The sequence below is a fragment of the Streptomyces sp. WY228 genome (genome assembly GCF_019287315.1).
Classification (GTDB): domain Bacteria; phylum Actinomycetota; class Actinomycetes; order Streptomycetales; family Streptomycetaceae; genus Streptomyces; species Streptomyces caviscabies.
The window spans coordinates 2,413,041-2,528,383 of sequence record NZ_CP079114.1 but is presented as its reverse complement, the minus strand read 5'-3'; the positions used below and the strand labels follow the sequence as shown (position 1 = coordinate 2,528,383).

The window sequence follows — 115,343 nt, the reverse complement described above, 5'->3', positions numbered from 1 at the left end:
GAGACCGGCGACGCGGACGACGAGCAGAACACCGAGGACGCGCCCGCGCCGTCCCGCGCCGAGGAGCCCCGCTCCGAGGACGAGCAGGGCGGTGGCCGCGGTCAGAGCCCCGACACCGCCGAGGAGAGCGACGAGGACGACGACTCCGCGCCCTCCGGTTCGAGCAGCAGCCGCCGTCGCCGCCGTCGCCGTCGCCGCAGCGGTGACGCCGCCGCCGAGGCCGAGCACGGCACCGCCGACGACCCGGAGCGTACGGTCGTCAAGGTGCGCGAGCCCCGCAAGAAGGAGGAGCGCGAGCCGGGCACCGGCTTCGACGAGGTCCAGTCCATCAAGGGCTCGACCCGGATGGAGGCCAAGAAGCAGCGCCGCCGCGAGGGCCGCGAGCAGGGCCGCCGCCGGGTCCCGATCATCACCGAGGCGGAGTTCCTGGCGCGCCGCGAGGCCGTCGAGCGGGTGATGGTCGTCCGTCAGAGCGGCGAGCGCACCCAGATCGGCGTCCTCGAGGACAACGTGCTCGTCGAGCACTACGTCAACAAGGAGCAGGCCACCAGCTACGTCGGCAACGTCTACCTGGGCAAGGTCCAGAACGTCCTGCCGTCCATGGAGGCCGCGTTCGTCGACATCGGCAAGGGCCGCAACGCCGTCCTGTACGCCGGTGAGGTCAACTTCGAGGCGCTCGGCATGGCTCACGGGCCGCGCCGCATCGAGACCGCGCTCAAGTCCGGCCAGTCGGTCCTGGTCCAGGTGACCAAGGACCCGATCGGTCACAAGGGCGCGCGTCTGACCAGCCAGGTCTCGCTGCCCGGCCGCTACCTGGTCTACGTGCCCGAGGGGTCGATGACCGGGATCAGCCGCAAGCTGCCCGACACCGAGCGCTCCCGCCTCAAGACCATCCTCAAGAAGATCGTCCCCGAGGACGCGGGCGTCATCGTGCGCACCGCCGCCGAGGGCGCGAGCGAGGACGAGCTGCGCCGTGACGTCGAGCGGCTCCAGCAGCAGTGGGCGGACATCCAGAAGAAGGCCAAGGGCACCAGCGGCTCCAACGCGCCGACGCTGCTCTACGGCGAGCCGGACATGACCGTCCGGGTCGTCCGCGACATCTTCAACGAGGACTTCTCCAAGGTCATCGTCAGCGGCGACGAGGCGTGGGAGACCATCCACGGCTATGTCTCGCACGTCGCGCCCGACCTCACCGAGCGGCTCTCGCGCTGGACCTCCGAGGTCGACGTCTTCGCGACGTACCGCATCGACGAGCAGCTGATGAAGGCGCTGGACCGCAAGGTCTACCTGCCCAGCGGCGGTTCGCTGGTGATCGACAAGACCGAGGCGATGGTCGTCGTCGACGTCAACACCGGCAAGTTCACCGGCCAGGGCGGCAACCTGGAGGAGACCGTCACCAGGAACAACCTGGAGGCGGCCGAGGAGATCGTGCGCCAGCTGCGGCTGCGCGACCTCGGCGGCATCGTCGTCGTCGACTTCATCGACATGGTGCTGGAGTCCAACCGGGACCTGGTGCTGCGACGGCTCCTGGAGTGCCTGGGCCGCGACCGCACCAAGCACCAGGTCGCCGAGGTCACCTCGCTGGGCCTGGTCCAGATGACCCGCAAGCGGGTGGGCCAGGGTCTGCTGGAGTCCTTCTCCGAGACCTGCGTCCACTGCAACGGCCGCGGCGTCATCGTCCACATGGAGCAGCCGACCTCTGTCGGCGGCGGTGGCAAGAAGTCCAAGAAGCGCGGCCGCGGCGGCGCGGTCCAGGACCACGAGCACGGTCACGACCACGAGCACGCGGCCGAGACCGTCGAGACCGAGGCCGAACTGGCCGCCGAGGTCGCCGCCCCGGTGGCCGTGGAGCCCGAGGTCGCCGCCGACGAGGAGTTCTACGGCAGCCCCGCCGAGGCGGAGGCGGCCGCCACGCGCCGTGGCCGCCGTCGGGCCTCCCGCAAGGCGTCGGCCCCGGCCGGCGCCCCGAAGGCAGAGGCGCCCGCCGAGGCCCCCGTCGTCGAGACCCGGTCCGAGCCGGTCCTCGACACGCCCGCCGAGGCCCCGGCCGCGGAGACCGTGGATGTCGCGGAGGTCACGGAGACCCCCGAGGCTCCGGCCGAGGCCGCGCCCCAGGGCCGTACGCGCCGTCGGGCCACCCGCAAGGCGACCGCCCCGGCGGGTTCGCCGAAGCAGGCCGAGGCCGCGGAGCCGGTCCAGCCGGCCGAGCCCACCACGGACCCGGTCGCGGCCGAGGACCCGGTCGTCGAGGCGCCCGCCGCCGAGACCCCGGCCCCCGAGGCGGAGGCGGAGAAGGCCCCCGAGGCCGAGGCCCCGGCGGCCGCCCCGCCGCGTGCCCGGCGCCGGGTGACCCGTAAGGTCACCGCCCCGGCGGGCTCGCCCACCGGGTCGGACGACGCGGAGATCGTCGTGGTCGCTTCGGCGCCCGAGGCCAAGGCCGAGGAGCCCGGAACCGACGCGCCGGAATCCGCTACGCCGGATTCCGAATCCGCCGGGCCGGCCCCCGCGAAGAAGACGGCCCGCAAGGCCGCCGCCAAGAAGGCCCCGGCAAAGAAGGCGGCCGCCAAGAAGACCGTCGCGAAGAAGACCGCCGCCAAGAAGACGACGGCGAAGACGGCCGCGAAGAAGACGACGAAGAAGACCGTCGCCGCCGAGCAGTCGTCGCCGTCCGTAACGGCTTCCGCGCCCTCCGCAGAAGGCGATTCGCCGGCGAACTGATGAATCCGTAACCGGTTGTTCATCTTCAGGTGTCCCGCTCCGAGCACATCGGGGCGGGACACCTGCTTTGTTTCAGAACTGATGCAAGGGCCGGTTAACGAGCCCGAAATGGGCCGAGAAATCCCTGATAATGTGACGGCGGTTGCCATGCGTGTGAGCGTTCTTCACGAAAACTACGGTTGGTGACAAGGCCCGGCGGCGATACCGACCGGGCCGGATTCCTCGGCAGGGCGTCGGCATCGCGCCGGTGGGGTTTACGCGCGACCTCGGTAAGACGTCCCGCACCTCGGAGCTCTGCCTGGTACGAGCTCTTGCGGTGTTCAAGGAGGACGTTCATGACGAGCATCAACGAGCAGCCGATTCCCGCTGCCCGCCCGGTCATCGGGGAAGACGAGATCGAGGCCGCCGTACGCGTGCTGCGCAGCGGTCGCGTCGTACAGGGCCCGGAAGTCGCCGCTTTCGAGGAAGGCTTCTCGCGCCTGGTCGACGACCGGCACTGCGTCGCCGTCAACTCGGGCACCTCGGCCCTTCACCTGCTGCTGCTCGCCCTGGGCATCGGACCCGGCGACGAGGTGATCGTCCCGTCCTTCTCCTTCGCCGCCTCCGCGAACGCGGTCCGCCTCGTCGGCGCCGACGTCGTGTTCGCCGACATCGAGCCGGGCAGCTTCGGCCTCGACCCGGCCGCCGTCGAAGCCGCCATCACCCCGCGCACCGCCGCGATCATGCCGGTGCACCTCTACGGTCACCCCGCCGCGATGGACAAGATCATGCCCATCGCCGAGAAGCACAAGATCGCCGTGGTCGAGGACGCCTGCCAGGCCCACGCGGCGGCCCTGAACGGCACCCCCGTCGGCGCGTTCGGCGCGGGCGGCACCTTCAGCTTCTACCCGACCAAGAACATGCACTCGCTCGAAGGCGGCATGGTCACCACGGCCGACGCCGAGCTGGCCCGCACCCTGCGCCTGCTGCGCAACCAGGGCATGGAGCAGCGGTACGCCAACGAGATCGTCGGCGCCAACATGCGGATGACCGACGTGTCCGCCGCCGTCGGCCGCGTACAGCTCGGCAAGGTCGAGGGCTGGACCGAGCAGCGCCGCGCCAACGCCGCGTACCTCGACGCCCACATCACCGCCCCGGCCGTCACCACGCCGCCGGTGGCCGAGGGCGCCCGGCACGTCTACCACCAGTACACCGTGCGGATCAGCGGCGACCGCGACGCCGCGATGGCGAAGCTCACCGAGGCGGGCATCGGCAACGCGGTCTACTACCCGACGCCGATCCACCGGCTCAAGCCCTACTGGGAGCCGGACCAGAAGGCCGGCCGCACCTGGGACCTGCCGGAGACCGATCGGGCCGCCGCCGAGGTCGTCTCGCTGCCGGTCCACCCCTCGCTCACCGAGGGCGACCTGGCGCGGATCGCCGCCGCCGTGAACGCGCTGGGGGAGAACCTGTGAGCGCCGCACTGAAGGCCGGGCTCATCGGCCTCGGCTCCATGGGCCGCCACCACGCCCGTGTCCTCGCGGGCCTGGAGGGCGTCGAACTGGTCGGCGTCGTCGACCCGATGGGCGACAAGAACGGCTGGGCCCAGGGCGCACCCGTCCTCTCCACCGTCGAGGAGCTCATCGCCCTCGGCGTCGACTACGCCGTCGTGGCCTGCCCGACCGCGCTGCACGAGGAGGTCGGCCTCCAGCTCGCCGACGCCGGGATCAGCGCCCTGGTCGAGAAGCCGCTCGCCGACACCGTCGAGGGCGCCCGCCGCCTCGTCGACGCCTTCGAGTCGCGCGGCCTGGTGGCCGGCGTCGGTCACATCGAACGCTGCAACCCGGCCCTGCTCTCGCTCCGCGCCCGCCTGGAGGCCGGCGAGCTGGGCGACGTCTACCAGGTCGTCACCCGCCGCCAGGGCCCCTTCCCGCACCGGATCGCCGACGTCGGCGTGGTCAAGGACCTGGCCACCCACGACATCGACCTCACGGGCTGGGTCACCGGGCAGACGTACACCTCGATCGCCGCCCACACCGTCTCCAAGTCCGGCCGCCCGCACGAGGACATGGTCTCCGCCGTGGGCCAGCTGTCCGACGGCACGATGGTCAACCACCTGGTCAACTGGCTGAGCCCGCTCAAGGAGCGGTTCACCTCGGTCACCGGAGAGCGCGGCTGCTTCATCGCCGACACCCTCACCGCCGACCTCACCTTCCACTCCAACGCCGCGGTCACCACCGAGTGGGAGGCGCTGCGCGCCTTCCGCGGGGTCTCCGAGGGCGACATGATCCGCTACGCCATCCCCAAGCGCGAGCCGCTGCTCGTCGAGCACGAGCTGTTCCGCGACGCGGTGCAGGGCAAGCCCGCCGACATCTGCACGCTGCGCCAGGGTCTGCGTACGGTCGAGGTGGCCGCCTCCGTACTGGAGTCCGCCACCGGAGGCACCACGGTCCTGATCCCGACGGACCGGGGCCAGGAGCAGGAGCAGGAGCCGAGAAGGTGACCACACCCGACGTCACGGTCGTCGTGGCCGTCTACAACACGATGCCGTACCTCACCGAGTGCCTCGACTCGCTCGTCGGCCAGAGCATCGGCCACGAGCGGCTCCAGGTCGTGGCGGTCGACGACGGTTCGACCGACGACAGCGGCAAGGAACTCGACCGCTTCGCCCAGCTGTACCCGGACGTCTTCACCGTCGTCCACCAGCCCAACTCCGGCGGCCCGGCGGCTCCGAGCAACCGCGCCCTCGACCTGGCGACCGGCCGTTACGTCTACTTCATCGGCTCCGACGACCACCTGGGCGAAGAGGCGCTGGAGCGGATGGTCGGCCACGCCGACGCCCACGAGTCCGACGTGGTCGTCGGCAAGATGGTCGGCACGAACGGGCGTTACGTCCACCAGAAGCTGTACACCGGCAACCGCGACGTCACCCTCGACGACTCCGAGCTGCCCTTCACCCTGGCCAACACCAAGCTCTTCCGCCGGGAACTGGTCGAGAAGCACAAGCTCCGCTTCCCCGAGGACATGCCGGTCGGCAGCGACCAGCCGTTCACCATCGAGGCGTGCGTCCGGGCCCGGAAGATCTCCGTGCTCTCCGACTACACCTGCTACTACGCGGTCAAGCGCGGCGACGCCAGCAACATCACCTACCGGGCGAACCACCTGGCCCGGCTCCGCTGCGTCCAGCGGATCATGGAGCACACGGCGGCCCTGATCCCCGCGGGCCCGCGGCGCGACGCCGTGTTCAAGCGCCACTTCGACTGGGAGCTGACCAAGCTTCTGCAGAAGGACTTCCCCGCGCTCGACCTCGACACCCGCCGTCAGGTGTGCGAAGGCGTCGGCGAACTGGTGGACGCCTACTTCACCGACGGCCTGCGCGACGGCACCGGGGTCAAGCGCCGGGTGCGCTTCGGCCTCGCCCGCAGCGGCGCCGTCCAGGAGCTGACCCGCGCCATCGCGGAGGAGACCGAGCACGGAGCGCCGCCCTTCCTGCTGGAGGGCGACCGCGCCTTCGCCGCCTACCCCGGATTCCGGGACCCGGCCGTCGGCCTCGACGACCGGTACTACGAGGTGCTCGGCGAGACGGTCGCGGGCCGCCTCTCCACCGGTACGCGACTGGAGTCGGCCGGCTGGGAGCAGCACGGCACGGACCTGACCTGCGTCGTGAACCTGCGCGTCGGCATCACCGGCGACACCTCGACGGCCGTCGTCGCCCTGGCCCAGGGCGCCATGCCGCAGAGCGCGGACAAGCCCGGCGCGCGCAAGCTCCCTGCGGATGCCCCGCGCCCGCAGCGCAGCGGCACGCTCACCGCCGGCCCGGCCGAGGGCGGCGGCACCCTGCTGACCGCCCGTATCCCGCTCGCACCCGCCCGCACCAAGAGGGGCGTCCGCCTCTACGTGGACGTGGCGGGCTCCACGTACGAGATCCCGGTCCGCACCGAAGGGCAGCCGATGCCGCTGGCGCGCCGCTGGGGGACCGCCGACCCCCACCGCGTCTCGGCGAACATCAACACCAAGGGCCGGCTCGTGATCACGACGGCCCCGCTGCGGGAACCGAAGTCCGGCGTGGGCGCACGGCTGCGCCGCACGCTGTCCAGGTCGAAGAGGAAGTAACCCGATGAATATCTGTGTAGTCGCGCTCGGCAAGATCGGACTTCCGCTCGCCGTGCAGTTCGCCGCCAAGGGCCACAAGGTCATCGGCGCGGACGTCAACGAGAAGGTCGTCGAACTCGTCAACGCGGCCACCGAGCCGTTCCCCGGTGAGCACGACCTCGACCGTCTGCTCAAGGAGACCGTCGGCGCCGGCCTGCTCTCCGCCACCACGGACACCACGGCCGCGGTCGCCGCGTCCGACGCCGTCGTGGTCGTCGTCCCGCTCTTCGTGGACGCCGAGGGCACCCCCGACTTCGGCTGGATGGATGCCGCCACCAAGGCCATCGCGGCCGGCCTCAAGCCCGGCACCCTGGTCAGCTACGAGACCACGCTGCCCGTCGGCACCACCCGTACCCGCTGGGCGCCGATGCTGGCCGAGGGCTCGGGCCTGACCCCCGGCGAGGACTTCCACCTGGTCTTCTCCCCGGAGCGGGTCCTCACCGGCCGGGTCTTCGCCGACCTGCGCCGCTACCCGAAGCTCGTCGGCGGCATCGACGAGGCGTCCGCCGAGCGCGGCGTCGCCTTCTACGAGGCCGTCCTCGACTTCGACGAGCGCGAGGACCTGCCCCGCCCCAACGGCGTCTGGGACCTCGGCACGGCGGAGGCCTCCGAGCTGGCGAAGCTCGCCGAGACCACCTACCGCGACGTCAACATCGGCCTGGCCAACCAGTTCGCCCGGTTCGCCGACCAGAACGACATCGACGTCAAGAAGGTCATCGAGGCCTGCAACAGCCAGCCCTACAGCCACATCCACCAGCCCGGCATCGCCGTCGGCGGCCACTGCATCCCGATCTACCCCCGGATGTACCTGTGGAACGACCCGGAGGCCACCGTCGTGCGCTCGGCCCGCGAGGCCAACGCCGCGATGCCCGAGTACGCCGTCGACCTGCTGGCCGCCGCCTACGGCGACCTGGACGGCGTCGGCGTCCTGGTGCTGGGCGCGGCCTACCGGGGCGGCGTCAAGGAGACCGCGTTCTCCGGGGTCTTCGGCGTCGTCGAGGCCCTGAAGGCGCGCGGCGCGGTGCCGTTCGTCTCGGACCCGATGTACACCCCCGAGGAACTGACCGCCCTCGGCCTCGTCCCGCACGACGGCCACCAGGCCGTCACCGCGGCGATCCTCCAGGCCGACCACGCCGAGTACCGCGAGCTGTCCGCCGCCGACCTCCCGGACGTCCGCGTCCTGGTCGACGGCCGCCGCACCACGGACCCGGCGAACTGGGCGGGCGTACGCCGCGTCGTCATCGGCGGCTGACGATGACCTGGCTGATCACCGGTGGGGCCGGCTACATCGGGTCCCACGTGGTCGCGGAGATGGCGGGCGAGGAGCGCCTCGTCGTCCTCGACGACCTCAGCACCGGACGGGCGGAACGCCTTCCCGAAGGCGTCCCGCTCGTCGTGGGCTCGGTCCTGGACCGGGAACTCCTCGACCGGGTGCTGGCCGAGCACGCGGTGACCGGCATCGTGCACATCGCGGGCAAGAAGCAGGTCGCGGAGTCCGTCGAACGACCGCTGTACTACTACCGCGAGAACGTCGACGGCCTGCGCACCCTGCTGGAGGCCGCCGCCGCTGCCGGCGTCCGGCGCTTCCTGTTCTCCTCGTCGGCGGCGGTCTACGGCATGCCCGACGTCGACCTGGTCACCGAGAAGACCCCCTGCCTGCCGCTCAGCCCGTACGGCGAGACCAAGCTGGCGGGCGAATGGCTGGTGACCGCGGCCGGCCGGGCACACGGCATGGCCACCGCGTCGCTGCGCTACTTCAACGTCGCCGGAGCAGCTTCGCCGGAACTGGCCGACGAAGGCGTCTTCAACCTCGTCCCGATGGTCTTCGAACGCCTGGAGGCCGACGAGGCCCCCCGGATCTTCGGCGACGACTACCCCACCCCGGACGGCACCTGCGTCCGCGACTACGTCCACGTGGAGGACATCGCCTCCGCCCACGTCGCCGCGGCCCGCCGACTGGCCCGGGACCCGTCTGCCGAACTGGTCCTGAACATCGGCCGGGGCGAGGGCGCCTCCGTCGCCGAGATGGTCGACATCATCCTCGACGTCACCGGCCGCACCGGCCTGCCCCCGGTCGCCGGAGCCCGCCGCCCCGGCGACCCGGCCCGGGTGGTCGCCTCCGTGGACGCCATCGCCGCGGAGCTGGACTGGTCGGCCCGGTACGGCATTCGGACCATGGTCGAGTCGGCCTGGGCGGGGTGGCGGCTGCGGCACCCCGGAGCGCTCGTCTGACCGGCGTCGCACCTGTACGGCGGAGGGCCCGCACCCTGGTGGGTGCGGGCCCTCCGCCGTATCGAGCCGGGGTCAGCCCAGGAACAGGTCGTCGAAGCGCTTCTGGACGACGGACCAGTCCCAGGTCCCCACCGCGTGCGCGGAAGCCTGCTCGCAGGCCTCACGCCAGGACTCCTCGGTCGCCGTGACCTCGAGGATGCGCTTCGCTGCCTCCTCCGGCGAGTCCACGACCCAGCCCTGCGGGTACAGCGTGCGGGCGCTGTGCGGCTTTCCGGCGTAGAACGGCCAGTCGCGGACGACCGGCACCGCCGCGCTGGCGGCCCCTTCCATCAGGCCCACATGGCATCCCTCACGCACCGACGAGCTGAGGATGACCCCGATGTCGGTGAGCGCGGCCGGTACGTCGTCGGTGGCGCCGAGGCGTACGACGGCGCCGGACTCCTCCAGCGGCTTCAGCTCGCGCCGCAGCTGCGTCAGGTAGTCGGCGGTGGCCTTGCTCGTCTTCGGACTCATCTCGTTGCCGACGAGGAGAAGCCGGTAGCGATCGTCCTGCTCGCGCACCCGGTTGAGTACGTCCACGGCCCACCGCGGGTCCTTGGCGACCTGGCTGATCCCGATCAGACCGAGGTTGAAGCGCGCGTCGGCCGACTTGGGACGGAGGAAACCCTTGAGATCCATCGCGTTGTCCAGGACGTGCATCCGAGGTGCTGACGCCTCGCGCAGCTGAGGCACCAGCGACGTCACCAGATCCTTCACGTGCGGGGCCACGAAGACGAGGTCGTCCACCCGCGAGAAGTCGGTCATGTGCGGCCAGCGAGTGAACGCCTCGTAGCTGTGCAGCCGCACGACGATCCTGGTGTCACCGGGATCGATCGTGGTCAGCATGGCGGCCGGGCCCACCGACCAGTCGACGAACACCGTGTCCGCCCAGTCGAGGTGCGGCCGCATCAGCCGTTCCACATCGTCCTGGTACTCCGACGTGCCGTCGGACAGCCGGTCCTCCAGCATCTGGGGCGCGGCCCAGGCGATCTTCTTGAGCGGCTTGTGGGCGGCGAGGTCCAGGAACCGCACCTCGACACCAGGGTGGGCCCCGTACCGGGTGAGGATGTGCTGGAGGAAGTTGGCATTGGTGCTGGTGGTCACCAGCAGCCGGAGCGGCCGGTCGGACGGCGGGCTCTTCGGCGGTGTCTTTCTGCCGCGGGGCCGGGCGACAGCTCGGTAGGCCGCAGACTTCTGGAGCGGCGCGACGAAGCCCTCGGCGTCCTTCGCCAGCGGTGAGCTCAGCTGGTCGATGTGCAGGACGCGGTGGAAGTCGAGGGAGAGCGCCCGGTACAGGGCCACCGATGCCGACGCGTACTCGCCCTTGGCGAACTGGTCGTCGGCGTGGGCGAGGTGCCCGTCGACCGTTTTGCCGAGATCACGAGGGCTGATGCCCTTGGAGACCTCGGTCATGGCGCTCTCGTGGAGCAGCTGGGCCTTGAGCGCGAGGTCGGGGATCTTCTCGGCCGCGGCACTGAGCGCTATGGCCGCACCGCTGATCCGCCCCGCTTCCTCCATGCCCTCGGCCACGTAGCGCGATGCCGAGGCGCGGACGGTCCCCGGCATGCCGGGGACGCTCACGGCCGAACGCCAGAGCCGGGCCCCCACGGTGGAGCGCATGACGGGGCGCGCGGTGGCGGTCCGCATCACCGCGGCGGGAAGCCCGCTGATGGAGCGCCGTACGTCGCGGGCCACGGCACCGACCGGGGGCAGCGTTGTGGGACGGGGAGGCTCGGACGAGATCCGGTCGACGGCCCTGAGCGCCGGAGCGAGACCGAAGTGCGCCTCGGCCGTGGTGTTGTACTGGGCGAGCCGCCAGACGGTGTAGACGGCGGCCGGGTCCAGGGCCACGATCACCTGGGCCGTGCGGGCCTGCTGACGCAGCCAGCGATCTCGCTGCGACTGCATCCACACACGCATGCCCGCCGGGGACTTTCTGGCTTTGCGGCGCATGGCGGAGCTGCGTGTGTTGAGGTTGCGCGGCAGCTGGTGGAGCCCGTCCAGCCCGGCGTCGGTGAGCTCTTCGGCGGTCGAGGTCATCTTGAAGGTGCCGGCGAGGTACACCTTGGCGCCGCGCTCCCGGAACTTCACCAGGGAGTCGGTGAAGAGGCCCAGTGCAGGTCTCTTGCTGGCAATGAACAGGACGTCGGTCACGACGCGGGTCCTCCGGTGACGATCGACTTCTCGGGGAGGGCGGTCGCGCCCTTGACGCCGACGGGCTCGGACGTGTCGGCGGTCAGACGGTCCACCAACTCACGCACCGCCACGGTCATCAGCGACTCCCGTGTGTACTGGTCGGCGTGGGCCATCGCCTCGGCATGGGCCTCGTCGCTCGTGTCGACCGCCAGGTGGGCGGCTCGGATGAACGCGTCGGTCATGGCCTCGACGTCGAGTCCCACCGCTCCCGTCCACAGCGGGTGGCCCCGCAGCACGTTCGACGCGTCGTGCTCCACGACATGGGCGGAGACGATCGGCAGGCCCGTGGCCATGTACTCGTAGACCTTGCCGGAGGTGACGAAGCGGCCTCCGATGAGGATGAGAACCATGGCGTCCCAGCGCGCGTAGATCTCGGCGACTTCGGCCTTGGAGGCGGGTCCGCCGAAATGCACTCCGTCCGCCTCCGCCTCCTTCAGTATCTCGGCGTGCCGCGTGGCTCCGCGGCCCGCGCCGTTGCCGATGTGGCCACGAACCTCGAAACGGGCGTTGGCGAGCAACGGTTCCTTCTCGCGTGCCGCGCGCCATGCGTCCAGCACCGTTTCGAGGTGCGTCGCGGTGAAGTTCACCGTGCCGAGGTAGCCGAAGGTGAGACCGGCATCGAGGTCCGGCTTGTGGGAGTGGCCCGGCGAGCTGTCCGCGTCGTAGCCGTTACGTACGACATGTACGCGGTCGGCGAAGTCCGGGTAGCGGGCGCGGTAGTGCTCCGCGATCGGGTCGTTGACCACCCACAGCGAGACCGCGTGGTCCAGGATCTTCTGCTCCCAGCGACCCAGCTCCGAGTCGCGGGAGAAGGCCTCCGTGCCGTCGATGACGTCGATGGACCAGCCGTCGCGGAAGTCGACGGCGTACGGAACGTGCGCTTCCTCCCACAGCCTCCAGGCTGCGGCCAGGTTCACGTACGGCACACAGCTGGCGACCAGGAGGTCCGCGGGATGCTCCTGGTGGATATCCAGCGCCGCCTGTTCCAGGGTCTCGCGCCACTCACCGAAGCTGGCCTCGGGGAAGGTCTTGGCCTGGCGCTTGCGCAGCTCCGTGACCCATTTGGCGGGGCTGAGAGCCCGCGCCTCGTCGAAGAGACGGATGTCCGTCTCCAGGTCTTCGCGCGAGAGCGGCAGCTCGACGACTTTCACGCGCGGGTCGACCTGCTCCAGCAGGGTGAGGTCGATACCGGAGTCCAGTTCCCATGAATCCTGGGAGATGGTGACGACGGTGACGTCCCAGCCCACGTTGATGAACTGGTTCGCGGTTTCGCGCATGCGGTAGGCACAGCTTTTTGCGGCCGGCGGAAAACCGATGGCGAAATAGATCACATGAGGTCGCGTGCCTTTCGCGGGCAGCCCAGACCTGGGAGACACTGACATAAATGGTGACGCTAGCACGGTGACATATGCCTATTAGCACCAAACGTGGCGCTGCGCATGTCACGCGGACCGGCTGCCCCCTTTCCACTCTTCCATGATCCGGACGACGTTTTCCGCGGCGTGTCCGTCGCCGTACGGCGTACCGGGGTCATTCGTGGGCACAGGGCGGGAGACGGTGGCGGCCCACTGCGCCGGGTCCATCTCGTGCGGGTCGGGTACCAAGACGTTCCAACCGGTGTGGACGGTTTCCACCCACTCGGTCTCGGGACGAATGGTCGTGGTGATCCGCTCCAGGAGGAAGGCTTCCTTCTGGAGGCCTCCCGAGTCGGTGACCACACCCGACGAGGCGAGGACGGCGGCGACGAGACCTGCGTACGGCAGCGGCCGGCCAACGTGGACGGCTCCCCTGGTCAGCTCGATGCCGTGGGCCTCGGCGCGCGCCACGAGGCGAGGGTGGGCAAGCAGGGCGACGGGCACGGGCAGGCCCGCGAGAGCGTCGATGATGGCGGACAGCCGAGCCGGGTCGTCCGTGTTGTCCGGGCGGTGCAGGGTGGCCAACAGGAACGGCTGCGAGGGATCGATACCCTCGGGCAGGGCCGGAGCCGCGTGCTCGCCGGCGCGCACGGCGTCCCGGATGCGGAGACAGATGTCGACCATGACGTCGCCCGCCAACTCCGTGTGCTCGGAGAGTCCTTCGGCCGCGAGGTGACGTACGGCCTCCTCGGTCGGCGCGAGCAGCAGATCGGCGCAGTGGTCGGTCAGCACCCGGTTGTGCTCTTCGGGCATCCGGCGGTTGAAGGACCGCAGACCCGCTTCGAGGTGGGCGACCGGAAGGTGCTGCTTGACCGCCGAAAGAGCCCCGGCGATCGTCGAATTGGTGTCGCCGTAGACCAGGACCCAGTCGGGCTTCTCCGCTTCCAGTACCGGGTCGAGCGCGGAGAGCACCGATCCGGTCTGCACGCCGTGGCTTCCGGAGCCGACGCCTAGGTGCACATCGGGGTCAGGGATGCCGAGACCTTCGAAGAAGACGTCCGAAAGGTCCGCGTCGTAGTGCTGTCCGGTGTGGACGATGACGTGCTGGTGATCGGTCCCGGCGAATGCCGCGGCGACAGCAGCCAGCTTCACCAACTGGGGGCGAGCACCGACGATGCTGATGACTTTCATTGCACGCTCTTCTTCTGAATCGCTTGACGTTGAGATGAGGAATGGGTGTGCGCGCCCGGCTGGTACGCACCGGGCTCCTGCGTCACGGTGTGCACCGCTCGGGAGCGGGCGGACCCGCCTGGGCCTCGACGGCGAAGCAGGCGTTCGAGCGGATGTTCCACGCAATGGTAAGCAATGGCGGCCACTGCCAGGCTCAGCAGCAGCGTGGCGGCCCAGAAGCCGGCCGTCTCGAGCCGGCCCACCGGCTTGCCGTACACGCCGACCAGGGCTCTCAGCACGATCTCGTGGAAGAGGTACCAGGCGAAGGACCACTGCCCGAGCCTGACCATGGCGGGTCCGGCGAGAGTGGTCCGGCGTCCTCCCAGGTCCGCCGCCGCAGCAGCAGCGACCAGTAGCGCGAAGATCGGCGCGGACAGCAGCTGGGACGCGCTGTACGGGCTGTACCAGAGGCTGTCCGGCACGGCGTGGGACCACGGGATCAGCGCCAGGTGCCAGGCCAGGACCGCCAGGACGGCTACCGGCAGGCCGCCCGCCGGGCGCCAGCCCCGTTTCACCGCGAGCCCGGCGGCGACTCCGAGGACGAACTGGAGCGTCCGGGTCGGCGGGAAGTAGTCGAGCGCCCACACCCGCATCAGCGAATCCGTGATCAGGGCGCCGCTCAGCCAGGCGGCCAGCGAAGCCGCGCACACGACGACGGCGACGACGATCCGCCCCCGGGCGCTCCGCATCAGGGGCAAGGCCAGCAGGAGCGGGAAGAGCAGATAGAACCAGGCCTCGTCGCTCAGCGACCAGGCGGCGGGGTTTCCGCCCGAGAGATAGGAGTGATCCGGCACCCAGGCATTCACGAGTCCCAGCGTCGCGGCGGTCCCGCGCAGCGAGAAGTCGGTGCCCAGCGCATGCCAGACGGCTACGGAGGCCACGACCGAAGCGGCCAGCAGCGGCCAGATCCGAGCGAACCGACGCCAGAGGAAGACAACCGCGGGCACGGTCTTGCCGTCATACGTCCACGCCAGCACGAAGCCCGACAGGACGAAGAAGAAGGTGACCCCGCTCCTTCCGTACCAGGTCACGTCACTGATCCACGGAAGCTGGCCGGCCTGCCGGGACAGGTGGTAGAGCACCACGGCCAGCGCTGCCCAGAAGCGCAGCCCGGTGAGCGAGTCAAGCCGCGCGTGCTCGGCGGCCTTCGGTGCGGGGGCCCCCGCCATGAACGTCATCCTCTTCTGCGCGGACATATGAACCACTCGGGCAGGGCCGTCACGTCCGCGACGGTGGAGTACCGATGGTCGGCCATGGCGTCAGACGGTCCGCTCGGTGAGGAGCGCGTCCTTCTCCTCGTACAGGGAACCGCTCTGCGGGCACTCCCACACCCCCGGCTCGCCCTCGCGCTCGACCAGCCGGACGCCGCTGCGGCCGACCCAGCCGATCTGCCGGGCCGGCACGCCGACGACCAGCGCGAAGTCCGGAACATCCTTGGTGACCACGGCGCCGGCCGCGACCATCGCCCACCGGCCGACCCGGACCGGCGCGACGCAGACCGAGCGCGCGCCGAGCGAGGCGCCCTCGGCGACCTTGACGCCGACGGCCTCCCAGTCGCCGCCGCGCTTCTGCTTGCCGTCCGGGTCGACCGAGCGGGGGTTGTGATCGTTGGTGAGGACGACGGCGGGGCCGACGAAGACACCGTCGCCGAGCTCGGCGGGCTCGTAGACGAGGGCGTAGTTCTGCAGCTTCACGTTGTCGCCGATACGCACACCGGTACCGACGTACGCGCCACGGCCGACGACACAGCCCTCGCCGAGCCTGGCTCCCTCACGGATCTGCGCCAGCTCCCAGACACTGGAACCGGCCCCGATCTCGGCGGTCTCGTCGACCTGGGCGGTGGGCTGGACCCTGTAGTTCACGGCATGCCTTTCGGAGAGCTGATGCGCCCGGAAAGCATAAGGGTGTCCTGCCCACCGCCCCGCGTGCGGGACCGGTCGGTCAGACGACGCCGCCCGACCAATGCAGCACTGGTGCCTTGGTGCCGGTGGCCGTGCTGGTGAACGTGAACAGCGAGTCGAGACGCCGACCGTCAGCAGTCTTACTGCCTTCGTAAAGGACGCCAAGATCGTCCTTGCCGTCCTTGTTGTAATCACCCGAGGTCGGCAGGCTCACGTTCCAGTTGAACGAGCCGGTGCTGGCCCAGGTCTGCTTGGGGGCGGCGAAGGCGGTGCCGGTGCTGGTGAAGGTGAAGAGGGTGGAGACGTGCTTGCCGTCCGCTGCCTGGCCGGAGTCATAGAGAACGGCGAGGTCGTCCTTCTTGTCTCCGTTGTAGTCGCCGGAGACGGGCTTGCTCTTGCTCCAGTTGAAGGACCCGGTGCTGGTCCAGGAGGTGGTGGGGTTGTTGAAGGCGGTGCCGTTGCTGGTGAAGGTGAAGGCGAGGGAGACGTGCTTGCCGTCGTTGGCCTGGCCGCCGTTGTAGAAGACGGCGAGGTCGTCCTTACCGTCGCCGTTGAAGTCACCGGAGACGGGCTTGCTCTTGCTCCAGTCGAACGAGCCCGAGCTGGTCCAGGAGGTGGTGGGGTTGTTGAAGGCGGTGCCGTTGCTGGTGAAGGTGAAGGCGAGGGAGACGTATTTGCCGTCGTTGGCCTGGCCGCCGTTGTAGAAGACGGCGAGGTCGTCCTTACCGTCGCCGTTGAAGTCGCCCGAGACGGGCTTGCTCTTGCTCCAGTCGAAGGAACCCGAGCTGGCCCAGGTCTGCTTGGGCGCTGCGAACCCGGCCCCGTTGCTGGTGTACGTGAACACGGTGGTGGCGTACTTGCCGTCTGCGGCCTGGCCGGAGTTGTAGAGGACGGCGAGGTCGTCCTTGCCGTCCCCGTTGTAGTCGCCGGAGGTCAGCTTGCTGGCGGCGCCGCTGAAGGATCCGGTGCTGGCCCAGACCCTCTTGGGCTCCGCGAAGCCGGTGCCGTTGCTGTAGAAGGCGAAGAGCGAGGCCCTGTTCTTGCCGTCGGGGCCGGTGCCGTTGTCGTAGAAGGCGGCGATGTCCTCGCGGCCGTCGCCGTTGAAGTCCCCGGATGCGACCTGCGGGTCCTTCGGCAGTCCGCGGACCTGGGTGACCCAGTCGGTGAGGTCGTCGGTACGGGACTCCACCGCACCGGGGCGGGTCTCGTCGGAGCCGAAGCAGCCGGCCCCCCACGAGGCACTGTGGACGGCGGCGAGCAGGACCGTGCCGTTCTGCTCGCGCAGGGCGGGTCCGCCCGCGTCGCCCTTGCAGATCGCGCCGCCGTCGCGGGTGACGGCCACCGTCGTCGCACCGGTCGCGGTCACGTCGAACGCGCCCGCGTGCAGCCGGTCGGGAACCCAGGACGACGCGGTGCGGCCGTAGCCGACCGCCCGCAGGCTCGCCCGCCACCGGGCGGAGTCCGCGAGCAGGACCGGCGCGATGTCCGTGACCGGCTGGGCCAGCTTGGCCATCACCAGGTCACGGTCGCTGCGCGAAACCAGCTCGGTCACCTCGACGACCTTGCCGCCCGTGCCGGTCAGATCGGTGCGCCCGATCGTCGCGGTGGTCTTCTGCGCCGGGGCGCCGGCGGGCAGCGGGAACGCCGGCTGCCCGGCCGCCGCGAAGCAGCTGCTCGCGGTGAGGATCCACTGGGCGTCGACCAGCGAACCGGTGCAGGCGCGCTTCGTGTCGCCCTCACCGATGTCGAGCTTCGCGGTGAAGGCGTACGTACCGTCGGCGACCGCGTCACCGACGACGGCCTGGGCGGATGAGGAGAGGGCGAGGACGCCCGCCGCCATGGCGGCGAGGGCAGCTATGCCCTGCACACGGCGGAAAGGTTGGATGTTCACACTTTTCCTTGGCAAGTTGAACGGGGGCTGCGAAGCCCGTGGGGTACGGCTGACGAGGTTGGTGCCGCGCTGTGGCAGTGCTGCTTTGCGAGGCGAGAGTTCCGACGAGCTGCGCGCGGGATGGTCAGTTGGACTCGGACCACGTACCACTGCGTGCGCTGCACGGACCACGGAGTGCGATAGCGCTCTGCATGGGAGCATGCGCTCCAAACTAGGCAAACTCGGTCAGGTAGCTGTCATTGCTGGAGGCGGTTGGACCTGGTTGGCACAGCTAGCTGTGTGACCTTCTTGCCGCGAGATTTCAGCCGGTGATGCGGATTTCGACCAGCGCGGAGCGTTTGCCTGTGCTGCTGGCTTCGCCGACCGATGTGAGGTCGTCGGCAGGGGCGTTGACGACGGTGCTCATGCCGTCAGCAGTGAGGGTGGCCTTGACGGGGTGGTCCTGCGTCCAGATGTTGAAGGTATCCGGAAGCTCGAGGGTCAGGTAGCCGGACCTGGCGTCAGTTTTGAAGCAGTAGACGCCCTTTCGGGCTTCGATCGCGATGTTGTTGCCGCCGAAGCAGTCATTGAGCTGGGTCACGTCGGTGAGCCAGATGTGTCCGTCGCCGCGCTTGAGGATGACACCCCTTTCCTGCTGCAACTTTGTCGCGCCTGGGTGGACGAAGTCCTCGACCGTGCCGGGCATTTCGTCTGCCGTGGAAGGGGCCCGCCCTGCATCGGGTGTGTTCTGCGGGAGGGCCAGCGCGCTGGCGCCGAGACCCAGCACGAGAGCAGCTGTCAGGGCGGCGAGGAGGGGCGTTCGGGTAGTGGATATCGACATGGATTCCTCATGAGAGACGGCATGTGAAGCTAATGTGACGCCTAGGTAATCATGCTGATTGCTTTGTGTAAAGCTCATGTAATATCCACGCATGCAGGGCTGGTGGCGTCCGTCGACTGTGCAGGTCGTTGCGACTGACGAGGCGTCAGTGGTGTTGCGCAGCCCGAAGCTTCGCCATCGCAGCCACCCAAGAAAGTGCCAAAAGGTGCAGATGGGCGCACCTCTCCCTCCTTTTGGCTGTTTCCCCTGGCTAGCTGCGATTGATAATCAGAGGACAGTTAAGTGAGTAAATTTTCGCTGTCTCAGCGAATAGGCAAAACGTGCAATTGGTACCGAAGAACGACGCCGCAACCGCGCAGCGCTCGGGCTCTCGGTGCCGCTCTGCTCACCACTACACTCACGGTCACGCTTCTGGGTACATCGACGGCAAACGCGGTCGATGAGGCACAGCCGATCGTGAACCGCAGCCTGGCCGTGGGCTACTGGATGGATGCCGGAGTTGGCCTAAAAGAGGCAGCCGAGAAGGCTCTTCTGGGCACGGACGAGGACATCCGGGCCTTCCTCGCCGAGGCGCCTGCCATCCAGCAGATTGACAATCGAGTAGACGTCTCCCGCGTGGTGAACGCCGCCGGGCCAGCGGTACGGGAGGCAGCGAAGACCGCGCTGCAAGGCACCCCCGACGATGTAGAAGTCTTCTTGACAACAGGCTGGAGGGCTCCGCACGAGCAGGACCTGCGGGTAGAGGCCAGCCGAGTGGTAAATTTCGGCGGTCCCGGCGTCCAAGACGCGGGAAAGGCCGCTCTGCTGGGCACCCCTGAGGACGTCAAACAGTTCCTCGCAGTCGGTCAGTACAAAGCCCAGGAGACGGACGAGCGCATCGAGGTCTCAAAGCTTTACAACTCCGGTGGCGCGAATGTGAAGGCCGCCGCCAAGCTGGCTCTCCGCGGCACCCCGGACGACATCGTGGAGTTCCTGGACGTCGGGCAGTTCGTCGCACGGAACCGCGACCAGGAGCATGCCACGATTGCGCAGCTGACTCAGCAGGCGGAGAAGGCTGGCAAGCAGGCCGAGCAGGCTAAGGAGAAAGCCGAGGAAGCCAAGGACAAGGCCGTAGCGGCTGCAGAGCTCGCCGAGGCAGCTGCAGACCTGGCCGCCAAGGAGACTGAGGCCGCGAAGGAAGACGCCCACCTCGCGACGGTGAAGGCCAAACAGGCGGCAGAAGCGGCTCGTGCGGCAGCAGCCGCCGCGCAACAGGCGATCAGTGCTGCGAATGCGGCCAACGTGGCTGCGCGCAGGGCGTCCCTTGCGGCAGCGCAGACCGCGAATGCGGCAGCTGCGGCTGCTGAAGCTGCCGGCCTGGCGTCAAACGCGGCGTACGCCGCAAGCCAGGACAAGGGCAAAGCCCAGGCAGCCCGTAACATGGCTGCGCAGGCACGACAGGCAGGCGAGCTGGCGAGGAAGTCCGGTAAGGCGGCCGAGGAGGCCGGCAAGGCCTCCCTGGCCGCTGCTGATGCGGTTTTCGCCTCCCGCAGCGCGATCACCAACGCTGGCAAGGCTGCTGACGCGGCCGATGCGGCTGCGAACTCCGCAATCGCGGCGGGAGGCTCCGCGACAGAGGCGCGGGCGGCCGCAGCGGAGACCCATCGGCACGCAAAGGAAGCCAATCGCGCTGCAACTTCGGCTGAGAAGCTGGCCCGCAGGTCGGCCTCGGCTGCCGGAGAGGCCAGGGACGCAGCCAACTCGGCCGCCACGCACGCAGACAACGCCGCAGACGCCGCAGAGAATGCGGCCGAACATGCTGGTGAGGCATCCGACCAGGCAGCTGAGGCGAAAAAGCAGGCTGCTGCCGCGAAGACGGCTGCCGACAGCGCCAGTAAATCGGTGGTGACAGCGCAGAAGACCTTCGACCTCGCCCGCGAAACGGAGTCCGAGGATCTCACCACCCGCACCAACGCCGGCGTCGAAGCGGCGCTGACGCGTAGATCCACCACCGACGCTTTCACCGTCGAAATCGCGAAGTCCGTGGTTGAGGGCCAATCCATCGTGGACGACACAGAGGCACTGGCTGCCGATGCGGACAAGCCAGGTGCCGACCAGGCCGCTATCGCCATGAAGGGGCGCGCCGTAGCGCTGCGCGCATTGGAGTACTTCGGCTCCTGGCGTCAGGATGCTGCTGCCCTGGCACTGTCCGGCACCGACGCCGACGTGATCGTCTATTTGAAGACGGGCTGGAGCAAGGCAGTTGCGGACGAGAACCGCCAGCAAGTCGCGCATCTCGTCTCCTCCAGTCCCTATGAGGCTGTGCGCGCTGCCGCAGCCGAGGCACTCAAGGGCACCGATCAGCAGATCCTCAGCTTCTACACCACGGGCCAGTACCAGGCGGCCAACGCTGACTACCGGATTGCGGTGTCCAGGCTCTTCAACGACGGCGGTCCCGGCGTGAGGGAAGCGGCGAGAAAGGCTTTGGAAGACGGCAGCCCACAGGCGCTGGTCGGATTCCTCAACAATGGCCAGTACGCTGCCCGCCAGGCCGACGAGCGGGTGATAGCGAGCAAGCTTTACAACGACGGCGGCCCTGAGGTGACGTCCGCAGCCAAGGTCGCTCTGGCCGGATCCGCCAACGAGGTACAAACTTTCGTTCAGACCGGCCAGTACATGGCGGATCGCAAGGACCAGCTCGCCAACAACCACATCGCACAGGTGCAGCGCCTGCTCGCCGAAGGCAAGAAGATCGCGGCCACCGCCCGCAGGAACAGCTACCTCGCCGCCCAGGCAGCTGCCGAAGCCGCCGGTGCTGCGGCCGATGCCGAGAAAGCCAAGAACGACGCTGCACAAAGCGCCACGGAAGCTGCTGGCTACGCGAACGACGCAGACGAGGCCGCAGACCGAGCCGAAACCAGCGCTGCGCAGGCCAAGGCATCGGCCAGCACCGCGCGCGCCGCCGCCAACCGCGCTGACCGGGACGCTGCAGCAGCCGAGGAATCCGCAGCACAGGCTGAGTTCTCAGCCGACTACGCGCGCACCTCGGCATATGAAGCGAAGGTTTCAAGCGATCAGGCGCATGCCGATGCGATCGCCGCAGGCAAGAGCTCTGCAGAGGCGGCGAAGGAGTCATCCGCAGCATGGGCTGACGTCGTCAAGAAGCGAGAGGCAGAAGAAGCCCGAGCACGCCGTCTCGCCGAGGAGCGGCGTAAGAAGCAGCAGGAGGAAGAAGAGAAGCGGCCGCGCTGCTATCTCCACCCGACCAGGGATCACCTTCCGCCCTGCGCCTTGAACGGCGGGAAGCTCGATCATCCTCCTATCGACCCGGTGCTCAAGGAGTTCGCCTGGGAGGTCCTTGGCCTCAACGATGCCAAGGAATGCGTCAAAAACCCAGGTCTGGGTAAATGCGCTCTCGCTGCCATGTCAGTTCTCCCCCTGGGCAAAGTAAAATTGCTCAAGAAGGCTGTGGAAGGCGTGGAGGGCGCCATAGACAGCAGTAGAGCCGCACGTATGGTCCAGAAGTGCACACAATGTTTTCTCGCTGGCACCAAGGTCCTCATGGCTGACCGGTCTGCGAAGAACATCGAGTCCATTCAGGTCAATGACCACGTGCTCGCAACCGACCCGGTCAGCGGAACGACTGGACCGCGCCGGGTCACGGAACTGATAGTCACTGCGGACGACAAGTACTTCAGCGAACTCATCCTCACCACACCACGCGGCGAAGAGAGGGTGACAGCCACCGAAGAGCACCCGTTCTGGTCCGAATCAGATAGCAAGTGGGTCGAGGCGGCCGACATCGAAGTCGGTATGAAACTGCGCACTGACGACGGCGACACCGTCACCGTCCGGGCCACCCGGTTCTTCTACCAGCACGCCCGCACCTATAACTTCACCGTCGAAGACCTGCACTCCTACTATGTACTCGCGGGAAACACTCCCATCCTGGTTCACAACAGCCGATGCCTCATCAGCGACGTCGTTGGGCCCCAGGGCGAGAAGCTGTGGCTCCCGAAGGGGCGCAAAGCGGCTGCCCAGGCCAACAACAGGAAGGGCTGGGTTTTCCAGATCAAGGAATCCGAGGCCAAAGCAAACGGACTCCACAAGAGCATCCAGTACGTACGCGTAATGGATCCAGTCACCACTGGACCCCACCCGTATCCCAACGGATACATCACCTACATCAACACCGGCGGCCAGTTCGTCAACCCGGTAACGGGGAAGACCGTCGATAAATCCGACCAGTATTGGCACATACCGATCCCATGATCAGCATCGAAGAAATCTTCACACGCCAAGATCCCTACAAGTCGGCAGGGCCCATCGACTGTGATCCGTTCACGGAGGACGAGGCGCTGTTCGACACACAGCTGCTCGACTGCAGGGTGTGCCCGACGACGAATCGCGCGGCACTGCTCCTGGAGATGCGTACCGCAGAATGGTTCCCGAAGGGAAATGCGGCCATCCTCGTCGTCCATGGTCTGCAGTCGTTCCGCTGGGCCAGCACTTCGACGGACAGGCCTCTGATGGCCTTTTCTGTGCAGGAATGCAAGTCGTCCGTAGTTGCTGGCAGAGTTCAGCTGGATCTGGGATTCTTCCCAGATGGAGACCTCTCCGTCACAGGATATCGCGCCGACTTCTACCTTCTGGAAGTCCCAAATATCCCTCAGGCGCCACCGAACTATACTGAAAGGAATCTCGACCAGGTTAAAAACGGGCTACCGTGGTGGAATTCGCCCTGTACGGTGCTGCAGTCGTCCACCAGCAACACGTGACAAAGGTCTCTTAGTCGTAGCGGCTCGCCGATCTTCACCAGCGCGGCGAGCCGCTTCATCGGCAGTATGCAGTTTCCTTGACTCGGCAACTATGCTCCAAACGGGACCCAGTGGCGACGCCTCGCGGCAGGCCGACAAGCCGTGTTCGCCCTGGCCCGCCTCTGTCGCTGGCGGAGGCGTTCGTGCTGCTGGACGGCACTTCGCTGCTGGTCGACCGGATCGCCGCCGACATCCTGAGTTGCTCGGACCAGCGCAAGCGTCACGGCGGGAACACCCAGGACGTCACCGCCCGTTCGGTCTCACTGAGCTCTTTCAGCGTGGCCACCGATCGGGTGACGGCGGCGAGCCCGAGGTGAGGGCCGCAACGCACAAGGCTCCCGTGCCGTTGGGGGAGGTGTTCGAAGTCTCAACCCACCGGCACAGGAGCCTCGTTGGTTCCCCATCCTGCCGCACTCGACCTCCCGCATACCCTGGTCGAGTGGGTCACCATGCTCATCGTCACCCGCGAGGGTGACCGCAGGTGCAAGCTCCCGCCCCACCAGCGTGCGCTCGTCGCTCTGGTGTACCTGCGCCGCCACGACACACTCACCCGGATCGCGGCCGGCTTCGGGATATCCGTCGGCACCGCCCACGCATACGTCACCGCCGTCACCGGCCTGCTCGCCGACCGGGCGCCGGGCCTGCTCAAGACTCTGCGCGAGCACGACCCGGACTTCGTCCTCCTGGACGGGACCCTCGCCGAGTGCGACCGCGTCGGCGACAGCCGGGCCGACTACTCGGCCAAGCACCGCCGGCACGGCGTGAACGTCCAGGTCGTCACCGACCCCGCCGGCGAGATCCTGTGGATCTCGCCCGCGCTGCCCGGCCGCACCCACGATCTGACCGCGGCCCGCACCCATCGCATCATCCAGACCTGCGAGCGTCAGGGCGTCCCGGTCCTCGCCGACCGCGCATACCAGGGCGCCGGCCCCTGGGTCACCACCGGACTCAAACGACCACCCCACGGCGAACTGACCCTCACCCAGCGCACCGTTAACCGGGCTCTGGCCGCAGCCCGGGCACCAGTTGAACGCGGCATGGCACGGCTGAAGTCCTGGCAGATCTTCCGCAGATCCCGCATCAGCCCCAACCGCATGACCGTCATCACCAAAGCCGTCCTCACCCTGGAGAGGCAACGCTGAAAACGCTCACTGCCGCGAGGGACCCGCGGGATCATCGGCGCGCTCGCCGATGTGGGGCCGAAGTGCTGGCAGGTAGGGTCTGCCGGGGCGGCGGCATCAGGTGCGCGTGCCGTGTGAGACCGCCTGCTCAAGCGATAAAAGAGAAGTTACAACGGCAGCGGCGCGAAGATCTGCTGTGTCGCCGGGCAGGCCATGGTCATCCTCAAGGGCTGGTGTCCTGGTCCGAAAAGCTGTACTGCAGCACCGGCCGCACCCCGCCATGGCGTTCATGAAGCGGAATAGGGAACTTCCCGAACAGTTGGAGCGATTCGGTCGGGCTGCTCGGGAGGTCAGACAGCCATGGGCCGCTCGACCCGGTTTGACCCCCACACCCCCGCCCCGTAACCTTGACCCTCGGTGTGTTTCCTTAACGCGCCTACCCCTGAGCACATCCCTCCCGGTAACGGTCGGTGTTCGCGCCGTCCGCCAGGAGAGGCCGCTCATCCTTCCGGATCGTCCCGGGCCCCGGCCCGTGCGAGCGGCTGGCATCAGGGGATCCGTTCCGAGCGAGAGAGAGATCCGCGTGTACGCCATCGTGCGCAGCGGTGGTCGCCAGCACAAGGTAGCTGTCGGCGACATCGTTGAGGTTGACAAGATTTCCACTGCCAAGGTTGGCGACACGGTCGAGCTCTCGACCCTGCTCGTTGTCGACGGTGACGCGGTCACCAGCGACCCGTGGGTGCTCGACGGCATCAAGGTCACGGCCGAGGTCGTGGACCACCACAAGGGCGCGAAGATCGACATCCTTCGCTACAAGAACAAGACCGGCTACCGCCGTCGCCAGGGTCACCGCCAGCAGTACACGGCGATCAAGGTCACCGGTATCCCCGCGGCTGCGAAGTAAGGGACTGAGAACACATGGCACACAAGAAGGGCGCATCGTCCACTCGGAACGGGCGCGATTCCAATGCTCAGCGGCTCGGCGTGAAGCGCTTCGGCGGTCAGGCCGTCAACGCCGGTGAGATCCTGGTCCGCCAGCGTGGCACCCACTTCCACCCGGGCACGGGCGTCGGCCGTGGCGGCGACGACACGCTGTTCGCGCTGACCGCCGGTGCGGTGGAGTTCGGCACGCACCGTGGCCGCAAGGTCGTGAACATCGTTCCGCTCGCCGTCTGATCCATTCGACGCGCGCGTAACGGCACACAGCACCTTCCGAGGGCGGATCTCAGCTTTCCCGGCGAACGGGGAAGCGGGTCCGCCCTCGGCGTGTTACGACAGAGACAATTCCGCATTTTCCTGCTGTACCTGCACCTGTTATCTGGAGGCACCAACCATGACCACCTTCGTGGACCGCGTCGAGCTGCATGCCGCCGCGGGTAACGGAGGCCACGGCTGCGCCTCCGTCCACCGTGAGAAGTTCAAGCCGCTGGGAGGCCCCGACGGGGGCAACGGCGGACGGGGCGGCGATGTGATCCTCGTCGTCGAGCAGTCCGTGACCACGCTGCTGGACTACCACCACAGCCCCCACCGCAAGGCCACCAACGGCCAGCCCGGCGCCGGCGACAACCGCTCCGGCAAGGACGGCCAGGACCTGGTCCTGCCCGTGCCGGACGGCACCGTCGTCCTCGACAAGGCCGGGAACGTGCTCGCCGACCTCGTCGGCCAGGGCACCACCTTCGTGGCCGGCCAGGGCGGCCGCGGCGGCCTCGGCAACGCGGCGCTGGCCTCGGCCCGCCGCAAGGCCCCGGGCTTCGCGCTGCTCGGCGAGCCGGGGGAGAGCCGGGACATCGTCCTGGAGCTCAAGACCGTCGCCGACGTGGCGCTCGTGGGCTACCCGAGCGCGGGCAAGTCCTCGCTGATCTCGGTGCTCTCCGCGGCCAAGCCGAAGATCGCGGACTACCCGTTCACCACCCTCGTACCGAACCTCGGCGTCGTCACCGCCGGCTCGACCGTCTACACCATCGCCGACGTCCCCGGGCTCATCCCCGGCGCCAGCCAGGGCAAGGGCCTCGGCCTGGAGTTCCTGCGGCACGTCGAGCGCTGCTCGGTGCTCGTGCACGTCCTGGACACCGCCACGCTGGAGTCCGACCGCGACCCCGTCTCCGACCTCGACATCATCGAGGAGGAGCTGCGCCAGTACGGCGGTCTGGAGAACCGGCCCCGGATCGTCGCCCTCAACAAGGTCGACATCCCGGACGGCCAGGACCTCGCCGACATGATCCGCCCCGACCTGGAGGCCCGCGGCTACCAGGTCTTCGAGGTCTCCGCCATCGCGCACAAGGGCCTCAAGGAGCTGAGCTTCGCGCTCGCCGGGATCATCGCCGAGGCGCGTGCCGCCAAGCCGAAGGAGGAGGCGACCCGGATCGTCATCCGCCCCAAGGCCGTCGACGACGCGGGCTTCACCGTCACCCTGGACGACGAGGGCATCTACCGCGTGCGCGGCGAGAAGCCCGAACGCTGGGTGCGCCAGACCGACTTCAACAACGACGAGGCCGTCGGCTACCTCGCGGACCGGCTCAACCGCCTCGGTGTCGAGGACTCGCTGATGAAGGCGGGCGCCCGGGCCGGCGACGGCGTCGCGATCGGCCCCGAGGAGAACGCGGTCGTCTTCGACTGGGAGCCGACCGTGAGCGCCGGCGCCGAGATGCTCGGCCGCCGTGGCGAGGACCACCGTCTGGAGGAGCCGCGCCCCGCCGCGCAGCGCCGCCGGGACCGCGACGCCGAGCGCGACGACGCGGAGAAGGAGTACGACGAGTTCGACCCCTTCTAAACGCTCCGCACCCCCGGCGGCGAACGCTCCGCACCCCGGCCCGTCTCTGCGGAGGCGGGCCGTCCGGTAGCCTCGGGCCCGGGCACCGGCGGGTTTCCGCCGGTCACGCCGGGTGAACGTGCTGCAGATGTGCGGATTGAGCAACACATCTGTGGGGTCGGTCACCCCGGGCGACCACCCGGCAGCGCCCAACCTCCCTGGCCAGAGGGTGAACTGCGGGTATCCGCGGGACGAGCGGCGGACGACGTCCACCTTGCGAGACGGTCACGGAGAGTGCGACCATCACACTGTTCCCCCGTCATAGCAAGGTAGGTCGTCTGTGTCTGTGCCGCATGAAGCCAAGCCCCGGACCACAGCGGTCGTGCTCGCCGGTGGGACCGGCCAGCGCGTGGGCCTGTCGATCCCCAAGCAGTTGCTGAAGATCGCCGGCAAGGCCGTCATCGAGCACACGCTCACCATCTTCGAGAACGCCGAGGGCATCGACGACGTCATCGTGCTGATGGCGCCCGGTTTCGTGCCCGACGTCGAGAAGATCGTCGCGAAGGCCGGACTGACCAAGGTCACCCGGATCATCGAGGGCGGCAACACCCGCAACGAGACCACCGAGCGTGCCATCGCGGCCCTCGGCGAGGGTCTCGCCGAGGGTGAGGACCGCAACGTCCTCTTCCATGACGCGGTGCGCCCCCTGCTGTCACAGCGTGTGATCACGGACTGTGTCGAAGCGCTGGAGCGCTACCAGGCCGTCGACGTCGCCATCCCGTCCGCGGACACGATCATCGTGACCCGCACGCACGGCGAGGACGGCGAGTTCATCACCGAGGTGCCCGACCGCTCCCGGCTGCGCCGCGGCCAGACGCCGCAGGCCTTCAAGCTCTCCACCATCCGCAGGGCGTACGAGATCGCGGCGGGCGACCCCAACTTCCAGGCCACCGACGACTGTTCGGTGGTCCTCAAGTACCTCCCCGACGTGCCGATCTACGTGGTCGCGGGCGACGAGTACAACATGAAGGTGACCCAGCCGGTCGACGTCTTCATCACCGACAAGCTCTTCCAGCTGGCCTCCACCGCCGCCCCGCGCCAGGCCGACGAGGCCGCCTACCGGGAGCTCCTCACCGGCAAGACCCTCGTCGTCTTCGGCGGTTCGTACGGCATCGGCGCCGACATCGCGGCCCTGGCCGAGAGCTACGGCGCCAAGGTCTACGCGCTCGGCCGCTCCACCACCGGTACGCACGTGGAGAACCCGGAGCACGTGGACGACGCGCTCTCCAAGGCGTACGCCGAGACCGGCCGGGTCGACTACGTCATCAACACCGCGGGCGTGCTGCGGATCGGCAAGCTGGCCGAGACCGACAACACGACCATCCAGGAAGCGCTGAACGTCAACTACCTGGCGCCGGTCCAGATCGCCCGCGCCTCGTACAAGTACCTCGCCGAGACCCAGGGCCAGTTGCTGCTCTACACCTCCAGCAGCTACACCCGGGGCCGTGCCGAGTACAGCCTCTACTCCTCCACCAAGGCCGCCATGGTCAACCTCACCCAGGCGCTCGCCGACGAGTGGGCGGGCGAGGGCATCCGGGTCAACTGCGTGAACCCGGAGCGCACCGCGACCCCGATGCGCACCAAGGCGTTCGGCCAGGAGCCCGAGGGCTCGCTGCTCTCCTCGGAGGCCGTGGCGCGCACCTCGCTGGACGTCCTGCTCTCCGCGCTGACCGGTCACGTCATCGACGTACGGCAGCAGGACCCGACGGCGGGCGCCGCCGACTCCTCCGGGTTCGAGCAGGCGCTGGCCTCCGTGCTGGACCGTCAAGCAGATGTGTAATAATTCTTGACAAATGTGCTTTTCCGGGCCTCTGTTGTCGCTTTCCGCGATGGCAGAGGCCCGAATGCGTGAAGCCGCACCTTCACATTTCCGCCAATACGTGAATCAACCGGCACCCCCTGGAGCAGGTTCTTCGTGATCTCGACAGCCATTCGCCTGGCCCGTGTGGGCAGCAGGTCAGAACTGGCGGCAGCACTGTTGATGGGGCTGGGATATCCCTGCGTCATGCTCGCCGCGCTCATTCCGAACGTCTGGTTCTTCGCGGCGGCCACGGCTGTCACGTACGTCGCGGACTGGTATCTGCACCAGCGGGGGAGCTATCTGATCAACCGGCTCGGCAAGGTGCGCGCCGGGCTGTCGATCCGCTTCCTGCTGCGGCAGCTGATGGTCATCCTGCTGCTCGCCCGCCTGGATCTCGCCGAGCAGCCGCTGTTCTACTCGGCGGTGGCCTGCTTCCTGGTCTTCTACGGGCTCCAGGCGCCGCACGGCGCCCTGACCACGCTGATCCGGCTCCGCCGCACCATGCCGGTCGTCACCCGCAACGTGGACCTGCACGCGGTGCGCATCCCCGACGCCCCGCCCGGATCGCTGCTGCGGCGCTCCGCCGAGAAGATGCTGCACCTGGACATCCCGGCCGTGGTGGGCATCCTGATCGCCGCCGGTACCGGCCAGGACGTCATCGGTTACGTGGGCATCGGCGTGACGCTGCTGCTGGCCGTGCTCTACCTCGTGGCGCTCGTGCCCTACATGCGCCGCGGCCGGCTGGCGCCCCCGGCGCCCGCCGTGCTGAAGGCCGTCGACACCTGGCTGCGCGAATACCAGCCGACCGTGGTGCTCTACTTCTCCGGCTCCAACGAGTCCGCCTACCAGGGCAACATGTGGCTGGAGACCATGGCCCGGGTCGAGGGCCGGCCGCTGATCATCATGCGCGAGCGCGGTCTCGTCCCGCAGCTGGCCGAGACCTCCGTCCCGGTCATCTGCGTCCCGGCCGGCACCCACCTGATGAACCTGGACCTCTCGACCGTGCGGGTCTGCCTGTATCCCGCCAACGTCGGCAAGAACATCCACATCCTGCGGGTCCCGACGATGAAGCACGTCTTCATCGGCCACGGCGACAGCGACAAGCTCGCCAGCGTCAACCCGTACTCCAAGGTCTACGACGAGGTCTGGACCGCGGGCCGGGCCGGCCGCGACCGGTACGCGCTGGCCGACGTGGGCGTCCTCGACCAGGACATCGCCGAGGTCGGCCGCCCGCAGCTGGAGCCCATCAAGAGCTGGACGGGCGCGGTCAAGAACCCCATCCCGACCGTGCTGTACGCGCCCACCTGGGAGGGCTGGGACGACAACCCGGGCAACACCTCGCTGCTGCTGGCGGGCGAGAACATCGTGCGCCGGCTGCTGAACGCCGCCGACCCGGTCCGGATCATCTACAAGCCGCACCCCTTCACCGGCATCCGCAGCGCCAAGGCCAAGGCCGTCAACGCCCGGATCCGGGCGATGCTGGACAAGGCCGCCGCCGAGCGCGCCGCCGACCCCCGCTGGGCGAAGGAGGCCTCCTCGGCCGCCGCCGGGCAGAGCGCCGCCAAGGCCGAGCTGGTCCGGATCGAGGCGCGGCTCGCCCAGCTCGCGTCCACCGGCCGCTCGGGCGGCGACGAGGCGGAGGAGTCGCGGCTCTCGCTCGCCGACCCGGCCCGCGAGGCGGAGACCGCCCGGCTGCGGGCCGAGTGGAACGACGCCTACTGGCGCTCCTTCGGCTGGTGGGAGCACCGTACGGTGACCGGCGCACAGCCCAAGCTGTACGACTGCTTCAACGAGTCCGACGCGATGGTTTCGGACATCTCCAGCGTGGTCTCCGACTTCATCGCGAGCGGCAAGCCGTACGCGGTGACCGACTCCGCCGCCCTCGGGGCCGAGGAGTTCAAGCGGCAGAACACCGCGGTGCGCGCCGCGGTCATCCTGTCCAACGGGGCCGAGGAGCTCGACGCTCTGCTGGCCGCGGTGGCCGACCCGGCGGCGGACACGCTGGCGGACGCCCGCCGCGAGCTGAAGACCTACCTCCTGGGGCCGGACGAGCCGACCTCCATGGAGCAGTTCAACGCCGCCGTGCGGGCGCTGGCCGCCAAGGCGGAGGCCCGTAACCAGGGCGTCGCCCAGCGGCTCGGCGACCAGGCCGTCGCGGTGCCGGACGAGGAGGCCGTCTCCAGCGGGGTCGGTACGGAGGACCCGCAGGCGGTCGCCGCGGCCGAGGCCGAAGCCGAGGTGGCGGCCGAGGCCACGGCGGAGACCGCTGTCACCGAGGGTTCCTCGTCCGTGCGCTGAACGGCATCCGTCCGGGCTTCGAACGACCGGACGCCCGAACGCCGCACAACTGATCGAACTGGCTGAAAAGCAGGCAACCCCGATCGCGACCCGTACGTCTCTCCTGAGGGAGGGATGTACGGGTCGTTCGGCATGTCTATGTACAAAAAGTGCATAGTCGGGCAATCCGCCTTCTTTCGTGATCAAATCGACAGGTGCACATGCCCGACATGCCCAGGACGAACGACGAGCCCGATGTCAGTGTGATCATCGGAGCCTATGACGCGATGCCCTACCTGGTCCGGTGCCTGGAGTCCGTCGAGGCACAGACCATCGGCGCGGACCGCATGGAGATCGTCGCGATCGACGACGGCTCCACCGACGGCACCGGCGCGTACCTGGAGGAATTCGCCGCCCGGACCGCGATCCCCACGCGCGTCGTCCGGCAGGAGAACTCCGGCGGACCCAGCGGACCGCGCAATCGCGGCCTCGCTCTCGCCCGCGGACGGTACGTCTTCTTTCTCGACGCGGACGACTATTTCGGCGAGGAAGCCCTGGAGCGCATGGTCGCCATGGGCGACCGGGCCGGCACCGACGTGGTGCTCGGAAAGATCGTCGGCGTCAATCGCGGTGCCGCGAAGTCGATGTGGAAAGAGACCGTCGAGCGCGCCGACCTGTATTCCTCCAACATCAAATTCACCCTGAGCGCGCAGAAGCTGTTCCGGCGCGACCTCCTCGTACGCCTCGGCATGACCTTCGACGAGAAGCTGAAGACGGGCGAGGACGCCCTGTTCACGATGGAGGCGTATCTGCGCGGCAACGGGATCTCTGTCGTCGCCGACTACACCTGCTACTACCTGGTGGGCCGCGAGGACCGCAACCAGATGACCAAGAAGGGCGGCTACAAGCGCCGCTTCGACTCGGCCCGCGCCCTCATGGGGCTCATCGCCGAGTACGTGCCCCCGGGCCCCCGGCGCGACGCCCTGATGGTGCGGCCCTTCGTCATCACGCTGCTGCCCCAGTTCGGCCCCGGCCTGGTGAAGCAGAAGGACGAGGTCCGCGCCCGCAAGATGGCGCTCGCCGCCCCCCTGATGAAGGCGTACTGGACGCCGGAGCTGGGCCGCAACCTCAAGGTGAACGAACGGCTGCGGCTGATGTGCCTCGCCGAGGGCCGGCTCGACCTGCTCCTGGACATCGCGGCCTTCCTGCGCGACAAGAAGGAGCCCGAGCTCGTCCGCCGCGGCAACCCGCCCCGGCTCCACCTCGCCTACCCGCACTTCGGCGAGAGCTCCGTGCTTCCCGACCGGGCGTACGAGGTCACCGTCACCGAATGGGTCGGCGGACGGCGGATCGAGGCCCCGCAGGCCGGCCCCCGCGTCTCCTTCGCCCGCCGCGTGGTCCGCAAGGCCCGCCGCACCGTGCTCGGCGCCCTGCGCACCCCGCGCGCACACCGCGTCTGACCGGATCCGGGGGAGCCCCGGACGCCTCCGCCCGCCCCGGCGACGACCGGGGCGGGTTCGTCCTGTGAGGGGTGTCACGTCATACTGTTGGGCAACCATGAGACCGTTGGAGAGGTCTCATTAACGCCCCGTCCTCCTGGGGTTCATCATCTGCACGTCCCCCCGGAAAGGCCCTCCCCCCGTGGCGTCCCTCGAAGCGATCCCCGACGAGCTCAGCAGGCTCATGAAGTACTTCCCGGAGACTCCGGTCGAGGAGCGCCCCGAATTCCACCGAGCGGCCAAGGACTTCCTGGCGCGTGCCGCCCCCAAGGTCGTACGGCAGTTCTCCCCGATGGCCCGGGTCAAGTGGCACCTGGCGGCCAGCGGCCGCGGCGACGAACTGGTCGAGCTGCTGCACTACGAGCGCGAGAACCCGGGAGCCTTCTCCGTCCGCGGCCTGCGGCGCGCCCGCATCGAGCTGCCCGGCGTCGAGAGCTCCTCGCTCCCCTCCTCCGTGCGCAACTTCAACCGCAGCGAACTTCCCGTACGCGGCAAGCTCCTGGACCTCGGCTGGGAGGACGGCAAGCTCCTCGTCAAGGGCTACGCCTACATCCCCAACGTCCCCTCGGCCACCGGCAAGCGCTCGCTGCGCGTCGCCGTGCTCCGCCGCCAGGGCAGCCGCTCCACCCTCCCGCTGCGCCTGCGCACCGTCCTGGAGCCCCGCGCCACCGCCGAGGCCAAGGGCGCCCTGCACAACTACGACTGGTCCGGCTTCGAGATCGGCATCGACCCGTCCCGGCTGCGCGTACGCGGCCAGTGGCAGCCCGGCACCTGGCGCCTGGGCATCGGCATCCCGCGCCCCGGCGGCATGTCGGTCGGCAGCATCACCAAGAACAACGCGGGCGCGGCCGGCCACAGCTCCACCCGGATCCTCGACGACGGAGTCCGCCTCGTCGCCGGCTGACCACAGCCTACTCCAAACGTCTCCGTGGATGATCGCAGGCACGGCGACGGTTGCGCCTTCACCACCGCCGGCTGCGCCCGGACACCATGCCCACCTACGAGGGCACCGTGCCGCTGCGCGCCGGCCGCTGGATGCCGCGGCTTCGCCTGCGCACCGAGTGGGACCACACCCGCGACCTCCCCGTCACGATCCGCCCCGACCTCGTCGGCACGCTGCCGCTGGCCCACCGGGGCGAGCACCGCACGTACACCGTCGAACGGCTCGACTTCGACCGGATCTTCGTGGAGTCCGGCCCGGTCCTCGACCCGGAGCTGCGCGGCGCCTACCGCCAGCGCCTGATGCGCGACGTCTACACCCCCGAGCAGCGCAAGCTGCCGCTGCGCGAGGCCGTGCTCTACAACAGCTTCGGCGGCAAGCAGTTCTCCGACTCGCCCCGCGCGGTCTACGAGGAGCTCAAGCGCCGCGGCACCGAGGTCGAGCACATCGCGATGGTCCACGACCAGCAGGTCGTCCTGCCGCCCGGCGTCCGCGGCGTCGAGTGGGGCAGCAAGGAGTGGTACGAGGCACTGGCCCGCAGCCGGTACGTCGTCACCAACGGCGGCATCCGCGAGTGGTTCGTCCGCCGCGAGGGCCAGGTCGTCGTCCAGACCTGGCACGGCACCCCGCTCAAGCGCATCGGCGCCGACCTCCTCGGCACCCCCAAGGCGAACCTGGCCTACATCGCGAGCCTCCCGCAGCGCTCGCGCCAGTACAGCCTGTTCATCACGCCGAACGCCTTCACCACCCCGATCATGACCAACTCCTTCCGCCTCCAGTGCGAGGTCCTGGAGGCGGGCTACCCGCGCAACGACGTCTTCCACGCCCCCGACCGCGTCAAGCGCGCCGCGGCCGTACGCGAGAAGCTCGGCATCCCCGCGGGTAAGAAGGTCGTGCTGTACGCGCCCACCTGGCGCGACGACCAGCGCTACGGCGGACGCCGCTTCAAGCTCGACAACCAGATCGACGTCGAGGCCGCGAAGCGGGAGCTCGGCGACGACCACGTGCTGCTCTACCGCAAGCACCACAAGGTCCTCGACTCCATCCCCGGCGCCGGACAGGGCTTCGTCTACGACGTCACGTACTACCCGGACATCGCCGACCTCTACCTGATCGCCGACGTGCTGATCACGGACTACTCCTCGGTGCTGTTCGACTTCGCGCACTCCGGCCGTCCGATGCTCTTCTTCACGTACGACCTGGAGCACTACCGCGACACCCTGCGCGGCTTCTACTTCGACTTCACCTCCCGCGCCCCCGGGCCGCTGATCAAGACCTCCGAGGACCTGGTCTCCGCGATCCGGAACATCGACGCGGTCAGCGAGGAGTACAAGGAGAAGTACGCCCAGTTCCGGGTCGACTTCTGCGAGCCCTCCGACGGCCGCGCCGCTGCCCGGGTCGTGGACCGGATGCTCGCCGTCAAGGACGAGCAGCAGAGCTGAACCCACCGGCCGCCCCCGCCGCTGTCCACCGGCCGAAACCGGCGGGCGGCGGGGGCGGCCGCTCGCGTACCCTGCGTGCCGGGGGCGACACCGGGGCCGACCGGCTCCAGGGCCCCCGCCGTACACCGGGGCGATCCAGAGCGAGGAAGCACGTGGCAGAGCAGAGGCCGTCGGTCCGCGAATCGGCAGTGACCGGCGCCCGCAGGGTCGTCGTCAAGGTCGGCTCCTCCTCGCTCACCACGGCCTCCGGCGGCCTCGACGCCGACCGGGTCGACGCCCTCGTCGACGTCCTGGCCAAGGTCAGGGACGGCGGCGAACGCGAGGTCGTCCTCGTCTCCAGCGGAGCCATCGCCGCCGGACTCGCCCCGCTCGGCCTCGTCCGCCGACCCAAGGACCTGGCCCGCCAGCAGGCCGCCGCCAGCGTCGGACAGGGCCTCCTCGTGGCCCGCTACACCGCCTCCTTCGCGCGCTACGGCGTCCGCGTCGGCCAGGTGCTCCTCACCGCCGACGACACCAGCCGCCGCGGCCACTACCGCAACGCCTACAGCACCCTGGACAAGCTCCTGGAGATGGGCGCCGTCCCCGTCGTCAACGAGAACGACACCGTCGCCACCGACGAGATCCGCTTCGGCGACAACGACCGGCTCGCCGCCCTCGTCGCCCACCTCGTCCACGCCGACCTGCTGGTCCTCCTCTCCGACGTCGACGGCCTCTACGACGGACCGCCCGGCACCCCCGGCGCCGCCCGGATCGCCGAGGTCACCGGCCCCGAGGACCTGGCGGGCGTCACCATCGGCAGCGCCGGGAAGGCGGGCGTGGGCACCGGCGGCATGGTCACCAAGGTCGAGGCCGCCCGCATCGCCACCGCCGCCGGCGTCCCCGTCGTCCTCACCTCCGCCAGCCGGGCCGCCGACGCGCTCGCGGGCCGCGACACCGGCACGTACTTCCACCGCACCGGCCGCCGCTCCGCCGACCGGCTCCTGTGGCTGGCCCACGCCTCCACCCCGCAGGGCTCGCTCACCCTCGACGAGGGCGCCGTACGCGCCGTGGTGGAACGCCGCACCTCGCTGCTGCCCGCCGGAATCTCCGCCGTCGAGGGCGAGTTCAGCGCCGGCGACCCCGTCGAACTGCGCGACCCGCACGGCACCCCGATCGCCCGCGGACTCGTCAACTTCGACGCGAAGGAGATCCCCCAGCTGCTCGGCCGCTCCACCCGGGATCTGGCCCGCGAACTGGGACCCGCCTACGAACGCGAGGTCGTACACAGGGACGATCTGGTCCTCCTCGCACCGCGTCTCACCACCTGAATCGGCTGAAAGTCCCGCTCTCCGGCAGGGACCTTTACCAAAACCACCCCACGCCAGGCTGTGGACTGGTCCACTTTGTAGTGGGGAAACAGGGGTACCGCACAGCAACACATCACAGGAGGCCGCCGGTGAGACGAGCGCGCCCGGGGGCGCCGCCCCGAGGCACGGCCAACCGCGCCCTGACGAGTGTCGGAGCGGGGGCGGGTTTCGACCGGAATCCCCTCCCGGCGGACACCGTCGGACGGGAGCCGGTCACGACGGCGAAGGAGGAGTCCCCGCAGTCGAAGCTCTGGCACATCACCCTCAGCGTCTCGGGCACCGAGACCCCGCTGGGGGAGGTCAGACGCGGTCTGGAACAGCTCGCCCACGACCATCCCTTCCTGCTGACCAGCCGTTACGCCGGCGACCACGCGGAGATCCGCTACTGGGAAGAGGCCCGTGATCTGCACGACGCGGCCGCGGTGGCGCTGCGGCTGTGGGGCGAGCACCGCTCCAGCGCACAGCTCCCGCCCTGGGAGATCGTCGGCCTCGAAGTCATCGACCGCGAGACCTACCACCTGCGGATCGCCGAGGGGTACGGACCACCGCCCGCGGCCCCCGTGGGTGTGCACCCCTACTGAGCCGGGCGGACCGGGGGCGATCCCGGGCGATCCGTGCCGATCAGCGATCGGTCCGGACATACCCGTCGCTGATCCGGGCGGATCCGTGGCCGATCCGGGCGGATCCGGGCGGATCCGGGCAGATCCGTGGCCGATCCGGGGGCGTCCGTCCCTCGGGTCGGCCGTCTCGCATCACGGGATACGTGACGGATGCCCGCAGAGCGCGCATTACTCTGCGGGCATGACCACGCTCTCGCCCTACGACAACCTCTCCCCGGTCGCGCAGACCGCCTACCGGGCCCGTGCCGCCGCCGCCGATATCGCGCCACTTCCGCGCGCGGCCAAGGACGACGCGCTGCTGGCCATCGCCGACGCCCTCGAAGTGCGTACGAGCGAGATCGTCGAGGCCAACGCGAAGGACGTCGAGCGCGCCCGCGAGGCCGGGACGAGCGAAGGCATCATCGACCGCCTCACCCTCACCCCGGAACGCATCCGCGCCATCGCCGCCGATGTACGGGACGTGGCCGCGCTGCCCGACCCGGTCGGCGAAGTGGTCCGCGGCTCGACCCTGCCCAACGGCATCGACCTCCGCCAGGTGCGCGTCCCGCTCGGTGTGGTCGGCATCATCTACGAGGCCCGGCCCAACGTCACCGTCGACGCCGCGGCCCTCTGCCTGAAGTCCGGCAACGCGGTCCTGCTGCGCGGCTCCTCCTCCGCCTACGCCTCCAACACCGCCCTCGTCCGGGTGGTGCGCGACGCGGTCGGCGGCTCCGGACTGCCGGCCGACGCGGTGCAGCTCGTCCCCGGCGAGAGCCGTGACTCCGTGACGGAGCTGATGCGGGCCCGCGGCCTGGTCGACGTCCTCATCCCGCGCGGCGGCGCCTCGCTGATCCGCACGGTCGTCGAGCAGTCCACCGTCCCCGTCATCGAGACCGGCACCGGCAACTGCCACGTCTACGTCGACGCGCAGACGGACCTGGCCATGGCGGTCGACATCCTGATCAACTCCAAGGCCCAGCGCCCCAGCGTCTGCAACGCGGCCGAGACCCTGCTCGTCCACAAGGACGTGGCGGACGACTTCCTGCCGCTCGCCCTGGACGCCCTGGCCGAGGCCGGGGTCACCGTCCACGGCGACGAACGGGTGCTCGCGCACGCGGACGCCACCAAGGCCACGGTGGTCCCGGCGACGACGGAGGACTGGGAGACCGAATACCTCTCCTACGACATCGCGGCGGCGGTCGTCGACTCCCTGGACGCGGCGGTCGCCCACATCCGGCTCTGGACCTCCGGCCACACCGAGGCGATCGTCACCACCTCGCAGGCCGCCGCCCGCCGGTTCACCCAATTGGTCGATTCGACCACGGTCGCCGTGAACGCCTCGACCCGCTTCACCGACGGCGGGCAGTTCGGCTTCGGCGCCGAGATCGGCATCTCCACGCAGAAGCTGCACGCCCGCGGTCCGATGGCCCTGCCCGAGCTGACCTCGACGAAGTACATCGTCACGGGGGACGGGCACATCCGCTAGACGCCCTTCCCGGCCCTTCCGCGCCACACGTGGTCGGCCCCGCCCGCCGGGTGGGGCCGACCACATGTTCGCCCGCGTCGATCCGGGGGAGTTTGCGGGGTCCCTGCCCAAAAGGTCCCGACGGGGCTACGCTGAAACCGTGCCGGACGACGTGGGGGGCAAGCCGTTCCCGGACGGCTGGGAGCCCGACGACGACCGCGGGGGCGCGGACGAGGACTTCGCCTCCGTGGTGTTCGACGAGGACTTCGTCCGGTCGGCGCCCGTCCACGAACCCACCGCCGTGGAGCGCCTGCTCGCCGCCGCCGAGGCCCGCGCCGAGGCGGACGCGGCCCGTGCCCGCCGGAGCCGTCGCGCCGACGACGACGAATACGGCCCCTACGGCCGCTCCCGGGGCTACCACGACCCCCAGGACCTCGACTACGACCCGGACCACGGCTACGAGGACGACGACGACCTCGCCCCGGGGCCCTACGGCCGCCACGGCGGCTCCCTGCGCCCCTACCGCAACTCCGCCCGCTGGCACCGGCCGGTCGCCTGGCTGCTGGCGCTGGTGATGGGCGTCGGCATGGTCTCGCTCGCCTTCACCGCGGTCTACCGGGGCGCATCGAACAACCGCCAGGACCAGATGCCGCCACCCGTCACCAGCGGCGTCGACAAGCCGGGCGCCGCCCCGTCCGCCTCCGCGGACTACTCCCGCCCCGCGGTGTCCGCCGAGCCCCGGGTGCCCTGAGTCGGCTTCCTCCGGGGCCTCCGGGGGCCTCCCCCCCGCCCCCGGCCCCCTCCCTCCCGCCCCTCCCACCCCCTCGCGTCACCCGTTCGCCGACGTTCGGCCCCCGCCTCCCCGGCCGCCCCGCAGTTCCCGACGGTCTCCGCGTTTACGCGGACCGCAATCGACCTACCCTGAAGATGTGACCCCTCGTTCCCAGGGGGGCTTCTCGCTGCCGCACGCCACTCGGCCGAAGCAGACCGTTGCGCACCGAACCGACCGGTGTGGAGATCGGGAGAGAAGTCATGACAGGCCGCTCAGAACCGCCGGACGGCCCGCCCGAGAACCCCGCGGGCGGCGAGGACGAATACCGCTCGCTCGTCTTCGACGAATCGTTCATCCAGGCTGCCCGGATGCAGGAGTACTCGGCGCAGGAACGGATGGGCGAGCACGCCCGCGCCGTCCGCACCGTGCCCGAGGCAGAGGTCACCGTCCGCAGCGGCGGAGGCTCCCGGGCCGCCATAGCGCTGGTCGTCCTCATCGCCCTGGCCTTCGCCGTGGCCGTCTACATCGGATTCCGCAGCCCGTACCCCCAACCGGCCACCCGACGCGCCGAACCCCTGCGGACCACCGTCGTCCCTCTGGCCCCCCGGGGCGCCGTCCCGGGCGGATCACCCGAGCGGCTGTACCGCGCCGAGCCGGTCTCCGGACACCGCACGGGCGCGGCAGGAATCAACTTCCCCTCGGTGGAGCGCACCCAGAACTTCTCCGACAGCCAGATCACCGCCGCCCTCGCCACGGTCAAGGACTACCTGGTGGAGTCGTCCCTGAACCCCGATGTCCTCACCGGCTCCGTACGCCGGCCCGTCGAGCACCTCCTCGACCCGGACCAGCGCCCCCAGTTCGAACAGAGCCTGAGCGACCCGGCGGACGACGGGAGCCACGCCGCCACCGGCTGGCTGGTGCGCTTCGACCCGGAGCGGGTGGAGCTCGCGGACCCGCAGATCCGGGTCCGGGGCACCCTCCGCTACGAGGAGGAGGCGGCGGGCGTCCTCGGCGTCGTCTCGGACCACACCTTCACCTACGCCCTGCGCCCGGCGGACGGGCCCCACCGGGAGGACAACGCGTCCCTGTTCACCGTGCGACGCGAGCTCCACTTCCGCTTCGACCGCGAGGATCTGCGACTGCACCGCCTGGAGGTGAGCACCGCCTATGTCCAGGCAGGTCCGCAGTCCTGCTCGGCCGACGCGACCGGGATGCTCCACCCGCTCCTGGCCGGGGAGCGGGCGGACACCCGTGGCCCCGCCGCCACCGACCCGTACGCCACGGGCCGGCCCACGGCGGCGCTGTGCGGAACCCTGACGGGTGTCAGCTCCCCGACGGGCCGGACCCCGTCCCCGAGCTCCCCTCCTCCGGGTCCTGAGGCCGACCGGACGCCCCGTTCCCGTTCGTAGCGGAACCGCCGCCGGACCCGGCTCCGGTGAACTTGTCGCGCAGCTTGCCGCCCAGGTCTCCCGCGCCTCCGGCGATGTCGCCCACCAGCTTCATCAGCGGGTCCTTGCTGGTGCGCACCGTGTCCGCGTAGTGCGAGGCGGACTCCCGGAACGAGTCGGTCACCGAGGTGTCCTTGTCCTCGTCGCGCCGGGGGTAGTGGCCGTCCATGATCCGCTGGAAGTCGCGGGTCTCCGACCACTTCTTCAGCTCGGCGGCCCGCACCGTGGTGAACGGGTGCGTCCGGGGCAGCACATTGAGGATCTTGAGGACGGAGTCGCGGAGATCCCCGCCCTTCTCGTACTCGTCGGCCTGGGCGAGGAAGGCGTCCACGTTCATCTCGTGGAGGTGATTGCCGCCCGCGATCTTCATCAGACCGCGCATCGAGGCCGTGATGTCCTGGCCGACCAGCAGCCCGGCCCGGTCCGCGGACAGCTCCGACTTGCGGAACCACTCGCGCAGCGCCGTCACTATCGCCATGATCGCCACATTGCCCAGCGGGATCCAGGCGACCTTCACGGCGAGGTTGGTCAGGAAGAGCAGTATCGTCCGGTACACCGAGTGGCCGGAGAGCGCGTGGCCCACCTCGTGGCCCACCACCGCCCGCATCTCCTCCTCGTCGAGCAGCTCGACCAGGCCCGTGGTGACCACGATGATCGGCTCGTCCAGCCCGATGCACATGGCGTTGGGCTGCGGATCCTGCTTCACGTACATCGGCGGGACCTTCTCCAGGTCCAGGATGTAACACGCGTCCCGCAGCATGTCGTTGAGATGGGCGAACTGCGCGTCGCTCACCCGGACGGAGTCGGAGAGGAAGAGCAGCCGCAGGCTGCGCTCCGGGAGCAGCCCGCTGAGCGCCTTGAACACCGTGTCGAACCCGGTCAGCTTGCGCAGGGCCACCAGGGCCGAGCGGTCGGCGGGGTGCTCGTAGGCCCGGGAGGAGATCCCGGGGAATCGCCGGCGCTGCCTGCTCGGCACGTTCTCGTGACTGCTGTCGGTCATGGATGGCCCCCTGTTCGTACGAGACGTTGCTCGTCCCCCGGACAAAACCCAGCGTAGGCGCTGGCGCTACGGTGTGCGGGGGGCTGTGGATAACTTTGAGGAGCGCCCGAATGCCGCACACCGCCGTACTGCTCGCCGCCGCGTCCGAGGAGCAGGGACCGGGCGACACCCTCCGGATCGTGCTGCTCGTCTCGATCCTCGGAGCGGTGCTGCTCGCCTGGTTCCTGCTGCGTGGATACCGCAACGACGACAACAACGACTGAGTCGCCGTGAGCGTGCCCGAGGCTCCCGCATACGATGTGCCTGACGTCTTCCTTCCGCCTCACGATCGATAGGTCCTGCCGAAGATGAGCCTCACGAGCACCGCACACGAGCTGGCCACCCTCTCTTCCGGAGGGGAGGGCGGCGGCAACCACGAAAGCCTCAACCCCTACCTCGTCGGCGGCCTGGCCTTCCTCGCGCTGATGTTCCTGCTGTGGGTCACCACCCGCTTCAACCGCGACCGCTGAGTCGAGGCGTACAGCTGTGCCAGTAGGCTCTGCACGCATGGGAGAGCAGGAAGTGCCTACCGGCCCCGGCAAGCGCCGTATCGGCGTGATGGGCGGGACATTCGACCCGATCCACCATGGACACCTGGTGGCGGCCAGTGAAGTGGCCGCCCAGTTCCATCTCGACGAGGTCGTTTTCGTCCCGACCGGGCAGCCGTGGCAGAAAAGCCACAAAAAGGTCTCCCCGGCCGAGGACCGTTATCTGATGACGGTCATCGCCACCGCGTCCAACCCGCAGTTCTCCGTCAGCCGCAGTGACATCGACCGTGGCGGACCGACGTACACCATCGATACGCTGCGGGATCTGCGCGAGGTCCACGGCGAGGCGGACCTCTTCTTCATCACCGGCGCCGACGCGTTGTCCCAGATCCTCACCTGGCGCGACGCGGAGGAGCTGTTCTCGCTCTCCCACTTCATCGGTGTGACCCGCCCGGGTCACGTGCTCACGGACGACGGACTGCCCGAGGGCGGTGTCTCCCTCGTGGAGGTGCCCGCGCTGGCGATCTCGTCCACGGACTGTCGTGAGAGGGTCGCGCAGGGGGAGCCGGTCTGGTACCTGGTGCCGGACGGCGTGGTCCGCTACATCGACAAGCGCCAGCTGTACCGCGGCGAATGAGCCACGGAGAGGGGCACCGGTGAACGACCGACAGAACCCGTACGACCCGTACTACCAAGAGCCGCAGATCATCGGCTACGACGCGTACGGGCAGCCGGTCTACCAGCAGCAGGGGCAACAGGGCCAGCAGGGACAGCAGCAGTACGACCCGCAGGGCCAGGGTTACGACCCCTACGCCGCCCAGCAGGGCCAGGGCCAGGGGCACCAGACCCAGGACGCCGGCTACGGCTACGACGCGTACGGCAACCCCCAGCAGCAGCACCAGAGTTACGACCCCTACACCGGTCAGCACCCGGGCCAGGCGCCCCAGGCCCCCCAGCCGCAGCACGGCCAGGGCGACCAGGGGTACGGCTACGGCTCCTACACCGACTACGGCTACGGCACCGGCCAGCAGCCCGCCGCGGTCGACACCGGCGAGCACTGGACCATTCCGCAGCAGGGCGCCGCCCCCGCGCCGGAACAGGCCCCGCAGCAGGCTCCCGCACCGCAGCCGGCGCAGCCGCAGCAGTCACCGCGGTCGGCCGAGGCGGAGGCGGATCCCGCCGTTCCGGGGCAGCGCAAGCCCGCACCCGACTACCGCACCGAGCAGTTCTCGTTCATCGAGGAGCCCGACGAGGACTCCGAAGACGTCATCGACTGGCTGAAGTTCACCGAGAGCCGCAGCGAGCGGCGCGAGGAGGCCCGGCGCAAGGGCCGCAACCGGATGGTCGCCCTGATCGTCGTCGCCGTGCTCGTCGTCGTCGGTGGAGTCGGTTACCTCTGGTCCGCCGACATGATCCCGGGTCTGTCCGGCTCGGACGAGAAGAAGGCCGTGGCCGCCGGCGCCCAGCAGCGCGACATGATCGTGGTGCACCTGCACGACACGAAGAAGGGCGGCACCTCGACGGCCCTGCTCGTCGACAACACCACCACCAAGCAGGGCACCACGGTCCTGCTGCCCAACTCCCTCGCCGTCGCGGGCGACGACGGGACCACCACCACGCTCGGCAAGTCCGTCGAGGACGACGGCAGGACCGGCACCCGGGAGTCGATCGACACCCTCCTGGGCACCCGGATCACCGGCACCTGGCGGCTGGACACCCCGTACCTGGAGAACCTCGTCGAGCTGGTCGGCAACATCGAGGTCGACACCGACACCGAGGTGCCCGGCGCGAAGAAGGGCGAATCGGCCCTGGTGAACAAGGGCGAGGGCCAGACGCTCAGCGGTCCGATGGCCGTCGCGTACGCCACGTACCGCGCACCGGGCGAGCCCGAGGCCAAGCAGCTGACCCGGTTCGGCGAGGTCATGCGGGCCACCCTGCGCAAGGTCTCCGAGGACCCCAAGGCCGCGACCGTCACCATCGAGACGCTGCTCCAGGTGCTCGACCCGTCACTGCCCGAGAAGGACCTCGGCGCCTCGCTCGCCAAGCTGGCCTCCCGGGCCAAGGTCGGCGACTACAAGACCGCTCTGCTGCCGGTCCAGGACGACGGCACCCTCACCGAGGCGGACACCCGCGGCGTCGTCAAGGACATCCTCGGCGGCACGGTGAAGGCCCCCGAGGCGGGCGCACCCCTCCGGGTCGCCGTACGCAACGCCACCGGCGACCAGAAGGCCGCGGAGGCCGCCCGGGTCCAGCTGGTCAACGGCGGTTACGCCTTCGTGGACAGCGGCAAGGCCGAGGCCGAGGCGTCGTCCGTGGTGCTCTACCGGTCCGCCGAGGACAAGGCGAAGGCCGTCGAGGTGGCCAAGACCCTGGGCCTCGCCGCGGGCGACGTGAAGAAGGGCGAGCCGGCCGCCAACGCCGACGTGTCCGCGGTTCTCGGCCAGGACTACAAGGTCAGGTAGCCCGCCCGTGGTCACCGGCCGACGCTCCGGCGCCGGCCGGTGACCACCGCGAACCCGGCCGGAGAAACGCAGTAAGGCGCTGTCGGCGGTCCGTGAGACCCTAGAGGTTGCATCCGACCGCCGACGAAAGCCTGCATGTGACCGCCACGGACCGCTCCATCGAGCTCATCAACGCCGCCGCTCAGGCGGCCGCCGACCGGCTCGCGCACGACATCATCGCCTACGACGTCAGCGACGTGCTGTCGATCACCGACGCCTTCCTGCTGGCCTCGGCCCCCAACGACCGCCAGGTCAAGTCGATCGTCGACGAGATCGAGGAGCGGCTCCAGAAGGAGCTCGGCGCCAAGCCGGTGCGCCGCGAGGGCGACCGCGACGCCCGCTGGATCCTCCTCGACTACGTCGACATCGTCATCCACGTCCAGCACAGCGAGGAGCGCGTCTTCTACGCGCTGGAGCGTCTGTGGAAGGACTGCCCGGAGATCGCCCTCCCCGAGGACGCGATCAAGACCCGTGGCAAGGCCGAGGAGCACGCACAGCTCAACGGCGGCACGGAAGGTGACCAGAGCTGAACGGCAGCAAGAGCGGCAAGGGCCGCAGGATCGTCCTCTGGCGGCACGGCCAGACGGCATGGAACCTGGAGCGCCGCTTCCAGGGCTCCACGGACATCGAGCTCACCGAGGTGGGCGTCGGGCAGGCCCGTCGCGCCGCCCGGCTGCTCGCCTCGCTGAAGCCGGACGCCATCGTCGCCTCCGACCTGCGGCGGGCGGCGGCCACGGCTGCCGAGCTGTCCGCCGTCAGCGGTCTCACCGTCGCCCATGACGCCGCACTCCGTGAGACGTACGCGGGCGCGTGGCAGGGGCTGACCCACCAGGAGATCGTCGAGCGCTTCGGCGAGCAGTACGCGGCGTGGAAGCGCGGGGAGCCCGTACGTCGGGGCGGCGGCGAGCTGGAGACCGAGGTCGCCGACCGGGCGGCCCCGGTCGTCCTGGAGCACGCCGAGAAGCTTCCGGACGACGGCACGCTCGTCGTGGTCAGTCACGGCGGCACGATCAGGACGACGATCGGCCGGCTGCTGGGCCTGGAGGCGCATCACTGGGAAGGACTCGGCGGACTGTCCAACTGCTGCTGGTCCGTCCTCGGAGAGGGCGCGCGCGGCTGGCGTCTGCTGGAACACAACGCCGGCACGCTCCCGGAGCCGGTGCTCGGCGACGACGACTAGTCGACGGGCGGGCCTGCCGACCGGCCGCTGCCGGGAGGCTGTTGAGAGGCCGTTCGCGGGCCGTCTTCGGGCGGGCCGGGCCGGATTTCACTTTCCGGCAGGTCACAGGCTAAAGTTCTTCTTGTTCGCAGCGCGGAAACGCAGGGAAACACAGTGAACAGCGGGGCTATAGCTCAGTTGGTAGAGCGCCTGCATGGCATGCAGGAGGTCAGGAGTTCAATTCTCCTTAGCTCCACACACGACAGGAAAGCCGGGCACTTCGTGCCCGGCTTTCCTCGTTCTCCCGTCCGGATCACGGTTCTCCCGTCCGGATCACGGTTCTCCCGTCCGGATCACGCGGGTCGTCCAGGGTCGGCGTAGCGCGCCCGCATCTGCTCGCCCGCCGCCGGGCCGGACCGGAACGCGAAACGCGGGTCCGACACGGACAGGCCGGTGACGGGGTCGACCGTCACCGGTTCCACCTCGCGTCCGGTATCGGTGTCGACGAGCACCATCGCGCGCTCGGACGGCGCCAGCTGCTCGTTCCGCCACGCGGCCATCGCCACCAGGATCGGCCGCAGCGAGCGGCCGAAGTCGGTGAGCACGTACTCGTGCCGCACCGGCCGCTCCTGGTAGACGCGTTTGGTCAGGATGCCGTTGTCGACCAGCGTCCTGAGCCGCGTGGTGAGCATGCTGGACGACAGGCCGATGTTGGCCTGGAACTGGTCGAAGCGGGTGTATCCGTCGAAGCAGTCGTGCAGGAGCAGGATCGTCCACCACTCCCCGACGTACGACATCGCCGTCGACAGCGGGCACTCGCGGTCCTCGACCCGGACGCGTGCAGGCACTCGAACCCTCCTCGAAACGGCCGGCCGGTCGGTCGGACCGTCGGCGTTCGACGCTCCAACCACTCACTGCTAATCTAGCAGCCATGATGACTTCGAAAATAGAAGTGACTACCTCCGATGCGCATCGCGCCCCGTCGGCGCCCCGGGCGGTGGTCACGGGCGGAACCCGGGGCACCGGTGCGGCGGTGGTCAGCCGGCTGCGAGAAGCGGGAATGGACGTCACCGTCGTCGCGCGCACGCCGCGCGGCGATGACGGTGACGGTGATGCCGACGTGCGTTTCGTACCTGCCGATCTGGCCGACCCCGCGGCGGCCGTGGAGGCCGCCCGGCTCGTCCTCGCCGAGGGCGTGCCGGACCTGGTCGTCCATGTCGCGGGCGGGTCGCAGTCACCGCCCGGAGGCTTCGGCGCCCTGGGAGAGGCGGAATGGGCGCAGGAGATCGACCTGAACCTGCTGTCCGCGGTGCGCCTGGACCGCGAGCTGGTTCCGGCGATGATCGAGAGGGGCCGGGGCGCGATCATCCACGTGGCGTCGATCCAGGCGCGCATGCCGTTGTGGGACGGCACCCTGGCGTACGCGGCGGCCAAAGCGGCCCTGCGCACCTACAGCAAGGGTCTGGCCGGGCAGCTCGCCCCGCACGGCATCCGCGTCAACACCGTCTCTCCGGGCGGCATTCGAACGGAGGGCGCCGATCACCTCGTCGACCGGCTCGCCGAGAGCTTCGACGGCGACCGCGATGCCGCCTGGAACTCGCTCCTCGCCTCCCTGGGCGGCGTGCCGCTGGGACGCTTCGCCACCCCGGACGAAGTCGCCGGCGTCATCGCGTTCCTGGCGTCGGACACCGCGGCCGGCATCCTCGGGGCCGAGATCGTCGTCGACGGCGGCACCATCCGCACCATCTGACCACCCTCGAAACGAAACACCCGCCCCCCTCGAAAAGGAGACTCCGATGAACGACACCTTCACCGCCTACGACCCCGCGACCCTGCCCACGCCGGTGCTCGCCTACCTCGACGCGCACGACGAGAACCGCTACGCCGACGTCGCGGCCGTGTTCGCGCCGGACGCGACCGTCCTCGACGACGGAAAGACCTATGAGGGCATCGAGGAGATCCGTGCCTGGGCCGAGAAGTCCTCGACCGAGTTCATCTACACCAGCACCCGTACCGGTCAGCGGATCGCCGACGACCGCCATGTGGTCGTGCGGGTGAGGCTGGACGGGAACTTCCCCGGCGGCACGGTCACCCTCCGCTATAGGTTCCTGCTCGATGCCGGACGCATCGGCAACCTGGCGATCGAGGTCTGAACCCTCTTCCGGCCGGTGCTAGCCCCAGAACCGGTCCTCGGCGGCCTGGTCCTCGCCGATCAGCCAGATCTCCGCGATCAGGTCGCCCTCGACGCGGAACACATCCACCCCGTGCTGGTCGAGCGCGGCCGCACCCTCACGCTCGGCCCTGAACCGCACCGTCGTGGCCACCAGGTTGCCGCTTTCGGTCGCCGACTCCGTCTCCAGGGCGAACGTGCCACCACTGAGCTCCATGAACCTGACCAGATGCGCCACCACGGCTTCGGGTCCCACATGGTCACCCGAGAGCCGGTTCGCGCCGGGCTGATGCCACACCACGTCCTTCGTCAACGTGGCCGCCAGTGCGGCCATGTCCCCGGCCGCCGCAGCGGCCCCGTACCGTCCCACCACGTCAATGGCCGACATGCGTCTACTCCGCTTCTGTTCGATGGACCTCGATAGGCTGAGGGCTCAGTGTGTCGATGAGGTGCCCGGTTACCTCAACGTCACCACCGAGGAGGGCGGCGCATGACACCGGAATGGACCGTGTTCTCCGCCAAGTGCCCCTCGCGCCGATCGTTGGCGCGCATCGCGAACAAATGGACCGCGATGATCGTCGTTCTTCTCCATGAGGAACCCCTCCGATTCGGAGAACTGCACCGCCGGGTCGAGGGCATCACCAAGAAGGTCCTCACCGACACGCTCCGGGCCCTGGAACGCGACGGCATGATCGAGCGCGTCCTTCATCACGACGGCCACACCCGTTACGGGCTCACCGATCTCGGCCGTACTCTGCACGCCCCCTTGAGGGCGTTGCAGATCTGGGCGGAGTCCCATGTCGAGGATGTGCTCGACGCGCAGGAGCGGTACGACGCCGCCGTCGACGACCAGGTCCTCGCGCCCTGAGCGCCGGCCTTCCGCCGTCGATCTCCGGACAGGTGGCGGCGAGCGGGCTGACCCCCTTGCGGGGTCATGGCAGAATCGGAACGCCGGAGGGGGCGACGTACCGATCGGGAGGGAGCGCGATGCCTGCGAGTCGCGAACACGTCCCCGACCAGCCGCTTGTCGCCGCCCCGCTCCCCGGTTCCGTACCGTCCGAAGATCGATCCCGGCTCGGCTGTCCGTCCTGCGGTTCGTCCCACGTGGCCCAGGTTCTGGGTGACAACGGAGGGGTCTCCTACGTGTGCACGGCCTGCGGCCACAGCTGGAGCTGACTGATGGGTGCACACAGGCGTAAGTGCGACTGGTGCGGCAGCGGTACGCCCATCGTCAGGGACATGGACCCGGTCAACGCGGAATACCAGTACTGGTGCGAGGAATGCGCACGGGCGCTGATCATAAAAGGCGACCCCATCGAGACCTACCGGGAGCTGGAGGGGGAGCCGATCTACGGGCGGCTCCTGGAGGAGCACTGCACCCTCAAGCGCTTCTACTCCTTCGCGACCGCCTGACCTGCGACGGACGGTCGACCGGACTGGACGATTCGGGCATAACGGTGCGGACCGGAAACGATTTGGTGAAGCACCGGGGGGACCGTGTAATGTTCTCGATGTCGCCAAGGGAAACCGGGCGGCACACAGCAAGGGGCTATAGCTCAGTTGGTAGAGCGCCTGCATGGCATGCAGGAGGTCAGGAGTTCAATTCTCCTTAGCTCCACAGGATCGAAGTGAAGAAGCGGGCCACCCGGATCGGGTGGCCCGCTTCTTTGTCGTACCGGCTTCGGCCGGGGTCAGTCGCGGCCGCTGCCCAGGGCGCGCCGGCCCGTGGCCGGCAGGGCGGGGCGCTGTTCGGCCGGCGGCTGCTCGATACGGAGCGCCAGCGCGGGGCAACGCCGTACGGCCCGCTGGGCGCGGCCGCGCAGATGCATCGGAACGGCGGCGTCCGCCAGCGCCGGGTAGCCGTCCGGGCCCAGCCGGATGAGCTCGGGGACGATGTCCGCGCACAGACCGTGGCCCTGGCAGAGCGTCCAGTCGACCGCGAGCTTCTCGCCGCTCGGAATCGACTCCTCCAGGTCCTGGTAGCCGGGTGCGGGCAGCGGCAGCACCCCGACCGTCTCCCGGCCGCAGCCGCCGTCCAGGACATGTGCGGCGAGGTCGTCCGTGAACGCCGACAGCGTCGAGAGCAGGAACCGCGCGGAACCGTCCGGGTGTTTGCACGCCCCGCGGCCCTTCACGGCCTGGGTGACCTCGCGCAGGGCCTCCAGGGCGGCGGGACCGCCGCCGTTCAGTACGTCGGAGAGCCCGCCCGCCGCGGCGGGGAGCCCCAGCTTGCACGGGCCGCACTGCCCGGCGGTCTCGGCGGCCAGCCAGTTGGCTATCCGGAGGGACTCGCCGAGCGGGCAGGTGTCCGGTCCGATCGGCAGGATGGCGCCCGCGCCCAGCGCGCCGCCCACGGTGGCCAGGGACTCGCGCGAGACGACGGCGTTGTGCGAGGAGACCGCGTCGATCCAGTTGCCGTGATAGCCGCCGGTCAGCACCCCCTGGGGGAGCGGCGGGGCCCCGGCCAGCTGCAGGACGTACCGCAGCGGCACCCCGGTCGGCACCTCGATGACCATGGGCCGCGCCACGGCCCCGGAGACGGTGAGCAGGACGGTGCCCGGTTCGCCCGGCAGACCGGTGTGCCCGTAACGGCGGGGGCCGATCCGGGCGGCGACGGCGAGTTGGGCGTACGTCTCCGCGTTCGACAGCAGCGTCGGGGCGCCGCCCACCCCGGTCTCGGCCGCCCGCTCGCGCCGGCCCGGCGGCAGGGCCGGTCCGCCGTTCGCCGCCCGGATCACCGAGGACGCCTCGCCCGAGACCATGCGCTCCGGAGTGCGGACCACCCGGGCGCGCAACTGCTGGCCGCGCCGGTCGGAGAGGCCGCGTTCGGCGAGGGCCGCCCGTACGGAGATCTCCGTGGAGTTTCGGGTGACGGCGACGACCAAGGTGCGCGCGCCGAGCGCCTCGGCGGCCAGCAGCGCACCGTCCAGGATCAGGTGCGGGGCACGGTTGAGCAGGACGGTGTCCTTGCGGCAGGCGGGTTCGCCCTCACTGCCGTTGATCACCACGACGGGCCGCACCCCGCGCCGGATGGACGCCTTCGCCACGGCCCGCAGCTTCTTGCCGAACGGGAAACCGGCACCTCCCCTTCCGCACAGGGAGATCGCCTCGGCCAGTTCGGCCAGCCGCTCGCCGGTCATCGGCTCCAGCGGCCCGTGCACCTTGAGGTGCATGGCGAGGTCGAGCCGCTCCACCAGGTCGAATCCGGTGGTCAGTTGCGGCAGTCCGACGACGCGGACCTCGGGCACATCGGGGAGGGGGACGTTCACTGTCGGTCTCCTGCGGGTGCGTGCCAGGGTTCGCCGGCCGGGGGCGCGGAGAACGGCCCGGCCTCCGGTTCGGCACGGGGCGCGGCGAAGGGGGAGGGGGAAGGTGAAGGGAAGGGTGGGGTGAAGGGAGCGGTGGCGTTGTGGGGCCCGGCGGCGGGCGCCGGTTCCTGGGAGGCCACGGGGGAGGAGGACGGCTCGGCGGGAGGGGAGTACGCGGCCGGGGTGCCGCCGCCGTACTCCGGCGTGCCGACCGACGGCGATCCGTGCTCCGGTGTGCCGACCGACGATGATTCGTGCCCCGGGGGCCCGTACGACGGTGAGTTGTAGCTGTACTCCGAAGCCTCGTACGTCGGTGTTCCGTGCTCCGGAGTGCCGTACTCGGGCGTGCCGTAGGAAGGCGTCGCGTACGTGTGTTCCTGCGGGGTGTACGTGGGCGGCGCCTGCCCGGGAGGACCGTGCTGGGCCTGTGCGGGGGGCGCGGGGGACGGCGCGGGCCAGCGGCTCTCCGGTGGGAGCGAAGGGCCGCCGCCGAGCGAGACGGCGCGGTATCCGGCCGCTATGCCGGGGCCCGTCCCCAGCCGTGGGCCCGGTCCTTGCCCCGGCGTCTTCCCCTGCCCCCGGCCCGACGGCTCCGACAGCTCGGTCAGGTCTTCCCGGTTCTCCGGAGGGCCGAAGGCGATGCGGTCGGCGCTGCGGGGCGGGGGCTCGTACAGCGGCGATCGCGACCCGTACAGCGTCTCCGTCGGCGCCTCGTGCAGTCCGCCGGGGATCGCCGTCGGAGGGGGCCCCGCCGGGGGTATCGGCGCCGACAGGGTGCGCGGGCGCACCGGCGTGCCCCGTAGGTCCCGGTCCGGTTCGCTCCAGGCGGCCGGGTCGGACCACGGCTCCGCGCCGGCCGGTGAGGACTCCCGCAGGACCGGATCGGGGGCGGCCGGGGGGCCTTCGCCCAGCAGTTCGGAGATCCGGTCGGCGATCCGCCGCTTCGTCGGCCTCGGCAGCAGGCGTACGCACAGCGCGCCGGCGACTCCGGCGAGGCAGAGGCCGTACATCACGACGACCCAGGTGGCGGGCGCCCGGCCCGCGTACAGCCCGTGGATCAGCGCGGCGCACCAGGCCGGGTAGGCCAGCGCGTGCAGCGCGCGCCACCGGCCCGCGATGCCGCCGGTGTCCCGGGGCGAGGCCAGCGACTGGCCGAGCCGGGCGGCCTTGGGGGAGGGCTGGGCGAAGGCGCTGCGCAGGGCGCCGGTCGCGGCCGTGACGACCATCAGCAGCCCGGCCAGCGAACCGAAGCCGATCAGTCCCGCCGTGCCGGTGACGCCGAGGCCGAAGGGTATGAGGGCACCGATCAGGGCCACATGCCCGAGGGCCACTTTCACGGTTCCGTGCAGCAGGAGGAAACCGAGCGAGGCAACGGCGGTGGCCCGATGGATGCCCTGGCAGACGATCCGCTGACGGGTGGAGAGGAACAGCCGGTCGGTGGCCAACAGGCCCCAGGCGACGGCCGCGCTGAGCGATACCAGCGACAGGACGCCGGTGGTGAAATCCAGGGTGGCGCGCAGCTCGTCCCTCCCCGCGACGGCAAGCAGAGGGACGAAAACCAAGGCGGTGACGGTCAGGCCACCCTGTACCGGCCGACTCATTGCGGGGTTCATGCCGGTGGATACGCGGATCTTGCGATGAGGGTTCATGGGGGCGACTCCGAATAGTTCGGCAAAGCGGTCCCGTTGCCGCATGCTAGGGCGCCCCATACCAACCAGTACGGGCTTTGCTCGGTTGCCCCGAAAGAGGTCGGTACGCGGAGTAACCCCGCTTCCCGGGCGTTCCCGCCGTCCCGTCAGTCGCCCCAGGGCTTCGCGGAAACCTCATAGGAGGAGCGCCGAAAGTACACCGCGCCCCCACGGAAACGTCATGTTTCAACTACGGAGAGCGACGAATGAGCGGCGGGATTCCGGCGCAGGCGCCCGATGCCCGCACTCCGGTTACTCCCCGCTCCCTTCCGGGCTCGTGCGGTACCCTGACGCCATGCGTGCCGTACGCCTTCTGCTTAGCGAGCCGCGCTGAAGAGTCCCGACCGGTGAGAACGCCTGGTCGGAGTCAGCGCGGCGTCCCCTCCTGTGCGAGGGGATTTTTCGTTTCCCGGCAGATGACGATCGATGGAGCTTTGAGGATCATGAGCGAGACGAATTCCGCTGCCGAGACGGCCGCGCCGCACCGCTACACGGCGGCGATGGCCGCCGACATCGAGGCACGCTGGCAGGACTTCTGGGACGCCGAGGGGACGTACGAGGCGCCGAACCCCACCGGTGATCTGGCGGGCGACCCGGAGCTGGCCGCCAAGCCCAAGAAGTTCATCATGGACATGTTCCCGTACCCCTCGGGTGCGGGCCTGCACGTCGGACACCCGCTGGGCTACATCGCCACCGATGTCTACGCCCGCCACCAGCGGATGACCGGCCACAACGTGCTGCACACCCTGGGCTTCGACGCGTTCGGCCTGCCCGCCGAGCAGTACGCCGTCCAGACCGGCACGCACCCCCGGGTCTCCACCGAGGCCAACATGGAGAACATGAAGGTCCAGCTGCGCCGGCTGGGCCTGGGCCACGACAATCGCCGCTCCTTCGCGACGATCGAGGCCGAGTACTACAAGTGGACGCAGTGGATCTTCCTGCAGATCTTCAACTCCTGGTACGACACCGAGGCCGACCGGGCCCGCCCGATCGCCGAGCTGGTCGAGCAGTTCGAGAGCGGCACCCGCGCGACCCCCGACGGCCGTGAGTGGAGCGCGCTGAGCGCGACCGAGCGCGCCGACCTGCTGAGCCAGTACCGCCTGGCGTACGCCTCCGACGCACCCGTCAACTGGTCGCCCGGCCTGGGCACCGTCCTGGCCAACGAGGAGGTCACCGCCGACGGCCGTTCCGAGCGCGGCAACTTCCCCGTCTTCAAGGCCAAGCTGCGCCAGTGGAACATGCGCATCACCGCCTACGCCGACCGGCTGCTGAACGACCTGGACGCGCTGGACTGGCCCGAGGCCATCAAGCTGCAGCAGCGCAACTGGATCGGCCGCTCCGAGGGCGCCCGGGTCGAGTTCCCGGTGGACACCGCGGGCGGCATCACCGTCTTCACCACTCGCCAGGACACCCTGTTCGGCGCCACGTACATGGTGCTGGCGCCCGAGCACGACATGGTCGAGCGGATCATTCCGGCCGCCTGGCCCGAGGGCACCCACCCGGTGTGGACCGGCGGCCACGCGAGCCCGGCCGAGGCGGTCACCGCGTACCGCAAGCAGGCCGCCGCCAAGTCCGACGTCGAGCGGCAGGCCGAGGCCAAGGACAAGACCGGTGTCTTCACCGGCGCGTACGCCACCAACCCGGTCAGCGGCGAAAAGGTCCCCGTCTTCATCGCCGACTACGTCCTGATGGGCTACGGCACCGGCGCGATCATGGCCGTACCGGCGCACGACGCACGCGACTTCGCCTTCGCGCGCGCCTTCGAGCTGCCGATGCGCTGTGTCGTCCAGCCCTCCGACGACCGCGGAACCGACCCCGCCACGTGGGACGACGCCTTCAGCTCGTACGACGCGAAGCTGGTCAACTCCGCCAACGACGAGATCTCGCTGGACGGCCTGGGCGTCGTTGAGGCCAAGGCGAGGATCACCGACTGGCTGCAGGAGCACGGCGTCGGCGAGGGCACCGTCAACTTCCGGCTGCGCGACTGGCTGTTCAGCCGCCAGCGTTATTGGGGCGAGCCCTTCCCGATCGTGTACGACGAGGACGGCATCGCCCACCCGCTGCCCGAGTCGATGCTGCCGCTGGAGCTGCCCGAGGTCGAGGACTACTCGCCGCGCACCTTCGACCCGGAGGACGCGACCGCCCAGCCCGAGACCCCGCTGTCGCGCAACGCCGACTGGGTCAACGTGACCCTGGATCTGGGCGACGGCGCCGGTCCGCGCGCGTACCGCCGCGAGACCAACACCATGCCCAACTGGGCCGGTTCCTGCTGGTACGAGCTGCGCTACCTGGACCCGACCAACGACCGCCAGCTGGTCGACCCGGCGATCGAGCAGTACTGGATGGGTCCGCGCGAGGGGCAGCCCACCGGGGGTGTCGACCTGTACGTCGGCGGCGCCGAGCACGCCGTGCTGCACCTGCTGTACGCGCGGTTCTGGTCCAAGGTGCTGCACGACCTGGGCCACATCTCCTCCGCCGAGCCGTTCCACAAGCTGTACAACCAGGGCATGATCCAGGCCTTCGTCTACCGCGACAGCCGGGGCATCGCCGTTCCCGCCGCCGAGGTGGAGGAGCGCGACGGCGCCTTCTACTACGAGGGCGAGAAGGTCAGCCGCGTCCTGGGCAAGATGGGCAAGTCCCTGAAGAACGCGGTCACGCCGGACGAGATCTGCGCGGAGTACGGCGCGGACACCCTGCGCCTGTACGAGATGGCGATGGGCCCCCTGGACGTGTCGCGCCCCTGGGACACCCGGGCCGTGGTCGGCCAGTACCGGCTGCTGCAGCGCCTGTGGCGCAACGTGGTCGACGAGGAGACCGGTGAGACCACCGTCGTCGACACGGAGCCCGGCGAGGACACGCTGCGCGCCCTGCACAAGGCGATCGACGGGGTCGGCCAGGACATGGCGGGCATGCGGTTCAACACCGCCATCGCCAAGGTCACCGAGCTGAACAACCACCTGACGAAGGCCGGCGGCCCGCTGTCGCGCTCGGTCGCGGAGCGGCTGGTCCTGCTGATCGCCCCGCTGGCCCCGCACATCGCGGAGGAGCTGTGGCGGCGGCTGGGCCACACCGAGTCGGTCGTCCACCAGGACTTCCCGGTGGCGGACCCGGCGTACGTCGTGGACGAGACCGTCACCTGCGTCGTCCAGATCAAGGGCAAGGTCCGGGCCCGACTGGAGATCTCGCCCTCGATCACGGACGAGGAGCTGGAGGCGCTGGCCCTGGCCGACGACGCGGTCGTCGCGGCGCTGGGCGGTGCCGGGATCCGCAAGGTGATCGTGCGCGCGCCGAAGCTGGTGAACATCGTTCCCGCGTGACGGTGACGACGGCGGTGACGGTGGCGGTGTGACGGCCCCGTGAGCGGTAGGGGCCATCCCCTACGGGCAGGTTGGGGGTTCCGAAGGAACCCTCGGCCTGCCTGTTCCGTTTACGGTGGAGGGGGCGACCGGTACCGGCAGCCGCATCGAGACACCGAGGGGCACTCATGACAGCCGCGATCACGATCCTGGCGCTGCTCTTCGTCGCGTTCGTCGCGTTGGGCGTCTTCGTGACCGTGAAGGCCGTCGGCGCCGCCAAGCGCGGCGTGGACCGCACGATCACCCAGGCCCGTCGCACGGTGGAGGACACCACGCTGCGGGCCAAGAGCTTCGGTCAGCCGGGTGTCGCGGGTGAGCTCGCCCAGCTCCGGCTCGCCCTGCGCACCTCGATGCGGGCCACCCAGGACGCCCTGCACGCCGGTGTCGCCGAGGACGCCTCACTGGCGGAGTCGGTGGGCCTCTTCCGGCGGCTGAGCGCCCACGGCCTCGAACTGGACGACGAGCTGAAGAGGCTGGAGCGCGAGCCGGACCGGGCGACGGTCGCCGGCCTGCTGCCCAAGCTGCGGGAGCGCACGCAGCGGATCACGCACTCGGCCGACTCACTGCGCTGGGCGGCCCGCGACCGGGCGCGGCAGTTCGCCGACGACGACCTGGACGCGCTGAACGCACAGATCGACATCGAGGCCGGCGCGCTGCGGCACTGGACCGCGGACGAGCCGTCGCAGGCCTCCGGCACGACGTCGGGCCACGGCCCCGGGACGGACTGGCCCGAGCCGGCCGCCTCGGCGGGCCCCTCGGCCGGGAACAGCAGCACGGCGGACGAGGCCTGCGCCGGACCGGCCCGCGAGGAGAGCCCGCAGGCCATCACCGCCCCGGACCCCCGGTCGCGCACGACCTACCCCTGGCAGAAGTCGACCCGGCCCGAGACGACGAACTGAGCACCTTCGCCGACTCCCGGCGTACGTACGGCCGTACGAACCGACCGGATACGTTCCGAAGCGACCATGAACGATCAGAGGACCGGGGCCGGGCTGCCGCACTCCCACGACGCCAGGTAACCTCCGGCTCATGTCCCGCCATGTCGCTATCGTCACCGATTCAACGGCCTACCTGCCGCGCCCGACGATGGAACGGCATGGCATCACCGCAGTGCCGCTGACCGTCGTCCTGGGCGATCAGGCGTTGGAGGAGGGCACGGAGATCTCGGCCCGCTCGCTCGCCCTGGCGCTGCAGAAACGCCACTCCGTGACCACGTCCCGCCCCAGCCCCGAGGTCTTCGCCGAGGCCTACCGGGCGGCGGCCGCGGGCGGGGCCGACGCGGTGGTGTCGCTGCATCTGTCGGCGGAGTTCTCCGGTACGTACGACGCCGCGCTGCTCGCGGCGAAGGACGCCCCCGTGCCGGTGCGCGTGGTGGACACCGGCATGGTCGCCATGGCCCTGGGATTCTGCGCTCTCGCGGCGGCGGAGACCGCCGAGGCGGGCGGCGGTCCGGACGAAGCGGTGACGGCAGCGGAGAAGCGGGCCGCGGGCACCTCGGCGTATTTCTATGTCGACACGCTCGACTACCTGCGCCGGGGCGGCCGCATCGGCACGGCACAGGCCCTGCTGGGATCCGCGCTGGCGGTGAAGCCGATCCTGGAGCTCGACGGGGGGCGGATCGAGATGCTGGAGAAGGTGCGGACGGCATCCAAGGCCATCGCCCGGCTGGAGGAGATCGTCGCCGACCGGGCGGGCACGGCCCCGGTGGACATCGCCGTGCACCACCTCGCCGCCCCGGAGCGCGCGGAGCGCCTGGCCGAGCGGCTGCGTGAGCGCGTGCCCGGTCTGGTCGACCTGCATGTCAGCGAGGTCGGCGCGGTGATCGGGGCGCACACGGGGCCGGGGCTGCTCGGCGCGGTGATCTCGCTGCGGTGAGCTCGCGAGCCGAACGCACGCGCTGCGTTCCTGCGCTGAGTTCCTGCGCTGCCGGTTTTCACTCCGTGGAGTGGCCGAGTTGTCCACAACTGCTGGGCTGTCCACAGGAATCGGTGCTGCTCAGCGGGTTCGGGCGGATGTGCCTAACGTCGTGAGGCATGGCCCTTCGATCTCCTCGGGCGTCGGCTCCCGATGCCCTTTCCGCCGCTGTCCCGTCGTCCGACACATCGACTTCGTCCACGTCCACTTCTACGTCTACGTCCACGTCTACGGTCCCGTCTCCGTCCGACCCGCTGTCGGGGCGGAGGCCCGTGCGGGTGCGGCCCGGTGCCGGTACGCGGCCGAGCGGACGGGCGGGTGCCGGTCCTGGCGCTCGTTCCGGTGCGCCACGCCACGGTGGGCGGCTGTCCGCGCGGAGGCGTTCCGCTCTTGCCGCGGCGGCCGCGCGCCATCGGGCGGATGCGTTGATGGCGGAGACGTCCGCGCCGGGGAGCGATGCCGCACCCGCGCCACCGGCACCTGAGCCCGCGCCCGAGCCCGCACCTGCACCCCCGCCCGTATCCGTACCCGTGCCCGCGCCCGAGGTCGTGGGAGAGGTGTCCGGTGGTGCGTCGAGGGTGAGCCGTGTCGTGTCGGGCGTTCGGGAGCGGTTGCCGCTGTGGGTGCGGCTCCGGTGCGGGATGGCGCCGCGTACGCCGGTGGTGCTCGGCCTGGTGCTGCTCGCCGCCGTGGCCCTCGCCGCGTTCCACTTCTGGTCGGCACGCCCTCAGACCGTGCGTGCGCCGGAACCGGTCGCGGACGAGGCGGCGGCACCCGCGTTGCCGCCGGATCCGTTACGGTCCGGCGCCCCCGATCCGGTTCCTCGTCCGGCCGGTGAGGTGTCGCCCGTCGCGGGCGGAGGCGTGGGCGAGAGTGCGCAGATCGTTGTCGACGTGAGCGGCAAGGTGCGCCGGCCGGGTGTCCGTCGGCTTCCGGCAGGCTCGCGGGTGGCGGACGCACTTGAGGCGGCGGGCGGTGTGCGGGCCGGCACGGATATGACCGGCCTCAATCGGGCGCGGGTCCTGATGGACGGTGAGCAGGTCGTCGTGGGGCTGCCGCCCGGCCCGTCGGCCTTCGGTGCGGCCGGGGGCGGAGGGGCCGGGAGTGTCGGGGGTGATGGGCCGGCCGGTGCGTCGGGCGGGCCCGCTCCCTCGGCGCCGCTGAGCCTGAACACGGCGACCGCCGAACAGCTCGAAACCCTGCCGGGGGTCGGGCCGGTGCTGGCCCAGCACATGATCGACTACCGCACGGAGAACGGCGGCTTCCGGTCCGTCGACGAACTCCGGCAGGTCAACGGCATCGGCGACCGCCGCTTCGCCGATCTCCAGCCGCTCGTACGGCCATGAGCGGCCACGAGGTCCGGCTCGCCACCCCGGGCGCGGGTGCCGAGGACAGGGGCACTGCCGGAGACGAGACCGGCCCGCGTCGGGAGGGGCCCACGGATCTGCGGCTCGTCCCGCCCGCCCTGGCGGTCTGGGCCGCGGCCGCGGTGGCGTTGGGGCTGCCGGGGCGGTGGGTGGTCGCCGTGGCGGTTGCCTGTTCGGTGGCGGCGCTCGTTCTGCTGGTGGTGGCAGCGCGCACCTCCCGGGAGGCGAGGACGGCCCGACGGGCCCGGGGCGTTGCCGCTGCCGGACGGGCCCCGAGTGTCGCCGCTGCTGGGCGGCCCCAGAGCGCTGCCGCTCTCGGACGGGCTCGGGTTGCCGCAGCTGTGGGGGCTGTGCTGCTGTGCGCGGCCACGGGTGCGGCGGTGGCCGGGCTCCATGGGGCCGATGTGCGGCGCGGTCCCGTTCCCGGGCTGGCGCGGGAGTACGCGCGGATCGACGTCGACGTACAGGTGACCTCGGATCCCCGGACGACCCGCCCGGCGGTGCGCGGCAACCACAGCACTCCGGCCCTGCTCCTGATCGACGCCGAAGTCATGGAAGTCAGAGGGGCGAGGAGGGCGGGCGGCCCGGGCACCCTGGTCCGTACACCGGTGCTGCTCATGGTCACGGCGGGCGGTCACCGGGCGGAGTGGCAGAGCTTGCTGCCGTCCACCCGGCTCCGGCTCAGTGGCAGGCTCTCGCCTCCCGCGCACGAGGGCGAGCGCCTCGCGGCGGTCCTGCGGGTGGACGACAAGGGGGCGCCCCGGATCATCGGGCCCCCGACGTGGATCCAGCGCACGGCGGGGGAGTTGCGCGCCGGGTTGCGGGAGGCGACGGACGGGCTGCACGCGGATGCGCGGGCACTGTTGCCGGGGCTGGTGGTCGGTGACACCTCCAGGGTCCCGTCCGACCTCCACGACGCCTTCAAGGCGACTGACCTGACGCACTTGTTGAGCGTTTCCGGTGCTAATTTGTCGATTCTCCTCTTCCTTCTCGTCGGGCCTCCGGGCGCGGCTCTGAGCGCGGAACGACGTGGCCTGGCTCCTTTGTTGGGGCTTTCGCTGCGGGGGACCGCGTTGATCGGCGGTGCGCTGACGCTCGCCTTCGTCGTCGTGTGCCGTCCGGACCCGAGCGTGCTCCGCGCGGCGGCCTGCGGTCTCATCACGCTCCTCGCGATCGGTACGGGCCGCCGGAGATCCCTGATCCCGGCCCTGGCGGCGGCGGTCGTCCTCCTGGTGCTCCACGACCCCTGGCTCTCCCGGAGTTACGGCTTTCTGCTGTCGGTCCTGGCTACCGGTGCGCTGCTGACGCTCGCGCCGCGCTGGAGCCTCGCCCTGCGGGCGCGGCGGGTGCCGGGCAGGCTCGCCGAGGTGCTGGCCGCGGCGGCGGCCGCGCAGGCCGTGTGCGCACCCGTGGTGGTGGTCCTGGCCTCGCGGGTCAGTCTGGTGGCGGTGCCGTGCAATCTGCTGGCGGAGTTCGCGGTGGCGCCGGCGACGGTGCTCGGGTTCGCGGCCCTCGCCGTCGCCCCGGTCGCGCCGCCGGTGGCCGGGCTGCTGGCCTGGATCGCGAGCTGGCCGGTCCGGTGGATCGCCACGGTCGCCCGTACGGGGGCGGGCCTGCCCGGGGCGGAGGCGCAGTGGCCCGGAGGGTGGTCCGGTGCGGCACTGCTGGCCGGTCTCACCGTGGTGGTCGTGCTTCTCGCCCCGAGGCTGGCCCGACGCCCCTGGGTCTGCGCGGCCGCCGGGCTGCTCCTCGTGCTGGCGGTGCTGCGGCCGGTGCCGCTTACCCGGGTCATGACCGGATGGCCGCCGCCCGACTGGGCGTTCGCGCTCTGCGACGTGGGGCAGGGCGATGCGATGGTGCTCGCGGCGGGGGACGGTACCGGCGTGGTCGTCGATGCCGGGCCCGACCCTCGCGCGGTCGACCGGTGCCTGCGCGATCTCGCGGTGACCCGGATTCCGCTCGTGGTCCTCACGCACTTCCACGCCGACCATGTGCGCGGGCTGCCGGGCGTGCTCCGGGGCAGGGCGGTGGGCGCGATCCAGACGACGGGCCTTCAGGAGCCGCCGGAACAGGCCGCGTTCGTGCGGCGGACGGCGGCCGCGGCACGGGTCCCGACGGTGCGGGCCGTGGCCGGTGAACACCGCCGGGCGGGCCCGGTCGACTGGCGGGTCCTCTGGCCGCGCCACGGGCCCGGGGGAGTGGAGACGGCGGCGGTGCGTGAGCCGAACGACTCCAGCGTCACCCTGCGCGTACGGGCGGCCGGAGGGCTGACACTGCTGCTCCTCGGCGACCTCGAACCCCCGGCCCAAAGGGAGTTGCTGCGCGGCCGGGAGGGGGCGGGGCCGGTGGACGTCCTCAAGGTGGCCCACCACGGCTCGGCCTTCCAGGACGCCGGGCTGCTCCACAGCGTACGGCCGAGGCTGGCGCTCATCTCCTGCGGCGCGGACAACCCGTACGGCCACCCCTCGGCCCGCACGGTGGGTGCCCTCAGGGCGGCCGGGGCCAGGGTCCTGCGTACCGACACCGACGGCCCGATCGCGGTGACGGGCACCGGGAAGGAGCTGCGGGCGGTGGGCCGGTCATGACACCGTCGCCGGAGTCCGCCCCGTGGGTCGGACCGGTCACGCCGCGCCGGAGTCCGTCCCGCCGGTCAGGTCAGCCACTCCCCGGCGAGCATCAGGTCGCGGCCGGCGATCTCGTTCGACTCGCGCCAGGCGCGCACGGTGTGGGGGGTGATGCGCAGGAACACCCAGCGGGGGCTGCGCGGGTTCCATCCGAGCTTCGCGCCGAAGGCCGTCCTCGTCGCGGTGGGCAGGTCCGATTCCGCCAGGATCCTCGCGTCGCCCTCGATCAGCACGACATCGCGGGTGGGGCCGAGGGTGATCCGGATCGGGCCGGCGGGAGTCACGTTGACGGCCGTCGGATTGGTTCGCCGGGTGCACATCAGCAGCGTGCCGAGGTCGTCCTCCCAGAGGAACGACAGCGGCACCAGGGTGGGCAGGCCGTCCCGGGACGCCGTGGCCACCCACGCGTCCTCGTCCTGGCGCAGGTGGTCCATGGCGTCCTGCTTGCGCTGTTCGCGGCTGCGCGGGGGATCGTAGTCGGTCATGCCCGACACGCTAGAGGGCGATCACCGCGCAGCGCCTCGGGCAAGGGGCCTCGGGCAGGAGTCCTAGGTCCTGTGGTCCTCGCGCCGGGAGGGGGCGCAGACTTGGGCCATGACCTCGCTGACACCCACGACGCCCGGTGCCTCCGTCCCGGAACCCGACAGGGGCGACGGCACCGTCACCGACGCCGCCGTCGACGCCTATCTCGCCCGGATCGGCGCGGACCGGCCGGTGCGGGCCGACGGCGAAGCACTGCGCGAACTGCAGCACCGGCATCTGCTCGCCGTTCCCTTCGAGAACCTCTCGGTCCATCTGGGCGAGGACATCGTCCTGGAGGAACGGGCGCTCGTGGACAAGGTGACCGGTGGGCGTGGCGGCTTCTGCTACGAACTGAACGGCGCGTTCGGGGCGTTGCTGCGCGCGCTCGGCTTCCGGGTGAACCTGCTCCAGGCCCGGGTCTTCGGCGACGGCGGCCGACTGGGCATTCCGTTCGACCACCTGGCGCTGCGGGTGGAGACCGAGGACGGCACGGGGCCGTGGCTGGCGGACGTCGGGTTCGGCGACAGCGCGCTGCTCCCGTTGGCGCTCGACGTCCGGACGGAGCAGGAGGATCCCCGGGGGGTGTTCCGGCTCCGCGAGGCGCCGCAGGGGGACCTGGATCTGCTGCGCGGGGGCTCGCGGCAGTTCCGGCTCGACCTGAGGACGCGGACGCTGCCGGAGTTCCGGGGCGGGGCCTGGTATCACCGGACATCGCCGGACTCGCCGTTCACCCGGTCCCTGGTGTGCTCCCGGTACACGGAGACCGGGCGGGTGACGCTGAGCGGACGGGCCCTGGTCACGACGGTCGGCGGCGAGCGCCACCGTACGGAACTGGCCACCGACGAAGAAGTGCTCGCCGCCTACCGGGACCACTTCGGGATCCGGCTCTCGCGCGTTCCTGAAGTGCGAGCGTAATTCGGACCTTCGGTAGCACCTGCGCACACCTGTGCACAGGTCGGCATACCTCCGTACAAGATCACCCTAGGCCCTGCGTTTGCCTCGAACGCCTCAACAGTGATCGAATGAATGCTCGTCGGTGGGCCCGCTGATCCGACAAAGACGTCCAGTCGCCAGGGCCCCGAAGTGCGATGCGCCCCTGGGGGTACGTAAGAGATGTTCGGCCGTTGGCTGGGAAACAGAGGCCAGGCGGGTGGGCGCGGTGGGGCCCTCGCCGGATTCCAGGTACCCCGTACCGCGGGCGTGCTCAGCTGCCGGGTGCTGGACCCGGTCAACGAACCGGTGCAGCAGGCCGAGTTCGTCGTGACCGACAGCGCGGGCCGCAGGGTGACGGGCGGCGAGACGGACCCCTTCGGCAGCGTTCTCGCCACGGTCCCGGCCGGTGACTACCGGCTGGCGGTCACGGCCGAGGGCTTCACCCCGTTCCACGGGGCGGTGACGGTGACCGAGGGGGCGCACGCCACCCTGGGCGACGTGACCCTCCAGGTGGCGCAGCCCCCGCAGCTGCCCGACCCTGGTGACTGGGACATCGAGCCGAACCACTCGCAGATCGGCTTCACCGCCCGGCACATCGGGCTGGCCCGTATCCACGGCAGGTTCAACACCTTCGCCGGGGCGGTCCGGATCGCCGACCGCATGGAGGACTCCGCCATGCACGTGATCATCGACGCGGCGTCGATCGACACCAATGTGCAGATGCGCGACGACCATCTGCGCTCCGGCGACTTCCTCGACGTCGGCCGCTACCCGACGATGGAGTTCTACAGCGAACGTTTCGTCCACCGGGGCGGCAGCCGCTGGGGCGTCACCGGCGCGCTGACCCTGCACGGTGTCAGCCGTACCGTGACGCTGGACACCCAGTACCTCGGGATCGGCAGCGGTCTGGAGGGCGAGACGCGTGCCGCCTGCCGGGCCACCACCGAACTGCACCGCGAGGACTTCACCCTCACCTGGCAGACCATGCTGGCGCGCGGGATCGCGGTGGTGGGGCCCAGCATCGTCATCGACCTGGACATCCAGATCGTTCCCAAGGGCTGAGCAGCCGGGCGGGCGGGGCGCCGGAGCGGTTACGGCTTCTCCAGCCAGCCTTCGTACTCGGCCGCGAACGCGTCGAGCGCGACCGGGTCCAGACGCCCGGCCCCGTCCTCCACGACCACCAGCCACTGGGCGTCCTCGGCGTCGTCCTCGCCGGCCAGCGCGTCCCGTACGAGCTGGGGCTCATCGGCGACCCCGAAGCGGTCCGCCAGCTCCCCGGCGACCTCCTCCGCGGAGTCGCGGTCGGGCAGCACCAGTACATGTCTCACATCGCTCACCCGGTCATTCTCCGGTACGGGGGCGGTTGCCCGTGCCCCGGGCCACCTGGGCCGTCCTCGGCTGTCAGTGGGGCGTGGGATGCTGGATCGCGATGGCCACCAGGAAGAACTCCACCGACGATCCGCTCGCCCCCGTCACCCTCGCCGTGGGCCAGGAGGACCTCCTCCTGGACCGTGCGGTGCAGCAGGTGGTGGCGGCCGCGCGTGCTGCCGACGCCGACACGGACGTACGTGATCTGACGCCCGACCAGTTGCAGCCCGGCACGCTCGCCGAGCTCACCAGCCCCTCGCTGTTCGCCGAGCGCAAGGTCGTGATCGTGCGCAACGCGCAGGATCTCTCGGCCGACACGGTCAAGGACGTCAAGGCGTATCTCGGCGCGCCGGTCGAGGAGATCACGCTCGTCCTGCTGCACGCGGGCGGAGCCAAGGGCAAGGGGCTGCTGGACGCGGCGCGCAAGGCCGGGGCGCGGGAGGTCGCCTGCCCGAAGACCACCAAGCCGGCCGAGCGGCTCTCCTTCGTACGGTCGGAGTTCCGGACCCACGGGCGGTCCGCGACGCCGGAGGCCTGCCAGGCGCTGGTCGACTCCATCGGCAGCGATCTGCGGGAGCTGGCCAGTGCGGTGTCGCAGCTGATCGCGGACGTCGAGGGCACGATCGACGAGGCGGTCGTCGGGCGCTATTACACGGGGCGGGCCGAGGCGTCCTCGTTCACCGTGGCCGACCGGGCCGTCGAGGGGCGGGCGGCGGAGGCGCTGGAGGCGCTGCGGTGGTCGTTGTCGACCGGGGTCGCGCCGGTCCTGATCACCAGTGCGTTGGCGCAGGGGGTGCGGGCGATCGGGAAGCTGTCCTCCGCGCGGGGTGGGCGGCCGGCTGATCTCGCCCGGGAGCTGGGGATGCCGCCGTGGAAGATCGACCGGGTGCGGCAGCAGATGCGGGGGTGGACGCCGGACGGGGTCGCGGTGGCCCTGCGGGCCGTGGCTGCGGCGGATGCGGGGGTGAAGGGCGGGGGGGACGATCCTGAGTACGCCCTGGAGAAGGCCGTCGTCGTTGTTGCGCGGGCCGCGCGGGCTGGGCGGTAGGTTTTCCGGTCGCCGTTCGGTGCGGGGGCCTGTGGTGACCGGGTCCGTCCTCAAGCGCCGGACGGGCTGGGTGTGCCGTGGCGGGGTTGCCGTGGTGTGCGGGGCCTCGTGTGATCGCCGGTTCCGTCCTCAAACGCCGGACGGGCTGGGTGTGTGCCGGGCGGGCTGGGTGTGTGCCGGGCGGGCTGGAGTGGGCCCCAGGCGCACGTACAGCTGGAGTAGGTGCGTATGTGCGGAAGCCCCGGAGCGCTGATCTGGGGAGATCGGCGTCCGGGGCTTCCGGGTCAAGCTTGGGTGCGCCGCACCCGCGTGGCGAACGCAGGTTCGGTGTGCGGCGCGGGGTGCCGGGCAGGGGCGGGAGAGAGGGCCCGCTGGTCCGTTCCGGCGATCACATCAGTGAGCTCCGGGAAGAAGCTCAGGCCTGCAGGGCGGCAACCTTGGACGCCAGCGCCGACTTCTTGTTGGCGGCGGCGTTCTTGTGGATGACACCCTTCGAGACAGCCTTGTCGAGCTGACGGGAGGCGTCGCGGACGGCCGTGGTGGCCTTCTCGACGTCACCGGCAGCGGCGGCCTCGCGGGCCTTGCGGATCGCGGTCTTGAGCGACGACTTGACGGCCTTGTTGCGCAGGCGCGCCTTCTCGTTGGTCTTGTTCCGCTTGATCTGGGACTTGATGTTCGCCACGAAAGAGCCTTTTCAGGTTCGTTGGATCTTCTAGGTGAGCCACGCCGCTCGTGAGAGCCACGAGGCACAGCTGTCCACGGTAGCAGTCACCCTCCGACCGGCCCAAACCGGTCGCGGTCCCGCGGGCGTGGGACGATGGAGCCTACGTATCGATCCGACCGACGATCCGACCGACCCGACATCGACCCGAGACACGGCGTTCGGCGTCTCAAGAATCAGGACCCTGCGTGCCCGCGACTCCTTCCAACGTGCCCGAGCCGAGCCGTACCGACCCGGCGCTGATCCGCAATTTCTGCATCATCGCGCACATCGACCACGGCAAGTCGACCCTCGCCGACCGGATGCTTCAGCTGACCGGAGTGGTCGACCAGCGGCAGATGCGCGCTCAGTACCTCGACCGGATGGACATCGAGCGCGAGCGCGGCATCACCATCAAGTCCCAGGCGGTCCGGCTGCCCTGGGCGCCCACCGAGGGCGAGGACCAGGGCCTGACCCATGTCCTCAACATGATCGACACCCCGGGCCACGTGGACTTCACCTACGAGGTCTCCCGTTCGCTCGCCGCCTGCGAGGGCACGGTCCTGCTGGTCGACGCCGCGCAGGGCATCGAGGCCCAGACGCTGGCCAACCTCTATCTCGCGATGGAGAACGACCTCACCATCGTCCCGGTGCTCAACAAGATCGACCTCCCGGCCGCCCAGCCGGAGAAGTTCTCCGAGGAGCTGGCCAACCTCATCGGCTGCCAGCCCGAGGACGTGCTCAAGGTCTCCGCCAAGACCGGCGTCGGCGTGGACGCGCTGCTCGACCGGGTCGTGCGGGACGTGCCGGCCCCGGTCGGCGTCGCGGACGCCCCCGCCCGCGCGATGATCTTCGACTCGGTCTACGACTCGTACCGCGGTGTCGTCACCTACGTCCGTGTCGTCGACGGTCAGCTCAACAAGCGCGAGCGCATCCGCATGATGTCCACCGGCGCCACCCACGAGCTGCTGGAGATCGGGGTGTCCTCCCCGGAGATGACCCCGGCCGACGGCATCGGCGTGGGCGAGGTCGGCTACATCATCACCGGGGTGAAGGACGTCCGGCAGTCCAAGGTCGGTGACACGATCACCTCCCTGAACAACGGGGCGACCGAGGCGCTGGGCGGTTACAAGGACCCGAAGCCGATGGTGTTCTCGGGGCTGTATCCGCTGGACGGCTCGGACTACCCGGACCTGCGCGAGGCGCTGGACAAGCTCCAGCTCAACGACGCCGCCCTGGTCTACGAGCCGGAGACCTCCGCCGCGCTCGGCTTCGGCTTCCGCGTCGGCTTCCTCGGCCTGCTCCACCTGGACGTGGTCCGTGAGCGGCTGGAGCGCGAGTTCGGCCTCGACCTGATCGCCACCGCGCCCAACGTGGTCTACCGCGTCGAGATGGAGGACGGCACCGAGCACGTCGTCACCAACCCGAGCGAGTTCCCCGAGGGCAAGATCGACAAGGTGCACGAGCCGGTCGTCCGCGCCACGGTGCTGGCCCCGAGCGAGTTCATCGGCGCGATCATGGAGCTGTGCCAGGGCCGCCGCGGCACCCTGCTCGGCATGGACTACCTCTCCGAGGACCGGGTCGAGATCCGCTACACCCTGCCGCTCGCGGAGATCGTCTTCGACTTCTTCGACCAGCTGAAGTCCAAGACCCGGGGCTACGCCTCCCTCGACTACGAGCCCACCGGCGAGCAGACGGCCAACCTCGTCAAGGTCGACATCCTGCTGCACGGCGACAAGGTGGATGCGTTCTCCGCGGTCACCCACAAGGACAAGGCGTACGCGTACGGCGTCCGGCTCGTCGCCAAACTGCAGAAGCTCATCCCGCGGCAGAACTTCGAGGTGCCGATCCAGGCGGCCATCGGCGCCCGGGTCATCGCCCGTGAGACCGTGCGCGCCATCCGCAAGGACGTGCTCGCCAAGTGCTACGGCGGTGACATCTCCCGTAAGCGGAAGCTGCTGGAGAAGCAGAAGGAGGGCAAGAAGCGGATGAAGATGGTCGGCAATGTGGAGGTTCCGCAGGACGCCTTCATCTCCGTCCTGTCGACCGACGAGTCCGCCGGGGAGAGCAAGGGCAAGAAGTAGCCCCGCCCCGACGCCCGCCGACTTCTGTCGACGAGCGGTCCGGAGGGCCCCCATGCCGCAGCATCGGTATGGGGGCCCTTTCGTTATGAAAGCGGCGGCCCGTTGCCTCTTACGTGGCGGACAAGTGCGCTCTACTCTGATCACGACTCGATGGTTACTGGCCAGTTAAACAAGCCGAACAAGCAGGTTGCAGAGCAGGACGTACAGAGCAAGTCGCCGTATCAAAGAAGCCGGTCGTAGCAATGCCGCAGGCCCGGAGGACGTCGTGAGCGACACACAGACCTTGATCGATAACCGGCCGCCCTCCGTGGCGGCCCTCTTCATCGACCGCGTGGCGGCGACGCCGGACGGGGAGGCGTACCGCTTTCCGGTGCCGTCCGCCTCGGGCGAGGGGCCCGACGACTGGAAGTCGCTGAGCTGGGGCCAGGCCGCCGAGCGGGTCTACGCGATCGCCGCCGGGCTGATCGCGCTCGGCGTACAGCCGGAGGAGCGGGTCGCCCTCTCCTCGGCCACCCGGGTGGAGTGGGTCCTCATCGACCTCGGGGTGATGTGCGCGGGCGCCGCGACCACCACGATCTACCCCTCCACGAACGCCGAGGAGTCCGCGTTCATCCTGGCCGACTCCGAGAGCCGGATCCTCATCGCGGAGGACGCCGAGCAGCTGGCCAAGGCCCGGGAGACCCGCGCCGACCTGCCGGATCTCGCCCATGTCGTGGTCATCGACCCGGCCGGCGTCGAGCCCGCCGAGGGCGACCCGGAGGGCTGGATCATCACCCTCGCCGACCTGGAGGCCCAGGGCAAGGAGCTCCTCGCCAAGACCCCGGACGCGGTCACCGAGCGGGTCGCCGCGATCACCGCCGACCAGCTCGCCACCCTCATCTACACCTCGGGCACCACCGGCCGCCCCAAGGGCGTACGGCTGCCGCACGACAACTGGTCGTACATGGCGAAGGCCACCGTGGCGACCGGTCTGATCACCGCCGAGGACGTGCAGTACCTCTGGCTGCCGCTCGCCCACGTCTTCGGCAAGGTCCTCACCTCGGGCCAGATCGAGGTCGGCCACGTCACCGCGATCGACGGCCGCATCGACAAGATCATCGAGAATCTGCCGGTCGTCCAGCCGACCTACATGGCCGCCGTGCCCCGGATCTTCGAGAAGGTCTACAACGGGGTCGCCTCCAAGGCCCGCGCGGGCGGCGGCGCCAAGTACAAGATCTTCCAGTGGGCGGCCGGGGTGGCCCGCGAGTACGCCAAGGTCTCCCAGGACAACTTCCGGCGCACCGGCAAGGCGTCCGTCCCCTTCGCGCTCGGCGCCAAGCACAAGGTCGCCGACACGCTCGTCTTCTCCAAGATCCGTGAGGCCTTCGGCGGCCGGCTGCGCGCCTGCATCTCCGGCTCCGCCGCGCTCGCCCCGGACATCGGCTACTTCTTCGCGGGCGCCGGCGTCCACATCCTGGAGGGCTACGGCCTCACCGAGACCAGCGCCGCCTCCTTCGTCAACCCGGGCGAGGCCTACCGCACCGGCACCGTCGGCAAGCCGCTCCCCGGCACCGAGGTGCGCATCGCCGACGACGGCGAGATCCTGCTGCGCGGCCCCGGCGTCATGCAGGGCTACCACAAGCTGCCCGACAAGACCGAGGAGGTCCTGGAGTCGGACGGCTGGATCCACACCGGGGACATCGGCGAGCTGTCGGCCGACGGCTATCTGCGCATCACCGACCGCAAGAAGGACCTGATCAAGACGTCCGGCGGCAAGTACGTCGCCCCGGCGGAGGTCGAGGGTCAGTTCAAGGCGGTCTGCCCGTTCGTCTCCAACATCCTGGTGCACGGCGCGGACCGTAACTTCTGCACCGCGCTCATCGCCCTCGACGAGCCCACCCTCCTCGGCTGGGCCGCCGAGAACGGCCTGGAGGGCAAGTCGTACGCGGAGGTCGTCGCCGCCCCGCAGACCGTCGAGCTGATCGACGGATACGTCAAGCGCCTCAACGAGGGCCTCCAGCGCTGGCAGACCATCAAGAAGTTCCGCCTCCTGCCGCGCGACCTGGACGTCGAGCACGGCGAGCTGACCCCGAGCCTCAAGCTGAAGCGGCCGGTCGTCGAGCGCCAGTACCAGGGGCTCATCGACGAGATGTACGCGGGCTCGCGCGAGGCGTAGGGCCTTCGCGCGCGGGCCTGGCGGCCGAGGGCTCGCTCCCGGCCGCCGGGCCGCCTTCCGGGGGCTCGGCCCCGGAACGGCACAGGGCTGCCGGACACCAGGTGTCCGGCAGCCCCGTTCGCCGTACGGATCCCGCGGCGGCCGGGCGCGCTAACCTCCGGCACCGCGATCGGGCGCGCTCATGTCCCCCGTGGCGGGCGTGCCCTCGGCGAGCCCGTAGCGCAGGTACACCGTGCCCTTCGGGCCGGCTGCCGGGGGTGCGAGGAGCGTGAGGTTGGTGGGCACCGCGCCACCGTCGAACACCTTCTTCCCGACGCCGAGCACGATCGGATGCAGCCAGAGGTCGAGCCGGTCGAAGAGCTTCTCGCGCAGGAGGGTCTGGACGAGGTGCAGACTCCCGACGACCTTCACGTGTTCGTGCCGGTCACGGATCTCGCGCACCGAGGCGGCGAGATCCGGGCCGAGCAGCGTGGACCCGGCCCACGAGAGGTCGGGCCGGCCGCGGGAGGCCACGTACTTCGGGACGCCGTTGAAGAGGGCGGCGATCCCGTCGTCCTGGCCGCCTTCCTGGTGGGGCCAGAAGGCGGCGAAGATGTCGTACGTCCGCCGGCCGAGCAGGAGGGCGTCCGTCCCCTCGTACGCCTCGCCGACCTGCGCCCCGGCCACCGGGTCCAGCAGGGGCGCCTGCCAGCCGCCGAACGGGAACCCCACCGGGTCCTCGTCGGGGCCGCCGGGCGCCTGCCCGACGAGGTCGAGGGTCGCGAACAGTTCGATGTGGATGAGGCCCATGGCGCGCTCCCTGTGAGTCGGTCGTCTCTCGATCGGTCGTCTCTCCAGGGGTAGACCCGCGGACGCCTGCAGGCTCATCGCCGCGACGGAGTGTTCCTGTCAGGCCCGGCCGCAGCAGTTCCGCTTCCCGAATTCCCGAAGGGTTGAGTTTCCCGAAGCCTTGCGTTCGAATCTGCTCGATTTTCTGCTCACTTCGGTAACTCGGTGCTTATGGATGCGGCCGGTCTGTCACCCTGTCGGTGTCGTCGGACCGTAGGAGCCGCACCGTGGCGCCCATTCCCTTGCAGCGGGACACCGTGCAGCGTCCCGGCACCATCCGTGCCGGGTACGCGCACGGCCCGCGCCTTGCCAGCCGCACCAGCCTGCCCGGCATACCCCTCGCCCCGTCCGCCGCCCGCCGCTTCGTGCGCGCCGCGCTCGCCGAGTGGACCGGGCTCGGGGTGCCCGCCGCCGTGGGTTTCAGCGACCGGCTGGCCGACGACGCGGTGACCGTCACCAACGAACTGGTCACCAACGCCGTGGTGCACGCCGGGACCACCGTCGACCTGGTCCTCAGGCTGGAGGAGGAGGGCGGCGACGACGAGCCGACGGCCGCCCTCGTCCTGGAGGTCACCGACCACCACCCGGCCCGCCCGGTCAGCGGCGACGAGCCGGAGCCCGGGCCGGAACGGGGCGCGGCGGTCGCGGGGGAGCTGCCGGACCCCGCCGAGTACGGCCGGGGCCTCCAGCTCGTCGCCACCCTCGCCGACTCCTGGGGCATCACCTACCGCACCGGCCTCAAAACGGTCTGGGCCCGCCTCCCCGTCGACGACTGGAGCGCCCCGCCCTCCCCACCCGACGGCGAGGCCCTCCGGCGCGGCCTGCGCGCCGCCGAGATCCTCGCTCCCGCCGCCCGGCGCACCGAACGCGACGACGCGGTCTGGGACAGCCGGGGCGCCCCGGCCTTCCTCGCCGAGGCCTCCGACCTGCTCGCCGGGCAGCTCGACGAGGACCTGGTGGCCGCCATAGCGGGCCAGCTGCTGGTGCCCCGGCTGGCGGACTGGTGCGCGATCTGGCTGGAGACCGAGGGCGGCGGACCGGCCGCCGAACCCCGGCTCGCCCGGGTCTGGCACAGCGACGAGACCGGCACCGAGCCGCTGCGCACCGCCTTGGAGAACACCCCGCCCAGGCTCCCCGCCGGGGCGGGCTCCGGCCCCGTCCCCGTACCCGTGCCCTGGCCCGCGCCTCCGGCCGACCGGCCGGCGGAGGCCGGGGAGGCCGGGGAGGCGCCGTCTCCGTACCCCGGTGGCCGGGACGGGGCCGCGCTCGCGTTCCGGATCACCGCCGGTGGCCGGGCGCTCGGCACCGTACTCGTCGGCCGTGAGGGCGTCGCCCAGGTGCCGGAGGCCGTCGCCTCGCTCATCGAGGACTTCGTCCGCCGTCTCGGGCTCGCCGTCGGCGCCGCCCGCGCCTACACCCGGCAGGCCACCATCAGCCGGATCCTCCAGCGCGGCCTGCTGCCCAGCAAGGTCGCCGAGATCCCCGGCGTCACCAGCGCCCTCGTCTACGAACCGAGCGACGACGGCGTGGTCGGCGGCGACTTCTACGACATCTTCCCGTGCCCCGGCGACCGCTGGTGCTTCGTCCTCGGCGACGTCCAGGGCTCCGGCCCCGAGGCCGCCGTCGTCACCGGTCTCGCCCGCCCCTGGCTGCGGCTGCTCTCCCGCGAGGGCTTCGGCGTCGGTGAGGTCCTGGACCGGCTGAACCGCCTGCTCCTCGACGACGCCATGGAGGCAGCCGAGGCCGCCGCCCTGATGGTCGCCGCCGCCGGGGGCCAGCAGCTCCACGACGGCACCCAGTCGCGGTTCCTCTCCCTGCTGTACGGGGAGGTCGTGCCGCTCCCGGACGGCGGGGTCCGCTGCACGGTCGCCAGCGCCGGACACCCGCTGCCGCTGCTGCTGCGCCCCGACGGCTCCGTCCGCCCGGCCGCCGAACCCCAGGTGCTGCTCGGGGTCGTCGAGGACGTGGCGTACGAGAGCCAGACCTTCGGCCTCGCGCCCGGGGACACCCTGCTCTGCGTCACCGACGGGGTGACCGAGCGGCGGTCGGGCCCGCTGATGTTCGACGACGGGGACGGGCTGGCCCGGGTGCTGGCCGGGTGCGCCGGGCTGCCCGCCGAGGCCACCGCCGAGCGGATCCGGCGGGCGGTCCACGAGTTCGCCGAGCAGCCGCCGGACGATGACGTGGCCCTGCTGGTGCTGCACGCGGAGTAGGGCGTTCCGGGCGACCGGCCGCCCGCGGCCGCGATCCGGGGCCGTGCCCGCGGCGGGGGCCGGTGCCCACCGGGCCAGGGCTCATGCTGGGCACCTGCACATGGCCGGATCGCGGCGGTGTCGCCGAAGCTGACCACCACGAGCGACACAGCACTCTCGCCCAGGTGCGACGGGGTGCGCTCGCCCACCACCGCTGACTCACTGCGCGCAGCCGTGCCCGCAGGAAGGACTGTCATGTCACTTGGCTCCGACGCGCTCCACTCGGCGGTCACCCGCAAGGCGATCCGACGCCTGCTGCCGGTACTCGGCCTGGCCTACTTCATGTCGTACGTGGACCGGACGAACGTGTCGCTGGCGAAGACCCAGCTGGAGGCCGACATCGGCATCGGCGCCGCCGCGTACGGGCTCGGCGCCGGGGTGTTCTTCATCAGCTACGCGCTTCTCGAAGTGCCGAGCAACCTGGTGCTCTACCGCGTGGGAGCCCGGGTCTGGATCGCGCGCATCGCTGTGACCTGGGGTCTCGTCTCCGCGGCGATGATGTTCGTCCAGGGCGAGCTGTCGTTCTACCTCCTCCGCTTCCTCCTCGGGGCAGCGGAAGCCGGGCTGTACCCGGCGCTGATGTACACCGTCACGCTCTGGTTCTCGCAGCGGCACCGCGTGAAGGTGGTCGGCCTCATCTACACCGCACCGGCCCTCGCCACCATCCTGGGCGCCCCGGCGGGCGGCGCGCTGATGAGCATGGACGGCACCGCCGGACTGCACGGCTGGCAGTGGATGTTCCTCGTCGAGGGCCTGGTCACCGTCGCGGTCGGCGCCGTGGTCTGGTTCGCGCTCCCCAGCCGCCCGCAGGACGCCCGATGGCTCTCCGCGGACGAGGCCGCCCTGCTGTCCGAGCGTGCGGCGGGCGCGCCGTCGCCCCACCGGCTGCGGGGCAACCTCAAGCTCGCCTTCGGACGCCCCGTCGTGCTGATGCTCGCGGCCGTCTACTTCGTGAACCAGCTCGTGGCCTCCGCCGTCGGGTTCAACCTGCCCGCGATCGTGGAGGACCTCGGGGTCGAGGGCACGACGAACATCGGGCTGGTCACCGGCAGTATCGGCCTCGCCGTCCTCGCCGGTGTGCTCTTCTTCCCCTGGCTCCACGGGCGGATCGGCGACGACACCGGGCTGATCGTCCTGTGTGCCGTCGCGGGGACCGCGGCGATGGGCGGGTTCCTGGTCACGGACGCGGTCGCGGCACAGTTCACGCTGCTGTTCGTCGCCAACTTCTTCCTGATGGGCACCCTTCCGCTGTTCTGGTCGGTGGCCATGTCGCGGATGTCGGGACTGATGGCCGCCGTCGGGCTCGCGTTCATCAACACCGTCGGCCTGCTCGGAGGGTTCTTCGGACCCTTCCTCTTCGGTCTGATCGAGGACCGTGTCGACGGCGATCGGGCCCCCTTCGTCCTCGTCGTGCTGGCCGGACTGGTGGGAGCGGCCCTCGCCGTGGCCCTCAGGCAGCTGGTACGCCGTGAGGACCGCACGACGCCCCGGACGCCCGTACCCGCCGGGAAGTGAGCCGCACCGGCCTCCCGCCGCACGCCGCCGGCCTGCGGGAATCGTGGTCGACACCACGTTTCCCGCAGGCCGCGGCCGTGCCTATCCTGCGCCCATGAACGACGAGCCGGCCCTGCGCCGCGAGCTGGCCCTGACGCTGCTCGGCGACCTCGACAGCCTCATCGAGCGCCTCGCGGACGACATCTGCGCGCACAGCTCCCGGTACGCCAGCGGGACCCCGGTCTCCCACGACGACCTGCACCGGACGCTGCGCGGCAACATGGAGATCGCCCTGCGCGAGTTCGGCCGGATACCCGACGGCGAACGCCTCTTCGAGGCGGTGGCCGCCGAGAACGGGCGGCTCCGCGCGGAGCAGGACATGCCCCTGGCCACCGTGCTCCAGGCCTACCGCCGAGGGGGCCGGGTGCTCTGGCAGGCGATGGCCGACTGGATGCGCGACCGCTCTCCCGCCCAGCAGCACCTGGTCGGTGACATGGCCGGCGCCGTCTGGGAGACCATCGACCGGTTCTCCTCCGCCATGGCGGACGCCTACCGCCTGCGCATGCTCGAACTCCAGCACCGCGAGGCATCCCGCCGCGGCGCCCTGTTCGAGGCGCTGCTGGACGGCCGCGCGGGCGATCCGGCGGTGGCCGGAGCGGCCGCCACGGCCCTCGGTGTACCCCGGCAGGACCGCTACGCGGTGGTGGTCATCGCCCAGGACGCCCACGACGCCGTCTCGCCGCCCGACCCCGCGCCGGCTCTGGAGGGCTGGGGGCTGTGGTCCTTCTGGCGGCCGCGCGCGGACACCGTCGCCGGGCTCGTCAGGCTCCGGGCCGCCGACCCGGCGGACCTCGCGGAGGCCCTGCGCGGCCAGCGCATCGGCCGGGCGGGCATCTCGCCTCCTTTCGGCGAACTGGCAGCGGCGGCCCAGGGACTGCGCCTGGCGCAGCGCGCGCTGGACACCCTGCCGCCCCGCAGCGGAGAGGTCGCCTCGCTGGACGACCGACTGGTGCACGCGGCGCTCGGCGCCGAGCCGGAGATCGCCGAACGCCTCACGGTGCGCTATCTCCACGGGGTCCTGGACAGCGGCGCCGAGCGCGACGTCCTCCTGGGCACGCTGCGGACCTGGCTCGACTCGGGCTGTTCGGCCTCCGGTACCGCCACCCGGATGTTCTGCCACCGCAACACGATTCTGAACCGCATCGGCCGTGTCGCCGAACTGACCGGCTGGCCCGCCGACTCGGGTGAGGCACGGCTCGGATGGGCCCTCGCACTGCGCGCCCTCGAACTGGACCACTGACCCGCGCCCGTCCGGGTACGGCCCTGCGGAGCGGCCGCACGGCCCGTGCCGTTGCCCACCCCTCCGGCCCCGGTGCTGGGCGTCTGCACATGGCCGCCGCGCCGCGCCCTGGCCGAAGCTGAGGCGATCGGACAGCCCGTTCGCACGCGTGAGGGAGCCAAGGTGCAGTTGAGCGTCGCCACCATCCTGCAGGAGTCCGCCGCCCGCCGTCCCGACCGGATCGCGGTCGTCGACGGGGACGTGCGCGTCACCTACCGAGACCTGTGGCGGGACGTCCTGCGGCTCGCGGCCCGGCTCCGCGCCGACGGGGTGAGGACCGGCGACCGGGTCGCCCTGCTGCTGCCCAACTCCGCGGACTTTCCACGCGCCTACTACGCCGTGCTCGCCGCCGGAGCCACCGCGGTGCCCGTGCACGGCCTGCTCGTGGCCGACGAGGTCGCCTACGTGCTGCGCCACAGCGGCTGCCGGGCCGTGATCGCGGCCGGGGCGCTGACCGTGGTCGCCGAGGCGGCCGCCTCCGGGGCCGGTGTCAGGGTCCTGCCCGTCGACTGCGGCGGGCAGGCTCTCGACGGGCCCGAGCCGCGCGACCCGGACGACACCGCGGTCATCCTCTACACCAGCGGCACCACCGGGCGGCCCAAGGGAGCCCTGCTCACCCACGCGAACCTGGTCCGCAACGCCACCGTGTGCGCCCAGGACCTGTTCGCGCTCACGCCCGACGACGTCGTCCTCGGCTGTCTGCCGCTGTTCCACAGCTTCGGCCAGTCCTGCGCCATGAACGCCGCCCTCAGCGCCGGCGCGTCCCTGGTCCTGACCGCCCGCTTCACCGGCCCCGACGCCCTCGCGCTGATGGCCCGCGAGGCCGTGACGGTGTTCATGGGGGTGCCGACGATGTACCACGCGCTCGCCGAGGCGTCCGGGGCGGACGGCCCCCGTCCCGCCGGTCTGCGCTTGGCGGTCTCCGGCGGCGCCGCCCTCCCGGTCGCGCTCCTCGAACGCTTCGAGGACGCCTTCGGCACAGTGATCCTGGAGGGCTACGGGCTGACCGAGACGTCCCCCGCCGCCACGTTCAACCGGCCCGAGGAACGGCGGACGGGGACGGTGGGCCGCCCCATTCCGGGCGTCGAGGCGGCCGTCGCCGACCCGAGGATCGAGGACCGCGTCGTTCCCCTGGCCGACGGCGAGCGGGGCGAGGTCGTCCTGCGCGGCCACAACGTCTTCGCCGGGTATCTCGACAACCCGCGGGCCACCGCGGAGGCCCTGGTCGACGGCTGGTTCCGGACCGGCGACCTCGGGGTCAGGGATCAGGACGGCTTCCTGACCATCGTCGACCGCAAGAAGGATCTGATCATCCGCGGCGGGTTCAACGTCTACCCCCGCGAGGTCGAGGAGACGCTGGCCCGCCACCCCGGCATCGCGCAGGTCAGCGTGGTGGGGCTGCCCGACGAGGTCAGGGGGGAGGAGATCTGCGCCGCCGTGGTCGCACGCCCCGGGGCGCGGCTGCACCCCGACGAACTCGTCGAGTGGGCCAGGGAGCGCCTCGGGCGGCACAAGTACCCCCGGATCGTGCGCGTGCTCGGCTCGCTGCCGCTCGGCCCCAGCGGCAAGGTCCTCAAGCGGGAGCTCCGGGAGACGTGCGCATGACTCTCGTCGACACCCGTTCCGGCACGGTCCGCGGCTCGGCCGAGGACGGCGTCACCGTCTTTCGAGGCATACCGTACGCGGCCGCGCCCGTCGGTCCCCTCCGCTTCCGGGCACCCGTACCCGCCCCGGAGTGGCAGGGGGTCCGCGACGCGACCGCGTTCGGGCCCACCGCCCCCAAGAACCCCTACGCGGCCCCGCTGGACGCACTCCTGCCCGACCCCGACATCCCCGGCGACGCCTGCCTCAACCTCAACGTCTGGACGCCTGCCCCGGACGAGGGGCAGCGGGCCGTCATGGTGTGGATCCACGGCGGATCGCTGCGCAACGGTTCCTCCGCCGTCCCCGTCTACGACGGAAGGGCCTTCGCCCGCGACGGGGTGGTGCTGGTCTCCCTCAACTACCGGCTCGGCATCGAGGGCTTCGGCGTCTTCCCCGACGCCCCCGCCAACCTCGGACTGCGCGACCAGCTCGCCGCGCTGGCCTGGGTCCGCGACAACATCCGTGCCTTCGGCGGCGACCCCGGCAACGTCACGGTCTTCGGCGAGTCCGCGGGGGCCACCAGCATCGCCGCTCTGCTGACGAGCCCCCACGCCACCGGGCTGTTCCACCGGGCCGTCCTCCAGAGCGGAGCCCCCACCGCACTGCCGCCCGCCCGGGCGTCGCGCACCACCGGGGCCATGGCCGGGCACCTCGGCGTCGATGCCACCGCCGCGGCCTTCGCCCGCATCGATCCCGCACGGCTGCTCGCCGCGCAGCGCACCGCGACCTCCGGCGGCAACCCCCTGACCGGCAGCCGTGGCTTCCACCCCGTCATCGACGGCGACGTCCTTCCCACCGCGCCCGCCGACGCGTTCGCGGCGGGCGCCACCGACGGCATCGATCTCCTCCTGGGCAGCAACACCCACGAGCACCGGCTGTGGTTCGTGCCCAGCGGCCTCGCCGACCGGATCGGGCGCGGCGCCCTGTGGGCCGCCACACTGAGGAACCGGGCCCCCTTGCGGGCCCCGGGCATCTACCGGGCCGCCCGGCCGGACGCGCCGCCCGGCGAGATCCTCGGAGCCATGGCCACCGACCGGATGCTCAGGGCCCCGGTCAACCGGCTCGCCGACGCCCGGACCGGCCGACCGGGCCGCACCTACGTCTACGAGTTCGCGTGGCCCTCGCCGGTGGGGCGGCTCGGCGCCTGCCACGCCCTGGAGATCGGCTTCGTCTTCGACACGCTGCACACCGAGGACAGCCGCCTCCTCGCCGGTGACGCGGCACCGCGCGACCTCGCCGTGGCCATGCACACCGCGTGGACCGCCTTCGCCACCCACGGGGACCCCGGCTGGGAAGCCTGGAACGGCACCCGGCCCGTGCGGACCTTCGGAGCCGACGCCCCCGTACCGTCCACGCTCCGCGGAACGAGGAACTGCGCATGTGGGGCTGAGTCCCGCACACCCCTCCCACCCGCACCCGTCCCCGCCCAGCCGTACTGGGGCCGCGACGCCGACTACATCCAGGCCCGGATCGACCGGCTCGGCACCGTCCTGCGCGAGGCGGCGGCCCGCCACGGGGCGCTCTACACCGACACGGCGGGGATCGGCGCGGGCCACGACGCGTGCGCACCCCAGGAGGACCGGTACATCCAGAGCGCCCTCTCCCTGCGCGACGGCTTCCCGCTCCACCCCACCGCGGCGGGCTCCCGGGCCTTCGGGGAAGCCGTGGCCGCCACCCTCACCGACGACGGGGAGCGGTGACGGCGACCGCCGCCGGGAGACACCCGGCGGCGGTCGCCGTTCAGGCCGCCGGTACGCGGACGCGCGTGGTCAGCAGGACGGAGTCGCGGGCGGCGGCCCGGGCGCGGGGGTCGAAGTCGGGCGCCGCGCAGACGAGGAGTGTCCGGCCGTCGTCGCCGCCGAGGCCGCAGGCGAAGGCGCCGAGCCCGTCGGGCAGGTCGAGCTGTTCGACGATTCCCTCGCCCTCCCGGACCCTGACGACACGCCCGTGGAGGGCGTCGGCGACCCACAGGTCGCCCGAGCCGTCGACGGCGCACCCGTCGGGCGCGTACCGGAGCTCCGCGATCATCCGGCCGGTCGGGGCCAGGGCCGGCGAGGGAGCGACCTGAGCCCAGGTGCGGCGCTCGGTGAGCAGGCCGTCGGGCGTGAGGGTGAAAGCGGTGTGGCGGGCGGCGAAGGTCTCCCCGACGACCAGGGTCCTGCCGTGGTCGGTGAGGACGGCCGCGTTGGGGAAGACGAGCTCCTCGGCGGCGACCCGTACCGTTCCGTCGGGCAGGACGCGGAGCAGCGCGGCGGTACGAGGGTGCTCGCCGGCGTTCAGGTCGAAGCCGAAGCAGCCCACGAAGGCGGTTCCGTCCGGCAGGACGAGCATGTCGTTGGCCGGGCCCTCGCCGTACGGGGCCAGATGGGCGTGCACGACGAGGCTGCCGTCCGGTTCGCGCCGCATGACCTTCCGCCCCCGCATCGCGACGAAGAGGAGCGCCCCGCCGGGCAGCCAGCCGAGGCCGCCGGGGTGGTCGCCGTCCAGGCCGAGGACGGTGATCGTCCGGCCGTCCCCGGCCACGGTCACGATGCGGTCGGCGTAGAAGTCGGACACCCACCACACGCCCTCGTGCCAGCGGGGGCACTCGTAGAACGCGCCCGGGGCGCCGATCGGGGTCCATCCGGTGTCCGTCATGTCCGCACTCTCGCCGAAAGGCGGCGTGCGGGCCATGGGCGATCGCCCATCGTTCACCGGCTCCCACGAACGAATCCGACCAACAGCACGCCGCCGGGCCCGGACCCTCGGCAGGAGGCCCCGGCCCGGCCCGGTCCGGGAAGCTCCGGCGGCGAGCGACAATGGACGGTATGCCTTCCGTACTGCCCGATGGTGAGCCCGTGCCCGACCACGGGGCGCTGCCCCACCATGCCCTGGAAGGCGCAGCCGACCGCCCGCTCGGCTTCTATCTGCACGTGCCGTACTGCGCCACCCGCTGCGGCTACTGCGACTTCAACACCTACACCGCCACCGAGCTGCGCGGCTCCGGCGGAGCGCTGGCCTCCCGCGACAACTACGCCGCCCATCTGATCGAGGAGGTCCGCCAGGCCCGCAAGGTCCTCGGCGACGACCCGCGCCCGGTCCGTACGGTCTTCGTCGGCGGCGGCACGCCCACCCTGCTGCCCGCCGCCGACCTCGTACGGATGCTGGCATCGATCAGGGAGGAGTTCGGGCTCGCCGAGGACGCCGAGATCACCACCGAGGCCAATCCGGAGTCCGTCGATCCGGCCTACCTCGAAGCCCTGCGCGAGGGCGGCTTCAACCGGGTCTCCTTCGGCATGCAGAGCGCCAAGCAGCACGTCCTGAAGATCCTCGACCGCACCCACACCCCCGGCCGCCCCGAGGCCTGCGTCGCCGAGGCGCGCGCGGCGGGCTTCGACCACGTCAACCTGGACCTGATCTACGGCACCCCCGGCGAGTCCGACGACGACTGGCGGGCCACCCTGGACGCCGCGATCGGCGCGGGCCCCGACCATGTCTCCGCGTACGCCCTGATCGTCGAGGAGGGCACCCAGCTCGCCCGCCGCATCCGGCGCGGCGAGATCCCGATGACCGACGACGACGCGCACGCCGACCGCTATCTCATCGCGGACGAGGCCTTCGCCGCCGCCGGTTTCGACTGGTACGAGGTCTCCAACTGGGCCACCACCGAGGCCGGCCGCTGCCTCCACAACGAGCTGTACTGGCGCGGCGCCGACTGGTGGGGCGCGGGCCCCGGGGCGCACAGCCACGTCGGCGGTGTGCGCTGGTGGAACGTGAAGCACCCCGGCGCGTACGCCCAGGCGCTCTCCGAGGGCCGCTCGCCCGGCGCGGGCCGCGAGATTCTCGCCGACGAGGACCGCCGGGTCGAGCGGATCCTGCTGGAGCTGCGGCTGCGCGAGGGCTGCCCGCTCGACCTCCTGAAACCCGACGGCCTCGCCGCCTCCCGCCGCGCCCTGACCGACGGCCTGCTGGACCCGGAACCGTACGGGAAGGGCCGCGCGGTCCTCACCCTGCGCGGGCGGCTCCTCGCCGACGCCGTCGTCCGCGACCTGGTCGACTGACACCCGGAGAAGACTTCACGGGCACGCTCACGGCTTGCAGTCCTTCGCCGTCAGCGGCGGCGCGACCCCGGCCGGCTTGCCGCACACCAGGGTCCGCTCGGCGCTCGGCCCCGGCCGGACCACCTTGACGATGTTGAGACCGTGCACGTTGTCCGAGACCGAGGACTTCGCCCGGCTGAACGAGATCGTCCCCGTGGGCATGTTGTTGAGGTCCACCGTGTGCAGCGTCGCCCAGGTCTCCGCCGCGCTCCGGCGCTGGTCGCCGCGGGCCGCGGCGTCGTACAGCGCGGCCGTCGCGCTGTAGGAGATGACGGTCTGCCCGCTGGCGAACAGCTCGTCCTCGTACGCCGGACGCCCCGAGACCAGTGCGGCGACCTCCCCCTCCGGGTGCAGCGCCCGCAGCGTGCGGTACGCGTCGCCGTAGAAGCCGAGGTTCTTTCCGCGGTCCAGCGGGGCGAGGGAGCTGTGGTAGAGCGTGACGTTGGCCGCGATCGACGTGCTGTCGTCGAAGGTGCCCTTCGTCAGATCGTCCCCGGTGAACACCGTCATCCGCCGGTCCGAGCACCCGGTGGTGCCCGACAGGCCCGCCATCAGTGTGGGCACGTCCTCGACCCGCCCCGCGAAGTACAGCGCGTCCGGCACCCGCTCGGCCTGGCAGATGGTGGTCAGCGGGGCGTTCAGGCTCGCCCCGCCCGCGAGGTCGTAGCTCACGTCCCGGCCCAGCGAGAAGCCCGACGTCCGCAGCATCTCCTTGCCCGCGGCCCGCTGCTCGGCGGTGTACCGGTCCAGGTCGCCGTTGTGGTCCCCGCGCGACAGCACGATCGCGTGCGGGCGGTCCAGCTCCTTCGCGACCTGCCGGGCGACCAGCCCCAGCGCGTACGTCTGCTCCTCGTCCGTCGCCGCGAGGCCGAAGTAGTTGGGGAACCGGCGGGGCAGGTCGCCGCTGGAGTTCGTCGTGTTCACCAGCGGCAGCCCCGCATCGCGCAGCAGCCGCGTCGCGTCGTCGCTCTCGTAGGTGTTGCGGCCCAGGCCGACCACCCCGACCACCGACGGATCCCGCCGGGCCACCTCGATGATCTTCCGTACGGCGGTGAGCTGCCGCAGCATGTCCTCGCCGCCGTTGGCGGTCAGCACCCGCAGCTTCACCGACCGGCCCACGGTCTTGTTCACCGCCCGCTGCTGGAGGTAGACGCCGGTCAGCTCCTCCAGGCCCTTGCGGGTCGCCTCCCGGTCCTTGCCCGTGGCGGTCAGCGGACCGGCGTACACGACCGTCACATACGCGTCGCCCGGTGCGATGTCGGCGTTCTCGGCGCGTATCTCCTGCTCGATCCGCTCGAAGGTGATGCCCTTGCCCGCCCCGTTCAGCTCCAGGTCGTTGCCCCGCGCGAAGAGCACCTCGGGCGCGGTCGCCACCCCCACGCACTCCCGGTCGTCCCCCTCACCGGCCCAGATCGCGTCCGTGTTCCGGTCGGTCAGCGGACCGTGGCAGTACGTATCGCGCCAGTGCCCGGCCCACAGGAACGCCCCCAGCAGCGAGCCCACGACGACCACCGCGATGCTCGCCCGCGACATCACCCACCACGCCCAGGTCCGCCGCACCCGGTGGGTGACCAGCTGCGCGTGCGCGTGCTCGTGCGTCAGCTTCTCCGTCGACAGCGGCAGCAGCAGCACCCACGCCAGCGTCGCCGCGGCCACCGGCGACTGGCCCAGGCTCAGATCGTCGACCCACCGTTCGTAGCGGGCCCGGGCCCCGGAGGAACCGCTCGGCGCCCCCGGACCCGGCCGCTCCGGGGGCAGCGGCGGGGTGTGCCGCATGATCTCGGAGGCCGGCAGCGAGGCGAGCAGCAGCAGCGGATCGACCTCGCTGCGCCGCGACCGTACGTTGTTGATCGCGTTGATCAGCAGGATGCCGCCGTTGTCCTGGGTGGCCCGGGGCAGGAACACCACCGGCGGGACCGTGCGCTTGCCGCGCCGCCAGTCCAGGGAGTGCGGGCGGTAGTTGTGCCGCAGGTCCTCCAGCAGCGCCTGCACCCGCAGCTCCAGATGGAACTGGCGCGCGTACTCGTCGCCCGCCCCCGCGTCCGCCACCCGCTCCGCCACCGCCGCCGCCCGCGCCCGGATCACCCGCCAGGAACCGCTAGGCGAGAACCACGACCAGCCGTCCGACGGATAGCCGGTGCTGGACGCGGCCAGCGACGAGGTGGTGGCGAACCAGCGGCTGGCCCGGCGCAGCCACAGCAGCGGCGGCGCGGCCCGGCTCGCCAGGCCCACCACGGCGAGCCCGAGCAGCGCGACGGCCGCCACCAGGGCCGTCAGCAGCCAGTCGATCTCGCCGAGCAGCACGCTGAGCAGCGCGATGAAGAGCGCGCCGACGAACGTCTCGGGCCGCACCGACTCCCGCAGCGACTCCCACCGGCTGCCCCGGCGCGGCCGGCCGGACCGCCAGCGCAGCCGGCTCAGCTGCTCCAGAATCCTTTCCTCGCGCACCTCGGAGGTGTTGCCGTGCGACTGCTCGACCACCGTCGCGGTGGCCTGCTCGATCGCCCCGAGCAGCCGGGAGCGGGGAAAGGAGAAGGTCTTGTACTGGGTGTTCTCGCGGGTCTCCCAGGGCTTCTCGGAGAGCGTGCGCACCATGTCGAGCGCCGCCTCGTACGGAGTGGCGCCCTCGCCGTCCAGCAGCCGCACCGGCACCCGGCGCAACTCGTTGGCCCGGTGCACCTGGTGGACGACCCGCTCCACGCGGGCGTCGATCTCCGGTCCGGCCGCGGCGTCCGCCGCCTGGGCCACCACGAGCGGCATCACCGGCCGGTTGACCCGGTACCGGTCGATCAGCTGCTGCATCAGATGGAAGACGGCCGAGGCCGCCTCGTTGTCCGCACTGTCCCGCCAGACCTCGCGCGCCATCGCCCCGTGTCCTTCCCCCGTGGACCCCGCGGCTCCCTCGAACCGTCGGTCCGTGAACCGCCTGCCCGTTCTTCCCTCTCACTAACCGATGGTGCGTGTGGGGCGCAGGCATTCCCAGGGATCGGCACATGATCGTCCGGGACGGACGGGCCTCAGCCCGGGGACATCAGTCCGGAAGGGTGACGAAATCGATCAATTCCTCTACCCGGCCCAGGAGTTGGGGCTCCAGGTCCTTGTAGCTGCGGACCTTCGACAGAATGTGCTGCCAGGCCGCCCCGGTGTTCTCCGGCCACCCCAGCGCCCGGCACACACCCGTCTTCCAGTCCTGCCCCCTCGGCACCACCGGCCAGGCGTCGATCCCCACCGAGGACGGCTTCACCGCCTCCCACACGTCGATGTACGGATGCCCCACCACCAGCACATGGTCGCCGGTCACCCGATCGGCGATCCGGGACTCCTTGGAGCCGGGCACCAGATGGTCCACCAGCACCCCCAGCCGGGCGTCCGGCCCCGGCCCGAACTCCCCGACGATCGCCGGCAGGTCGTCGACACCCTCCAGGTACTCCACGACCACGCCCTCGATCCGCAGGTCGTCGCCCCACACCCGCTCCACCAGCTCCGCGTCGTGCCGGCCCTCCACATAGATCCGCCCGGCCCGCGCCACCCGGGCCCGCGCCCCGGGCACCGCCACCGAACCGGAAGCCGTACGGGTGGTGCGCACGGGGCCGCCGGGGCCCGGGCGCACCAGCGTGACGACCTTGCCCTCCAGCAGGAAGCCGCGCGGCTCCATCGGGAACACCCGGTGCTTGCCGAACCGGTCCTCCAGGGTCACCGTCGGACCCTGCGCCGTCTTCTCGCAGCGGATCACCGCCCCGCAGAAGCCGGTGGCGACCTCCTCCACGACCAGATCGGGTTCGGCGGGCACCTCGGGCACGGGGGCGGACCGCTTCCACGGCGGGGTCAGGTCCGGCTGGTAGCTGCGCATGGCCCGACGATAATCGGCCCGCCGCCGTGAAGAACCTCACGCCGCCACGAAGATCCGCACGCCACCGCGGGGATCCTCACACCGCGAACCGCTCCGCCAGCGCCGCCCGTTGCTTCCGGACGAACGCCGCGTCCACCACCGCCCCGTGCCCCGGTACGTACAGCGCGTCCTCGCCGCCCAGCTCCAGCAGCCGCTCCAGCGCGGCCGGCCAGCGCGCGGGCACCGCGTCCGGGCCCGCCTGCGGATCGCCCGACTCCTCGACCAGATCGCCGCAGAGCACCACCGGAGGCCCACCGTCCGAGCCCGGCACCAGCACCGCGAGGTCATGGCCGCTGTGGGCGGGGCCCAGATCGGCCAGCAGCACCCGGCGGCCGCCGCCCAGATCGAGCACCTGCTCCCCGTCCACCTCGTGGTGCGGGACCACCAGCGTGTCCGCCGACCGGGCCGCCTCGTCCTCGGGCACGCCGTGGCGCACCGCGTCGCCGTACAGCCCCTGCTCTCCGTCCCGCAGCAGGGCGGCCAGCCCCGCCGAGCCGTACACCCGCACCCCGGCGAACGCCGCCGTGCCCAGTACATGGTCGAAATGGGGGTGGCTCAGTGCGATATGCGTCACCCTGCGGCCGAGCAGCGCCTCGGCCTGCCGGCGCAGCTCGACGCCCTCGCGCAGCGTCGAGCCGGTGTCGTACAGCAGCACCCCCTGCGCACCGGCGACCAGCGCGACGGTGGCGTCCCAGCCCGGGAGCCGCCGCCGGCCGACACCGTTGCCCAACCGCTCCCAGCCGAAGTCTTCCCAAGCGACGTCCATACCAGGACGCTATCGGCAGCGACCTGCGCGGTCCCGTGGTGGGGCGGCCGGTCGCCCTTGCCCCGGCCCCACCCCACCCCCGTACACTGACGACGGGATCGCTGGCACTCGTACGTACCGAGTGCCAGCCGGACACCGGAGAGATCCGGAGAAACACAGCTGGAGGTGTGCGCGATGCTCAGCGAACGCAGACTCGAAGTGCTGCGCGCCATCGTCCAGGACTATGTCGGCACCGAGGAGCCCGTCGGCTCCAAGGCGCTCACCGAGCGGCACCGGCTGGGGGTCTCCCCGGCCACCGTCCGCAACGACATGGCGGTGCTGGAGGACGAGGGCTTCATCGCCCAGCCGCACACGAGCGCGGGGCGCATTCCCACCGACAAGGGGTACCGCCTCTTCGTCGACAAGCTCGCGGGCGTCAAGCCGCTGTCCTCGCCCGAGCGCCGGGCCATCCAGAACTTCCTCGACGGCGCGGTCGACCTCGACGACGTGGTCGGCCGGACGGTGCGGCTGCTCGCGCAGCTGACCCGGCAGGTCGCCGTCGTGCAGTACCCCTCGCTGACCCGCTCGACGGTGCGGCACGTGGAGCTGCTGTCGCTCGCGCCCGCCCGGCTGATGCTCGTCCTGATCACGGACACCGGCCGGGTCGAACAGCGTATGATCGACTGCCCTGCGCCGTTCGGCGAGGCATCGCTCGCGGATCTGCGGGCCCGGCTCAACAGCCGGGTCGTCGGACGCCGCTTCGCGGATGTCCCGCGCTTGGTGCAGGAACTGCCGGAATCCTTCGACAGCGAGGACCGGGGGACGGTCTCCACCGTCCTTTCCACCCTCCTCGAAACCCTGGTCGAGGAGACGGAGGAGCGGCTTATGATCGGCGGCACCTCCAACCTCACCCGCTTCGGACACGACTTCCCGGTGATGATCCGGCCGGTGCTGGAAGCACTGGAGGAACAGGTCGTCCTGCTGAAGCTGCTCGGTGAGGCCACGGACTCCGGCATGACCGTACGGATCGGGCACGAGAACGCCCACGAGGGGCTCAACTCCACGTCCGTCGTCGCGGTCGGCTACGGTTCGGGCGACGAGGCAGTCGCCAAACTCGGCGTGGTCGGACCGACCCGCATGGACTACCCCGGAACGATGGGAGCGGTACGCGCAGTGGCACGTTACGTCGGACAGATCCTGGCGGAGTCGTAAGTGGCCACGGACTACTACGCCGTACTCGGCGTGCGCCGCGACGCATCTCAGGACGAGATCAAGAAGGCATTCCGTCGGCTCGCCCGCGAGCTGCACCCGGATGTCAACCCGGACCCGAAGACCCAGGAGCGGTTCAAGGAGATCAACGCCGCTTACGAGGTGCTCTCGGACCCGCAGAAGAAGCAGGTCTACGACCTCGGCGGCGACCCGCTCTCCGCGAACGGCGGAGGCGGCGGTGGCGCGGGCGGTTTCGGAGCCGGCGGCTTCGGCAACTTCTCCGACATCATGGACGCGTTCTTCGGCAACGCCGCGCAGCGCGGGCCCCGCTCGCGCACCCGGCGCGGCCAGGACGCCATGATCCGGCTGGAGATCGACCTCAACGAGGCGGCCTTCGGCACCACCAAGGACATCCAGGTCGACACGGCCGTCGTCTGCAACACGTGCAGCGGCGAGGGCGCGGCCCCCGGCACCTCCGCCCAGACCTGTGACATGTGTCGCGGCCGCGGCGAGGTCTCGCAGGTCACCCGGTCCTTCCTCGGCCAGGTCATGACCTCGCGGCCCTGCCCGCAGTGCCAGGGCTTCGGCACGGTCGTGCCCACCCCCTGCCCGGAGTGCGCCGGCGACGGCCGCATCCGCTCGCGGCGCACGCTCACGGTCAAGATCCCGGCGGGCGTCGACAACGGCACCCGTATCCAGCTCGCCGGAGAGGGCGAGGTCGGCCCCGGCGGCGGCCCGCCCGGCGATCTGTACGTGGAGATCCACGAGCTGCCGCACGCCGTCTTCCAGCGGCGCGGCGACGATCTGCACTGCACGGTCACCATCCCCATGACGGCCGCGGCCCTCGGCACCAAGTGCCCGCTGGAGACGCTGGACGGCCTGGAGGAGATCGACATCCGGCCCGGCACCCAGTCCGGCCAGTCCGTTCCCCTGCACGGGCGCGGGATCACGCATCTGCGCGGCGGCGGCCGGGGCGACCTCATCGTGCACGTCGAGGTGATGACCCCCTCCAAGCTCGACCCCGAGCAGGAACGGCTGCTGCGCGAGCTCTCCAAGCTCCGCGGCGAGGAACGGCCCTTGGGCCAATTCCAGCCAGGTCAGCAGGGCCTCTTCTCCCGTCTGAAGGACGCGTTCAACGGCCGCTGAACCGCTTTCTGCCTTTCACCGCACCGCCCGCCGGTTCCCTACCGGCGGGCGGTGCGGCGTAGGGCGGGAGAACCGGTCAGGCCGCAGGCTGGCTGATTCGGCCCCGTGCACGGAACGTGGCACGATGCGCTCATGTCCTCCGAGTTGACCGATCTCTGCCGGTATCCGATCGTGCAGGCCCCCATGGCGGGCGGCGCGTCCGGACCTCAGCTCGCCGCCGCCGTCGCCGAAGCCGGCGGGCTCGGATTCCTGGCCGCCGGGTACAAGACGGCGGACGGGATGTACAACGAGATCAAACAGCTGCGCCGGCTCACCGGCGGACCGTTCGGCGTCAACCTCTTCATGCCGCAGCCCGCCCTCGCCGACCCCAGCGCCGTCGAGGTCTACCGCCACCAGCTCGCCGGCGAGGCCACCTGGTACGAGACCCCGCTCGGTGACCCGGACAGCAGCGGCGACGACGGCTACGAGGCCAAGGTCGCGATCCTGCTGGAGGACCCGGTCCCGGTGGTCTCCTTCACCTTCGGCTGCCCCACCCGCGACATCCTCGACGCCTTCGCCCGCGTCGGCACGCACACCGTCGTCACGGTCACCTCGGCCGAGGAGGCCCAGGGCGCCCAGTGGGCGGGCGCCGACACCGTCTGCGTCCAGGGCGTCGAAGCGGGCGGCCACCAGTCCACCCACCGTGACGACCCGCAGCTCGACCAGACCGGCACCGGACTGCTCTCCCTCCTCGCCCAGGTCCGCGAGACCGTGCAGATCCCGATCGTCGCCACCGGCGGCCTGATGCGCGGCTCCCAGATCGCCGCCGTCCTCGCGGCCGGCGCGGACGCCGCCCAGCTCGGCACCGCCTTCCTGATCTGCCCCGAGTCCGGCGCGCACCCGCTGCACAAGCAGGCCCTCACCAACCCGCTGTTCGTCCGCACCGAGCTGACCCGCGCCTTCTCCGGGCGGCCCGCCCGCGGCCTGGTCAACCGCTTCGTCCGCGAACACGGCCCGTACGCCCCCGCCGCCTACCCCCAGGTCCACTACGTCACCAGCGGGCTGCGCCGGGCCGCCGCCAAGGCGGGCGACGCCCAGGGCATGGCGCTGTGGGCCGGACAGGGCCACCGGATGGCCCGCGAACTGCCCGTCGCCGAGCTGATCGAACTGCTCGCCGCCGAACTGGAGGCCGCCCGGTCGGCCCTGAGCATGAGGAGCCCCCGGTGACCGCACCGGTCTTCGTCGTCGAACGGATGCCCACCGGGCCGGAGTTCGTCCTGGACGGCCCCGAAGGACGGCACGCCGTCTCCGTCAAGCGGCTCCAGCCGGGCGAGGACGTCGTCCTCACCGACGGCCTCGGCCACTGGGCGGACGGCGTCGTCCGGGCCGCCGAGGGCAAGGACCGCCTCACCGTGACGCTCCACGCGGGCGTCCAGGAGGAGCCGGAGCCCATGCCCCGGATCACCGTCGTCCAGGCGCTCCCCAAGGGCGACCGGGGCGAGCTGGCCGTGGAGACGATGACCGAGACCGGCGTCGACGCGATCGTGCCCTGGCAGGCGGCCCGCTGCATCACCCAGTGGAAGGGCGACCGGGGCGCCAAGGCCCTGACCAAGTGGCGCAGCACGGCACGCGAGGCGGGCAAGCAGTCCCGCCGGGTGCGCTTCCCCGAGGTGGCCGACGCCATGACGACCAAGCAGGTCGCCGCCCTGCTCGCCGGAGCCGACTTCGCGGGCGTCCTGCACGAGGACCGCGACCACGACAGCACCCCGCTCGCCACCGCCGGACTCCCCGCCACCGGCACGATCGTGCTCGTCGTCGGCCCCGAGGGCGGCGTCTCCCCGCAGGAACTGGCCGCCTTCGCCGAGGCGGGCGCCCGCCCGTACCGCCTCGGCCGCAGCGTACTGCGCACCTCCACCGCCGGGACCGCCGCGACCGCGCTGCTGCTGGGACGCACGGGGCGCTGGGGATGAACGGGCCCGGCGATAGCATGCCCCTGTACTGATCACCACGGATCACCAGCGAGCGAGGAGGCCCGGCCATGGCGGGAGAGCCGCAGACCGACTGCCTGTTCTGCAAGATCGTCTCGGGAGACATCCCGGCGACCATCGTCCGCGAGAGCGCGACCACCGTCGCCTTCCGCGACATCAACCCGCAGGCCCCGACCCACGTCCTGGTCATCCCCAAGGTCCACTACCCGGACGCCGCCTCCCTCGCCGCCGCCGAACCGACGATCGCCGCGGACGTGCTGACCGAGGCCGGAGCGGTCGCCGCCGACGAGAAGATCGACTCCACCGGCTACCGGATCATCCTCAACACGGGCTCCGGCGCCGGCCAGACGGTCTTCCACGCGCACGCCCACGTCCTGGGCGGCCGCGGCCTCCAGTGGCCGCCCGGATAACACCCGCCCGGCAGGAGCCCCTCCCCATGTCCGTACGCGAGTTGGTGGTGCTCGGCACCGCCAGCCAGGTCCCCACCCGGCACCGCAACCACAACGGCTATCTGCTGCGCTGGGACGGCGAGGGCATCCTCTTCGACCCCGGCGAGGGCACCCAGCGCCAGATGCTGCGGGCCGGGGTCGCCGCGCACGACATCGACCGGATCTGCATCACCCACTTCCACGGCGACCACTCCCTCGGGCTCGCCGGGGTGATCCAGCGGATCAACCTCGACCAGGTGCCGCACCCGGTGACCGCGCACTACCCGGCGAGCGGGCAGCACTTCTTCGACCGGCTGCGGTACGCCACGGCCTACCGCGAGACCGTCGAGCTGGCCGAGGCCCCGGTCGCCGGAACCGGCGGGGTCCTCGCCACCACGGCCTCGTACACCCTGGACAGCCACAAGCTCTCGCACCCCGTCGAGTCGTACGGCTACCGCCTCACCGAGCCCGACACCCGGCGCATGCTGCCCGCCCTCCTCAAGGAGCACGGCATCGCCGGACCGGACGTCGGCCGCCTCCAGCGCGAAGGCGCGCTCGGCGGCGTCACCCTGGAGCAGGTCTCCGAACACCGGCGCGGACAGCGGTTCGCGTTCGTCATGGACACCCGGCTCTGCGACGGCGTGTACGCGCTGGCCGAGGGCTGCGACATGCTCGTCATCGAGTCGACCTTCCTCGACGAGGACGAGAAGCTGGCCGTCGACCACGGGCACCTGACCGCCGGACAGGCCGGCCGGGTGGCGAAGGAGGCGGGCGTGCGCCACCTCGTGCTGACCCACTTCTCCCAGCGCTACCACGACCCGGAACGCTTCGAGACCCAGGCCCGCGCCGCCGGGTTCGACGGCGAACTCACCGTCGCCCAGGACCTGATCCGCGTCCCCCTGCCCACTCGGCACCACCCCTGACACCACCGCACCACCCCTGATCCACCCCCCACCCCCGTTTGCGAGACACCGTGCACCTCCCCAAGGCAGAACTCCACCTCCACATCGAAGGCACCCTCGAACCCGAGCTGGCCTTCGCGCTCGCGGAGCGCAACGGAGTGACCCTGCCGTACGCCACCACCGACGAACTGCGCGCCGCCTACGAGTTCGAGGACCTCCAGTCCTTCCTCGACCTCTACTACGCGCTGATGGCCGTCCTGCGCACCGAGGAGGACTTCGCCGAACTCGTCGACGCCTACCTCGCCCGCGCCGCCGCCCAGGGCGTGCGGCACGCCGAGATCTTCTTCGACCCGCAGGCCCACACCGCCCGGGGCGTCCCGATCGGCACGGTCGTCGAAGGGCTCGGCCGGGCGCTGGAGCGCAGCGAGGAGACCCACGGCGTCTCCACCCAGCTGATCATGTGCTTCCTGCGCGACCTGTCCGCCGAATCGGCCCTCGGCACCCTGGACGCGGCCAAGCCCTATCTGCACCGGATCAGCGCGATCGGCCTGGACTCCGCCGAGGTCGGCCACCCGCCCGCCAAGTTCCGCGCGGTGTACGAGGAGGCCACCGCCCTCGGCCTGCGCAAGGTGGCCCACGCGGGGGAGGAGGGCCCGCCGGAGTACATCCGGGAGGCCCTGGACATCCTCGGCGTCGAGCGGATCGACCACGGGCTGCGCTGCATGGAGGACCCGGAGCTGGTGGCCCGGCTGGTCGCCGACCGGGTGCCGCTCACGCTCTGCCCGCTCTCCAACGTGCGCCTGCGCACGGTCGACAAGCTCACCGACCACCCGCTGCCGCGCATGATGGCCGCGGGGCTGCTCTGCACGGTCAACTCCGACGACCCCGCCTACTTCGGCGGGTACGCCGGAGACAACTTCGACGCCGTCCGCGACGCGCTCGCCCTCGGCCCGGAGCAGTTGCGCACCCTGGCCCGCAACTCCTTCGAGGCGGCCTTCCTCGACCACGACGAGGAACGCCGGGCGCGCTATCTGTCCGAGGTCGAGGCGTACGCGTTCGACTGACCGGATCCGCTGTCCGGACCGGCCGTCCGGATCGCGCTGCGCACCAGCCGCCTGCGCCGCAGGGCCGGTACGCGCAGCTCCGTGACGGCCTGCTCCGGCGAACCGAGCTTCGGCACCGCGCCGGACAGACCGCCGCCGGTGGTGGCGGCGAGCAGGGCGGCCGGGGCGCCACCGCGGCGGCGCACCGAACCGGGCACCAGCGGACGGCCGCCGGTGTGCAGCGCCACCGCGGTCACCGGCGCGGCGACCAGCAGGGTGGCCGCCCCCAGGATCAGCCCCATCACCGGATAGCCGGCCTCCTCGGAGAGCACGCTGCCCAGCAGCGGACCGCAGGCCACCCCCACGGAGGAGGCGGAGCCCGCCAGCACCGCCCAGCGGCCGCGTACGTCCAGGGAGGCGGCGAGCCCGATGAGGTAGGAGAGGACCACCGGGTAGAAGGCGTTCCACAGCACCTCGCCGGTCGCGAACGACCCGAGGTCCCGGGCCGAGGAACTGAGCACGATGCTCGCCGCGATGACCACGGTCCCCAGTCCGATCGGCACCGCCCGGCCGAGCCGGGCGCCGAGCAGCCCCGCGCCCATGACGCCCAGCAGTCCCGCTCCGAGTGCGGCGGCGAAGACGGCGCCGACGGTGACCTCGGTCAGCCCCGCCTGCGTGATGCCGATGCGGCTGCTCACGCCCCACAGCGCGTTCTGCGCCATGGACCAGACGAGCATGCCGGCCGCCAGGACGAGCCCGGAACGGCGGTGCGGGAGCCGGCCGGTGACCGGTGACGTGGTCTCCTCGGCCGTCGTCGCACCGCCGAGCCGGGCGGTCGCGGGCCAGACGAGCAGGGCCACCAGGGCGATGGCGGCGAACGGAAGCCGGTGGCCGCCGCCGAGGTGGGGGATCGTCAGATAGAGGACGCCCGCCGTGGCGGACACGGTGAGCAGCCCGAGCGAGGACGTCCGGTGCGGGTCGCGCCGGGCGGCGATCCCGGCCGCGGCGACCGCCGTGACCGTACCCGAGCCGAAGCCGCCGACCACCACGCCGAGCACCACCAGGGGTACGGATCCGGCGAGCGCGGCACAGCCGTAGCCGACGGCGGCCAGCAGCAGCCCGGCGCGGGCGGGGGTGCGCGCCCCGTACTGCTCGACCCGGCCCGCCAGGCTGAAGCCGGCACCGGCCGAACTGAGGAGCAGAGCACTGCCGACGAGGCCCGCCTGGGCGGGACTCAGCCCGAGATGGGCGCTGAGCCGGCCGACGACGGTGGGGAGGAGGTAGGAGGCGAGGTAGCCGGCGGTGAAGACGGCAACCAGGGGCCACGCGGCACCGGGGCGCGAGGACATGGGCGTTCCTGAAGACATGCCTGAGAAGGCAGGGGAGGGGAGGGGGAGGGGTACTGCGAGAAGGCATGGGGGTACTGCGGGAAGGCATGCGGGTACTGCGGAGGTAAGGCGATATGCCAGGAGATCGCGGCTCTCGTCGGACAACGTGCCCGAAGGTGCTCGCGGGGCAATTTGTATCAAGCGCTCCCGGCTCCTCGAAAGCCGCCCCGATGTGATCTGGGTCACTTATGCGTTTATGCAGGGAAACCCCGGGTATTAGCGCATGTTTATGCAGGTCAGGCGTGCTGCGAACACATGGGCGCGGACACTGCGTTCCCCTGCGCGGATCGGGCAGACTGGCCGCATCTCACACGGTCCGGATCCGGCCGAGATCCGCCGCACGACCCCGGGAGCGCACGGTGAGCACAGAGACTCCGGGCATCGACCCGCTGCTGGCGCTGCGCGCCCCTCGCGACCCCGCCTGCGACGTCTTCCTGACGGGCACGGTCTTCCTCGACATCGTCTTCACCGGCCTGGACAGCGCGCCCGTGCGCGGTACCGAGTCCTGGGCCCGGGGGATGGGATCCAGCCCGGGCGGCGTCGCCAACATGGCCACCGCCCTCGCCCGCCTCGGGCTGCGCACCTCGCTCGCCGCGGCCTTCGGCGACGACCACTACGGGGAGTACTGCTGGGACGCCCTGGAGCAGGGCGAGGGCATCGACCTGTCGATGTCGCACACCGTCCCCGGCTGGCACTCGCCGGTCACCGTCTCGATGGCGTACGAGGGCGAGCGCACGATGGTCTCCCACGGCCACGAGGCCCCGGCGCCCACGGGGGCCGCCGGGTCTGAGCGAGGCGCGGCCCCCGCGTCCGAACCCGCCGCGCCCGAACCTCCCGCGTCCGAACCCGCCGCGCCCGGCCCGGCCTTCCCGCGCTGCCCGCCGCGTGCCCGGGCCGCCATCGCCTCGCTCGCCCCGGGCCGGGCCGAGCCCTGGGTGGCCACCGCCGCCCGGGACGGCGCGCTGATCTTCGCCGACGTCGGCTGGGACGAGACCGGCCGCTGGGACCTGGACGCCCTGCCCGACCTGGCGCACTGCGAGGCGTTCCTGCCCAACGCCGAGGAGGCGATGCGCTACACCCGTACCGACTGCCCGCGCGCCGCCGCCCACGCGCTCGCCGAACGCGTCCCGCTCGCCGTGGTCACCCTGGGCGCCGAGGGCGCGTACGCCGTCGACGGGCGCACCGGCGCCGCCGCGGCGGTGCCCGCCATCGAGGTGGAGGCGCTGGATCCGACCGGCGCCGGGGACGTGTTCGTCGCCGGATTCGTGACCGGCACCCTCGCCGACTGGCCGCTCGCCGACCGGCTCGCCTTCGCCGGACTCACCGCCGCCCTCTCGGTCCAGGAGTTCGGCGGCTCGCTCTCCGCCCCCGGCTGGGCCGAGGTCGCCGCCTGGTGGCAGCGGATCCGCACCTGCGCGGGCCAGGACCCCGCCGCCCTGGAGCGCTACGCCTTCCTGGACGACCTCCTGCCCACCACGGCCCGCGCCTGGCCGCTGCGGCGCGCGGTGCCCACGATCGGCTTCCGCCAGTGAGCGGGCGCCGGCCGGGCCGCGCACCGCGGCCCGGCCGGGCCGCACACACGGGCGGTAAAAGCACTCCGTGTTGTCAGCGCCAGGTCGTAGGCTTGGTAATCCAGAGGTTGTCGAGCAGCGAGAACCCTGCAACGGGAGGTATGCGCAGGCCATAGGGCCGGCCCATGACTCAGTCACCCACACAGCCGCAGGCGCGTGCCCAGATCAGGATCCCGGCCGCACACCCCATGGTGATGCTCCTCGGATCGGGCGACTCGCTGTTGCGCGTGATCGAAGAGGCTTTCCCGGCGGCCGACATCCATGTCCGGGGCAACGAGATCAGTGCCACGGGCGAGGCCGCCGACGTCGCTCTCATCCAACGCCTGTTCGACGAGATGATGCTCGTGCTCCGCACCGGAGCGCCGATGACGGAGGACGCAGTGGAACGGTCGATCGCCATGCTCAGGGCGGCCGGCAACGGACAGGGAGAGCCGCAGGGCGAGACGCCCGCCGAGGTGCTCACGCAGAACATCCTCTCCAGCCGCGGCCGCACCATCCGCCCCAAGACGCTCAACCAGAAGCGGTACGTGGACGCGATCGACGAGCACACGATCGTGTTCGGCATCGGTCCCGCCGGTACGGGCAAGACCTACCTCGCCATGGCCAAGGCGGTCCAGGCGCTCCAGTCCAAGCAGGTCAGCCGGATCATCCTGACCCGGCCGGCGGTCGAGGCGGGGGAGCGGCTCGGCTTCCTGCCGGGCACCCTGTTCGACAAGATCGACCCGTATCTGCGTCCGCTCTACGACGCACTGCACGACATGCTCGACCCCGACTCGATCCCGCGGCTGATGGCGGCGGGCACGATCGAGGTCGCGCCGCTGGCGTACATGCGTGGCAGGACCTTGAATGACGCGTTCATCATCCTCGACGAGGCGCAGAACACCAGCGCCGAGCAGATGAAGATGTTCCTCACCCGCCTCGGCTTCGACTCCAAGATCGTCATCACCGGTGACATCACCCAGGTCGACCTGCCGAGCGGTACCAAGAGCGGGCTGCGGCAGGTCCAGGAGATCCTGGAGGGCCTGGACGACGTGCACTTCTCGCGCCTCACCTCCCAGGATGTCGTCCGGCACAAGCTCGTCGGCCGTATCGTCGACGCGTACGAGAAGTACGACAGCCGAAACGGTCAGCAGGACGGTCGGGCGGAAGACCGCCAGGACGGCCGACGCGACCGTCGAAAAGGGAAGTAGTCGCAGCGCACCATGTCGATCGACGTCAACAACGAGTCCGGAACCGAGGTCGACGAGCAGGCGATCCTCGACATCGCCCGCTACGCACTGGCCCGGATGCGGATCCACCCGCTGTCCGAGCTCTCGGTGATCGTGGTGGACACCGACGCCATGGAGCAGCTGCACATCCAGTGGATGGACCTTCCCGGTCCGACCGATGTCATGTCCTTCCCGATGGACGAGCTGCGTCCGCCGGCCAAGGACGACGAGGAGCCCCCGCAGGGGCTCCTCGGTGACATCGTGCTCTGTCCGGAGGTCGCGAAGAAGCAGGGCGAAGAGGCGCCGACGCAGCACTCCATGGACGAGGAGCTCCAGCTCCTGACCGTCCACGGAGTGCTGCACCTGCTGGGGTACGACCACGAGGAGCCGGACGAGAAGGCCGAGATGTTCGGCCTCCAGGCCGCCATCGTGGACGGCTGGCGCGGGGAGCACGGGCTCACCGGCGCGTCCCCGGCCCCCACCGTCTCGTGAGCGCGCCCTTGATCGTCGGCGCGGTTCTGCTGGTCATGGTCGGCTGGCTGGCCGCCTGCGCCGAGGCCGGCATCGCCCGCACCTCCAGCTTCCGGGCGGACGAGGCGGTCCGGTCCGGCCGGCGCGGCAGCGCCAAGCTCGCCCAGATCGCCGCCGACCCGACCCGCTATCTCAACGTCGCCCTGCTGGTGCGGGTCGCCTGCGAGATGTCGGCCGGAGTCCTCGTCACGTACGCCTGCCTCCAGGAGTTTCCCGAGACCTGGGAGGCGCTGGCCGTCGCGATGGGCGTGATGGTCCTCGTCTCCTACGTCGCCATCGGCGTGTCCCCGCGCACCATCGGCCGCCAGCACCCGCTGAACACGGCCACGGCGTCGGCGTACGTGCTGCTGCCGCTAGCCCGGATCATGGGGCCGATCCCGCAGCTGCTGATCCTCGTCGGCAACGCGCTGACCCCGGGCAAGGGGTTCCGCAAGGGCCCGTTCGCCAGCGAGGCCGAGCTGCGGGCCATGGTCGACCTCGCCGAGGCGGAATCGCTCATCGAGGACGACGAGCGCCGCATGGTGCACTCCGTCTTCGAGCTGGGCGACACCCTGGTCCGCGAGGTCATGGTGCCGCGCACCGACCTCGTCTCCATCGAGCGCTACAAGACGATCCGCCAGGCCCTCACCCTCGCCCTGCGTTCCGGCTTCTCCCGGATCCCGGTCACCGGCGAGAACGAGGACGACGTCGTCGGGATCGTCTATCTCAAGGACCTGGTCCGCAAGACGCACATCAACCGCGAGTCCGAGGCCGACCCGGTCTCCACCGCGATGCGCCCGGCCGCCTTCGTCCCCGACACCAAGAACGCCGGTGACCTGCTGCGCGAGATGCAGCAGGACCGCAGCCACGTCGCGGTCGTCATCGACGAGTACGGCGGCACCGCGGGCATCGTCACCATCGAGGACATCCTGGAGGAGATCGTCGGCGAGATCACCGACGAGTACGACCGGGAGCTGCCGCCCGTCCAGGAGCTGGAGAACGGCTGCTACCGGGTCACCGCCCGGCTCGACATCGGAGACCTCGGCGACCTCTTCGACCTCGACGAGTACGACGACGAGGACGTGGAGACCGTCGGCGGTCTGCTCGCCAAGGCGCTCGGCCGGGTGCCGATCGCCGGCGCCTCGGCCACGGTCGAGCTGCCCGACGGCCGCAGGCTCCGCCTCACCGCCGAGTCCCCGGCCGGCCGCCGGAACAAGATCGTCACGGTGCTCGTGGAGCCGGAGCACCAGGAGACCGAGGAGAAGGAAGCGGTATGACGCCGGAGCGGCTGCGGGCCTTCTGCCTGGAGTTCAACGCGAGCGTGGAGGAGTTCCCGTTCGGCCCGGAGACCTCCGTGTTCAAGGTGCTCGGCAAGCTGTTCGCCCTCACCGCGCTGGACGGACGGCCGCTCACGGTCAACCTCAAGTGCGATCCCGACGAGGCGATCCGGCTGCGCGGGACGCACCCCGCGATCGTGCCCGGCTGGCACATGAACAAGCGCCACTGGAACACGGTCACCGTCTCCGGCGTCCCCGACCGGCTGCTGCGCGAAATGATCGAGGACTCCTACGACCTGGTGGTCGCCGGCCTCCCGAAGGCGGAGCGGCTGCGCCTGGACCGGCCGTAGGACGCGCACGCGAACGGGCCCGCTCCTCCCCCGTGGGGAGCGGGCCCGTCCTCGTACCGGCCGGGTGGTCAGCCGCGCCGCAGCCCGGCCGCCACCGCCGCGCCCGCCGCCAGCAGGACCGCCCCGGCGACCGCCACCACCGTGCGTACGCCGTCGAACAGCGTGTCCTGCGTCGTGGCCAGCACCCCGAGCAGCGGGATGCCGACGGTCAGGCCCACCTGCTGGGTCGTGGTGACCAGCCCCGTGGCCAGGCCCTGCTGCTCGTTCGGGATGCCGGAGGTCACGGTCAGTCCGTACGCGATGATCGCGCCCAGGTGGCACATGCTCGCCAACGACACCGCCGCCGTGGCCAGCCACACGCCCGACTCCGTGCCCAGGCCCAGCAGCGCGCCGATGAACAGGCCCTGGCCGAGCAGCGACAGCGCCAGGGTGCGGCGTGCGCCGATCCGGCCGATCACCTTCGGCGCGTACATCCCGGCCACCACCGACAGCACGCCCTGCACACCGAAGACCAGCCCGGTGGCGAACGGCGAGAGATCCAGGACCTCCTGGAGGTACAGGGTCAGCACGAAGACGACCGTGCTCATCATCGAGAAGGTCAGCAGACCGCCGAGGTTGCCGAACGCCACCGTCCGCCGCCGCAGCATCGGCAGCGACACCAGCGGGGCCGCCGAGCGGGACTCCACCACGACGAACGCGGCGAGCAGAGTGACCCCGAGGACCAGCGTGACCAGCACGTCCGCGCCGCCGAAGCCGCGCTCCGCCGCCGTCGACAGCGCGTAGATCAGTGCCAGCAGACCGCCGGTGACGCTCACCGCGCCCGGTACGTCCAGCCGGGGCCGGTCCGTCGTGCGCGACTCCTCCAGCACCTTCGGGGCCGGTACCAGCACCACGGCCGAGGCCAGGGCCAGCAGCCCCATCGTGGAGCGCCAGCCCAGCGTCTCGGTCAGCACACCGCCCGCGACCATGCCCACCGTGAAGCCGAGCGACAGCAGCGTCCCGCTGATCCCGAGCGCCCGGTCACGCAGCGGCCCCTCCGGGAACGTGGTGGTCAGCAGGGACATCCCGGTCGGCACGATGACCGCGGCCCCCAGCCCCTGGAGCGCCCGCCCGGCGAGGAAGGAGGCCGGGTCCCAGGCCAGCGTCGCCAGCAGGGACGAGCCACCGAAGACGGCGAGCCCGGCGAGGAACAGCCGGCGCCGCCCGTACAGATCGGCGATCCGCCCGAACAGCAGCAGGAAGCCCCCCGACGGCAGCGCGAACGCGGTGATGGCCCACTGGAGGCCCGTGGTGCTCAGCCCCAGGTCCTTGCCGAGCACGGGCAGCGCCACGTTCAGTACGGAGAAGTCGAGGGCCACCATGAACTGGGCGGCACACAGCACGAAGAGGACCAGCCGGGCCCGGCCGGAGAGCCGCGGCGGCACGGAAGCCACGGGGGGAGAAGCAGCGGGAGCAGCGGAGGTGGAAGGGGATTCGATCGCCATGCGGTCCACCCTGCGGCGGCCGGAATAACCGTGGGGAGCGGGAACTTATCCTGTTGCCCGCACCACCAGGCAGGCGCACGCACGGACACAGGGGGAGTACGTGGCCGCACCGGCCCGGCAGGCGACGGACGACACGAAGGCGCACCGCCTCGCCGAACTGCGCGAGTTCCTGATGAGCCGCCGGGCCCGCGTCACCCCGGCCGAGGCGGGCCTGCCGGACGGCGGCGCCCGTCGCCGCACCCCGGGCCTGCGCCGCGAGGAGGTAGCGGTCCTCGCCGGGGTCGGCGTCTCCTGGTACCAGTGGCTGGAGCAGGGCCGCGACATCACCGTCTCCCCGCAGGTGCTGGACTCCGTCGCCCGCGTGCTGCGGCTCAGGAGCGCCGAGCGCCGCCATCTGTACGTGCTGGCCGGGCTGAACCCGCCGCCGGCCGAGGTCGATCCGGCCGACGCCGACATGTGCGAGGGGCTGACCCGGCTCATCGACGCCTGGATGCCGTATCCGGCCCACATCATGGACCGGTACTGGAACACCGTCCTCTACAACGACGCGGCCGCCGCGGTGCTCGGCATGCGCCCCGGGATCCCGCAGAACTGCCTGGTCGCCTTCTTCACCGACCCCGTCTACCGCGCGCGGACCGGGGAGAGCTGGGCGGCGCTCGCCCCGCGGGTGGTGGCCCAGTTCCGGGCGGCCTGCTCGGAGTGTCCGGACGACGACGGCTTCCGGGCCGTTGTGGAGGAGCTGAAGGCGGTCAGCGCGCTCTTCGCCGAACTGTGGGAGCGGCGCGACATCGCCCCCGCCGGGCAGAACCGCAAGGAGGTCGAGCACCCGCTCGTCGGCCGGCTGGTCCTGGAGGCCACCCAGCTGCGGGTGCCGGCCCGGCCGGACCTGGCGATCGTGCTGCACACCCCGCTGCCCGGCACCGGCTGCGAGGCCAGGCTCCAGTGGCTCGCCTCGCCCGAGGGCCGGCGCGGCTCGATGTACCCGGTGCCGGGGTGACCCGCTCGGCCGGCCCGCCGCCCGCTTCGTATGCTCGTGCCATGACCGACACCACCGACACCGCCGGCCTCGACGCCGAGGACCGCAAGATCGTCACCCTGGCGCGCAGCGCCCGCGCCCGCAACGGTGTGCCCGAGGGCGCGGCCGTACGCGACGAGACCGGACGTACGTATGTCGCGGGCACGGTGGCGCTGGAGTCGCTGAAGCTCAGCGCGTTGCAGACCGCCGTCGCCATGGCGGTGGCCAGCGGCGCCACCTCGCTGGAGGCGGCAGCGGTCGTCTCCGCCGCCGAGACGCCCTCCGACGACGACCGCGCCGCGGTGCGGGACCTCGGCGGACCGGACACCCCGGTGCTGCTCGCGGCCCCGGACGGCACGCTGCGCGTACGCGTCACGGCCGGCTGAACGACCGCTCCGGCGGCCGTTCCGCCCGGCCCTCCGGCGCGTCCCGGCGTACCGCTGTACGAGAGCGCCGCCGGGATCGGGGAGAATGGTCGCCATGAGCGCTCGACCGAACCAAGAATCCGCTGCCCCGCAGGCGGAGACCACCTCCCCCCACCGGGCAGGCTTCGCCTGCTTCGTGGGCCGCCCCAACGCCGGCAAGTCCACCCTCACGAACGCTCTCGTCGGTCAGAAGGTGGCGATCACCTCCAACCGCCCCCAGACCACCCGGCACACGGTGCGCGGCATCGTGCACCGTGACGACGCGCAGCTGATCCTGGTCGACACCCCCGGCCTCCACAAGCCGCGCACGCTGCTGGGCGAGCGGCTCAACGACGTCGTGCGGACGACCTGGGCCGAGGTCGACGTGATCGGCTTCTGCCTGCCCGCCGACCAGAAGCTCGGCCCCGGCGACAAGTACATCGTCAAGGAGCTCGCGGGGATCAGGAAGACCCCCAAGATCGCCATCATCACCAAGACCGACCTGGTCGAGTCCAAGGCGCTGGCCGAACAGCTCCTCGCCGTCTCCGCGCTCGCCGACGAGCTGGGCTTCGAGTGGGCCGAGATCATCCCGGTCTCGGCGGTCAAGGACCAGCAGGTGGGCCTGCTCGCCGATCTCATCGCGCCGCTGCTCCCGGTGAGCCCGCCGCTCTACCCGGAGGGCGACCTCACCGACGAGCCGGAGATGGTCATGGTCGCGGAGCTGATCCGCGAGGCCGCGCTGGAAGGCGTACGCGACGAGCTGCCGCACTCCATCGCGGTCGTCGTCGAGGAGATGCTGCCCCGCGAGAACCGTCCGGCGGACAAGCCGCTGCTGGACATCCACGCCAACGTCTACATCGAGCGCCCCAGCCAGAAGGGCATCATCATCGGCCCGAAGGGCCAGCGGCTGAAGGACGTCGGCACCAAGTCCCGCAAGCACATCGAGGCGCTGCTCGGCACGCCGGTCTTCCTGGACCTGCATGTGAAGGTGGCCAAGGACTGGCAGCGCGACCCGAAGCAGCTGCGCAAGCTCGGGTTCTGAGGCGCCTGGCAGCAGGGGCTGATCTCACGCGCCCTCCTTGAGGACGCGTGAGATCAGCGTGCGCTGCGCCCCGGTCAGATCGGGGTCAGCGCAGTACACGGTGCGGCCGTCGACCGTGATGGCGTACCGGAAGCCGTCCGGCACCCCGGCCGGCGGGGCGTCCCGCGCCGCGCCGAGCACGTCCTTCGCGAGCGCCTGCCACTCGGCGGCGTCCGCCCGGCCCTCGGTGTCGACCTCATGGCGGCGGGCGATGCCGGCGAAGCCGCCGGTCCGGCTGACCTGAATACGCATGGGGTCCTGTCTATCGGGGGCCGTGACCGCACTCAACCCCGCCTCCTCGGCGGCCGGTTCACGCCCGGGTCGGAACGCCCACCTCCGACCAGGCCTTGAGAACCGCCTCCCGCTCGTCGCCCTCGCCGAAGCGGTCGCCCGCCGCCGCGACCGTCAGCCGGGCGAACTCCGCGAAGTCCGCGTTGGCCGTCAGCTCGCCGCCGGTCAGCACGTCGAACCAGATCTGCCCGGCGCGCTCCCAGGAGTTGCCGCCCAGCGCGGTGGCCAGGAGGTAGAACGCGCGGTTGGGGATGCCGGAGTTGAGGTGGACCCCGCCGTTGTCCTCCTCCGTCTCGATGTAGTCGTCCATGGAGGCCGGCTGCGGGTCCTTGCCGAGGACGTCGTCGTCGTACGCCGTGCCCGGGGCCTTCATCGAGCGCAGCGCCTCGCCGCTGACCCGGGGCGCCAGCAGCCCGGCCCCGATCAGCCAGTCGGCCTGCTCGGCGCTCTGGCCCAGCGAGTACTGCTTGACCAGCGAGCCGATGACGTCGGACACGGACTCGTTGAGCGCGCCGGACTGGCCCTCGTAGCGCAGGTTGGCGGTGTACTGCGTCAGGCCGTGGGCCAGCTCGTGGGCGATCACGTCGACCGCGACGGTGAAGTCGAGGAAGATCTCGCCGTCGCCGTCCCCGAAGACCATCTGCTCGCCGTCGAAGAACGCGTTGTTGTACTCCTCGCCGTAGTGCACGGAGCCGATCAGCGGCAGGCCCCTGCCGTCGATCGAGCTGCGCCCGTACGCCGAGAGCAGCAGTTCGAAGGTGGCGCCGAGGCCGGCGTACGCGCGGTTGACGCTGGCGTCCGAGGTGGGCTTGTCGCCCTCGTCGCGGACCTTGGCGCCGGGCAGCGTGGTGCCGTTCCCGCAGTCGTACAGGGTGCGGTGGGGCTTGGTCGGCACCGCACCCGCGGTCGGTGCGGCCGGGGCGGCGGCGAGCGCCGTCATCCGGCGGCGGTTGCGGCGCAGGCCGTCCGCCTCCAGGGTGCGGCGGGCCGGGTCCGCGAGCCGGGCGTCGGCGGACCGGGACAGGTGATCGAGGACGTGGGGCGGAACGATGGTGCAGAAGACGGGGTGGAGCTCGCCGTCGGTTCGAAGGTGCATACACCGACTGTGGCACTCCGTCACCGTCCTGTCACTGGTTGCGACGATGATTGACGAAATGGAGTGATGAGTCACTGTTTACCCGTCATCGATGTCCGGTCCCGCATACTGATACGGACCGACACCACGGGCCACACTCGGTTACGCTCGTCGCATCATGCGTTTCGGGCTGCTTCTCCTTAGCTGCCGCGGCGAGGGCCTGTAGTCGTAGGCCGACCCCCTCCCCGCGGAGTCTGGTGCTGCAGCGACACAGTCGGCCGACACCCGCTGGACCGAGGAGCCCTACGCCATGACCACCGTGAATCCCGCCGGTAACACCGTGAACCCTTCCGGTAATTCTGTCGGCCGCCCCACCCCGATCACCAACGCGACGCAGCTGCAGAAGCCGTCCGGGATGCCGGTCCACAAGTACGGCGGCTACGAGGCCGTCGACATCGCCGACCGCACCTGGCCGGACAACCGGATCACCGTGGCGCCCCGCTGGCTGTCCACCGATCTGCGCGACGGCAACCAGGCCCTGATCGACCCGATGTCCCCGGCCCGCAAGCGCGAGATGTTCGACCTGCTGGTGAAGATGGGCTACAAGGAGATCGAGGTCGGCTTCCCGTCCTCCGGCGAGACCGACTTCAACTTCGTCCGCTCCATCATCGAAGAGGGTGCGATCCCCGAGGACGTGACGATCTCCGTCCTGACGCAGGCCCGCGAGGAGCTGATCGAGCGCACCGTGGAGTCGCTGGTCGGCGCGCGCCGGGCCACCGTCCACCTGTACAACGCCACCGCCCCCACCTTCCGCCGGGTCGTCTTCCGCGGCTCGCGCGAGGAGGTCAAGCAGATCGCGGTGGACGGCACCCGGCTGGTCATGGAGTACGCCGAGAAGATCCTGGGCCCCGAGACGATCTTCGGCTACCAGTACAGCCCGGAGATCTTCACCGACACCGAGCTGGACTTCGCCCTGGAGGTCTGCGAGGCCGTCTGCGACGTGTGGCAGCCGGAGGAGGGCCGCGAGATCATCCTCAACCTGCCCGCCACCGTGGAGCGTTCCACGCCCTCCACCCACGCGGACCGCTTCGAGTGGATGTCCCGCAACCTGACCCGCCGCGAGCACGTCTGCCTGTCGGTCCACCCGCACAACGACCGGGGCACCGCCGTCGCCGCCGCCGAGCTGGCCGTCATGGCCGGCGCCGACCGTATCGAGGGCTGCCTGTTCGGGCAGGGCGAGCGCACCGGCAACGTCGACCTGGTCACCCTGGGCATGAACCTGTTCTCCCAGGGCGTCGACCCGCAGATCGACTTCTCGCAGATCGACGAGATCCGCCGCACCAGCGAGTACTGCAACCAGATGGAGATCCACCCGCGCCACCCCTACGCGGGCGATCTGGTCTACACCGCCTTCTCCGGCTCCCACCAGGACGCCATCAAGAAGGGCTTCGACGCGATGGAGAAGGACGCGGCGGCCCAGGGGAAGACGGTCGACGAGATCGAGTGGGCCGTGCCGTATCTGCCGATCGACCCGAAGGACGTCGGCCGCTCCTACGAGGCCGTCATCCGCGTCAACTCGCAGTCCGGCAAGGGCGGTATCGCGTACGTCCTGAAGAACGACCACAAGCTGGACCTGCCGCGCCGGATGCAGATCGAGTTCTCCCGGATCATTCAGGCCAAGACCGACGCCGAGGGCGGCGAGGTCACGCCGGCGCAGATCTGGACCACCTTCCGGGACGAGTACCTGCCGAACCCGGAGAACGCCTGGGGCCGCATCCAACTGCGCTCCGGCCAGACCACCTCCGACACCGACGGCACCGACACCCTGACCGTCGAGGCGGTCGTGGACGGCGTCGACACTGCCCTGACCGGCTCCGGCAACGGCCCGATCTCCGCGTTCTTCGAAGCGCTGCAGGCCATCGGCATCGACGCCCGGCTGCTGGACTACACCGAGCACACGATGAGCGAGGGCGCCTCCGCCCAGGCCGCCTCCTACATCGAGTGCGCGATCGACGGCAAGGTCCTGTGGGGCATCGGCATCGACGCCAACACCACCCGCGCCTCGCTGAAGGCGGTCGTCTCCGCGGTCAACCGCGCGGCCCGCTGACCCGTCCGGGGCCCCGGGGATCTCCGCGTCCGCCCCTTCGTACGGACGTCCGGTTCGCCCCCGTACCACCGCATTGACGAACCCCGACCGCCCGCTCCGGGTGGTCGGGGTTCGGCCATATCCGAGGGTTGTGACGTCCCAGAGGCTGACGTCACATCACGCATGTGGCTAACATCACGTCCAACACACGGCAATGTTGCCGGAGCGTTACGGAGGTGTGCGACGTGCGACCAGTCAAAGGACAACGCGCTCTGAGGCCGGTCCTCTGCGGCGTACGCACCGTCTGGAACGCCGTCGGCGACGGCTCCTTCTTCTGCCCCGGCTGCGGGGGCGACCGCAACTACCGCCGGCTCACCGGCCGCCGCCGTCTCACCGTCCTCGGCGTCCCGCTGGTCCGCCGGGGCGAGGCCGAGCCCGTCGTCGAGTGCGCCGCCTGCCTCGCCCACCACGCCCCTGAGGCCCTGGACCGCCCCACCACCACCCGGTTCTCCGCGATGCTCCGCGAGGCCGTCCACACCGTCACGCTGGCCGTCCTCGCCGCCGGCGGCACCACCTCCCGTACGGTCCTGGAGGCCGCCGTCGCCACCGTGCGCGACGCCGGGCTCGACGACTGCACCCAGGAGCAGCTGTTCACCGTCGTCGAGGTGCTGGCCGCCGACACCGGACGCGGCTCAGGCACCGACCCGGCCGCCGAGGCCTGCGGCCCGACCCTCGCCATCGAGCTGCACGAGGTGCTGGCCCCGCTCGCCCCGCACCTGGCCACCGCCGGCCGCGAGTCCGTCCTCCTCCAGGGCGCCCGCATCGCGCTGGCCGACGGCCCCTACTGCGCCGCCGAGCGCCAGGTGCTGACCACCGTCGGCAGCGCCCTCCAGCTGCCCGCCGACGACACCGCCCGCCTGCTGGCGGCAGCCGCCCGTACGCCCTCGTAACGCCTTCTCGCACCCTTCGCGGCGCCTTCTCCCGCGGACGCCCCCGCCCGGGCCGCCCCGGTGGGCGACAATGGGCCCATGAGCTTGTTCCGGGACGACGGCATCGTGCTGCGTACGCAGAAACTGGGCGAGGCCGACCGGATCATCACGATCCTGACCCGCGGCCACGGCCGGGTGCGCGCCGTCGCCCGCGGGGTGCGCCGCACCAAGTCCAAGTTCGGCGCCCGCCTGGAGCCCTTCTCCCACGTCGACGTGCAGTTCTTCGCCCGCGGCAGCGAGCTGGTCGGCCGCGGGCTGCCGCTCTGCACCCAGAGCGAGACGATCGCGCCGTACGGCGGCGGCATCGTCGCCGACTACGCCCGCTACACCGCCGGCACCGCGATGCTGGAGACCGCCGAGCGGTTCACCGACCACGAGGGCGAACCGGCCGTCCAGCAGTATCTGCTGCTCGTCGGCGGCCTGCGCACCCTCGCCCGGGGCGAGCACGCGCCCCATCTGATCCTGGACGCGTTCCTGCTGCGCTCGCTCGCGGTCAACGGGTACGCGCCCAGCTTCGAGGACTGCGCCAAGTGCGGAATGCCCGGTCCGAACCGGTTCTTCTCCGTCGCGGCGGGGGGCGCCATATGCGGTGACTGCCGGGTGCCCGGCAGCGTCGTACCCTCGGCACAGGCCCTGGCCCTGCTGAGCGCGCTGCTCAGCGGCGACTGGGCGACGGCGGACGCGTGCGAGGCGCGCCATGTCAGGGAGGGGAGCGGGCTGGTGTCCGCCTATCTGCACTGGCATCTGGAGCGCGGCCTGCGCTCGCTGCGGTACGTAGAGAAGTGACACAGGGAGACTGAGAAGCTCATGGCAGTACGCGGGATCCTCGGCGGCCGTAACCGGCGCACGTACAAGACCCCCGAGCCGCACCCCACGGGCGCGACGCCTCCGAAGATCCCCGGCGAGCTGGTGCCCCAGCACGTCGCCGTCGTGATGGACGGCAACGGCCGCTGGGCCAAGGAGCGGGGTCTGCCCCGCACCGAGGGCCACAAGGTCGGTGAGGGCGTCGTCATGGACGTTCTCAAGGGCTGTATCGAGATGGGCGTGAAGAACCTCTCGCTGTACGCCTTCTCCACGGAGAACTGGAAGCGCTCGCCGGACGAGGTGAAGTTCCTGATGAACTTCAACCGCGACGTGATCCGCCGCCGCCGCGACGAGATGGACGAGCTCGGCATCCGCATCCGCTGGGTGGGCCGCATGCCCAAGCTGTGGAAGTCCGTCGTCCAGGAGCTCCAGGTCGCCCAGGAGCAGACCAAGGACAACGACAAGATGACGCTGTACTTCTGCGTGAACTACGGCGGCCGCGCCGAGATCGCCGACGCCGCGCAGCGCATCGCCCAGGACGTGGCCGCCGGGAAGCTCGACCCGTCCAAGGTCAACGAGAAGACCTTCGCGAAGTACACCTACTACCCGGACATGCCGGACGTGGACCTCTTCGTGCGCCCCAGCGGCGAGCAGCGCACCTCGAACTATCTGATCTGGCAGAGCGCGTACGCGGAGATGGTCTTCCAGGACGTTCTCTGGCCGGATTTCGACCGTCGCGACCTGTGGCGGGCCTGCCTGGAGTACGCCCAGCGCGACCGCCGCTTCGGCGGGGCGCAGGAGGCGGAAGCCGCCGAGTGAGTACGGAGAAGGGGCGGGCCCGGTGCATGACGCACCGGGCCCGCCCCTTCTCCGTATGTCCGTTACGCCTTCTTCCCGGCGCACTCCGCGCAGGTGCCGAAGATCTCGACGGTGTGCGCGACGTTCACATAGCCGTGCTGGGCGGCGATCATCTCGGCCCACTGCTCGACGGCCGGTCCCTCGACCTCCACGGCCTTGCCGCAGAGCCGGCAGACCAGGTGGTGGTGATGGTCACCGGTCGAGCACCGCCGGTAGACGGCCTCGCCCTCGGTGGTGCGCAGGACGTCGACCTCACCCGCGTCCGCGAGGGACTGCAGGGTCCGGTAGACCGTGGTGAGGCCCACGGAGTCGCCGCGGTGTTTCAGGACGTCGTGCAGCTCCTGGGCGCTGCGGAACTCGTCGACCTCGTCGAGCGCCGCCGCCACCGCCGCCCGCTGCCGGGTGGACCGGCCGCGTACCGGCGCTGCGTTCGTGCCACTGATCGGCGCCGTGGCCACAGGTGCCTCCTCGTGTCGCCCGTACATGTGTCGGGCCATTGTGCCAGCCCGGCCGGGCGCACCCGGCGAACACGTACGGTGCGACTCCGTCACACGTACCGCTGTCACGGCTGTGATGGCCGTCACACCCGCACGTCGTCCCGGTCCCGGCGGGCTGCCGGTACTTCCAGGGTGCACTCGGCCCCCGCTCATCGCGACGGTCACGGTCACGGCGGCGGTCACCGCGATCAGCAGGTTCAGCACCCGCACCGGAAGACCAGAGACCCGGGCGAACTCCTCGTCCTGGCTGACCGCGAACAGCTGCCGCCGCAGCCCCACCGTGACCAGCACCACGAAGGCCGCCAGGGCGCAGATCGCGACGACGTCCGACTCGGAGACGGTGGCGAGCGAACCGAAGAGGTACGAGGTCAGATTGGCGTTGGAGCCCGTGTCGGACAGGTTGATCAGCATGACGCCGCCCGCCATGCCGCCGTAGAACAGCATCGCCAGGGCGAGGTCGCCGCGCGTGTGCCCGTACCAGCGGATCAGCTCCATCACGACCGCACCGGCCACCGCGACGGCGGTCGCCATCCACACGGGGCTGGTGGAGAGCAGGAAGCCGAGGCCGACGCCGGTCATCGCGATGTGCCCGATGCCGTCGCCCATCAGGGCCTGCCGGCGCTGCACCAGGTAGATGCCGATGGCGGGCGCGGTGATGCCGACCAGCACGGCCGCGATGAGCGCCCGCTGCATGAAGGGAGGGTTGAGGAATTCGAAGAGCATCAGGTCAGCAGTCCCGTCCGGACGGGCTCGGCGGCCGCGTGGGGGTGTACGTGGTCGTGGCCGGGCAGCGCGTGCTGGCCGAGCGCCCGGGGCGGCGGCCCGTCGTGCGTCACACAGCCGTCGCGCAGGACGACGGCCCGGTCGATCAGCGGCTCCAGCGGGCCCAGCTCGTGCAGCACCAGCAGCACGGAGGTGCCCAGCGCCACCTGCTCGCGCAGGGTCGAGGCGAGGATCTCCTGGCTGGCCAGGTCCACTCCCGCCATCGGCTCGTCCATGATCAGCAGCTCCGGCTCGGCGGCCAGGGCGCGGGCGATCAGGACCCGCTGGTGCTGGCCGCCCGACAGCGCGCTCACCGAGTCCTTGGCGCGGTCGGCCAGGCCCACCAGCGCGATGGCCCGGTCCACGGCCGCCCGGTCCGCCTTCCCGGGCCACCGCAGCCCCGTACGGGACAGCCGGCCGGAGGCGACGACCTCGCGGATCGTGGCGGGCACGCCGCCCGCGGCCGTGGTGCGCTGCGGGACGTAGCCGATCCGGCCCCAGCGGCGGAAGCGGCGCAGCTCGGTGCCGAACAGCTCGACGCTCCCGCCGGTCAGCGGGACCTGCCCGATGACGGACCGTACGGCGGTGGACTTGCCGGAACCGTTGGCGCCGAGCAGCGCGACGACCTCGCCGCGGTGCACGGTCAGGTCCACGCCGCGCAGCACGGGGCGCGCGCCGAGGGTGGCCGTGGCGCCGCGCAGGGCTATGACGGGCTCCTGGGCGGGCTCGTGGGTGGTGCTCTCACGCTCCGGCACGAGCGCCTCCGATCCGAACGTCACAAGTGGTGCGGGTGATGCGGGTCACTTTGCGCCGAGAGCCTTCTGCAGCGCGGTGAGGTTGGACTTCATGACCTCGATGTAGTCAGCGCCCTGGGACTTCTCCGTGATTCCCTCCAGCGGGTCAAGAACGCCGGTCTTCAGTCCGGTGTCCTTCGCGAGGGTCTTCGCGGTCTTGTCGCTGGCGAGCGTCTCGAAGAAGACCGTGGTGGCCTTCTCCTTCTCCGCGATGGTGTGGATCTCCTGGATCCGGGCGGGGCTCGGCTCGGCCTCGGGGTCGATGCCCGCGATGCCCTGCTGGGTGAGCCCGTAGCGCTCGGCGAGGTAGCCGAAGGCGGAGTGGGTGGTGATGAAGGTCTTGGTGGCGGTGTTCTTCAGCCCGGTCTCGTACGCCGTGTTCAGCTCGCCCAGCTCGGCGACGAGGGCGGCGGTGTTCTTCTTGTAGTCGGCGGCGTGGTCGGGGTCGGCCTTCTCCAGCGACTTGCCGACGCCCTTGGCGACCTCGGCGTACTTCACCGGGTCCAGCCAGATGTGCGGGTCGGCGCCGCCCTCCTCGCCGTGGTTGTGGCCGTCGCCCTCGGCGTGCTCCTCATGGGCTTCTTCTTCGTGCCCGTGCTCGTCGCCGTGCTCGTCCGCGTGCTCTTCCTCGCCCTCGTGGCCGTGGTCGTGGCCGCTGACCTCGGAGCCGTGGTCCTCCAGCGTGGTGAGGGTCGCGGCGTCGACGGTGTTCTTCACACCGGACTGCAGAATCGCGTCGTCCACGGCGGGCTGGATGCCCTTGAGGTACAGCACGTAGTCGGACTCGCTGATGGAGCCGATCTGGCGGGGGGTGAGCTCCAGGTCGTGCGGCTCGACGCCCGGCTTGGTGAGGCTGGTGACGGCCACGTGCTCGCCGCCGATCTTCTCGGCCAGGAACTGCATCGGGTAGAACGACGCCGTCACCTTCAGCTTGTCGCCGTTGCTCCCGTCCGCCGCGTCGGAGGTGGAGCAGGCGGACAGAGCGGTCAGACCGAGGGCGACTGCTCCGGCGACGGCGGTGGTGGGTATCAGGCGGCGTACGTTCATGACAGTCATTTTCAACAAAAGTGGAAACGATTGTCAACAAGGCGGATGAGATGCCCGGAAGATCACGAGGTGGCGGCGCGGGGTCTCCTCCGGGCCCCTACCGATTTGATCCAGGGGGTGCACGCGCCGGTAACCTGAGTCATTCGCCGTTCGTCGCCGTCGTAATGAAGAGAGCACCGTGGCCGCCGACAAGATCGACACCATCGTCAGCCTGAGCAAGCGCCGTGGCTTCGTCTACCCCTGCAGTGAGATCTACGGTGGTCAGCGCGCCGCCTGGGACTACGGGCCGCTGGGCGTCGAGATGAAGGAGAACCTGAAGCGCCAGTGGTGGCGCTACATGGTCACCGCGCGCGAGGACGTGGTCGGTATCGACTCGTCGGTCATCCTTGCCCCGGACGTCTGGGTCGCCTCCGGCCACGTCGCCACCTTCTCGGACCCGCTGACCGAGTGCACCTCCTGTCACAAGCGCTACCGCGCCGACCACCTGGAGGAGGCGTACGAGGAGAAGCACGGCAAGCCCCCGGTCAACGGCCTCGCCGACCTCAACTGCCCCAACTGCGGCAACAAGGGCACCTTCACCGAGCCCAAGGAGTTCTCGGGGCTGCTCTCCACCCACCTCGGCCCGACCCAGGACTCCGGCTCGGTCGCCTACCTGCGCCCCGAGACCGCGCAGGGCATCTTCACCAACTTCGGCCAGGTGCTGCAGACCTCGCGCAAGAAGCCGCCGTTCGGCATCGCGCAGATGGGCAAGTCCTTCCGGAACGAGATCACTCCGGGCAACTTCATCTTCCGGACCCGTGAGTTCGAGCAGATGGAGATGGAGTTCTTCGTCAAGCCGGGCGAGGACGAGGAGTGGCAGCAGTACTGGATGGACCAGCGCTGGAACTGGTACACGGACCTCGGCATGCGCGAGGAGAACATGCGCTGGTTCGAGCACCCGAAGGAGAAGCTCTCCCACTACTCCAAGCGCACCGCCGACATCGAGTACCGCTTCCGCTTCGGCGGCAGCGAGTGGGGCGAGCTGGAGGGCGTGGCCAACCGCACCGACTACGACCTCAAGGCGCACTCCGAGGCCTCGGGCACCGACCTCCAGTACTACGACCAGGAGGCCAACGAGCGCTGGACGCCGTACGTCATCGAGCCCGCGGCCGGCGTCGGCCGCGCGATGCTGGCGTTCCTCCTGGACGCCTACGTCGAGGACGAGGCGCCCAACGCCAAGGGCGTCATGGAGAAGCGCACCGTGATGCGCCTCGACCCGCGCCTGGCGCCGGTCAAGGTCGCGGTGCTGCCCCTCTCGCGCAACCCGCAGCTCTCGCCGAAGGCCAAGGGCCTGGCGGCCGACCTGCGCAAGAACTGGAACATCGAGTTCGACGACGCCGGCGCCATCGGCCGCCGCTACCGTCGTCAGGACGAGATCGGCACCCCGTTCTGCGTCACCGTCGACTTCGACACCCTCGACGACAACGCGGTGACCGTGCGCGAGCGCGACACCATGAAGCAGGAGCGCGTCTCGCTCGACCAGATCCAGGCGTACCTCGGCGCCCGTCTGCTCGGCTGCTGATACCCGCGCAGGTGCGTGAGGCCCCCGGTTCCGGGTACGGAACCGGGGGCTTCGTCGTACGGTCCACCGGAGCC

Annotated in this window: 94 protein-coding genes, 2 tRNA genes and 3 pseudogenes (1 of these 99 only partly in view); 71 read left to right on the top strand and 28 right to left on the bottom strand. The window is 70.9% G+C overall.

Going from position 1 to position 115,343, the window contains the following annotated elements:
• From KV381_RS10950 to galE, 6 genes and pseudogenes are all read left to right on the top strand, one after another.
• Positions 1 to 2,718: pseudogene (locus tag KV381_RS10950) on the top strand (Rne/Rng family ribonuclease) (it extends 1,454 nt beyond the left edge of the window).
• Between the two features lie 335 nt (positions 2,719 to 3,053).
• Complete coding sequence (locus KV381_RS10945; RefSeq protein WP_086779582.1) at positions 3,054 to 4,172, top strand: DegT/DnrJ/EryC1/StrS aminotransferase family protein; 1,119 nt, start codon at positions 3,054 to 3,056, stop codon at positions 4,170 to 4,172.
• Positions 4,169 to 5,200 carry a Gfo/Idh/MocA family protein gene (locus KV381_RS10940; protein WP_030625986.1) on the top strand — a complete coding sequence of 344 codons (1,032 nt, stop codon included), beginning with the start codon at positions 4,169 to 4,171 and terminating at the stop codon, positions 5,198 to 5,200. Before KV381_RS10945 ends, KV381_RS10940 begins: the two co-directional genes overlap by 4 nt.
• Complete coding sequence (locus KV381_RS10935) at positions 5,197 to 6,810, top strand: glycosyltransferase family 2 protein (RefSeq protein ID WP_218785128.1); 1,614 nt, start codon at positions 5,197 to 5,199, stop codon at positions 6,808 to 6,810. The genes KV381_RS10940 and KV381_RS10935 overlap by 4 nt, the downstream gene beginning before the upstream one ends.
• A 4-nt stretch (positions 6,811 to 6,814) precedes the next feature.
• A complete protein-coding gene (locus KV381_RS10930) occupies positions 6,815 to 8,101 on the top strand; it encodes a nucleotide sugar dehydrogenase (RefSeq protein ID WP_030625989.1) in 1,287 nt (428 codons plus the stop codon).
• A gap of 2 nt (positions 8,102 to 8,103) precedes the next feature.
• The gene (gene galE, locus KV381_RS10925) at positions 8,104 to 9,081 is read left to right on the top strand and encodes a UDP-glucose 4-epimerase GalE (protein WP_218785127.1); all 978 of its coding nucleotides are present in this window, start codon (positions 8,104 to 8,106) and stop codon (positions 9,079 to 9,081) included.
• A gap of 72 nt (positions 9,082 to 9,153) precedes the next feature.
• Here galE and KV381_RS10920 read toward each other — a convergent pair whose 3' ends face one another.
• From KV381_RS10920 to KV381_RS10890, 7 genes are all read right to left on the bottom strand, one after another.
• Entirely contained in the window at positions 9,154 to 11,274 is a 2,121-nt protein-coding gene (locus KV381_RS10920) for a glycosyltransferase (protein WP_218785126.1), read from the bottom strand.
• The gene (locus KV381_RS10915; RefSeq protein WP_230543976.1) at positions 11,271 to 12,593 is read right to left on the bottom strand and encodes a glycosyltransferase; all 1,323 of its coding nucleotides are present in this window, start codon (positions 12,591 to 12,593) and stop codon (positions 11,271 to 11,273) included. The genes KV381_RS10920 and KV381_RS10915 overlap by 4 nt, the downstream gene beginning before the upstream one ends.
• A gap of 165 nt (positions 12,594 to 12,758) precedes the next feature.
• On the bottom strand, positions 12,759 to 13,862 hold the full coding sequence (wecB, locus tag KV381_RS10910) for a non-hydrolyzing UDP-N-acetylglucosamine 2-epimerase (protein WP_218785125.1): 1,104 nt from the start codon (positions 13,860 to 13,862) through the stop codon (positions 12,759 to 12,761).
• Positions 13,859 to 15,097, bottom strand: coding sequence for an acyltransferase (locus KV381_RS10905; RefSeq protein ID WP_230543975.1), 1,239 nt, complete (start codon positions 15,095 to 15,097; stop codon positions 13,859 to 13,861). Before KV381_RS10905 ends, wecB begins: the two co-directional genes overlap by 4 nt.
• 63 nt (positions 15,098 to 15,160) lie before the next feature.
• On the bottom strand, positions 15,161 to 15,763 hold the full coding sequence (locus KV381_RS10900; RefSeq protein ID WP_193464481.1) for an acyltransferase: 603 nt from the start codon (positions 15,761 to 15,763) through the stop codon (positions 15,161 to 15,163).
• A 79-nt stretch (positions 15,764 to 15,842) separates the two neighbouring features.
• Positions 15,843 to 17,693 carry an FG-GAP-like repeat-containing protein gene (locus KV381_RS10895; RefSeq protein ID WP_218785124.1) on the bottom strand — a complete coding sequence of 617 codons (1,851 nt, stop codon included), beginning with the start codon at positions 17,691 to 17,693 and terminating at the stop codon, positions 15,843 to 15,845.
• Between the two features lie 301 nt (positions 17,694 to 17,994).
• Positions 17,995 to 18,513 carry a hypothetical protein gene (locus KV381_RS10890; protein WP_256995042.1) on the bottom strand — a complete coding sequence of 173 codons (519 nt, stop codon included), beginning with the start codon at positions 18,511 to 18,513 and terminating at the stop codon, positions 17,995 to 17,997.
• 456 nt (positions 18,514 to 18,969) lie between these two features.
• Here KV381_RS10890 and KV381_RS10885 point away from each other — a divergent pair, with 456 nt between their 5' ends.
• From KV381_RS10885 to KV381_RS10810, 16 genes and pseudogenes are all read left to right on the top strand, one after another.
• Complete coding sequence (locus tag KV381_RS10885) at positions 18,970 to 22,764, top strand: polymorphic toxin-type HINT domain-containing protein (RefSeq protein ID WP_218785123.1); 3,795 nt, start codon at positions 18,970 to 18,972, stop codon at positions 22,762 to 22,764.
• Entirely contained in the window at positions 22,761 to 23,270 is a 510-nt protein-coding gene (locus KV381_RS10880) for a hypothetical protein (RefSeq protein ID WP_218785122.1), read from the top strand. Before KV381_RS10885 ends, KV381_RS10880 begins: the two co-directional genes overlap by 4 nt.
• A 182-nt stretch (positions 23,271 to 23,452) precedes the next feature.
• The gene (locus tag KV381_RS37045) at positions 23,453 to 23,626 is read left to right on the top strand and encodes a hypothetical protein (RefSeq protein ID WP_218785121.1); all 174 of its coding nucleotides are present in this window, start codon (positions 23,453 to 23,455) and stop codon (positions 23,624 to 23,626) included.
• A gap of 75 nt (positions 23,627 to 23,701) precedes the next feature.
• Complete coding sequence (locus tag KV381_RS10870) at positions 23,702 to 24,451, top strand: IS5/IS1182 family transposase (RefSeq protein ID WP_030084845.1); 750 nt, start codon at positions 23,702 to 23,704, stop codon at positions 24,449 to 24,451.
• 562 nt (positions 24,452 to 25,013) lie between these two features.
• Complete coding sequence (gene rplU, locus KV381_RS10865) at positions 25,014 to 25,334, top strand: 50S ribosomal protein L21 (protein WP_018487143.1); 321 nt, start codon at positions 25,014 to 25,016, stop codon at positions 25,332 to 25,334.
• 14 nt (positions 25,335 to 25,348) lie between these two features.
• Positions 25,349 to 25,606, top strand: a complete 258-nt coding sequence (gene rpmA, locus KV381_RS10860; protein WP_015608479.1) for a 50S ribosomal protein L27 — start codon at positions 25,349 to 25,351, stop codon at positions 25,604 to 25,606.
• A 157-nt stretch (positions 25,607 to 25,763) separates the two neighbouring features.
• Positions 25,764 to 27,200: a GTPase ObgE gene (gene obgE / locus KV381_RS10855; RefSeq protein ID WP_030077803.1), complete on the top strand. Its 1,437-nt coding sequence runs from the start codon at positions 25,764 to 25,766 to the stop codon at positions 27,198 to 27,200.
• Positions 27,201 to 27,519: 319 nt separating this feature from the next.
• A complete protein-coding gene (locus KV381_RS10850) occupies positions 27,520 to 29,019 on the top strand; it encodes a bifunctional cytidylyltransferase/SDR family oxidoreductase (protein ID WP_030077805.1) in 1,500 nt (499 codons plus the stop codon).
• 225 nt (positions 29,020 to 29,244) lie between these two features.
• Positions 29,245 to 31,338, top strand: a complete 2,094-nt coding sequence (locus tag KV381_RS10845; RefSeq protein WP_247594989.1) for a hypothetical protein — start codon at positions 29,245 to 29,247, stop codon at positions 31,336 to 31,338.
• A gap of 200 nt (positions 31,339 to 31,538) precedes the next feature.
• Entirely contained in the window at positions 31,539 to 32,777 is a 1,239-nt protein-coding gene (locus KV381_RS10840) for a glycosyltransferase family 2 protein (protein WP_193463955.1), read from the top strand.
• Positions 32,778 to 33,000: 223 nt separating this feature from the next.
• A pseudogene (locus KV381_RS36910) lies at positions 33,001 to 35,198 on the top strand (CDP-glycerol glycerophosphotransferase family protein).
• 152 nt (positions 35,199 to 35,350) lie between these two features.
• The gene (proB, locus tag KV381_RS10830) at positions 35,351 to 36,505 is read left to right on the top strand and encodes a glutamate 5-kinase (protein ID WP_247594990.1); all 1,155 of its coding nucleotides are present in this window, start codon (positions 35,351 to 35,353) and stop codon (positions 36,503 to 36,505) included.
• Positions 36,506 to 36,633: 128 nt separating this feature from the next.
• Positions 36,634 to 37,125, top strand: a complete 492-nt coding sequence (locus tag KV381_RS10825; protein WP_030077815.1) for a hypothetical protein — start codon at positions 36,634 to 36,636, stop codon at positions 37,123 to 37,125.
• Positions 37,126 to 37,345: 220 nt separating this feature from the next.
• The gene (locus tag KV381_RS10820; RefSeq protein ID WP_218785120.1) at positions 37,346 to 38,629 is read left to right on the top strand and encodes a glutamate-5-semialdehyde dehydrogenase; all 1,284 of its coding nucleotides are present in this window, start codon (positions 37,346 to 37,348) and stop codon (positions 38,627 to 38,629) included.
• A gap of 139 nt (positions 38,630 to 38,768) precedes the next feature.
• Positions 38,769 to 39,359: a hypothetical protein gene (locus tag KV381_RS10815; protein ID WP_030077819.1), complete on the top strand. Its 591-nt coding sequence runs from the start codon at positions 38,769 to 38,771 to the stop codon at positions 39,357 to 39,359.
• A gap of 281 nt (positions 39,360 to 39,640) precedes the next feature.
• Positions 39,641 to 40,789: a hypothetical protein gene (locus KV381_RS10810; protein WP_086779490.1), complete on the top strand. Its 1,149-nt coding sequence runs from the start codon at positions 39,641 to 39,643 to the stop codon at positions 40,787 to 40,789.
• On the opposite strand, the gene KV381_RS10805 is transcribed toward KV381_RS10810, so the two are convergent.
• A complete protein-coding gene (locus tag KV381_RS10805) occupies positions 40,704 to 41,828 on the bottom strand; it encodes a M48 family metallopeptidase (RefSeq protein WP_030077825.1) in 1,125 nt (374 codons plus the stop codon). The genes KV381_RS10810 and KV381_RS10805 overlap by 86 nt on opposite strands.
• Before the next feature lie 110 nt (positions 41,829 to 41,938).
• On the opposite strand from KV381_RS10805, the gene KV381_RS10800 reads away from it, so the two are divergent.
• From KV381_RS10800 to KV381_RS10770, 7 genes are all read left to right on the top strand, one after another.
• Positions 41,939 to 42,091 (top strand): hypothetical protein, encoded by a 153-nt coding sequence (locus KV381_RS10800; RefSeq protein WP_003969217.1) that lies wholly within the window; start codon positions 41,939 to 41,941, stop codon positions 42,089 to 42,091.
• An 84-nt stretch (positions 42,092 to 42,175) separates the two neighbouring features.
• Positions 42,176 to 42,337 (top strand): hypothetical protein, encoded by a 162-nt coding sequence (locus KV381_RS10795; protein ID WP_218785119.1) that lies wholly within the window; start codon positions 42,176 to 42,178, stop codon positions 42,335 to 42,337.
• Between the two features lie 37 nt (positions 42,338 to 42,374).
• Entirely contained in the window at positions 42,375 to 42,992 is a 618-nt protein-coding gene (nadD, locus tag KV381_RS10790) for a nicotinate-nucleotide adenylyltransferase (protein ID WP_030077827.1), read from the top strand.
• Positions 42,993 to 43,011: 19 nt separating this feature from the next.
• Positions 43,012 to 44,817 carry an LCP family protein gene (locus KV381_RS10785; RefSeq protein ID WP_030626003.1) on the top strand — a complete coding sequence of 602 codons (1,806 nt, stop codon included), beginning with the start codon at positions 43,012 to 43,014 and terminating at the stop codon, positions 44,815 to 44,817.
• Positions 44,818 to 44,954: 137 nt separating this feature from the next.
• Complete coding sequence (rsfS, locus tag KV381_RS10780) at positions 44,955 to 45,386, top strand: ribosome silencing factor (protein WP_010062919.1); 432 nt, start codon at positions 44,955 to 44,957, stop codon at positions 45,384 to 45,386.
• On the top strand, positions 45,383 to 46,036 hold the full coding sequence (locus KV381_RS10775) for a histidine phosphatase family protein (protein WP_086779492.1): 654 nt from the start codon (positions 45,383 to 45,385) through the stop codon (positions 46,034 to 46,036). The genes rsfS and KV381_RS10775 overlap by 4 nt, the downstream gene beginning before the upstream one ends.
• Positions 46,037 to 46,198: 162 nt before the next feature.
• Positions 46,199 to 46,271 (top strand) — tRNA-Ala (locus KV381_RS10770).
• Between the two features lie 97 nt (positions 46,272 to 46,368).
• Here KV381_RS10770 and KV381_RS10765 read toward each other — a convergent pair.
• Positions 46,369 to 46,863 (bottom strand): helix-turn-helix domain-containing protein, encoded by a 495-nt coding sequence (locus KV381_RS10765; protein WP_030077852.1) that lies wholly within the window; start codon positions 46,861 to 46,863, stop codon positions 46,369 to 46,371.
• A gap of 149 nt (positions 46,864 to 47,012) precedes the next feature.
• Here KV381_RS10765 and KV381_RS10760 point away from each other — a divergent pair, with 149 nt between their 5' ends.
• Both KV381_RS10760 and KV381_RS10755 read left to right on the top strand, forming a co-directional pair.
• Positions 47,013 to 47,765, top strand: coding sequence for an oxidoreductase (locus KV381_RS10760; protein ID WP_218787200.1), 753 nt, complete (start codon positions 47,013 to 47,015; stop codon positions 47,763 to 47,765).
• A gap of 46 nt (positions 47,766 to 47,811) precedes the next feature.
• Positions 47,812 to 48,168, top strand: a complete 357-nt coding sequence (locus KV381_RS10755; RefSeq protein ID WP_218785118.1) for a nuclear transport factor 2 family protein — start codon at positions 47,812 to 47,814, stop codon at positions 48,166 to 48,168.
• Between the two features lie 18 nt (positions 48,169 to 48,186).
• Here the strand turns inward: KV381_RS10755 and KV381_RS10750 are convergent, their stop codons facing one another.
• Positions 48,187 to 48,573 carry a nuclear transport factor 2 family protein gene (locus KV381_RS10750; protein ID WP_218785117.1) on the bottom strand — a complete coding sequence of 129 codons (387 nt, stop codon included), beginning with the start codon at positions 48,571 to 48,573 and terminating at the stop codon, positions 48,187 to 48,189.
• A gap of 102 nt (positions 48,574 to 48,675) precedes the next feature.
• On the opposite strand from KV381_RS10750, the gene KV381_RS10745 reads away from it, so the two are divergent.
• The 4 genes from KV381_RS10745 to KV381_RS10735 all read left to right on the top strand — a co-directional run bounded on the left by KV381_RS10745 (position 48,676) and on the right by KV381_RS10735 (position 49,803).
• Entirely contained in the window at positions 48,676 to 49,053 is a 378-nt protein-coding gene (locus KV381_RS10745; RefSeq protein ID WP_218785116.1) for a helix-turn-helix domain-containing protein, read from the top strand.
• 119 nt (positions 49,054 to 49,172) lie between these two features.
• Positions 49,173 to 49,361 (top strand): hypothetical protein, encoded by a 189-nt coding sequence (locus KV381_RS36410; protein WP_078566424.1) that lies wholly within the window; start codon positions 49,173 to 49,175, stop codon positions 49,359 to 49,361.
• 3 nt (positions 49,362 to 49,364) lie between these two features.
• The gene (locus tag KV381_RS10740; protein WP_003969224.1) at positions 49,365 to 49,598 is read left to right on the top strand and encodes a hypothetical protein; all 234 of its coding nucleotides are present in this window, start codon (positions 49,365 to 49,367) and stop codon (positions 49,596 to 49,598) included.
• A gap of 132 nt (positions 49,599 to 49,730) precedes the next feature.
• Positions 49,731 to 49,803: transfer RNA gene (locus KV381_RS10735), tRNA-Ala, on the top strand.
• A 73-nt stretch (positions 49,804 to 49,876) separates the two neighbouring features.
• Here KV381_RS10735 and KV381_RS10730 read toward each other — a convergent pair.
• Both KV381_RS10730 and KV381_RS10725 read right to left on the bottom strand, forming a co-directional pair.
• On the bottom strand, positions 49,877 to 51,454 hold the full coding sequence (locus tag KV381_RS10730) for an NADH-quinone oxidoreductase subunit NuoF family protein (protein ID WP_086779497.1): 1,578 nt from the start codon (positions 51,452 to 51,454) through the stop codon (positions 49,877 to 49,879).
• The gene (locus tag KV381_RS10725) at positions 51,451 to 53,094 is read right to left on the bottom strand and encodes a hypothetical protein (protein WP_218785115.1); all 1,644 of its coding nucleotides are present in this window, start codon (positions 53,092 to 53,094) and stop codon (positions 51,451 to 51,453) included. Before KV381_RS10725 ends, KV381_RS10730 begins: the two co-directional genes overlap by 4 nt.
• A 530-nt stretch (positions 53,095 to 53,624) precedes the next feature.
• Between KV381_RS10725 and leuS the strand changes: the two genes are divergently transcribed.
• From leuS to KV381_RS10700, 5 genes are all read left to right on the top strand, one after another.
• Positions 53,625 to 56,498 carry a leucine--tRNA ligase gene (gene leuS / locus KV381_RS10720; protein WP_030077867.1) on the top strand — a complete coding sequence of 958 codons (2,874 nt, stop codon included), beginning with the start codon at positions 53,625 to 53,627 and terminating at the stop codon, positions 56,496 to 56,498.
• A gap of 167 nt (positions 56,499 to 56,665) precedes the next feature.
• On the top strand, positions 56,666 to 57,436 hold the full coding sequence (locus KV381_RS10715; protein WP_218785114.1) for a hypothetical protein: 771 nt from the start codon (positions 56,666 to 56,668) through the stop codon (positions 57,434 to 57,436).
• A gap of 130 nt (positions 57,437 to 57,566) precedes the next feature.
• Complete coding sequence (locus tag KV381_RS10710) at positions 57,567 to 58,412, top strand: DegV family protein (protein ID WP_030626020.1); 846 nt, start codon at positions 57,567 to 57,569, stop codon at positions 58,410 to 58,412.
• A 629-nt stretch (positions 58,413 to 59,041) separates the two neighbouring features.
• On the top strand, positions 59,042 to 59,797 hold the full coding sequence (locus KV381_RS10705; protein WP_373461014.1) for a helix-hairpin-helix domain-containing protein: 756 nt from the start codon (positions 59,042 to 59,044) through the stop codon (positions 59,795 to 59,797).
• Positions 59,794 to 62,403 (top strand): ComEC/Rec2 family competence protein, encoded by a 2,610-nt coding sequence (locus KV381_RS10700; protein WP_256995038.1) that lies wholly within the window; start codon positions 59,794 to 59,796, stop codon positions 62,401 to 62,403. Before KV381_RS10705 ends, KV381_RS10700 begins: the two co-directional genes overlap by 4 nt.
• A 65-nt stretch (positions 62,404 to 62,468) precedes the next feature.
• Here KV381_RS10700 and KV381_RS10695 read toward each other — a convergent pair whose 3' ends face one another.
• The gene (locus KV381_RS10695; protein ID WP_030626025.1) at positions 62,469 to 62,927 is read right to left on the bottom strand and encodes a pyridoxamine 5'-phosphate oxidase family protein; all 459 of its coding nucleotides are present in this window, start codon (positions 62,925 to 62,927) and stop codon (positions 62,469 to 62,471) included.
• A gap of 109 nt (positions 62,928 to 63,036) precedes the next feature.
• On the opposite strand from KV381_RS10695, the gene KV381_RS10690 reads away from it, so the two are divergent.
• Together KV381_RS10690 and KV381_RS10685 are read left to right on the top strand one after the other, a co-directional pair.
• On the top strand, positions 63,037 to 63,879 hold the full coding sequence (locus KV381_RS10690; RefSeq protein WP_030626027.1) for an arylamine N-acetyltransferase: 843 nt from the start codon (positions 63,037 to 63,039) through the stop codon (positions 63,877 to 63,879).
• Between the two features lie 198 nt (positions 63,880 to 64,077).
• On the top strand, positions 64,078 to 64,959 hold the full coding sequence (locus tag KV381_RS10685) for a YceI family protein (RefSeq protein ID WP_030077881.1): 882 nt from the start codon (positions 64,078 to 64,080) through the stop codon (positions 64,957 to 64,959).
• A gap of 29 nt (positions 64,960 to 64,988) precedes the next feature.
• On the opposite strand, the gene KV381_RS10680 is transcribed toward KV381_RS10685, so the two are convergent.
• Positions 64,989 to 65,234, bottom strand: coding sequence for a hypothetical protein (locus KV381_RS10680; protein ID WP_030626030.1), 246 nt, complete (start codon positions 65,232 to 65,234; stop codon positions 64,989 to 64,991).
• A 92-nt stretch (positions 65,235 to 65,326) separates the two neighbouring features.
• Here KV381_RS10680 and holA point away from each other — a divergent pair, with 92 nt between their 5' ends.
• Positions 65,327 to 66,313 (top strand): DNA polymerase III subunit delta, encoded by a 987-nt coding sequence (gene holA, locus KV381_RS10675; RefSeq protein WP_030077885.1) that lies wholly within the window; start codon positions 65,327 to 65,329, stop codon positions 66,311 to 66,313.
• A gap of 415 nt (positions 66,314 to 66,728) precedes the next feature.
• Here holA and rpsT read toward each other — a convergent pair whose 3' ends face one another.
• Entirely contained in the window at positions 66,729 to 66,995 is a 267-nt protein-coding gene (gene rpsT / locus KV381_RS10670; protein ID WP_030077886.1) for a 30S ribosomal protein S20, read from the bottom strand.
• Between the two features lie 227 nt (positions 66,996 to 67,222).
• Between rpsT and lepA the strand changes: the two genes are divergently transcribed.
• Together lepA and KV381_RS10660 are read left to right on the top strand one after the other, a co-directional pair.
• Positions 67,223 to 69,097: a translation elongation factor 4 gene (gene lepA / locus KV381_RS10665; RefSeq protein WP_030626032.1), complete on the top strand. Its 1,875-nt coding sequence runs from the start codon at positions 67,223 to 67,225 to the stop codon at positions 69,095 to 69,097.
• Positions 69,098 to 69,362: 265 nt separating this feature from the next.
• On the top strand, positions 69,363 to 71,252 hold the full coding sequence (locus tag KV381_RS10660; RefSeq protein WP_030077890.1) for a long-chain fatty acid--CoA ligase: 1,890 nt from the start codon (positions 69,363 to 69,365) through the stop codon (positions 71,250 to 71,252).
• A gap of 150 nt (positions 71,253 to 71,402) precedes the next feature.
• On the opposite strand, the gene KV381_RS10655 is transcribed toward KV381_RS10660, so the two are convergent.
• Positions 71,403 to 72,041, bottom strand: a complete 639-nt coding sequence (locus KV381_RS10655; protein ID WP_030077891.1) for a dihydrofolate reductase family protein — start codon at positions 72,039 to 72,041, stop codon at positions 71,403 to 71,405.
• Positions 72,042 to 72,307: 266 nt separating this feature from the next.
• Here KV381_RS10655 and KV381_RS10650 point away from each other — a divergent pair, with 266 nt between their 5' ends.
• The 5 genes from KV381_RS10650 (at position 72,308) to KV381_RS10630 (ending at position 80,509) form a co-directional block, all read left to right on the top strand.
• A complete protein-coding gene (locus KV381_RS10650) occupies positions 72,308 to 74,293 on the top strand; it encodes an ATP-binding SpoIIE family protein phosphatase (RefSeq protein WP_218785113.1) in 1,986 nt (661 codons plus the stop codon).
• Between the two features lie 234 nt (positions 74,294 to 74,527).
• Positions 74,528 to 75,847: an MFS transporter gene (locus KV381_RS10645; RefSeq protein WP_030077895.1), complete on the top strand. Its 1,320-nt coding sequence runs from the start codon at positions 74,528 to 74,530 to the stop codon at positions 75,845 to 75,847.
• 94 nt (positions 75,848 to 75,941) lie between these two features.
• Positions 75,942 to 77,126: a CdaR family transcriptional regulator gene (locus KV381_RS10640; protein ID WP_030077897.1), complete on the top strand. Its 1,185-nt coding sequence runs from the start codon at positions 75,942 to 75,944 to the stop codon at positions 77,124 to 77,126.
• Positions 77,127 to 77,288: 162 nt separating this feature from the next.
• A complete protein-coding gene (locus tag KV381_RS10635) occupies positions 77,289 to 78,770 on the top strand; it encodes a long-chain fatty acid--CoA ligase (protein ID WP_218785112.1) in 1,482 nt (493 codons plus the stop codon).
• Entirely contained in the window at positions 78,767 to 80,509 is a 1,743-nt protein-coding gene (locus KV381_RS10630) for a carboxylesterase family protein (protein ID WP_218785111.1), read from the top strand. Before KV381_RS10635 ends, KV381_RS10630 begins: the two co-directional genes overlap by 4 nt.
• Before the next feature lie 40 nt (positions 80,510 to 80,549).
• On the opposite strand, the gene KV381_RS10625 is transcribed toward KV381_RS10630, so the two are convergent.
• Positions 80,550 to 81,446 carry an SMP-30/gluconolactonase/LRE family protein gene (locus KV381_RS10625; protein WP_218785110.1) on the bottom strand — a complete coding sequence of 299 codons (897 nt, stop codon included), beginning with the start codon at positions 81,444 to 81,446 and terminating at the stop codon, positions 80,550 to 80,552.
• Positions 81,447 to 81,607: 161 nt separating this feature from the next.
• On the opposite strand from KV381_RS10625, the gene hemW reads away from it, so the two are divergent.
• The gene (gene hemW / locus KV381_RS10620) at positions 81,608 to 82,849 is read left to right on the top strand and encodes a radical SAM family heme chaperone HemW (RefSeq protein ID WP_218785109.1); all 1,242 of its coding nucleotides are present in this window, start codon (positions 81,608 to 81,610) and stop codon (positions 82,847 to 82,849) included.
• A 27-nt stretch (positions 82,850 to 82,876) separates the two neighbouring features.
• On the opposite strand, the gene KV381_RS10615 is transcribed toward hemW, so the two are convergent.
• The 3 genes from KV381_RS10615 to KV381_RS10605 all read right to left on the bottom strand — a co-directional run bounded on the left by KV381_RS10615 (position 82,877) and on the right by KV381_RS10605 (position 87,543).
• Entirely contained in the window at positions 82,877 to 85,753 is a 2,877-nt protein-coding gene (locus KV381_RS10615; protein ID WP_218785108.1) for an ABC transporter substrate-binding protein, read from the bottom strand.
• 166 nt (positions 85,754 to 85,919) lie between these two features.
• Positions 85,920 to 86,738, bottom strand: coding sequence for a DUF3097 domain-containing protein (locus tag KV381_RS10610; RefSeq protein WP_086777376.1), 819 nt, complete (start codon positions 86,736 to 86,738; stop codon positions 85,920 to 85,922).
• A gap of 76 nt (positions 86,739 to 86,814) precedes the next feature.
• Positions 86,815 to 87,543, bottom strand: coding sequence for an MBL fold metallo-hydrolase (locus tag KV381_RS10605; protein ID WP_218785107.1), 729 nt, complete (start codon positions 87,541 to 87,543; stop codon positions 86,815 to 86,817).
• Between the two features lie 174 nt (positions 87,544 to 87,717).
• Between KV381_RS10605 and hrcA the strand changes: the two genes are divergently transcribed.
• The 7 genes from hrcA (at position 87,718) to KV381_RS10570 (ending at position 94,238) form a co-directional block, all read left to right on the top strand.
• Positions 87,718 to 88,734, top strand: a complete 1,017-nt coding sequence (gene hrcA, locus KV381_RS10600) for a heat-inducible transcriptional repressor HrcA (protein WP_006124340.1) — start codon at positions 87,718 to 87,720, stop codon at positions 88,732 to 88,734.
• Positions 88,735 to 89,877 (top strand): molecular chaperone DnaJ, encoded by a 1,143-nt coding sequence (dnaJ, locus tag KV381_RS10595; RefSeq protein ID WP_103510146.1) that lies wholly within the window; start codon positions 88,735 to 88,737, stop codon positions 89,875 to 89,877.
• A gap of 132 nt (positions 89,878 to 90,009) precedes the next feature.
• Positions 90,010 to 91,083: a nitronate monooxygenase gene (locus KV381_RS10590; protein WP_030077914.1), complete on the top strand. Its 1,074-nt coding sequence runs from the start codon at positions 90,010 to 90,012 to the stop codon at positions 91,081 to 91,083.
• Entirely contained in the window at positions 91,080 to 91,826 is a 747-nt protein-coding gene (locus tag KV381_RS10585) for a 16S rRNA (uracil(1498)-N(3))-methyltransferase (protein WP_030077916.1), read from the top strand. Before KV381_RS10590 ends, KV381_RS10585 begins: the two co-directional genes overlap by 4 nt.
• A gap of 68 nt (positions 91,827 to 91,894) precedes the next feature.
• Complete coding sequence (locus tag KV381_RS10580) at positions 91,895 to 92,254, top strand: histidine triad nucleotide-binding protein (RefSeq protein WP_086777379.1); 360 nt, start codon at positions 91,895 to 91,897, stop codon at positions 92,252 to 92,254.
• 26 nt (positions 92,255 to 92,280) lie between these two features.
• Positions 92,281 to 93,195, top strand: coding sequence for a ribonuclease Z (locus KV381_RS10575; protein ID WP_030077921.1), 915 nt, complete (start codon positions 92,281 to 92,283; stop codon positions 93,193 to 93,195).
• 50 nt (positions 93,196 to 93,245) lie between these two features.
• Positions 93,246 to 94,238, top strand: a complete 993-nt coding sequence (locus tag KV381_RS10570; protein WP_218785106.1) for an adenosine deaminase — start codon at positions 93,246 to 93,248, stop codon at positions 94,236 to 94,238.
• Here the strand turns inward: KV381_RS10570 and KV381_RS10565 are convergent.
• The gene (locus tag KV381_RS10565) at positions 94,202 to 95,566 is read right to left on the bottom strand and encodes an MFS transporter (protein ID WP_218785105.1); all 1,365 of its coding nucleotides are present in this window, start codon (positions 95,564 to 95,566) and stop codon (positions 94,202 to 94,204) included. The genes KV381_RS10570 and KV381_RS10565 overlap by 37 nt on opposite strands.
• A gap of 398 nt (positions 95,567 to 95,964) precedes the next feature.
• Between KV381_RS10565 and KV381_RS10560 the strand changes: the two genes are divergently transcribed.
• From KV381_RS10560 to KV381_RS10540, 5 genes are all read left to right on the top strand, one after another.
• Complete coding sequence (locus tag KV381_RS10560) at positions 95,965 to 97,137, top strand: carbohydrate kinase family protein (RefSeq protein ID WP_030626053.1); 1,173 nt, start codon at positions 95,965 to 95,967, stop codon at positions 97,135 to 97,137.
• Positions 97,138 to 97,301: 164 nt separating this feature from the next.
• Complete coding sequence (locus tag KV381_RS10555) at positions 97,302 to 98,366, top strand: PhoH family protein (protein WP_078611071.1); 1,065 nt, start codon at positions 97,302 to 97,304, stop codon at positions 98,364 to 98,366.
• 12 nt (positions 98,367 to 98,378) lie between these two features.
• Complete coding sequence (ybeY, locus tag KV381_RS10550) at positions 98,379 to 98,876, top strand: rRNA maturation RNase YbeY (protein WP_003969265.1); 498 nt, start codon at positions 98,379 to 98,381, stop codon at positions 98,874 to 98,876.
• Positions 98,873 to 100,171, top strand: a complete 1,299-nt coding sequence (locus tag KV381_RS10545) for a hemolysin family protein (protein WP_030077933.1) — start codon at positions 98,873 to 98,875, stop codon at positions 100,169 to 100,171. Before ybeY ends, KV381_RS10545 begins: the two co-directional genes overlap by 4 nt.
• Positions 100,168 to 100,521: an MmcQ/YjbR family DNA-binding protein gene (locus tag KV381_RS10540; protein ID WP_030077935.1), complete on the top strand. Its 354-nt coding sequence runs from the start codon at positions 100,168 to 100,170 to the stop codon at positions 100,519 to 100,521. Before KV381_RS10545 ends, KV381_RS10540 begins: the two co-directional genes overlap by 4 nt.
• A gap of 68 nt (positions 100,522 to 100,589) precedes the next feature.
• Here the strand turns inward: KV381_RS10540 and KV381_RS10535 are convergent, their stop codons facing one another.
• Positions 100,590 to 102,005, bottom strand: a complete 1,416-nt coding sequence (locus KV381_RS10535) for an MFS transporter (protein WP_098026514.1) — start codon at positions 102,003 to 102,005, stop codon at positions 100,590 to 100,592.
• Positions 102,006 to 102,105: 100 nt separating this feature from the next.
• On the opposite strand from KV381_RS10535, the gene KV381_RS10530 reads away from it, so the two are divergent.
• The 3 genes from KV381_RS10530 to era all read left to right on the top strand — a co-directional run bounded on the left by KV381_RS10530 (position 102,106) and on the right by era (position 104,466).
• Positions 102,106 to 103,002, top strand: coding sequence for a helix-turn-helix transcriptional regulator (locus tag KV381_RS10530; protein ID WP_030077940.1), 897 nt, complete (start codon positions 102,106 to 102,108; stop codon positions 103,000 to 103,002).
• Between the two features lie 41 nt (positions 103,003 to 103,043).
• Complete coding sequence (locus tag KV381_RS10525; protein WP_030077942.1) at positions 103,044 to 103,406, top strand: cytidine deaminase; 363 nt, start codon at positions 103,044 to 103,046, stop codon at positions 103,404 to 103,406.
• A gap of 85 nt (positions 103,407 to 103,491) precedes the next feature.
• Positions 103,492 to 104,466, top strand: coding sequence for a GTPase Era (era, locus tag KV381_RS10520; RefSeq protein WP_373461013.1), 975 nt, complete (start codon positions 103,492 to 103,494; stop codon positions 104,464 to 104,466).
• Between the two features lie 24 nt (positions 104,467 to 104,490).
• Here the strand turns inward: era and KV381_RS10515 are convergent, their stop codons facing one another.
• Together KV381_RS10515 and KV381_RS10510 are read right to left on the bottom strand one after the other, a co-directional pair.
• Positions 104,491 to 104,757 (bottom strand): protealysin inhibitor emfourin, encoded by a 267-nt coding sequence (locus KV381_RS10515; RefSeq protein ID WP_193463940.1) that lies wholly within the window; start codon positions 104,755 to 104,757, stop codon positions 104,491 to 104,493.
• 58 nt (positions 104,758 to 104,815) lie between these two features.
• A complete protein-coding gene (locus KV381_RS10510) occupies positions 104,816 to 105,892 on the bottom strand; it encodes a M4 family metallopeptidase (RefSeq protein ID WP_030077947.1) in 1,077 nt (358 codons plus the stop codon).
• Positions 105,893 to 106,181: 289 nt separating this feature from the next.
• On the opposite strand from KV381_RS10510, the gene leuA reads away from it, so the two are divergent.
• The 4 genes from leuA (at position 106,182) to KV381_RS10490 (ending at position 110,569) form a co-directional block, all read left to right on the top strand.
• On the top strand, positions 106,182 to 107,978 hold the full coding sequence (gene leuA, locus KV381_RS10505; RefSeq protein ID WP_098026513.1) for a 2-isopropylmalate synthase: 1,797 nt from the start codon (positions 106,182 to 106,184) through the stop codon (positions 107,976 to 107,978).
• Positions 107,979 to 108,202: 224 nt separating this feature from the next.
• Positions 108,203 to 108,907 (top strand): TerB family tellurite resistance protein, encoded by a 705-nt coding sequence (locus KV381_RS10500; protein ID WP_030077951.1) that lies wholly within the window; start codon positions 108,203 to 108,205, stop codon positions 108,905 to 108,907.
• A 78-nt stretch (positions 108,908 to 108,985) separates the two neighbouring features.
• Complete coding sequence (gene recO, locus KV381_RS10495) at positions 108,986 to 109,732, top strand: DNA repair protein RecO (RefSeq protein WP_030077953.1); 747 nt, start codon at positions 108,986 to 108,988, stop codon at positions 109,730 to 109,732.
• A 21-nt stretch (positions 109,733 to 109,753) separates the two neighbouring features.
• Positions 109,754 to 110,569 (top strand): isoprenyl transferase, encoded by an 816-nt coding sequence (locus KV381_RS10490; RefSeq protein ID WP_030626065.1) that lies wholly within the window; start codon positions 109,754 to 109,756, stop codon positions 110,567 to 110,569.
• A gap of 62 nt (positions 110,570 to 110,631) precedes the next feature.
• Here the strand turns inward: KV381_RS10490 and KV381_RS10485 are convergent, their stop codons facing one another.
• The 4 genes and pseudogenes from KV381_RS10485 to KV381_RS10470 form a co-directional block, all read right to left on the bottom strand.
• Positions 110,632 to 111,093: a Fur family transcriptional regulator gene (locus KV381_RS10485; protein ID WP_176734586.1), complete on the bottom strand. Its 462-nt coding sequence runs from the start codon at positions 111,091 to 111,093 to the stop codon at positions 110,632 to 110,634.
• A gap of 162 nt (positions 111,094 to 111,255) precedes the next feature.
• Positions 111,256 to 111,828: pseudogene (locus KV381_RS10480) on the bottom strand (metal ABC transporter permease); the annotation flags it as partial.
• Complete coding sequence (locus tag KV381_RS10475) at positions 111,828 to 112,622, bottom strand: metal ABC transporter ATP-binding protein (RefSeq protein WP_030626068.1); 795 nt, start codon at positions 112,620 to 112,622, stop codon at positions 111,828 to 111,830. The pseudogene KV381_RS10480 and the gene KV381_RS10475, both read right to left, overlap by 1 nt.
• A 45-nt stretch (positions 112,623 to 112,667) precedes the next feature.
• A complete protein-coding gene (locus KV381_RS10470; protein ID WP_103539072.1) occupies positions 112,668 to 113,708 on the bottom strand; it encodes a metal ABC transporter solute-binding protein, Zn/Mn family in 1,041 nt (346 codons plus the stop codon).
• Positions 113,709 to 113,886: 178 nt separating this feature from the next.
• Here KV381_RS10470 and KV381_RS10465 point away from each other — a divergent pair, with 178 nt between their 5' ends.
• On the top strand, positions 113,887 to 115,269 hold the full coding sequence (locus tag KV381_RS10465) for a glycine--tRNA ligase (RefSeq protein WP_030077964.1): 1,383 nt from the start codon (positions 113,887 to 113,889) through the stop codon (positions 115,267 to 115,269).
• Positions 115,270 to 115,343 lie beyond the last annotated feature (74 nt).

Coding starts and splice junctions, on each gene's coding strand:
- KV381_RS10655 (WP_030077891.1), bottom strand. CDS start 72,041: ATGGGCCTCATCCACATCGAACTGTTCGCGACCCTCGACCTCGTCGGG.
- KV381_RS10740 (WP_003969224.1), top strand. CDS start 49,365: ATGGGTGCACACAGGCGTAAGTGCGACTGGTGCGGCAGCGGTACGCCC.
- KV381_RS10690 (WP_030626027.1), top strand. CDS start 63,037: ATGACCTCGCTGACACCCACGACGCCCGGTGCCTCCGTCCCGGAACCC.
- KV381_RS10890 (WP_256995042.1), bottom strand. CDS start 18,513: ATGTCGATATCCACTACCCGAACGCCCCTCCTCGCCGCCCTGACAGCT.
- KV381_RS10645 (WP_030077895.1), top strand. CDS start 74,528: ATGTCACTTGGCTCCGACGCGCTCCACTCGGCGGTCACCCGCAAGGCG.
- KV381_RS10685 (WP_030077881.1), top strand. CDS start 64,078: ATGTTCGGCCGTTGGCTGGGAAACAGAGGCCAGGCGGGTGGGCGCGGT.
- hemW (WP_218785109.1), top strand. CDS start 81,608: ATGGACGGTATGCCTTCCGTACTGCCCGATGGTGAGCCCGTGCCCGAC.
- KV381_RS10615 (WP_218785108.1), bottom strand. CDS start 85,753: ATGGCGCGCGAGGTCTGGCGGGACAGTGCGGACAACGAGGCGGCCTCG.
- KV381_RS10820 (WP_218785120.1), top strand. CDS start 37,346: ATGACCACGCTCTCGCCCTACGACAACCTCTCCCCGGTCGCGCAGACC.
- hrcA (WP_006124340.1), top strand. CDS start 87,718: ATGCTCAGCGAACGCAGACTCGAAGTGCTGCGCGCCATCGTCCAGGAC.
- era (WP_373461013.1), top strand. CDS start 103,492: ATGGTCGCCATGAGCGCTCGACCGAACCAAGAATCCGCTGCCCCGCAG.
- KV381_RS10840 (WP_193463955.1), top strand. CDS start 31,539: ATGCCCGACATGCCCAGGACGAACGACGAGCCCGATGTCAGTGTGATC.
- KV381_RS36410 (WP_078566424.1), top strand. CDS start 49,173: ATGCCTGCGAGTCGCGAACACGTCCCCGACCAGCCGCTTGTCGCCGCC.
- KV381_RS10605 (WP_218785107.1), bottom strand. CDS start 87,543: ATGGACGTCGCTTGGGAAGACTTCGGCTGGGAGCGGTTGGGCAACGGT.
- leuA (WP_098026513.1), top strand. CDS start 106,182: ATGACCACCGTGAATCCCGCCGGTAACACCGTGAACCCTTCCGGTAAT.
- KV381_RS10755 (WP_218785118.1), top strand. CDS start 47,812: ATGAACGACACCTTCACCGCCTACGACCCCGCGACCCTGCCCACGCCG.
- KV381_RS10575 (WP_030077921.1), top strand. CDS start 92,281: ATGTCCGTACGCGAGTTGGTGGTGCTCGGCACCGCCAGCCAGGTCCCC.
- KV381_RS10695 (WP_030626025.1), bottom strand. CDS start 62,927: ATGACCGACTACGATCCCCCGCGCAGCCGCGAACAGCGCAAGCAGGAC.
- KV381_RS10845 (WP_247594989.1), top strand. CDS start 29,245: ATGCTCGCCGCGCTCATTCCGAACGTCTGGTTCTTCGCGGCGGCCACG.
- KV381_RS10805 (WP_030077825.1), bottom strand. CDS start 41,828: ATGACCGACAGCAGTCACGAGAACGTGCCGAGCAGGCAGCGCCGGCGA.
- KV381_RS10945 (WP_086779582.1), top strand. CDS start 3,054: ATGACGAGCATCAACGAGCAGCCGATTCCCGCTGCCCGCCCGGTCATC.
- KV381_RS10590 (WP_030077914.1), top strand. CDS start 90,010: ATGTCCTCCGAGTTGACCGATCTCTGCCGGTATCCGATCGTGCAGGCC.
- obgE (WP_030077803.1), top strand. CDS start 25,764: ATGACCACCTTCGTGGACCGCGTCGAGCTGCATGCCGCCGCGGGTAAC.
- KV381_RS10555 (WP_078611071.1), top strand. CDS start 97,302: ATGACTCAGTCACCCACACAGCCGCAGGCGCGTGCCCAGATCAGGATC.
- KV381_RS10640 (WP_030077897.1), top strand. CDS start 75,942: ATGAACGACGAGCCGGCCCTGCGCCGCGAGCTGGCCCTGACGCTGCTC.
- KV381_RS10610 (WP_086777376.1), bottom strand. CDS start 86,738: ATGCGCAGCTACCAGCCGGACCTGACCCCGCCGTGGAAGCGGTCCGCC.
- leuS (WP_030077867.1), top strand. CDS start 53,625: ATGAGCGAGACGAATTCCGCTGCCGAGACGGCCGCGCCGCACCGCTAC.
- KV381_RS10625 (WP_218785110.1), bottom strand. CDS start 81,446: ATGACGGACACCGGATGGACCCCGATCGGCGCCCCGGGCGCGTTCTAC.
- KV381_RS10725 (WP_218785115.1), bottom strand. CDS start 53,094: ATGAGTCGGCCGGTACAGGGTGGCCTGACCGTCACCGCCTTGGTTTTC.
- KV381_RS10525 (WP_030077942.1), top strand. CDS start 103,044: ATGACCGACACCACCGACACCGCCGGCCTCGACGCCGAGGACCGCAAG.
- KV381_RS10535 (WP_098026514.1), bottom strand. CDS start 102,005: ATGGCGATCGAATCCCCTTCCACCTCCGCTGCTCCCGCTGCTTCTCCC.
- KV381_RS10710 (WP_030626020.1), top strand. CDS start 57,567: ATGTCCCGCCATGTCGCTATCGTCACCGATTCAACGGCCTACCTGCCG.
- nadD (WP_030077827.1), top strand. CDS start 42,375: ATGGGAGAGCAGGAAGTGCCTACCGGCCCCGGCAAGCGCCGTATCGGC.
- KV381_RS10485 (WP_176734586.1), bottom strand. CDS start 111,093: ATGTACGGGCGACACGAGGAGGCACCTGTGGCCACGGCGCCGATCAGT.
- KV381_RS10930 (WP_030625989.1), top strand. CDS start 6,815: ATGAATATCTGTGTAGTCGCGCTCGGCAAGATCGGACTTCCGCTCGCC.
- KV381_RS10510 (WP_030077947.1), bottom strand. CDS start 105,892: ATGCACCTTCGAACCGACGGCGAGCTCCACCCCGTCTTCTGCACCATC.
- KV381_RS10515 (WP_193463940.1), bottom strand. CDS start 104,757: ATGCGTATTCAGGTCAGCCGGACCGGCGGCTTCGCCGGCATCGCCCGC.
- holA (WP_030077885.1), top strand. CDS start 65,327: ATGGCCACCAGGAAGAACTCCACCGACGATCCGCTCGCCCCCGTCACC.
- KV381_RS10915 (WP_230543976.1), bottom strand. CDS start 12,593: ATGCGCGAAACCGCGAACCAGTTCATCAACGTGGGCTGGGACGTCACC.
- KV381_RS10715 (WP_218785114.1), top strand. CDS start 56,666: ATGACAGCCGCGATCACGATCCTGGCGCTGCTCTTCGTCGCGTTCGTC.
- KV381_RS10700 (WP_256995038.1), top strand. CDS start 59,794: ATGAGCGGCCACGAGGTCCGGCTCGCCACCCCGGGCGCGGGTGCCGAG.
- KV381_RS10750 (WP_218785117.1), bottom strand. CDS start 48,573: ATGTCGGCCATTGACGTGGTGGGACGGTACGGGGCCGCTGCGGCGGCC.
- KV381_RS10810 (WP_086779490.1), top strand. CDS start 39,641: ATGACAGGCCGCTCAGAACCGCCGGACGGCCCGCCCGAGAACCCCGCG.
- KV381_RS10795 (WP_218785119.1), top strand. CDS start 42,176: ATGAGCCTCACGAGCACCGCACACGAGCTGGCCACCCTCTCTTCCGGA.
- KV381_RS10565 (WP_218785105.1), bottom strand. CDS start 95,566: ATGTCCTCGCGCCCCGGTGCCGCGTGGCCCCTGGTTGCCGTCTTCACC.
- KV381_RS10580 (WP_086777379.1), top strand. CDS start 91,895: ATGGCGGGAGAGCCGCAGACCGACTGCCTGTTCTGCAAGATCGTCTCG.
- KV381_RS10800 (WP_003969217.1), top strand. CDS start 41,939: ATGCCGCACACCGCCGTACTGCTCGCCGCCGCGTCCGAGGAGCAGGGA.
- wecB (WP_218785125.1), bottom strand. CDS start 13,862: ATGAAAGTCATCAGCATCGTCGGTGCTCGCCCCCAGTTGGTGAAGCTG.
- KV381_RS10880 (WP_218785122.1), top strand. CDS start 22,761: ATGATCAGCATCGAAGAAATCTTCACACGCCAAGATCCCTACAAGTCG.
- galE (WP_218785127.1), top strand. CDS start 8,104: ATGACCTGGCTGATCACCGGTGGGGCCGGCTACATCGGGTCCCACGTG.
- rpmA (WP_015608479.1), top strand. CDS start 25,349: ATGGCACACAAGAAGGGCGCATCGTCCACTCGGAACGGGCGCGATTCC.
- KV381_RS10470 (WP_103539072.1), bottom strand. CDS start 113,708: ATGAACGTACGCCGCCTGATACCCACCACCGCCGTCGCCGGAGCAGTC.
- ybeY (WP_003969265.1), top strand. CDS start 98,379: ATGTCGATCGACGTCAACAACGAGTCCGGAACCGAGGTCGACGAGCAG.
- KV381_RS10490 (WP_030626065.1), top strand. CDS start 109,754: ATGGCAGTACGCGGGATCCTCGGCGGCCGTAACCGGCGCACGTACAAG.
- KV381_RS10745 (WP_218785116.1), top strand. CDS start 48,676: ATGACACCGGAATGGACCGTGTTCTCCGCCAAGTGCCCCTCGCGCCGA.
- KV381_RS10905 (WP_230543975.1), bottom strand. CDS start 15,097: ATGTCCGCGCAGAAGAGGATGACGTTCATGGCGGGGGCCCCCGCACCG.
- recO (WP_030077953.1), top strand. CDS start 108,986: ATGAGCTTGTTCCGGGACGACGGCATCGTGCTGCGTACGCAGAAACTG.
- KV381_RS10540 (WP_030077935.1), top strand. CDS start 100,168: ATGACGCCGGAGCGGCTGCGGGCCTTCTGCCTGGAGTTCAACGCGAGC.
- KV381_RS10630 (WP_218785111.1), top strand. CDS start 78,767: ATGACTCTCGTCGACACCCGTTCCGGCACGGTCCGCGGCTCGGCCGAG.